This window comes from Pseudomonas sp. efr-133-TYG-5 (genome assembly GCF_030209175.1).
Classification (GTDB): domain Bacteria; phylum Pseudomonadota; class Gammaproteobacteria; order Pseudomonadales; family Pseudomonadaceae; genus Aquipseudomonas.
This window is the reverse complement of the sequence record NZ_JARVSM010000001.1, coordinates 571,916-684,401: the sequence shown is the minus strand read 5'-3', so window position 1 is coordinate 684,401 and position 112,486 is coordinate 571,916. Positions and strand designations below refer to the sequence as shown.

At 61.2% G+C, this 112,486-nt stretch carries 108 protein-coding genes, 3 tRNA genes and 1 pseudogene (2 of these 112 cut by a window edge); 44 read left to right on the top strand and 68 right to left on the bottom strand.

Going from position 1 to position 112,486, the window contains the following annotated elements:
• Window positions 1-584, bottom strand: partial view of a 3-deoxy-7-phosphoheptulonate synthase gene (locus QRN70_RS03060; protein WP_285415741.1) — the 5' portion only. 493 nt of this gene lie to the left of the window's left edge; only the first 584 of its 1,077 coding nucleotides appear in the window; it begins with the start codon at window positions 582-584; the stop codon falls past the left edge of the window.
• Window positions 585-1,257: 673 nt separating this feature from the next.
• On the opposite strand from QRN70_RS03060, the gene QRN70_RS03055 reads away from it, so the two are divergent.
• From QRN70_RS03055 to QRN70_RS03025, 7 genes are all read left to right on the top strand, one after another.
• Window positions 1,258-1,701, top strand: coding sequence for a GNAT family N-acetyltransferase (locus QRN70_RS03055; RefSeq protein ID WP_285415740.1), 444 nt, complete (start codon window positions 1,258-1,260; stop codon window positions 1,699-1,701).
• A 127-nt stretch (window positions 1,702-1,828) separates the two neighbouring features.
• Window positions 1,829-2,470 carry a response regulator transcription factor GacA gene (gacA, locus tag QRN70_RS03050; RefSeq protein WP_032829778.1) on the top strand — a complete coding sequence of 214 codons (642 nt, stop codon included), beginning with the start codon at window positions 1,829-1,831 and terminating at the stop codon, window positions 2,468-2,470.
• A gap of 2 nt (window positions 2,471-2,472) precedes the next feature.
• On the top strand, window positions 2,473-4,296 hold the full coding sequence (gene uvrC / locus QRN70_RS03045) for an excinuclease ABC subunit UvrC (protein WP_285415739.1): 1,824 nt from the start codon (window positions 2,473-2,475) through the stop codon (window positions 4,294-4,296).
• A 32-nt stretch (window positions 4,297-4,328) separates the two neighbouring features.
• Window positions 4,329-4,889: a CDP-diacylglycerol--glycerol-3-phosphate 3-phosphatidyltransferase gene (gene pgsA, locus QRN70_RS03040; protein ID WP_285415738.1), complete on the top strand. Its 561-nt coding sequence runs from the start codon at window positions 4,329-4,331 to the stop codon at window positions 4,887-4,889.
• A 60-nt stretch (window positions 4,890-4,949) separates the two neighbouring features.
• Window positions 4,950-5,025: transfer RNA gene (locus QRN70_RS03035), tRNA-Gly, on the top strand.
• A 45-nt stretch (window positions 5,026-5,070) separates the two neighbouring features.
• A tRNA-Cys gene (locus QRN70_RS03030) sits at window positions 5,071-5,144 on the top strand.
• 193 nt (window positions 5,145-5,337) lie between these two features.
• Window positions 5,338-5,424: transfer RNA gene (locus tag QRN70_RS03025), tRNA-Leu, on the top strand.
• A 227-nt stretch (window positions 5,425-5,651) separates the two neighbouring features.
• On the opposite strand, the gene QRN70_RS03020 is transcribed toward QRN70_RS03025, so the two are convergent.
• Both QRN70_RS03020 and QRN70_RS03015 read right to left on the bottom strand, forming a co-directional pair.
• The gene (locus QRN70_RS03020; RefSeq protein WP_285415737.1) at window positions 5,652-6,341 is read right to left on the bottom strand and encodes a lipopolysaccharide kinase InaA family protein; all 690 of its coding nucleotides are present in this window, start codon (window positions 6,339-6,341) and stop codon (window positions 5,652-5,654) included.
• A gap of 156 nt (window positions 6,342-6,497) precedes the next feature.
• The gene (locus QRN70_RS03015) at window positions 6,498-6,983 is read right to left on the bottom strand and encodes a hypothetical protein (protein WP_285415736.1); all 486 of its coding nucleotides are present in this window, start codon (window positions 6,981-6,983) and stop codon (window positions 6,498-6,500) included.
• A 50-nt stretch (window positions 6,984-7,033) separates the two neighbouring features.
• Here QRN70_RS03015 and QRN70_RS03005 point away from each other — a divergent pair, with 50 nt between their 5' ends.
• Entirely contained in the window at window positions 7,034-7,204 is a 171-nt protein-coding gene (locus tag QRN70_RS03005) for an IclR family transcriptional regulator (protein WP_285418090.1), read from the top strand.
• Window positions 7,205-7,264: 60 nt separating this feature from the next.
• Window positions 7,265-7,501 (top strand): IclR family transcriptional regulator domain-containing protein, encoded by a 237-nt coding sequence (locus QRN70_RS03000; RefSeq protein WP_285415734.1) that lies wholly within the window; start codon window positions 7,265-7,267, stop codon window positions 7,499-7,501.
• A 392-nt stretch (window positions 7,502-7,893) separates the two neighbouring features.
• Here QRN70_RS03000 and QRN70_RS02995 read toward each other — a convergent pair.
• Window positions 7,894-8,235 (bottom strand): annotated as a pseudogene (locus tag QRN70_RS02995) (MFS transporter); the annotation flags it as partial.
• Between the two features lie 191 nt (window positions 8,236-8,426).
• Window positions 8,427-9,521, bottom strand: a complete 1,095-nt coding sequence (locus tag QRN70_RS02990) for an acyltransferase family protein (RefSeq protein WP_285415733.1) — start codon at window positions 9,519-9,521, stop codon at window positions 8,427-8,429.
• A 438-nt stretch (window positions 9,522-9,959) separates the two neighbouring features.
• Between QRN70_RS02990 and QRN70_RS02985 the strand changes: the two genes are divergently transcribed.
• Window positions 9,960-10,199, top strand: coding sequence for a YceK/YidQ family lipoprotein (locus QRN70_RS02985; protein WP_350224494.1), 240 nt, complete (start codon window positions 9,960-9,962; stop codon window positions 10,197-10,199).
• Window positions 10,200-10,240: 41 nt separating this feature from the next.
• On the opposite strand, the gene QRN70_RS02980 is transcribed toward QRN70_RS02985, so the two are convergent.
• Window positions 10,241-10,657 (bottom strand): hypothetical protein, encoded by a 417-nt coding sequence (locus QRN70_RS02980; protein WP_285415731.1) that lies wholly within the window; start codon window positions 10,655-10,657, stop codon window positions 10,241-10,243.
• A gap of 3 nt (window positions 10,658-10,660) precedes the next feature.
• On the opposite strand from QRN70_RS02980, the gene QRN70_RS02975 reads away from it, so the two are divergent.
• Entirely contained in the window at window positions 10,661-10,819 is a 159-nt protein-coding gene (locus QRN70_RS02975; RefSeq protein WP_285415730.1) for a PA2433 domain-containing protein, read from the top strand.
• A 37-nt stretch (window positions 10,820-10,856) separates the two neighbouring features.
• Here QRN70_RS02975 and QRN70_RS02970 read toward each other — a convergent pair whose 3' ends face one another.
• The 10 genes from QRN70_RS02970 to QRN70_RS02925 form a co-directional block, all read right to left on the bottom strand.
• Complete coding sequence (locus tag QRN70_RS02970; protein ID WP_285415729.1) at window positions 10,857-11,141, bottom strand: hypothetical protein; 285 nt, start codon at window positions 11,139-11,141, stop codon at window positions 10,857-10,859.
• A 157-nt stretch (window positions 11,142-11,298) separates the two neighbouring features.
• Window positions 11,299-11,529, bottom strand: a complete 231-nt coding sequence (locus QRN70_RS02965) for a hypothetical protein (protein WP_285415728.1) — start codon at window positions 11,527-11,529, stop codon at window positions 11,299-11,301.
• 119 nt (window positions 11,530-11,648) lie between these two features.
• Window positions 11,649-11,879, bottom strand: coding sequence for a hypothetical protein (locus QRN70_RS02960; protein WP_285415727.1), 231 nt, complete (start codon window positions 11,877-11,879; stop codon window positions 11,649-11,651).
• A 70-nt stretch (window positions 11,880-11,949) separates the two neighbouring features.
• Entirely contained in the window at window positions 11,950-13,587 is a 1,638-nt protein-coding gene (locus QRN70_RS02955; protein ID WP_285415726.1) for an ABC-F family ATP-binding cassette domain-containing protein, read from the bottom strand.
• Between the two features lie 144 nt (window positions 13,588-13,731).
• Window positions 13,732-14,769 carry a DNA topoisomerase IB gene (locus QRN70_RS02950; RefSeq protein WP_285415725.1) on the bottom strand — a complete coding sequence of 346 codons (1,038 nt, stop codon included), beginning with the start codon at window positions 14,767-14,769 and terminating at the stop codon, window positions 13,732-13,734.
• Window positions 14,770-14,842: 73 nt separating this feature from the next.
• A complete protein-coding gene (modC, locus tag QRN70_RS02945; protein WP_285415724.1) occupies window positions 14,843-15,922 on the bottom strand; it encodes a molybdenum ABC transporter ATP-binding protein in 1,080 nt (359 codons plus the stop codon).
• A 3-nt stretch (window positions 15,923-15,925) separates the two neighbouring features.
• A complete protein-coding gene (gene modB, locus QRN70_RS02940; RefSeq protein WP_285415723.1) occupies window positions 15,926-16,606 on the bottom strand; it encodes a molybdate ABC transporter permease subunit in 681 nt (226 codons plus the stop codon).
• Window positions 16,607-17,374 carry a molybdate ABC transporter substrate-binding protein gene (gene modA, locus QRN70_RS02935; RefSeq protein WP_285415722.1) on the bottom strand — a complete coding sequence of 256 codons (768 nt, stop codon included), beginning with the start codon at window positions 17,372-17,374 and terminating at the stop codon, window positions 16,607-16,609.
• Between the two features lie 168 nt (window positions 17,375-17,542).
• Window positions 17,543-18,607: an NAD(P)H-dependent flavin oxidoreductase gene (locus QRN70_RS02930; protein ID WP_285415721.1), complete on the bottom strand. Its 1,065-nt coding sequence runs from the start codon at window positions 18,605-18,607 to the stop codon at window positions 17,543-17,545.
• Window positions 18,608-18,715: 108 nt separating this feature from the next.
• Entirely contained in the window at window positions 18,716-21,160 is a 2,445-nt protein-coding gene (locus tag QRN70_RS02925; RefSeq protein WP_285415720.1) for an autotransporter, read from the bottom strand.
• A gap of 180 nt (window positions 21,161-21,340) precedes the next feature.
• Between QRN70_RS02925 and acuI the strand changes: the two genes are divergently transcribed.
• A complete protein-coding gene (gene acuI, locus QRN70_RS02920) occupies window positions 21,341-22,324 on the top strand; it encodes an acrylyl-CoA reductase (NADPH) (protein WP_285415719.1) in 984 nt (327 codons plus the stop codon).
• A gap of 62 nt (window positions 22,325-22,386) precedes the next feature.
• Window positions 22,387-22,845: a GyrI-like domain-containing protein gene (locus QRN70_RS02915; RefSeq protein ID WP_285415718.1), complete on the top strand. Its 459-nt coding sequence runs from the start codon at window positions 22,387-22,389 to the stop codon at window positions 22,843-22,845.
• Here the strand turns inward: QRN70_RS02915 and ada are convergent.
• From ada to QRN70_RS02890, 5 genes are all read right to left on the bottom strand, one after another.
• Complete coding sequence (gene ada, locus QRN70_RS02910; protein WP_285415717.1) at window positions 22,842-23,909, bottom strand: bifunctional DNA-binding transcriptional regulator/O6-methylguanine-DNA methyltransferase Ada; 1,068 nt, start codon at window positions 23,907-23,909, stop codon at window positions 22,842-22,844. The genes QRN70_RS02915 and ada overlap by 4 nt on opposite strands.
• A gap of 88 nt (window positions 23,910-23,997) precedes the next feature.
• Window positions 23,998-24,660 (bottom strand): DNA oxidative demethylase AlkB, encoded by a 663-nt coding sequence (gene alkB, locus QRN70_RS02905; protein ID WP_285417995.1) that lies wholly within the window; start codon window positions 24,658-24,660, stop codon window positions 23,998-24,000.
• A 5-nt stretch (window positions 24,661-24,665) separates the two neighbouring features.
• Entirely contained in the window at window positions 24,666-25,379 is a 714-nt protein-coding gene (locus QRN70_RS02900) for a 2OG-Fe(II) oxygenase (RefSeq protein WP_285415716.1), read from the bottom strand.
• A gap of 93 nt (window positions 25,380-25,472) precedes the next feature.
• Complete coding sequence (locus QRN70_RS02895) at window positions 25,473-25,649, bottom strand: hypothetical protein (RefSeq protein WP_285415715.1); 177 nt, start codon at window positions 25,647-25,649, stop codon at window positions 25,473-25,475.
• Window positions 25,650-25,678: 29 nt separating this feature from the next.
• Entirely contained in the window at window positions 25,679-25,981 is a 303-nt protein-coding gene (locus QRN70_RS02890; RefSeq protein ID WP_285415714.1) for a DUF1883 domain-containing protein, read from the bottom strand.
• A gap of 211 nt (window positions 25,982-26,192) precedes the next feature.
• Here QRN70_RS02890 and QRN70_RS02885 point away from each other — a divergent pair, with 211 nt between their 5' ends.
• Window positions 26,193-26,549: a hypothetical protein gene (locus QRN70_RS02885; RefSeq protein ID WP_285415713.1), complete on the top strand. Its 357-nt coding sequence runs from the start codon at window positions 26,193-26,195 to the stop codon at window positions 26,547-26,549.
• Window positions 26,550-26,620: 71 nt separating this feature from the next.
• Window positions 26,621-26,851: a hypothetical protein gene (locus QRN70_RS02880; RefSeq protein WP_285415712.1), complete on the top strand. Its 231-nt coding sequence runs from the start codon at window positions 26,621-26,623 to the stop codon at window positions 26,849-26,851.
• A gap of 3 nt (window positions 26,852-26,854) precedes the next feature.
• On the opposite strand, the gene QRN70_RS02875 is transcribed toward QRN70_RS02880, so the two are convergent.
• Both QRN70_RS02875 and QRN70_RS02870 read right to left on the bottom strand, forming a co-directional pair.
• The gene (locus tag QRN70_RS02875; protein WP_285415711.1) at window positions 26,855-27,142 is read right to left on the bottom strand and encodes a hypothetical protein; all 288 of its coding nucleotides are present in this window, start codon (window positions 27,140-27,142) and stop codon (window positions 26,855-26,857) included.
• A gap of 153 nt (window positions 27,143-27,295) precedes the next feature.
• Window positions 27,296-27,481, bottom strand: a complete 186-nt coding sequence (locus QRN70_RS02870; protein WP_007964653.1) for a hypothetical protein — start codon at window positions 27,479-27,481, stop codon at window positions 27,296-27,298.
• Between the two features lie 258 nt (window positions 27,482-27,739).
• Between QRN70_RS02870 and galU the strand changes: the two genes are divergently transcribed.
• Window positions 27,740-28,579, top strand: a complete 840-nt coding sequence (gene galU / locus QRN70_RS02865; RefSeq protein WP_007912230.1) for a UTP--glucose-1-phosphate uridylyltransferase GalU — start codon at window positions 27,740-27,742, stop codon at window positions 28,577-28,579.
• 129 nt (window positions 28,580-28,708) lie between these two features.
• On the top strand, window positions 28,709-30,067 hold the full coding sequence (gorA, locus tag QRN70_RS02860; RefSeq protein ID WP_285415710.1) for a glutathione-disulfide reductase: 1,359 nt from the start codon (window positions 28,709-28,711) through the stop codon (window positions 30,065-30,067).
• Here gorA and QRN70_RS02855 read toward each other — a convergent pair.
• Entirely contained in the window at window positions 30,064-31,080 is a 1,017-nt protein-coding gene (locus tag QRN70_RS02855; protein WP_285415709.1) for a DNA-binding protein, read from the bottom strand. The genes gorA and QRN70_RS02855 overlap by 4 nt on opposite strands.
• Before the next feature lie 177 nt (window positions 31,081-31,257).
• On the opposite strand from QRN70_RS02855, the gene QRN70_RS02850 reads away from it, so the two are divergent.
• The 3 genes from QRN70_RS02850 (at window position 31,258) to ahpF (ending at window position 34,586) form a co-directional block, all read left to right on the top strand.
• Window positions 31,258-32,196, top strand: a complete 939-nt coding sequence (locus QRN70_RS02850) for a site-specific integrase (RefSeq protein WP_285415708.1) — start codon at window positions 31,258-31,260, stop codon at window positions 32,194-32,196.
• A gap of 136 nt (window positions 32,197-32,332) precedes the next feature.
• Window positions 32,333-32,896 (top strand): alkyl hydroperoxide reductase subunit C, encoded by a 564-nt coding sequence (gene ahpC, locus QRN70_RS02845; protein WP_003224621.1) that lies wholly within the window; start codon window positions 32,333-32,335, stop codon window positions 32,894-32,896.
• Between the two features lie 127 nt (window positions 32,897-33,023).
• A complete protein-coding gene (gene ahpF / locus QRN70_RS02840) occupies window positions 33,024-34,586 on the top strand; it encodes an alkyl hydroperoxide reductase subunit F (protein ID WP_285415707.1) in 1,563 nt (520 codons plus the stop codon).
• Window positions 34,587-34,696: 110 nt separating this feature from the next.
• Here the strand turns inward: ahpF and gloA are convergent, their stop codons facing one another.
• Window positions 34,697-35,218, bottom strand: a complete 522-nt coding sequence (gene gloA, locus QRN70_RS02835) for a lactoylglutathione lyase (RefSeq protein ID WP_285415706.1) — start codon at window positions 35,216-35,218, stop codon at window positions 34,697-34,699.
• Window positions 35,219-35,358: 140 nt separating this feature from the next.
• On the opposite strand from gloA, the gene QRN70_RS02830 reads away from it, so the two are divergent.
• Window positions 35,359-35,877, top strand: coding sequence for a DUF4946 domain-containing protein (locus QRN70_RS02830; RefSeq protein WP_285415705.1), 519 nt, complete (start codon window positions 35,359-35,361; stop codon window positions 35,875-35,877).
• A 221-nt stretch (window positions 35,878-36,098) separates the two neighbouring features.
• Here QRN70_RS02830 and QRN70_RS02825 read toward each other — a convergent pair whose 3' ends face one another.
• The 3 genes from QRN70_RS02825 to QRN70_RS02815 all read right to left on the bottom strand — a co-directional run bounded on the left by QRN70_RS02825 (window position 36,099) and on the right by QRN70_RS02815 (window position 39,223).
• Window positions 36,099-36,464: a histone-like nucleoid-structuring protein, MvaT/MvaU family gene (locus QRN70_RS02825; protein WP_285415704.1), complete on the bottom strand. Its 366-nt coding sequence runs from the start codon at window positions 36,462-36,464 to the stop codon at window positions 36,099-36,101.
• A 235-nt stretch (window positions 36,465-36,699) separates the two neighbouring features.
• Window positions 36,700-38,235, bottom strand: a complete 1,536-nt coding sequence (locus QRN70_RS02820) for an EAL domain-containing protein (protein WP_285415703.1) — start codon at window positions 38,233-38,235, stop codon at window positions 36,700-36,702.
• 115 nt (window positions 38,236-38,350) lie between these two features.
• Window positions 38,351-39,223 (bottom strand): LysR family transcriptional regulator, encoded by an 873-nt coding sequence (locus tag QRN70_RS02815; RefSeq protein ID WP_285415702.1) that lies wholly within the window; start codon window positions 39,221-39,223, stop codon window positions 38,351-38,353.
• 89 nt (window positions 39,224-39,312) lie between these two features.
• Between QRN70_RS02815 and QRN70_RS02810 the strand changes: the two genes are divergently transcribed.
• Window positions 39,313-40,248, top strand: coding sequence for a DMT family transporter (locus QRN70_RS02810; protein WP_502941499.1), 936 nt, complete (start codon window positions 39,313-39,315; stop codon window positions 40,246-40,248).
• A gap of 246 nt (window positions 40,249-40,494) precedes the next feature.
• Window positions 40,495-41,571, top strand: coding sequence for a 4-hydroxyphenylpyruvate dioxygenase (gene hppD / locus QRN70_RS02805; RefSeq protein ID WP_285415700.1), 1,077 nt, complete (start codon window positions 40,495-40,497; stop codon window positions 41,569-41,571).
• A gap of 117 nt (window positions 41,572-41,688) precedes the next feature.
• Here the strand turns inward: hppD and rarD are convergent, their stop codons facing one another.
• From rarD to QRN70_RS02790, 3 genes are all read right to left on the bottom strand, one after another.
• A complete protein-coding gene (rarD, locus tag QRN70_RS02800) occupies window positions 41,689-42,570 on the bottom strand; it encodes an EamA family transporter RarD (protein ID WP_285415699.1) in 882 nt (293 codons plus the stop codon).
• 268 nt (window positions 42,571-42,838) lie between these two features.
• A complete protein-coding gene (locus QRN70_RS02795; protein WP_285415698.1) occupies window positions 42,839-43,852 on the bottom strand; it encodes an aldo/keto reductase in 1,014 nt (337 codons plus the stop codon).
• A gap of 68 nt (window positions 43,853-43,920) precedes the next feature.
• Window positions 43,921-44,820, bottom strand: a complete 900-nt coding sequence (locus tag QRN70_RS02790; RefSeq protein WP_285415697.1) for a LysR family transcriptional regulator — start codon at window positions 44,818-44,820, stop codon at window positions 43,921-43,923.
• Between the two features lie 98 nt (window positions 44,821-44,918).
• Between QRN70_RS02790 and QRN70_RS02785 the strand changes: the two genes are divergently transcribed.
• Window positions 44,919-45,275 carry a VOC family protein gene (locus QRN70_RS02785; RefSeq protein WP_285415696.1) on the top strand — a complete coding sequence of 119 codons (357 nt, stop codon included), beginning with the start codon at window positions 44,919-44,921 and terminating at the stop codon, window positions 45,273-45,275.
• Between the two features lie 85 nt (window positions 45,276-45,360).
• On the opposite strand, the gene QRN70_RS02780 is transcribed toward QRN70_RS02785, so the two are convergent.
• On the bottom strand, window positions 45,361-46,671 hold the full coding sequence (locus QRN70_RS02780) for an MFS transporter (RefSeq protein ID WP_285415695.1): 1,311 nt from the start codon (window positions 46,669-46,671) through the stop codon (window positions 45,361-45,363).
• Window positions 46,672-46,842: 171 nt separating this feature from the next.
• On the opposite strand from QRN70_RS02780, the gene QRN70_RS02775 reads away from it, so the two are divergent.
• The 4 genes from QRN70_RS02775 (at window position 46,843) to QRN70_RS02760 (ending at window position 52,373) form a co-directional block, all read left to right on the top strand.
• Complete coding sequence (locus tag QRN70_RS02775; RefSeq protein WP_285415694.1) at window positions 46,843-47,964, top strand: sugar diacid recognition domain-containing protein; 1,122 nt, start codon at window positions 46,843-46,845, stop codon at window positions 47,962-47,964.
• A 192-nt stretch (window positions 47,965-48,156) separates the two neighbouring features.
• Entirely contained in the window at window positions 48,157-49,296 is a 1,140-nt protein-coding gene (locus tag QRN70_RS02770) for a glycerate kinase (RefSeq protein WP_285415693.1), read from the top strand.
• 222 nt (window positions 49,297-49,518) lie between these two features.
• Window positions 49,519-51,144, top strand: coding sequence for a methyl-accepting chemotaxis protein (locus tag QRN70_RS02765; protein WP_285415692.1), 1,626 nt, complete (start codon window positions 49,519-49,521; stop codon window positions 51,142-51,144).
• Between the two features lie 41 nt (window positions 51,145-51,185).
• Complete coding sequence (locus tag QRN70_RS02760; RefSeq protein ID WP_285415691.1) at window positions 51,186-52,373, top strand: pyridoxal phosphate-dependent aminotransferase; 1,188 nt, start codon at window positions 51,186-51,188, stop codon at window positions 52,371-52,373.
• Between the two features lie 612 nt (window positions 52,374-52,985).
• Here QRN70_RS02760 and QRN70_RS02755 read toward each other — a convergent pair.
• The 5 genes from QRN70_RS02755 to QRN70_RS02735 form a co-directional block, all read right to left on the bottom strand.
• Complete coding sequence (locus QRN70_RS02755; protein ID WP_285415690.1) at window positions 52,986-53,963, bottom strand: 2-hydroxyacid dehydrogenase; 978 nt, start codon at window positions 53,961-53,963, stop codon at window positions 52,986-52,988.
• A 21-nt stretch (window positions 53,964-53,984) separates the two neighbouring features.
• On the bottom strand, window positions 53,985-55,283 hold the full coding sequence (locus QRN70_RS02750; RefSeq protein ID WP_285415689.1) for an MFS transporter: 1,299 nt from the start codon (window positions 55,281-55,283) through the stop codon (window positions 53,985-53,987).
• Between the two features lie 58 nt (window positions 55,284-55,341).
• Entirely contained in the window at window positions 55,342-56,385 is a 1,044-nt protein-coding gene (locus QRN70_RS02745; protein WP_285415688.1) for a sugar kinase, read from the bottom strand.
• Entirely contained in the window at window positions 56,378-57,160 is a 783-nt protein-coding gene (locus tag QRN70_RS02740; protein WP_285415687.1) for an IolE/MocC family protein, read from the bottom strand. The genes QRN70_RS02745 and QRN70_RS02740 overlap by 8 nt, the downstream gene beginning before the upstream one ends.
• A gap of 175 nt (window positions 57,161-57,335) precedes the next feature.
• Window positions 57,336-58,364 (bottom strand): LacI family DNA-binding transcriptional regulator, encoded by a 1,029-nt coding sequence (locus tag QRN70_RS02735; protein ID WP_285415686.1) that lies wholly within the window; start codon window positions 58,362-58,364, stop codon window positions 57,336-57,338.
• A gap of 201 nt (window positions 58,365-58,565) precedes the next feature.
• Here QRN70_RS02735 and QRN70_RS02730 point away from each other — a divergent pair, with 201 nt between their 5' ends.
• The 3 genes from QRN70_RS02730 (at window position 58,566) to QRN70_RS02720 (ending at window position 64,129) form a co-directional block, all read left to right on the top strand.
• Window positions 58,566-59,399, top strand: coding sequence for a hypothetical protein (locus tag QRN70_RS02730; RefSeq protein ID WP_285415685.1), 834 nt, complete (start codon window positions 58,566-58,568; stop codon window positions 59,397-59,399).
• A 133-nt stretch (window positions 59,400-59,532) separates the two neighbouring features.
• Window positions 59,533-61,548, top strand: a complete 2,016-nt coding sequence (locus QRN70_RS02725; protein WP_285415684.1) for a hypothetical protein — start codon at window positions 59,533-59,535, stop codon at window positions 61,546-61,548.
• 220 nt (window positions 61,549-61,768) lie between these two features.
• Window positions 61,769-64,129 carry an autotransporter outer membrane beta-barrel domain-containing protein gene (locus QRN70_RS02720; protein ID WP_285415683.1) on the top strand — a complete coding sequence of 787 codons (2,361 nt, stop codon included), beginning with the start codon at window positions 61,769-61,771 and terminating at the stop codon, window positions 64,127-64,129.
• Window positions 64,130-64,185: 56 nt separating this feature from the next.
• Here QRN70_RS02720 and QRN70_RS02715 read toward each other — a convergent pair whose 3' ends face one another.
• From QRN70_RS02715 to QRN70_RS02700, 4 genes are all read right to left on the bottom strand, one after another.
• Complete coding sequence (locus QRN70_RS02715) at window positions 64,186-64,656, bottom strand: hypothetical protein (protein ID WP_285415682.1); 471 nt, start codon at window positions 64,654-64,656, stop codon at window positions 64,186-64,188.
• Between the two features lie 190 nt (window positions 64,657-64,846).
• Entirely contained in the window at window positions 64,847-65,488 is a 642-nt protein-coding gene (locus QRN70_RS02710; RefSeq protein WP_285415681.1) for a DUF1345 domain-containing protein, read from the bottom strand.
• A gap of 113 nt (window positions 65,489-65,601) precedes the next feature.
• Window positions 65,602-68,700 (bottom strand): multidrug efflux RND transporter permease subunit, encoded by a 3,099-nt coding sequence (locus QRN70_RS02705; RefSeq protein WP_285415680.1) that lies wholly within the window; start codon window positions 68,698-68,700, stop codon window positions 65,602-65,604.
• 15 nt (window positions 68,701-68,715) lie between these two features.
• The gene (locus QRN70_RS02700; RefSeq protein ID WP_285415679.1) at window positions 68,716-69,873 is read right to left on the bottom strand and encodes an efflux RND transporter periplasmic adaptor subunit; all 1,158 of its coding nucleotides are present in this window, start codon (window positions 69,871-69,873) and stop codon (window positions 68,716-68,718) included.
• Between the two features lie 204 nt (window positions 69,874-70,077).
• Between QRN70_RS02700 and QRN70_RS02695 the strand changes: the two genes are divergently transcribed.
• Both QRN70_RS02695 and QRN70_RS02690 read left to right on the top strand, forming a co-directional pair.
• Window positions 70,078-70,779: a response regulator gene (locus QRN70_RS02695; protein ID WP_285415678.1), complete on the top strand. Its 702-nt coding sequence runs from the start codon at window positions 70,078-70,080 to the stop codon at window positions 70,777-70,779.
• Between the two features lie 4 nt (window positions 70,780-70,783).
• Window positions 70,784-72,085: an ATP-binding protein gene (locus QRN70_RS02690; RefSeq protein WP_285415677.1), complete on the top strand. Its 1,302-nt coding sequence runs from the start codon at window positions 70,784-70,786 to the stop codon at window positions 72,083-72,085.
• Between the two features lie 54 nt (window positions 72,086-72,139).
• Here QRN70_RS02690 and pncA read toward each other — a convergent pair whose 3' ends face one another.
• The 4 genes from pncA to QRN70_RS02670 are packed head-to-tail and all read right to left on the bottom strand — an operon-like array spanning window position 72,140 to window position 74,648.
• Window positions 72,140-72,766 (bottom strand): bifunctional nicotinamidase/pyrazinamidase, encoded by a 627-nt coding sequence (gene pncA, locus QRN70_RS02685; protein ID WP_285415676.1) that lies wholly within the window; start codon window positions 72,764-72,766, stop codon window positions 72,140-72,142.
• Window positions 72,767-72,808: 42 nt separating this feature from the next.
• Window positions 72,809-73,567, bottom strand: coding sequence for an anti-sigma factor family protein (locus QRN70_RS02680; protein WP_285415675.1), 759 nt, complete (start codon window positions 73,565-73,567; stop codon window positions 72,809-72,811).
• A complete protein-coding gene (locus QRN70_RS02675) occupies window positions 73,564-74,100 on the bottom strand; it encodes an RNA polymerase sigma factor (RefSeq protein WP_350224493.1) in 537 nt (178 codons plus the stop codon). Before QRN70_RS02675 ends, QRN70_RS02680 begins: the two co-directional genes overlap by 4 nt.
• Before the next feature lie 14 nt (window positions 74,101-74,114).
• Entirely contained in the window at window positions 74,115-74,648 is a 534-nt protein-coding gene (locus tag QRN70_RS02670) for a tetratricopeptide repeat protein (protein WP_285415674.1), read from the bottom strand.
• A 144-nt stretch (window positions 74,649-74,792) separates the two neighbouring features.
• Here QRN70_RS02670 and QRN70_RS02665 point away from each other — a divergent pair, with 144 nt between their 5' ends.
• The 3 genes from QRN70_RS02665 (at window position 74,793) to nudC (ending at window position 77,319) form a co-directional block, all read left to right on the top strand.
• A complete protein-coding gene (locus tag QRN70_RS02665; RefSeq protein ID WP_285415673.1) occupies window positions 74,793-75,566 on the top strand; it encodes a class I SAM-dependent methyltransferase in 774 nt (257 codons plus the stop codon).
• 103 nt (window positions 75,567-75,669) lie between these two features.
• Window positions 75,670-76,482: a crotonase/enoyl-CoA hydratase family protein gene (locus QRN70_RS02660; protein WP_285415672.1), complete on the top strand. Its 813-nt coding sequence runs from the start codon at window positions 75,670-75,672 to the stop codon at window positions 76,480-76,482.
• A gap of 6 nt (window positions 76,483-76,488) precedes the next feature.
• Window positions 76,489-77,319 carry an NAD(+) diphosphatase gene (nudC, locus tag QRN70_RS02655; RefSeq protein ID WP_285415671.1) on the top strand — a complete coding sequence of 277 codons (831 nt, stop codon included), beginning with the start codon at window positions 76,489-76,491 and terminating at the stop codon, window positions 77,317-77,319.
• On the opposite strand, the gene QRN70_RS02650 is transcribed toward nudC, so the two are convergent.
• Window positions 77,287-78,066 (bottom strand): TSUP family transporter, encoded by a 780-nt coding sequence (locus tag QRN70_RS02650; protein ID WP_285415670.1) that lies wholly within the window; start codon window positions 78,064-78,066, stop codon window positions 77,287-77,289. The genes nudC and QRN70_RS02650 overlap by 33 nt on opposite strands.
• Window positions 78,067-78,423: 357 nt before the next feature.
• Between QRN70_RS02650 and sfnG the strand changes: the two genes are divergently transcribed.
• The gene (sfnG, locus tag QRN70_RS02645) at window positions 78,424-79,506 is read left to right on the top strand and encodes a dimethylsulfone monooxygenase SfnG (protein ID WP_285415669.1); all 1,083 of its coding nucleotides are present in this window, start codon (window positions 78,424-78,426) and stop codon (window positions 79,504-79,506) included.
• 78 nt (window positions 79,507-79,584) lie between these two features.
• Here sfnG and QRN70_RS02640 read toward each other — a convergent pair whose 3' ends face one another.
• Window positions 79,585-80,064 carry a nuclear transport factor 2 family protein gene (locus tag QRN70_RS02640; RefSeq protein WP_285415668.1) on the bottom strand — a complete coding sequence of 160 codons (480 nt, stop codon included), beginning with the start codon at window positions 80,062-80,064 and terminating at the stop codon, window positions 79,585-79,587.
• A gap of 56 nt (window positions 80,065-80,120) precedes the next feature.
• Window positions 80,121-80,684: a TetR/AcrR family transcriptional regulator gene (locus tag QRN70_RS02635; RefSeq protein WP_285415667.1), complete on the bottom strand. Its 564-nt coding sequence runs from the start codon at window positions 80,682-80,684 to the stop codon at window positions 80,121-80,123.
• A 248-nt stretch (window positions 80,685-80,932) separates the two neighbouring features.
• On the opposite strand from QRN70_RS02635, the gene pssA reads away from it, so the two are divergent.
• Window positions 80,933-82,276 (top strand): CDP-diacylglycerol--serine O-phosphatidyltransferase, encoded by a 1,344-nt coding sequence (pssA, locus tag QRN70_RS02630; RefSeq protein WP_285415666.1) that lies wholly within the window; start codon window positions 80,933-80,935, stop codon window positions 82,274-82,276.
• 276 nt (window positions 82,277-82,552) lie between these two features.
• Here the strand turns inward: pssA and efeO (QRN70_RS02625) are convergent, their stop codons facing one another.
• From efeO (QRN70_RS02625) to efeU, 4 genes are read right to left on the bottom strand one after another with little or no spacing between them, the layout of a single operon-like run.
• Window positions 82,553-83,377 carry an iron uptake system protein EfeO gene (efeO, locus tag QRN70_RS02625; RefSeq protein WP_285415665.1) on the bottom strand — a complete coding sequence of 275 codons (825 nt, stop codon included), beginning with the start codon at window positions 83,375-83,377 and terminating at the stop codon, window positions 82,553-82,555.
• Between the two features lie 34 nt (window positions 83,378-83,411).
• The gene (gene efeB / locus QRN70_RS02620; RefSeq protein ID WP_285415664.1) at window positions 83,412-84,710 is read right to left on the bottom strand and encodes an iron uptake transporter deferrochelatase/peroxidase subunit; all 1,299 of its coding nucleotides are present in this window, start codon (window positions 84,708-84,710) and stop codon (window positions 83,412-83,414) included.
• 17 nt (window positions 84,711-84,727) lie between these two features.
• A complete protein-coding gene (efeO, locus tag QRN70_RS02615; RefSeq protein WP_285415663.1) occupies window positions 84,728-85,927 on the bottom strand; it encodes an iron uptake system protein EfeO in 1,200 nt (399 codons plus the stop codon).
• An 8-nt stretch (window positions 85,928-85,935) separates the two neighbouring features.
• Window positions 85,936-86,781, bottom strand: a complete 846-nt coding sequence (gene efeU, locus QRN70_RS02610) for an iron uptake transporter permease EfeU (protein ID WP_285415662.1) — start codon at window positions 86,779-86,781, stop codon at window positions 85,936-85,938.
• Window positions 86,782-87,082: 301 nt separating this feature from the next.
• On the opposite strand from efeU, the gene QRN70_RS02605 reads away from it, so the two are divergent.
• On the top strand, window positions 87,083-88,138 hold the full coding sequence (locus tag QRN70_RS02605) for an AraC family transcriptional regulator (protein ID WP_285415661.1): 1,056 nt from the start codon (window positions 87,083-87,085) through the stop codon (window positions 88,136-88,138).
• Here the strand turns inward: QRN70_RS02605 and QRN70_RS02600 are convergent, their stop codons facing one another.
• Window positions 88,139-91,201, bottom strand: a complete 3,063-nt coding sequence (locus tag QRN70_RS02600; protein WP_285415660.1) for a dermonecrotic toxin domain-containing protein — start codon at window positions 91,199-91,201, stop codon at window positions 88,139-88,141.
• A 424-nt stretch (window positions 91,202-91,625) separates the two neighbouring features.
• Between QRN70_RS02600 and QRN70_RS02595 the strand changes: the two genes are divergently transcribed.
• The 5 genes from QRN70_RS02595 to QRN70_RS02575 all read left to right on the top strand — a co-directional run bounded on the left by QRN70_RS02595 (window position 91,626) and on the right by QRN70_RS02575 (window position 97,329).
• Entirely contained in the window at window positions 91,626-93,290 is a 1,665-nt protein-coding gene (locus QRN70_RS02595; protein ID WP_285415659.1) for an AMP-binding protein, read from the top strand.
• A 15-nt stretch (window positions 93,291-93,305) separates the two neighbouring features.
• Entirely contained in the window at window positions 93,306-94,067 is a 762-nt protein-coding gene (locus QRN70_RS02590; protein WP_285415658.1) for an SDR family NAD(P)-dependent oxidoreductase, read from the top strand.
• 12 nt (window positions 94,068-94,079) lie between these two features.
• Entirely contained in the window at window positions 94,080-95,273 is a 1,194-nt protein-coding gene (locus QRN70_RS02585; RefSeq protein WP_285415657.1) for an acetyl-CoA C-acyltransferase, read from the top strand.
• Window positions 95,274-95,413: 140 nt separating this feature from the next.
• On the top strand, window positions 95,414-96,541 hold the full coding sequence (locus QRN70_RS02580) for an acyl-CoA dehydrogenase (protein WP_285415656.1): 1,128 nt from the start codon (window positions 95,414-95,416) through the stop codon (window positions 96,539-96,541).
• Between the two features lie 14 nt (window positions 96,542-96,555).
• Window positions 96,556-97,329, top strand: a complete 774-nt coding sequence (locus tag QRN70_RS02575) for an enoyl-CoA hydratase (RefSeq protein WP_285415655.1) — start codon at window positions 96,556-96,558, stop codon at window positions 97,327-97,329.
• A 37-nt stretch (window positions 97,330-97,366) separates the two neighbouring features.
• Here QRN70_RS02575 and QRN70_RS02570 read toward each other — a convergent pair whose 3' ends face one another.
• From QRN70_RS02570 to argH, 15 genes are all read right to left on the bottom strand, one after another.
• Entirely contained in the window at window positions 97,367-98,518 is a 1,152-nt protein-coding gene (locus tag QRN70_RS02570; RefSeq protein WP_285415654.1) for an acyl-CoA dehydrogenase family protein, read from the bottom strand.
• Window positions 98,519-98,521: 3 nt separating this feature from the next.
• Complete coding sequence (locus tag QRN70_RS02565; protein WP_285415653.1) at window positions 98,522-99,628, bottom strand: enoyl-CoA hydratase/isomerase family protein; 1,107 nt, start codon at window positions 99,626-99,628, stop codon at window positions 98,522-98,524.
• A 167-nt stretch (window positions 99,629-99,795) separates the two neighbouring features.
• Complete coding sequence (locus QRN70_RS02560; protein ID WP_285415652.1) at window positions 99,796-100,650, bottom strand: alpha/beta hydrolase; 855 nt, start codon at window positions 100,648-100,650, stop codon at window positions 99,796-99,798.
• Window positions 100,643-101,047, bottom strand: coding sequence for a RidA family protein (locus QRN70_RS02555; RefSeq protein WP_285415651.1), 405 nt, complete (start codon window positions 101,045-101,047; stop codon window positions 100,643-100,645). The genes QRN70_RS02560 and QRN70_RS02555 overlap by 8 nt, the downstream gene beginning before the upstream one ends.
• A gap of 2 nt (window positions 101,048-101,049) precedes the next feature.
• Window positions 101,050-102,276: a cytochrome P450 gene (locus QRN70_RS02550; RefSeq protein ID WP_285415650.1), complete on the bottom strand. Its 1,227-nt coding sequence runs from the start codon at window positions 102,274-102,276 to the stop codon at window positions 101,050-101,052.
• Between the two features lie 2 nt (window positions 102,277-102,278).
• Window positions 102,279-103,892: an acyl-CoA dehydrogenase family protein gene (locus tag QRN70_RS02545; protein ID WP_285415649.1), complete on the bottom strand. Its 1,614-nt coding sequence runs from the start codon at window positions 103,890-103,892 to the stop codon at window positions 102,279-102,281.
• 401 nt (window positions 103,893-104,293) lie between these two features.
• Entirely contained in the window at window positions 104,294-104,980 is a 687-nt protein-coding gene (locus QRN70_RS02540) for an HPP family protein (protein WP_285415648.1), read from the bottom strand.
• A 156-nt stretch (window positions 104,981-105,136) separates the two neighbouring features.
• Complete coding sequence (locus QRN70_RS02535; RefSeq protein ID WP_285417991.1) at window positions 105,137-106,315, bottom strand: MFS transporter; 1,179 nt, start codon at window positions 106,313-106,315, stop codon at window positions 105,137-105,139.
• Window positions 106,316-106,331: 16 nt separating this feature from the next.
• Window positions 106,332-107,684 carry an MmgE/PrpD family protein gene (locus tag QRN70_RS02530; protein ID WP_285415647.1) on the bottom strand — a complete coding sequence of 451 codons (1,353 nt, stop codon included), beginning with the start codon at window positions 107,682-107,684 and terminating at the stop codon, window positions 106,332-106,334.
• Window positions 107,681-108,568, bottom strand: coding sequence for a polysaccharide deacetylase family protein (locus QRN70_RS02525; RefSeq protein WP_285415646.1), 888 nt, complete (start codon window positions 108,566-108,568; stop codon window positions 107,681-107,683). The genes QRN70_RS02530 and QRN70_RS02525 overlap by 4 nt, the downstream gene beginning before the upstream one ends.
• Window positions 108,561-109,409 carry a polysaccharide deacetylase family protein gene (locus QRN70_RS02520; RefSeq protein WP_285415645.1) on the bottom strand — a complete coding sequence of 283 codons (849 nt, stop codon included), beginning with the start codon at window positions 109,407-109,409 and terminating at the stop codon, window positions 108,561-108,563. Before QRN70_RS02520 ends, QRN70_RS02525 begins: the two co-directional genes overlap by 8 nt.
• Window positions 109,410-109,558: 149 nt before the next feature.
• Window positions 109,559-110,383: an ABC transporter substrate-binding protein gene (locus QRN70_RS02515; protein WP_285415644.1), complete on the bottom strand. Its 825-nt coding sequence runs from the start codon at window positions 110,381-110,383 to the stop codon at window positions 109,559-109,561.
• Between the two features lie 39 nt (window positions 110,384-110,422).
• A complete protein-coding gene (locus QRN70_RS02510) occupies window positions 110,423-111,187 on the bottom strand; it encodes an amino acid ABC transporter ATP-binding protein (protein WP_285415643.1) in 765 nt (254 codons plus the stop codon).
• A 10-nt stretch (window positions 111,188-111,197) separates the two neighbouring features.
• Window positions 111,198-112,076 carry an amino acid ABC transporter permease gene (locus tag QRN70_RS02505; protein WP_285415642.1) on the bottom strand — a complete coding sequence of 293 codons (879 nt, stop codon included), beginning with the start codon at window positions 112,074-112,076 and terminating at the stop codon, window positions 111,198-111,200.
• A 178-nt stretch (window positions 112,077-112,254) separates the two neighbouring features.
• Window positions 112,255-112,486, bottom strand: partial view of an argininosuccinate lyase gene (argH, locus tag QRN70_RS02500; RefSeq protein WP_285415641.1) — the 3' end only. Its footprint extends 1,196 nt past the window's final position; only the last 232 of its 1,428 coding nucleotides appear in the window; its start codon lies off the right edge, out of view; its stop codon occupies window positions 112,255-112,257.

Below are 112,486 nucleotides of genomic sequence, written 5' to 3'. Positions count from 1 at the left end.
TTCTTGAAGCCGACCGGCATGCCCAGGCCACTGGCCATTTCACGGTGGATCTGCGACTCGGTGGTACGGGCGCCAATGGCGACCCAACTGAGCAGATCGTCGAAGTAACCGGCGGCCATGGGTTGCAGCAGTTCGGTGGCAACGGGCAGGCCGATGCGGATCATTTCCAGCATCAATTCGCGGGACAGGGTCAGGCCACCGGCCATGTCATCGCTGCCGTCCAGATGCGGGTCGTAGGCGAGGCCTTTCCAGCCGACCGTGGTGCGCGGTTTCTCTACGTAGGCACGCATCACCAGGAGCATTTGATCGCTGACATCAGTGGCCAGGCGGGCAAGCTTGCCGGCGTATTCAAGGGCGGAGTGCGGATCGTGGATCGAGCAAGGGCCGACGATCACCAGCATGCGCTGGTCTTCACCGTTGAGGATCGCACGCACGGCCTGGCGGTGGGCGGCGATTTGCTGGGCCAATGCATTGCTCAGGGGCAATTGCTGTTTGAGTTGCAACGAGCTGGGCAGACGCAAGGTCAGTGCTTCGTTGGCAGGATTGAGGGTGGACAGCGGCAGAGCAGAAACGGACGAATTCATGATTGGGCTTCCTGGGCTGGCGGCGGGTGCTTCCCGCTCGCTCGGCCCTACTGGGGTGTTCGACAGTGGGCCGTATTGGCTACATGGGTGTGTTTGCCACCTTTGGGTGACCGATCGGAGGCGGCAGGCTGTCCCGAGCGGAGGCTGGTAAATCGCCAGGCGCTGAAGCTGTCGTAACGGTAATAAGTGGCGTAGTTCATGTCGTGATTCCTCAAAGTGTCTGGTGTGATGCTGAAAAAGTGTGGCGCTGAAAAAACAAAACCCCCAGTCGGGGAGGCCGACCGGGGGTTGAGAATTCTCTGGTGGGCGACCCGTTTTTCATGGGCGCCGTGTGGGTATCAGGCGCGCCAGTGGCTAAACCAATACCCAAAATAAAAGCTGACCGGAGCGCAGACGTCAGTCGCCCGGGCAGCCGAAACCGAGCGCAGGGCGCTGGCGGTACGAGGCTGTGATAGGGCGTTGAACATGGTCTGTCTCCGATGAGTTGCGCCGAGCTTACTAGAGGCGGCTGCGCGTCAGCAATCAGAAATTGCTATCGAATGCGCAAGACGCGCGCTATCGCTCGAACAGGGCCGAGTTTGTGACACACTCTGCGTTTTACTCCCTTGGCCAAGGATGAACCATGTCGTTAATGACAGGTTCGCGGCCGGTGATGATGAGCGGGGAGACTTGCATGACATTCCAACTGCGCCAGGCGACGTCGGCTGATCTGCCATTCGCCCGCGAACTCGCGTGCCAGAACATGTTGCGCTATTACATCCACTACGATTTGCTCTGGCAGGATGAGGCGTTCGACGTTGCCTGGGCGGGGCGTGACAATTGGCTGATTGTCCGTGATGACCAGTCGGTGGGTTTTTTCAGCCTCAGTCGCGACGCACGAGCGCTGTATATCCGCGAGTTGCAAGTCGCCGAACGTTTCCAGCGCCAGGGGGCAGGGGCGTGGGCGATCGACCAGGTCATGGCCATGGCACGTCAGGAACGCCGACCGGCCTTGCGCCTGACGGTGTTCAAAAACAATCCGGCGCAACAGCTGTATCTGCGAAAGGGATTACAGGTGCAGGGCGAGGATGAGTGTTTCCTGCGCATGCAGCTCGATTTCAGTACAGTTGTGCTCTGAAACCCACGGCCGGCAAGCCCTGGCTGATGAATTGAAACTTTTTATATGCGGCTTGCCGCTAGGTCTGTTCGGCTCTTTTTGCTAAGGTGTCGGGCATCCCAATAAGACCATATCGCGAGGTGTCTGCTTGATTAGGGTGCTAGTGGTCGACGACCATGATCTCGTTCGTACAGGCATTACACGAATGCTGGCCGATATCGATGGCCTGCAAGTGGTCGGGCAGGCCGAGTCCGGGGAAGAGTCCCTGATCAAGGCTCGGGAACTGAAGCCCGACGTAGTGCTGATGGACGTCAAGATGCCTGGCATCGGCGGCCTCGAAGCCACGCGCAAACTGTTGCGCAGCCATCCCGACATCAAGGTTGTTGCAGTAACCGTGTGCGAGGAAGATCCGTTTCCTACACGTTTGTTGCAGGCGGGGGCCGCCGGTTATCTGACCAAGGGCGCCGGGCTGCCGGAAATGGTCCAGGCCATTCGCCTGGTGTTCGCGGGGCAACGCTACATCAGCCCGCAGATCGCCCAGCAACTGGCGATCAAGTCGTTTCAGCCCACCAACGATTCGCCGTTCGATGCCCTGTCCGAGCGCGAGATCCAGATTGCGTTGATGATTGTCGGCTGTCAGAAGGTGCAGATCATTTCCGACAAATTGTGCCTGTCGCCAAAAACCGTCAATACCTACCGTTATCGCATTTTCGAGAAGCTCTCGATCAGCAGCGATGTCGAGTTGACGCTCCTGGCGGTTCGCCACGGCATGGTTGATGCCAGTCTCTGATCATGACTGAACCCTTCGATTCCGGCGCCTTTCTGTCGACCGTCAGTGGGCGCCCCGGCGTTTATCGCATGTTCGACAGCGATGCACGCCTGCTCTACGTCGGCAAGGCCAAGAACCTCAAGAAGCGTCTGGCCAGCTACTTTCGCAAGACCGGTCTGGCGCCGAAAACCGCTGCCCTGGTCGGGCGTATTGCTCAGGTCGAAACGACCATCACCGCCAACGAAACCGAAGCGCTGCTGCTTGAGCAGACGCTGATCAAGGAGTGGCGGCCGCCGTACAACATACTGTTGCGCGACGACAAGTCGTACCCCTACGTGTTTCTGTCTGACGGACAATTCCCGCGCCTGAGCATCCATCGCGGCGCCAAGAAGGCCAAGGGCAAATACTTCGGGCCGTATCCAAGTGCGGGAGCGATCCGCGAAAGCCTCAGCCTGTTGCAGAAGACGTTTTTCGTCCGCCAGTGCGAGGACAGCTATTACAAGAATCGCACCCGCCCGTGCCTGCAATACCAGATCAAACGCTGCAAGGCGCCCTGCGTCGGTCTGGTCGAGCCGCAGGTCTATGCCGAGGACGTACGTCACTCGGTGATGTTCCTCGAAGGGCGCAGCCACGCGTTGACCAACGAGCTGTCCACGGCGATGGAAGAGGCGGCGATCAATCTCGAATTCGAGCGTGCCGCTGAGCTGCGCGACCAGATCGCCTTGCTGCGTCGCGTCCAGGACCAGCAGAGCATGGAAGGCGGGACGGGCGATATCGATGTCATCGCCGCGTTCGTCAACCCGGGCGGCGCCTGCGTCCATCTGATCAGCGTGCGCGGTGGTCGGGTACTGGGCAGCAAGAATTTCTTCCCGCAGGTCGGCATCGAGGAAGATGTCGGCGAGGTCATGGCTGCGTTTCTCGGCCAGTATTTCATCAGCAGCCCCGAGCGCGATTTGCCCAGCGAGCTGATCGTCAATGTGGTCCACGAAGATTTCCCGACGCTGATCGAAGCCATCCAGGAGCTGCGCGGGCGCGAACTGAGCATCAGTCATCGAGTGCGTGGCACTCGCGCCCGCTGGCAGCAGTTGGCGGTGACCAATGCCGAGCAGGCCCTGGGCGCGAGGCTGGCCAACCGACAGCATGTCGCCGCACGTTTCGACGCATTGGCTGAAGTGCTGAACCTGGACGAGCCGCCCCAGCGTCTCGAGTGCTACGACATCAGTCACTCCAGCGGCGAGGCCACGGTGGCTTCCTGCGTGGTGTTCGGTCCCGAAGGGCCGATCAAATCCGATTACCGGCGCTACAACATCGAGGGTGTCACTGCGGGCGATGACTACGCGGCAATGCACCAGGCGTTGACGCGTCGCTTCAGCAAACTGAAGGACGGCGAGGGCAAGTTGCCGGACATTTTGCTGGTGGACGGTGGCAAGGGGCAGCTGTCGATGGCTCGTGACGTTCTCAATGAGCTGGCGGTGCCGGATCTGATCCTGCTCGGTGTCGCCAAAGGGGCGACGCGCAAGGCTGGCTTCGAAACGTTGTATCTGAATGATGCGGCGCACGAGTTCACTTTGCGCGGCGATTCCCCGGCGCTGCACCTGATCCAGCAGATTCGCGACGAGGCGCACCGTTTCGCCATTACCGGGCACCGAGCGCGGCGTGGCAAAACCCGGCGCACCTCGACGCTGGAAGGCGTCGCCGGGGTAGGGCCTACCCGCCGCCGGGACTTGTTGAAACATTTTGGTGGATTGCAGGAGCTGTCTCGTGCAAGCATCGAAGAGATCGCCAAAGCACCGGGGATCAGCAAAAAGCTAGCAGAGTCGATTTATGCAAACCTGCATAGTGAGTAGAATGCCCATTCACCTCGTAGCCAGTTGTGCCGATGAATATCCCTAATCTGATTACCGTTCTCCGCGTCCTGCTCATCCCGATTTTCATATTGCTGTTTTACCTGCCTTACCAATGGAGTTACCTGGCTTCAAGCTCGGTCTTCGCCTTCGCTGCGGCAACCGACTGGCTGGATGGCTATCTGGCGCGCCGTCTGGAGCAAAGTACGCCGTTTGGTGCGTTTCTCGATCCGGTTGCCGACAAATTGATGGTCGCCGTGGCATTGGTCCTGTTGGTACAAGAGCACGGCAACCTGTGGCTGACGCTGCCGGCCGCTGTGATCATCGGGCGCGAGATCGTTGTTTCCGCATTGCGTGAGTGGATGGCAGAGCTGGGTGCGCGTGCCCATGTCGCCGTGTCGAACCTGGGCAAGTGGAAAACTGCCGCGCAGATGCTCGCGCTGGTGATTCTGCTGGGCAATCCCAAAGACTTCACGTTCTGGGTTTTTGTCGGCTATGCGCTGCTGATGGTTTCCGCAGGCCTGACTTTGTGGTCGATGGTCCAGTACCTTCGCGCTGCCTGGCCTCATCTGAAGACCGATGTAGAAAAGAAATAAAACTTTTTTGAATCAAAGGGTTGACGGGGCTTCTGGAATCTATAGAATGCGCCACACCAAGCGGGAATAGCTCAGTTGGTAGAGCACGACCTTGCCAAGGTCGGGGTCGCGAGTTCGAGTCTCGTTTCCCGCTCCAATTTGTACGCGTTTGTTGTTGTGCTACTGACAGCGAATGTTTTGAGGCCGAGTAGCAAAATGGTTATGCAGTGGATTGCAAATCCACCTACGCCGGTTCGATTCCGACCTCGGCCTCCACTATAAACAAGCTCCGTAGATCCATGATTTACGGAGCTTTTTTATTTACAGCACGGCAAAAGATTTAGTCTTGAAAACGCCGTTGCCAACTTGCTTCACCGGGAAGTGATGTATATATTTCCCCCTCTGTCGCTCAAGCGCCAATCCTGTCAGGATCGCGAATGGGCAACAGGTTCAGCAACACCGCGCTACCGCCCGAATGGCGAAACTGGTAGACGCATGGGACTTAAAATCCCCCGCTCGTAAGGGCGTGCCGGTTCGATTCCGGCTTCGGGCACCATCTAAAATCAAGGGTTTGCGGGCGAAAGCCGATGCAAACCCTTGTTTGTTTCCGGTTCGTAATTTTAGCGACGAGCTGCAACTGGCTTTGTTGGCATCACTTTCTTGCCTTTCCGATTCCGAATGTACTGCTTGGTCGTATGCCCAAGTTGATCTTCGGTATGCATGATGTCGCCACTCGATTGCGCCTAATCGCTGATTTGACTCGCGATTAATAGACTTGGACTGTCAAGTGCGCCCCTGCGTGATTATCTGTCGGCCCAGATGCTTTTCATAATGATGAAGAAAATGCTGCCACTCCGGTTCGCTCCAATTGGAATGGCGCCTGAGTTGCAGAATGTCGTGCCGCGCTGCCCGCAATAAGCTTACGCGCCCGTGGGATTTCTCGAGATCGAGCAGCGCAAGATCGAACTCGGGACCGCTCGACGAATGATTAACTTTGATGAAAATGTGTTTGGAGCGCATGCAGCCATGTTGCCAGCGGCCGAGATGCATTCGTGCCATTAACGAAGCAAGTCGTTCAAGTACATTGTCGAGCTGCGTTGGAGTGAAGAGGTTTTTTGCACCTTGGCTGTACCATGATTCCAAATCCTGGAACCCGTTTAGATCCTTGGTGACCAGAATGCCGTGCCAGACCCCTTTGATTTTTTGCGCGCCGTAGAAGACCGGTTGAGGGGCGTTGACGCCAAGCTGGAGTAACTTTGTCAGCGCGCGACCTTCGCGCAAAGTGGTGGGTCGTCCCAGAGGATATCTCAGGCTGCGAAACAAATGCCCCGTCTGGCGCTTAACGTAGACGGTCGCACCGTTATGCATCACCCGCTGCACACCGCTTGTGCCGCTCCTGCGTACATTGGGTTCTTCTACCCACGGCCCCGATGTATTCCACCAGTAGGAAAAAAGTTGGTCAGTCCTGCGCATCGCGCACTCCATTTTTGTGTTGTTATCAGCCTGCGCCCTTGGCTTTTTGTTGACAGGCGTTGCTCCGCAATTCAAACAGACGTTTCAATGCGAGGCTAGTTCCTTTTGCTGATCCTGTATATCCGTTAATGCGCGGCAACTATTGGTCAATAGCAATCAGTCGGCCAGAGGGCAGGTGTTGCGGTGGACGGCGAAGTCGGCATAACTGTGTTTTTGCTTTTGAGGCATGAAGGGCGTGTCGAGTGTGCCCAGCGCAATCGAAACCCGGTCGGCGAATTCGCGTCTCCCGGTATCCGTAGTGCGTTGCGGGGAGTACTGCCAAATGAACCCTTCGTTCTTGTCGATTGCCCGGAGTGCATCGCGGGGTCTGTTCAAGTTGCCTGGAATGAGTTGATCGCCACAACGATGGCGAGGACACCGCCCTTGGCGGATAATCAAATTTCCGGCCTGACAATGATTTGTATAACGGGCCCAACAGATGAGGTCTTTTTCTGATTGCAAATGCGCGGCCGCGTCCAGCGGTAAATGGTGTGGCTTCGGCTGACCGGTCTTGACCGTGCTCACGGCTTTCCAGGTTGGCGATACGGCATTGAGCCTGGTGGAACTGGTTGAGCGTACCGGGCTGATTAAAAGCACGGTCATGCGCTTGGTGGTTTCGCTGGAAAATCATGGGTTGATCAACCGGATGGCCGATGGCCGATGGCCGTTACCAGTTGGCCAGCGAAGTCATGAGGCTTGATGCTGTTTACCAGGAAGCCCTGGATCTTGAGCGTCATGTGATGCCGAGGCTTCAATATCTTTCTGAACAGTCCGGGGAAACTGCATCATTTTACGTTCGCCACGGCGCCTATCGGATGTGCTAATACCGGGTGAGCTCCTCACATCGCCTGCGACTCAACCTGCAACCAGGTGATATGCGTCCGATGGACGAAGCGGCAGGCGCTCAGGCGTTGCGTGCACCGTTCCCGGTAGGCATCGCGCTGGAAAAACCCTACTACTCGCGCGGCGCAACGGATCCCCATGCCGCTTCCATTGCACTGCCAATTCATGGCGCTCAGCAAGAGTTGATGGGCGCGCTGGTCATTTCCGGGCCTGCGAGTCGATTGACGGAAGAGGCCGCCGACAGCATTAAGGACGACCTTTTTCGAGACTGCCCGTGAGCTGATGCGCAGCCTTGGCTTCAAGCCCGCAAACGGGACCCCCGCTGGCAACGAGTTAGAAGCCGTAAAGTGAGACGGGATTGTCGCAGAGCATCAAAGTGCGTTTGCTCTTGCGGTACCCAGGCCGTGAGTAGATCCAGCAGGGCAGCCCCATGTGATCGATCACCGTCCGTGCCATGTCGGTCGAGGGCGTCAGCCTTGCGCCTGAGTCACCTTGGCTGCAGGGCATTTTGGCCATTACCCTCATGGAGGTGAGGGCAGCCAGTTTCCCTCCCGCTTGTAAGAGACCGCGTCGAGACGAACCAGGATGAGTTCTCTTTTTGCTGTGCGAATACAACGATGCCCATGTTCCACCAAGGGGAAATGGGCATCGTCTTCAGGTAAGGCAGCCTCTATTTGACGCTGACTGCCAGTTCACCCTGTTCGCGCTGACGCTTGCGACCGAGCACCAGAACCATGACGCCGGCCAATGTGCAGAGCATTGCCAGCGGCAATAGCGCCAATGCATAGCTGCCGGTTGCATCATGAATCGCACCGTAAGTGTTAACCATCAGTCCGCCACCAATCAGGTTGGCCATGGCGCCAACGGCCGCCAGCCCTGCAGCTGCAGTAGAAGACGACAGCCAGCCAGACACCAGTGCTCAGAACGGCTCCTTCATCGAATAGGCTCCCACCAAAACCATGGTCAGCATGACGATCGTGGCCGTCAAAGATGAAGTGAACAGGGTCATGATGCTTCATCGGGTTTAGTGTTAGCTCGTGGCAGTGATGGACGGTGCATTCTGCGTGCAATCATGTCCTCACTGAGCCGGGTGTAGGCCGGCTCAGTTATCGAAGTTACATGGAGGTGGTGGCCTAATAGCAGGTTTACCAACAATCAAAAACTCGCCTGCGAGTATGACGAATGGCGTGCTCACGTAACGATCTAAGCGTTTTGCAGTACTTTACTCCTGACCCGACTCCGTTTGATCCATATCATAGAGGGCCTCTCAACAAAAGCGTGTATAAGAAGTGCTGCCAGGTAGGCGCAAACTGTTGCTGTCACTATCGAGGAGTATGGTCCGAATCCACAATCCACTAGAACATACATGATGGCGTAGCCAAATAATGCGTGAACTACATAGAGTGGGTAACTGATGTCGGAGAAATGGGAGAGTAATCTGTTTTCTTTGATGCTGTTTCGAAAAATGAAGCAGATATAAAATACTGCCATCGCGAGAATGTAGCCAATGGTCCATTGGTTTATATAGTTTGCTGGCTCTGCTACTCCCAATAGGAGGATCAGGATTAATGCAAATACTGTCATCTGGAGAGTCCAGAATTCGTTTTTAGTTATTTTTTTGTTCAGCAGGGAGAAATAGGCGGTTCCTAACAGGAGCAACAACCCTGCGGCAACCTGGACGCCAACGAGGTAGCCCTGAGTCTTGAGCGTGACGGTTGAGGCGGCGGCAATCGCTAAGGCTGCTACGATGTATTTTTTAATGTCAAAATTTAAAATTGTGGTGCCCAATACGCACATAACTAGATAGAAATAGATCTCTACTTCCAATGTCCAGCTGATTCCGTCTATTCGAGTTACCCCTAGCGGGGCCCGAGTGATTACGCCAAAGTGTGCGAGCATGTCCTTAACTGGAAACAAGAAAGGTCTGTGCACATAAAGTGAGAGAAAGTAAAGTGAAAGCATTACGATGCAGAACCCGGCGATGTAAACGGGGTAGATGCGTATAGCGCGGCGATATAAAAAGCCAAGTTTTGTGTCGCTTCTCAGGGAGAATGGAATTACAAGTCCGCTTACTATAAAGAATACACCTACGCCGAATTGTCCGAAAACTATGCAGTATTCCGATAGTATGGATAGTGGGAATTCTAAACTTGGAAAGTTGGATATGGCCGGTACTTTCATGAGGTCGGAAATGCCTGGATGCATTACCCAAAAAATGCCGATGTAATGGGATACCAGCACGGCTATCGCGCCGACACCTCGAAGGATGTTGGCAAAAACAATTCTTTCGGTCGTCATGTACATTTCCGACAAGGGGGAGGATCGGCGCCAAGATTACCATTTGCTGCTTTCTTGGTCGCGGATTTGGAGAGAGGAAGTGATCGGAGCAGGTAGTCACCCCGTTCCCTCAGCCTTGGATTTGATCGGCAGCTTGTGATTCGCTACCGCCTCTCTCATTTTGAGTTGATCCAATGACAGGCTCTGAGTCGGGCAGGTGTTTTCCCGGGTCTACTGTGGGCGAGCTTCCGCTCCACGACGTCCTCGATTGATTGCCGTGGGAGCCCGGTTGGCTTGAATTCGAAGTTACTCCATGTTCGTAATGGACTCCGGCTATTTTTATATTTATCAAAAGCTTACGAATAAAAAATAATGTAAAGTATTTTCTAATCGGGAAGAATTGCTGCTCCAGTCATCACTATGCGAAGGGCGGGAGAGTAAATTTAATAAGGACATTACTTGTTTCGAAGCGCGATTTTGCTGGCTTTGGTTATCTGTCTGAGTGGCTGCATGGCCACCGCGATGCGGATGGATTACGACAAGCACCGCTGCCCTTACATTGGTGTGCGGTTTGACTGGTGGCTGTTGGGGACTTCGAAAGGCAAGCTGTTGCCTTTTTTACTGATCGATGCGCCGTTTTCCTTGGTGGTCGATACACTGTTTTTTCCCATCGAATACCAGTACAGCTGCAACCTTTAACCTATTGGATTGCCCCGCCGGTGATCGGCAGAGCATGACCGTCAGCCGTACCTGTACAGAGGATCGTCGATCAGCCGAAGCTCCTGTTGGCTGAACTGCACGCTGTTGAGGCATCGAATGGCTTCAAGCACGCCTCTGATCGGGATCTGCCGTGATGGCTGTTCAACGATTTCGAGCAGGCGCTGGTAATCAGGAGCTTTGCCCTCCAGGTATTTTTCGATCAGCGCTTTCAGCGCAAAACGGTCCTGCTGGTCGGTTGGCACGTTGGTTTTTTCCCTGTAACCGGCACCCGGTGATTCCTGACGCGGTTTGATTTCTGCAACTATAGTGAAACTCCCAAGTACACACAGGTGGAGTTTCTCATGAAGCGATTCGTACTGTTTATCGCCGCTTTTGTGGTGGCGGCACCGTTGTTCGCCGCAGACGACTTGTGCACTGTGAACCTGCAGAAACTGCATGACTTGCGCCAGACCCCGGTTTTGGGTCAACCCGCACTGGGTGATATCCAACAAGACCGCAAAGACGCAGAGAAGGCGCAGAAAGACGGTAATAAACAGAAGTGCATCGACCTGACCAACCGGGCGCTGGAGAAAGTGAAGAAACTTCAGGGTAACAACTAAAAAACAATGGGCCGATCAGATCGGCCCATTTTTTTGTCTAGACAAAAGTCTGCCCGGCGAAACCGCGCGGCAAACGTTGCAGACCGGTCATCGCGCTCAGGCGTTCGATCCATTCCGAGCGCCAATCGCCGGCATGAGATGCGCTACCTGGCCGACGGGCTGCCCGGCGGGAGGCATTGCGCTGGTCTTTACGGGCGGTTTTGTAGGCTTCGGTGTTACGGCAGCTGCGGCACTTCACGCGGTTGAGTTCGCTGCTGGAGGAAAGGTTGCTGCCCTTGTGGCCGCAAGCCAGGTGTCCGTCGACTTTGAAATGAATGACCATCAAAGATCTCCTTGGTGACGTGTACAGTTTTGACCCCACACGACCAAGGGGGTTCTGCCTCCGGAGAAAGCACACCCGGCCAACCGGCAGCCGGCGAGCAACTGATGCGTCGTCGCTCAACCGCCAGTTCGGCTTGTAGAACCCGGCTATCGGATCCTCATCTGAACCGTGGCAGTGGCCGCTCGATGGGTTTGAGCGTCGACAAGGTGCTGCGGATCAGCGGAGTGTCTTTTTCGATGTCGTTCAGCCGGTCACGGATACGCAGGGCTGTCGGATGGCCGCCCTGATGATCGACCCAGTCGGCGATCTCTTTGCAGGCCGCCGCGAGGCGCGCCTGCCGTGCATCGAGCAAGGTGAGGAGGGTGGTGATGGACTCTTTTTCGGACATGGGACACCTCCGTTGATGAAACCGCTGCGGGGCAGCAAAAAGCCCGCAAGCGCGAGCTCTCTGCCGTTGGGGCGCTGCTCCTTCAGCTGGTTTCAGTATAGACCCGTAAGTGACAGGTATCAGCCGGACGACTGCGGGGCCGGTGCTCGCGAGCTGACGGCGTTGAGCCGCTGACATTCACGTCGGGCGTCTGCTTCGAGATCGTAGCCGTCGCCGATGAAGCCACCGGTTCGCGTGTCGCAGATGCGGTACCAACCGAGTGCCTCGGCTGGCTCATGCAGGCTTTCTCCGGCGCGACGGCCGTGGATGATGATCTTGTTGCAGCGCTTCACGACGAATATGTCTTCCATGGCGTCACCGCGGCTGATCGTTCCACATCAACTATAGAAGCCCCGGCAAATCGTGCAAAAAATAGACAGGTCAATTCGTCGGTTGCAACTGCCACCCGCTCGGCTGCCAACGCAGGTAATGGCTGGGGTTCAACGCCTGGAGGAACGCCTGGTCGTGGGAAACCGCGACAATCGCCCCTGGAAACGTCTGTAAGGCTTGTTCGAAAGCTTCCACCGATGCCAGGTCCAGATGGTTGGTCGGTTCGTCGAGCAGCAATAACTGCGCTGCGGTTTTTCCCCACAAGGCCAGGGCCAGTGCAGCCTTGAGGCGTTCACCGCCGCTCAGCGCCGCGCAGGGCTGGGTCGCGCGGCGAGCGTCCAGTTGCAGGTGGGCGAGGTGGCTGCGCAAGGTGCCCTCGCTCAGAGCTGAACCTTGCGCCAACAGCTGTTCGATGATCGAGCGCTGATCGTCCAGCAGCGCCAGTTGCTGATAGAGAAAGGCCAGCGGAACGTGCGTCGTGCATTCGCCGGCGGCCGGTGCCAGCGTCTGTGCGAGCAGTTTCAGCAAGGTCGATTTGCCGCACCCGTTGGGGCCGCTGACGGCGATGCGCAGGGGGCCGCACAGGTTGAGGCTGAGCCGGCTCGTCGGCGCGTCGCTCGGCAACCACGGTAAAACCGCCTCCACCAAAGTGCACACCTGCCGCGTCGCCGGCACCGTGCTGCCAGGCAAATTGATCAGCACGCCGGTTTCGGGAACCACCTCGGCATAGGCGTCACGCACCTGTGCGTCCAGCTCGGCTTTGCGCGCCTGATGGCCGTGGCGGACATGCCCCATGATGTCCCTGGCAGCGCTTTTTATGGCCACCCGTTCGAAACTGGCGATGTTGGCGGTGTCGGCGTTGCGCCTGGAAGTCGCGGCATGGCGCTGGATGGTGTCGTGTTCGCGGCACATTCGCTGTCGTTCGCGTTGGCGCTCGCTTCGCGCCTGATCGAGTCGCGCCTGCGCTGCCGCTTGAAGCCGCTGTTGCTGTTGGCGGAACGCCGAATAATTGCCGGTGAAATCGCTTGCGCCGGACGCGCTCAGTTCGATAACGCGCTGCATGCGATCGAGCAATGACCGGTCATGACTGACCACGATCAACCCGCCACGCCATCGCTCCAGCGCGTTCAGCAGCCAGCGGTGGCCGGGCGCATCCAGATGGTTGCTGGGTTCATCGAGAATCAGCACCCGGGCCTGGCTCAGCAATGCGCCAATCAGTGCAACGCGTGCCTGTTGACCGCCACTCAGATGCTCAGTCAGGTCAGTCACCGCGACGCCCGGCAGACCGGCGTCATCCAGCATGCGCCGCAGGCGCTCGGGCAGATCCCACTGATCGTCAATAATGTCGAAATCTTCGACCGACGCGCTGCCGCGATTCACCCGCTCCAATGCATGGAGAACGGCCGCACAGCCGATGGTTTCGGCCACGCTTTCCTCAGGTGCGAGGCTCGGGGATTGCGCCACATAGGCGACGTCCACCGGGCAGTGGATGCGCCCGGATGTCGGGTGCAATTGCCCGGCGATCAGGCGCGCCAGCACGCTCTTGCCGATACCGTTGCGCCCGACGATGGCGGTGGGCGTGTGGTCGAAGGTCAGGTTGAGATCATTGAACAGCGTCTGACCGTTGGCGAACTGAAAACCCAGTTGGTTCAGGGAGACGAGCACAGGCGTACGCGAGACGTGAGTCATCGGCACCTCCAAAAAATGTCGTGAACGGTGACAAGCGCCTTGAAGGCGTGTCGCGATTACGTTTTTTGAAGGCTCAGTTGTTCACTTCTGCGGTCGTCCTGAAGGAAGGAGAGGTCGCTAGCCTAGTCGAGACCGGCGCCGGGTTCAAGGCGCAGCGGCTACCTCGGCCATGCGCTCGAGAAACAGCGCCAGAGCCACTTCTTCCTTGCGCAGGCCTTTGCGCACACGCGGTTTGGGCAGCTCGGCGAGGGCGCCGAGCATGAAATGCTCGACCACGGCCGGATGGATGTAGCACTTGCGACACACCGCCGGGGTGTTGCCCAAGGTCCGGGCAACGCCCTTGACCATCTCCACCACATGCCGCTTGGCTTCGCTTTCCGATTGCCATTGCAGCTCGCGCAGGACTGCCAGGGCCAGGGCGCTGCCGGCCCAGGTCCGGTAGTCCTTGGCGGTGAAGTCGGCGCCGGTGAGGGTCTGTAGATAAGCATTCACGTCGGACGAGCTGACGGTGTGCCGCTCGCCGTTTTCGTCGAGGTACTGGAACAGATTCTGCCCGGGGATTTCCAGGCAGCGCTTGATGATCCGCGCCAGGCGTCGGTCCTTGACGGTGATCTGGTGTTCGACACCACTCTTGCCGCGAAACTGGAACAGAATCGCACTGCCGTTGACCTCGACATGGCGGCTGCGCAGGGTCGTCAAGCCATAGGAGCGATTGTCCCGGGCGTACTGGCTGTTGCCGACGCGGATCAGCGTGGCGTCGAGCAGGGTAATCACCGTGGCCATGACTTTGTCGCGGCTGAAGCCGGGCGCTGCCAACAGGGCTTCCAGCTGTTTGCGCAATTTGGGCAAGGCCATGCCGAATTCGCGCAGGCGTGAGTATTTGTCGGCATCGCGCACTTCGCGCCAGCGCGGGTGATAACGGTATTGCTTGCGGCCGCGGGCGTCGCGCCCGGTCGCCTGCAGGTGGCCGCGCGGGTCGGCGCAGATCCACACGTCGGTGTATGCCGGTGGTACGGCGAGGGCATTGATGCGCTTGATTTCATCGGGATCGGTGACGCGCTGGCCTGCCGCATCGAAGTAGCAGAACTTGCCGCGCAGCTTCTTGCGGGAGAGCCCGGGCTGGGTGTCGTCGACGTAATGCAGGTCCGGAGGCAACACATCGAGCAGCGCGGTATCGGGCATGGCAGTTTTCCTTGGCGGCAAATCAGGCTGTTACAGCGATTGACCGCACGCCATGCCGGTGGTGCCCGCGGATTTACGCCAGCACCGCCACCGCTTTGATCTGCGCCCACAGTTGCTGGCCCGTGTGCACGCCCAACTGGTCTCGCGAGTAGCGAGTGATGCGCGCCAGCAGCGGGGTGCCAGCGGCATCGAGGCGGATCAGCACATGCGCGGCATTGTCGGCTGCCTGCTCGCTGACCACGGTCACCGGCAGGCGGTTGAGAATGCTGCTGGATTCACTGTTGTGCAGGGTCAGGCTGATATCCCGGGCCTGCACTTTGCAGCGCAGTGCCTGGCCCGTGGCCATCGGTTGATGGGTCACGCGGATACTCAGCAGGCTGTCCGGCAGTTGCAGGGTGAGCAACTGATAGTCGGCGTCATAGGCGCTGACGTGGCCTTCAATCACCACGCCGGCATCGTCACCCATGGCCAAGGGCAGGTCGAGACGCGCCAGGGTTTCGCCGATCGGCCCGCTGGCCAGCGCCTTGCCGTCCTCCAGCAGCACCAGATGATCGGCCAGGCGCGCGACTTCATCCTGAGCGTGGCTGACGTACAACAGCGGAATATCGAGCTCGTCGTGCAGACGTTGCAGGTACGGCAGGATTTCGCTTTTGCGCTGGCTGTCGAGGGCGGCCAGCGGTTCGTCCATCAATAACAGTTTCGGGCTCGTCAGCAGTGCGCGGGCGATACCGACACGCTGGCGTTCGCCGCCGGACAGATGCTGCGGGTGACGCTCGAGCAAATGGCCGATGCCCAGCAGTTCCGTGGCTTGTGCCATGTCCACGCGGCGCTGGGTCTTGGTGATGCGCTTGAGGCCGAATTGCAGGTTGGCCAGCACCGAAAGATGCGCAAACAGGCTGGCTTCCTGGAACACATAGCCAAGCGCGCGTTTATGCGGAGCCAGGAAAATGCCATTTTCGCTGTCCTGCCAGACTTCGTCGTTGATGCGGATAAACGCCTGCCCGGCCCGCTCCAGGCCGGCGATGCAGCGCAGGCAGGTGGTTTTGCCCGAGCCGGACTGGCCGAACAGCGCGGTCACGCCACGGCCGGGCAGGTGCAGATCGACGTCGAGGCTGAAGCCCGGGTACGCCAGTTGCAGACGTGCATCAATCATCGATCAGCTCCAGCCTGCGCGGGTCTTGCGGCTGGAATACAGCGCCAGCAACACCAGGAACGAAAACACCAGCATGGCCCCGGCCAGCCAATGGGCCTGGGCGTACTCCATGGCCTCGACGTGGTCGTAGATCTGCACCGAAACGACGCGAGTCTTGTCGGGAATATTGCCGCCGATCATCAGCACCACGCCGAATTCGCCGACGGTATGGGCGAAGCCGAGGATCGCCGCCGTAATGAAACCGGGGCGCGCCAGCGGCAGGATCACGCTGAAAAAAGTGTCCCACGGATTGGCGCGCAGGGTCGCGGCCACTTCCAGTGGGCGTGTGCCGATCGCGGAGAAAGCGTTTTGCAATGGCTGCACCACGAACGGCATGGAATAGAGCACCGAACCGATCACCAGTCCGGTGAAGCTGAACGTCAGGGTGCCGAGCCCCAGCCATTGGGTGAAATGGCCGATAAAGCCGTTCGGACCCAGCGCCAGCAACAGGTAAAACCCGATCACGGTCGGTGGTAGCACCAGGGGCAGGGCGACAATTGCGCCGACGGGGCCGCGCAGCCAGGAGCGGCTACGCGACAACCACAAGGCAATCGGCGTGCCGACGACCAACAGGATCACGGTGGTCAGCGACGCCAGTTTCAGGGTCAGCCAGATCGCCGCGAAATCGGCACTCGTCAGCGCCATTTAGAGCTGGTAACCGTAGGACTTGATGACCGCAGCGGCTTTCGGGCCTTTGAGGTATTCGACCAGTGCCTTGGCGGCGGCGCTGTCCTTGCCTTTGTTGAGGATCACCGCGTCCTGCTTGATCGGGTCGTGCATGCTCGCTGGAACGATCCACGCCGAGCCGCTGCTGACCTTGCCGTCCTTGTAGATTTGCGAGAGGGCGACGAAACCGAGTTCGGCGTTGCCGGTGGAGACAAACTGGTAGGCCTGGGTGATGTTCTGGCCTTCGACGATCTTGGCTTGGGTCGCTTGGGTCAGATTCAGTTTTTCCAGCACCTGGGTGGCGGCCAGGCCATAAGGCGCCGCTTTCGGGTTGGCAATGGACAAGTGCTGGTACTCGTTCTTCTTCAGTACGTCGCCTTTGGCATCGACGTAACCTTCCTTGGCCGACCACAGCGCCAGGGTGCCGATGGCGTAGGTGAAGCGCGAGCCTTTGACGGTGTCGCCTTCCTTCTCGAGTTTTTCCGGTGTGGTGTCGTCGGCCGAAAGGAACACTTCAAACGGTGCACCGTTTTTGATCTGGGTGTAGAACTGCCCGGTGGCGCCGTAGGCGGCGACCAGTTTGTGCCCGGTGTCTTTTTCGAAATCGGCGGCGATGGCCTGGATCGGTGCCGTGAAATTGGCAGCCACCGCGACCTGGACTTCGTCGGCCTGAACCGCGCCGATGGCGAACACCGCCAGCAAGGAAGCCAGGCAGGTAGGGGCAAAACGTGAGGCACGAATGGTCATGTAACAGCTCCGTTGATGGCAAGTGCAGTGGGCAGTTGTTATTGGATTTGACTGCGCCGATGCGAGGGGTGATTCGCTATATATCGGAATATATAGCGAAATGCCGCTAAACGGAATGTGTTGCCGCAGAAGCGTGGCGAGAACCGTGAATTGCCACCACGCCGGCGCTCAGCTGCGAGTCAGTTTCGCCAGGGCACCTTCGGCCAGTTGGCGCGTCAGTTCGGCACTGTCCAACTCTTTGCCGAGCGTGAAGGCCTGGCCCGCCCAGAGGTTGCTGAACTGCGCTTCGTTCTTGGCGCGCAACGGCATCAATGCGCCGCCGGCCAGAGGAAACGCCGGCGCCTTGTCTGACATCGGGCCGATCTCGCGCATCACCCGATTGAGAATTCCGCGCGCCGGACGCCCGGTAAACAGGTTGGTCAGCGCCGTTTCGCTTTCCTTGGCCGTGCGCAGGGCCTTGTGGTGCGAGGCGCTGACCTTGGCCTGCGGGGTAAACAGGTACGCTGTGCCGACCTGCACTGCCGCGGCGCCAAGCATGAACGCCGCCGCGACACCGCGCGCATCGGCAATGGCGCCGGCGGCAATCACCGGCACACTCACGGCATCGACGATTTGCGGCACCAGGGCAAAGGTGCCGACCTGGCTATCAAGGTCGCTACTGAGAAACATCCCGCGGTGGCCGCCCGCTTCGTAGCCCATGGCGATGATCGCGTCGCAGCCGTTCTGCTCCAGCCAGATCGCCTCATCGACCGTGGTTGCCGACGAGAGGATTTTCGCCCCGGTGGCCTTCACTCGATCGAGCAGGGATTTTTCCGGCAGACCAAAATGGAAACTCACCACTTCCGGGCGGAATTCTTCCAGCACTTCACAGGCCGCGGCATCGAACGGCGCGCGGTTCGACACCGGTGTCGGCGCGTCGAAGTCGACACCCAGCTCGCGGTAGTAAGGCTCCAGCAGATTTTTCCACTCACGCGCTCGCGGCTCATCGGCAGCGGGCGGCTGGTGGCAGAAGAAGTTGACGTTGAATGGCCTGGCGGTGCCCTGGCGAATCGTTTGCAGCTCTGCGCGCAGCTGCTCGATGCTGAGCATCGCCGCCGGCATCGATCCCAGGCCGCCAGCGTTGCACACTGCGATCACCATTGACGAATCGGTGGCACCGGCCATCGGGCCCTGGATGATCGGCAATTCGATGCCAAGCAAGTCGAGAATGCGGGTATCTGGCCATTGGCTCATGGAAATGACTCCGAAGGACAAAACGGGGCAGGGGCGCCGGAGGCGGTTTTTTTACCAGCAAAAGTGCCTGCTCGGCCAGCCGTGATTTGTAGCCTGAGCGGTTTCGGCTCAGCGCCGATGCAATCCGCCACCTCCACCGCCGAAAGAGTGGTTCATCAATTGTGACGAGTGATGGAAGTTGTTCAATCGCTGATTGCCGAAGTTGCGTGCGGCAGAATCGCGATTGAGATTTTGCAGTTGCGCATTGTTGTTGACCGGCGTGTGAGTGGCGCCACCTTTGACCATCGACTGCCAGCCAGCGTCGGTCTTTTTGTAGACGTTGCCGTCATGCCCGGCGTACACATTGTCACCGATCCGCGCGGCGCCGCTGTTACGTCCACGGATCCCGCCATATTGGCTGGTGGTGCCGGTGTTGGGGTTATAGACCGCGCCACGATTGGCCGTGACCTGTGTGCCGTTGCGCACATTGCCCGCCGTGACTCGCCCGCCGGCAATCGCGCCACCATTCGGCCCGACCACTTCGCCGCTGCGCCCGGCGGCGTAGTTGCCGGTGTAGACGTTGTGCACCGCGCCACGCTGGCCCGCGGCGGCGACGCCGGTCCGCGAGTTATAGGAGGAACTCACCTGGCCGGCCCAGCGGTTGCCGGTCCAGGCGTTATAGCCTGCGCCATAGCGACTGACGGTCGCGCGATCGCCCCATTGCCGGTAGAGGTTGCCGGTGGTGCCGGCCCAGCCGCCGGGGCCCCACGCCACCGCGCCGCCGCGGTATCCGTAGGCCGCGCCGCCCCAGGCCAGCGGGGCCGGATACAAGTGCGGCCCCCATGCATAACCCCAGCCGTAGTTGCCCCACCAGGGGTAGGCGCCCCATCCCCAGCCCAGGGCGGCGGTGCTGCCGCCCCAGCTCCAGCCGAAACCGAAGCCGAACGTCCAGCCGGTCCATGGGGTGTAGCGAATGGCGACACCAAAACCGTACGTCAGCGGCGGTCCGTACCAGACACTGCCGACCCACGGCGTATACGGGTAACCGGTGCCGTAGACCACCACGCCCGTGGCCGGGTCGAGCGTCGAACCCTGGTAGCCGGGGGTGTAGCCGACCACCACCGTGTCGCCCCTGGTTTCGTAGACTTTGACGTAGGTGAGGTAATGCATCGGTGAGCTTGGCGGAATCGAATAGATCACTGCCGGCACCGCGCCGGCCACCGTCCACGGCCCGGTGACCGCTGTGGCACTGAACCAGATGCCGTTCTCCACCGCATACCAATGGCTGTCATCGACACGAATGATCGGCGTCGAACTGTTGAACACATAGTGCAGCGGTGTGCCGTCAATCGCTTTGAGCTGGGGCTCGCCGTCGAACTGCGGCGCGCTCATCTTCACGGCGCTTTTGTTGATGGCCGACGTCTGCGGGATGGTGGCGGCAATCGCCGCTTCCTTGGCCTGGGGCGTGCCTGCCACCGAGGCTTTGACGTTTTCCTTCGGACTGTCATCGGGGATGTTGGCGAAGTCGGCCGGCAGTTTATCCGCCGGGACAAACGTCCAAGGCCCGTTCATGTCGCTGGCGCGAAACCAGCGCCCCGAGATCAGCACGTAGCTGTACTGATCGCCGATCTGCTTGAACAGGTGCCCGGTGGTGTTGCTGACATACAGCAACTGGGTGTCCTGGATCGGCAGCCATTGCGGCGCCCCGTCGGTGACGATCAGTTCGCTGGGTGTGGTCGCGATGAAAATTTTCGGCTGCGGCGGTTTTGCCAGGTGGGGGATCTTGTCCTGCGGATCGCTTTGCCCGGTGAGCAGATCCACCTGGCGGCCCTGGACTGCCGCCTGCCTGGCTTTCTCCAGGTCGGCGGGCGGCGAGGGCAGGAGCGCATAGGGGCCACCCAACTGATCGGCGACCATCCAGCCATCGAACACATGCAGATAGTGCTTGCCCTGCGCATCCTTGAGCAGCAAGGGCCGGGTATTGATCACCCGTTGCAGCGGGGTGCCGTCGACCGCTCGATAGGCCGCCTCGCCATCGATGTAGACAAGGATGGCTGGAACGTCGCTGCTGATGATCGTCGGCGGGGTGTTCTGCAGTGTCGCGGTCTCGGCTTTCTGTTCGGCCGCCAGAACACCGACGGCGGCCTCGAGCTGATCGAGGGCAATGGTTTTCTTGCGCTTGGCCGCATCCTGGCGCAGCGTGGCCAGCCAGGTATCGGCCTGGCGGGCGTCGGCGGGGAAGTCGGCCTTGATGATCTGATACTGGTCGAGCGCGACCCAGCGCGTCGCCTTGTCGACCAGGGTGTGGGCACTGAACTCGACGATGCCGTAGGTCGCCTTGCCATCTGCCGCCGTCGCCTCCACCGCCGCGCGGCCCAGCAGGGTATAGCCGTCCCAGCTGTCGAGCTGCGGCTGATAGACGGTGAGTTTGGCCTTGCCGCTGCTGATCACTTGCGGCCAGGTCGGCTCATCGGCGCCAGGGCTGGCTGTTTTCGCCGCGGGTGCCGCCAAGGCAACGTTGAAAAGCAAAGCGCCGAGCATCAGCCAGGCAAACACGGTGCGCGTGCGCAACATCGTCAACTCCATCGACAAGGGCCGCTCGGGGGACTTGGGCGGGCCGTCGAAAAAGCATAGACGCCCGCGTTGGATTCACCCGGCGGTTTCGCCGATTGGCGGAAAGTCGAGTGGGGCAAAATGTTGCTTTGTGTTATTTCAATGGCCCGACACGCTGAAATTCATCGCAGAGAGGCAGTCATGTTCAACGGCATTCTGATCGACAAAGACGACAATGGTTACCGCGCCAGCCTGCAGCAGATCAACGACGCGCAGTTGCCCGAGGGCGATGTCACGGTGCGGGTTGCGTATAGCACGCTGAACTTCAAGGATGGCCTGGCCATCACCGGCAGCAGCCCGGTGGTGCGCAAGTTTCCGATGGTGCCGGGGATCGATCTGGCCGGCACCGTCGAAGTCAGCTCGCACCCTGACTACAAGGTCGGCGATCAAGTGTTGCTCAACGGCTGGGGTGTGGGCGAGACGCATTGGGGCGGTCTGGCGCAGAAGGCGCGGCTCAACGGCGACTGGTTGATCCCGCTGCCCGAGGCGTTCACCGCGGCGCAAGCGATGGCCATCGGCACCGCCGGCTACACGGCGATGCTGTGCATCATGGCGTTGGAGCGCAATGGCGTGACACCCGCGCAGGGCGAGGTGCTGGTCACCGGGGCCAATGGCGGCGTCGGCAGTTTCGCCATTGCCTTGTTGAGTCGCCTGGGTTATCGGGTCGTCGCGTCGACCGGCCGGGTATCCGAGCACAACTATCTGCAACAGCTCGGCGCCACTGAAATCATTGATCGCGCGACGCTCTCCGAACCGGGCAAACCGCTGGCCAAGGAACGCTGGGCGGCAGTCATCGATTCGGTGGGCAGCCACACCCTGGCCAATGCCTGTGCCAGCACGCGCGCCGAGGGTACGGTCGCCGCTTGCGGCCTGGCCCAGGGCATGGATTTCCCGGCCTCGGTGGCACCGTTCATTCTGCGCGGCGTGACCCTGGCCGGGATCAACAGCGTGACCCAGCCGAAGGCGCGGCGCATCGAGGCATGGGCGCGTCTGGCCAGCGATCTGGACGTTGCCCTGTTGTCGCTGATCAGCCATGAAATCGGCCTCGGCGAAGCCATCGACGCGGCACCGAAACTGCTCGCCGGCCAGCTGCGCGGGCGGGTTGTAGTGGACGTCAATCGCTGACAAAGTGAGCGCCTCTGCGGCCCCCTCGGGCCGCATCCGGCGCACAGGGAGCGGCGTTTACGATGGAAGTGAAGCACCAGCATGTCGATTCATTCACGGTTGCCGGGTTGCGCGTGCGCACCACCAACGCCACCGAGCACAATGCCGCAACGGCGCAAATCGGCGCGATGTGGGGGCAGTTCTTTGGCAAAGGTCTGGCGCAGGCCATTCCTGGGATGCGCCCCGATTCGCCGGTCTATGGCGTTTATTCGGCGTACGAGTCGGATGCCGCGGGGGCGTTCGATGTAACGGCGGGTGTCGCTGTCGTCGATCCGCCGGCGGATTTTCACACCGTGCGTATCGAGCGCGGTGACTACCTGGTGTTCGAAGCATCGGGGCCGATGCCTGATACGGTGATCGCCAGTTGGGGTTTCATCTGGCATTACTTTCAGCAGAACCCGCAGCTGCAGCGGCGGTTCGCCACCGACTTCGAGGCCTACACCGGCCCCGAATCGGTAGCGATCTACATCGGCATCGGCTAATCGCGGGCTTCGCGCGCCAGCAGTTCACGCTTGCGTTCCACGCCCCAGCGATAGCCTGACAGGTTGCCATCGCTGCGCACCACCCGATGGCAAGGGATGGCAACCGCCAGACTGTTGGCACCGCAGGCCTGGGCCACCGCGCGCACCGCTTTCGGCGAGCCGATGCGCAGGGCGATGTCGGCATAGCTGGCGGTGCTGCCCGGTGGAATTTCCCGCAGTGCCTGCCAGACGCGCTCCTGAAACGCCGTGCCACGTACATCCAGCGGCAGGTCGAGGCCGATGGCCGGCGCTTCGATGAAGCCGACGACGCGGGCGATCAGTTGCTCGAACTCGGCGTCGGCGCCGATCAGGTTGGCCCGGCGAAACTGATCCTGCAGGTCACAGACCAGCTGATGCGGATCATCGCCCAGCAGAATCGCGCAGATCCCGCGCGCACTCTGCGCCACCAGAATCGCCCCCAGCGCACACTGGCCGACGGCAAAGCGGATGTCGTTGTTCTGCCCGGCCGCGCGGAAATCAGCGGGTTTCATTCCCAGCACGTGGTCGGCGGCTTCGTAGAAGCGGCTGTTGGAGTTGAAGCCGGCCTCGTACAGCGCCTCGGTCACCGAACCGCCGTCCGCCAGATGCTGGCGAACCCGCCGCGAGCGATGTGCGGCGGCGTAGCCTTTTGGCGTCAGGCCGGTCGCGGCTTTGAACACACGATGGAAATGGAAAGTGCTCAGGCCCGCGCTTGCCGCGAGCTCGTTGAGTGCCGGCAGGGTATCCGCGGATTCGATCTGCCGGCACGCTGCGGCAACCGTGGCCGCGTGTTGCGCGGCCACCGCGCTCTGGTCCTTGCTGGCGCGTTTGCTGGGACGATAGCCGGCGGCTTCGGCCTGTTGCGCGGTGTCGAAGAACTCGACGTTCTGCGGTTTCGGCAGACGCGCCAGGCTGCTCGGCCGGCAATACACGCCGGTGGTTTTCACCGCATAGACAAACTGTTCGTCCGCCCGCGGATCGCGCGCGACGACAGCAGCCCAGCGTGGATCGTCTTCGATATTGGCCATGGTCGAAAGCGTTTTCATGATGGAGAGTCCATTGAGCTTGAGGACTTCAGGTTAACCAGCGTCACTGGCCGGAACACTCCGACCCTTGCGGTCAAACTCTGCGCGATCATCCGGCGGTGCGAAAGGTCAGGTTCAGGCGCTGTTCGCCCAGGCGCGGATGGCGCCCCGGCTTGATCGGCAGCACGCCATGAAAGCGCAACCGGTCGACCCCGCCCCAGACCACCACATCGCCGTGCAGAAGGGCAATGCGCTGGGTCTTGTCGCTGCGGGCGAAACCGCCGAACAGAAACATCGCCGGCAAGCCCAGTGACAGCGAAACGATCGGCGCGGTGTAGGCGCTTTCGTCTTTGTCCTGGTGCAATGACATCTTGGCGCCGGGGACATAGCGGTTGATCAGGCAGGAATCAGGAGTGAAGCCGATAAATCCGCTCTGGCTGGCAGCGCGCTGCGCCAGTTCACGGAACACCTCGGGCATGTCCGGCCAGGGCTGGCCGCTGAGGGGGTCGACGGGTGAATAGCGATAGCCGCTGCGGTCGGTGATCCAGCCGAGCGCGCCGCAACTGCTGGTGGCCACCGACATGCTGAACCCGCCGGGCGTCATCATGTGGCGCAGCGGCGCCTGGGCGAGAAGCGAATCCAGTGCCGGCAGCAGTGGCTCGAGATCGGGCAGGGCAAAGCCGCGCAGCAGCCACGATTGCTCGCCGATCTGCTCAGCGCGTGCTGGCTGCTCGGGTTCGGTGTCGGCGAACAGGTCGAAAGTGGTGTGCATGGTGGTCATGACGCGTCGTGAAAGATGATGCCCAGAGTATGCCGTTTTCCGCTGTGCAGGCGACTGACGCCGTGACGCATGGTCACTCGATAATCGCCGCGCAAGCCTTTGACCGGTCGCTGATTGACCGCAAACACCAACGCATCGCCTTTTTTCATGTCGATGACTTGCACGCGCGTCTGCATTCGCGGGCGCTGCTCGGTGAGGACGAATTCGCCACCGCTGAAGTCTTCGCCGGGTTCTGACAGAAGAATCGCCACTTGCAACGGAAATACGTGTTCGCCGTACAGATCCTGATGCAGGCAGTTGTAGTCCTGTGGACCGTACTGCAGCAACAGCGGGGTCGGGCGTAACTGACCGGCGGCGTGGCAGCGTTGCACGAACGCGCTGTGCAACGCAGGAAAGCGCGGCGTCAGGTTCATCCGCTCATGCCAGGCGTTTGCCAGCGGAACGAGTTGCGCGTAGAGCTCGCTGCGCAGGCGCTCCACCAAGGACGGCAACGGATAGCGGAAATACTTGTATTCGCCGCGACCGAAACCGTGCCGGGCCATGATGACCTGCGAGCGGAACGGTTCGCTCTGCGCATACAGGGCGCTCATGTGATCGCACGTCTGCGTCTGCAACAGCGAGCGAATGACGGCGCAGCCATCCTGGTCCAGTTGCTGGTGCAGGGTGGTCCAGTCGAGCGCTTCGAGCGGGGAGAGGGGCAACATCGGCATGCTGATTCCTTGGTTCACGTCCAGGCGAATCAGTCTAGGCAGGCCGCGAGGCCGGAACACTCCGGCGCTTGCGGTCAAATCGTCACCCGCGTCTCAGAGGGCTTTGCTGACGCTGATGTCGCTGATCACGTCATCGCTTTGGCCATGCAGGGCGTCGAGCGCGGCCTTGGCTTCTTCTGCCGTGCCGTTTTCCAGCTGGGCGAACTCGAAGCGGCGCTCGCCGTTGAGCTTGTACTTGATGACGTATTTGGTCGTTTGGGCCACGGTCATGCTTACCTGTCTGGTTGAGTGGGGTCGGTTCAGCTGAGCTTGGAGCTGGAACGGCGAATGATCTTGATCGAGTGAGTCAGGGTCGGCTTGCGGGTCACGCTGATGGCGCGGCGGCTGACGGTGTCGATGGTGATGTTCCAGAAACCGGTGCTCGGCGCGGTGATGCGCGCCGGAAACTTGTCGAACGCGCCGCCATGATAGGTGTGGCGGCCGCCATTCTTGAAGCTGCGGAAGTTGGCGTCGTTCATCAAGCGGATGTTGCAGGTTTGCGAGCATTGGATGACGACGATGTCGTCTTCGTTGAGGTGCTCGCGCTGGTGAATGAATTTCATGGGCGCCTCCAGAAGGGCTTTTTCTACAAAATCAAAACGATAGCAGGATCGATTGGCGCAGTTTATCAGCCCGGACGGGTTATTATCTGGCCGTCGGGCGTCGCTTTGACAATTTAAAACGGTTATTCGCGATTCGAAGCGGGTTAAATGCAGTGAGCCTCGGAGAAAAACGGCATTTATGCTGTCGGAGGGTCTTTATTGGAGGATTTGTATGAAATGGGGTGTGGTGTGTCTGCCGTTGGTACTGGCTATGAGTGGTTGCGCGAACGTTGCGGAAATCAACGAAACGCTGCCCACCATGAATGTCATTTCCGGCAAGAAACCCCATGAGTATGCCCAGTGTCTGGCGGAAAAACTCGCCGACAGCCGTGGCGCCCTGCAGGTCGAGCCGCACAAGGATGGCGTTCGGGTGATCGTGCCGGGCAAGTTGTCGTCCGGCCCGGCCGCGGTATTTGACGTCGAAGACCGCTCCGGTGGCAGCAGCATCAAGTTGCATGAGCGCATGTCCAACGTGCCGATCCGTCCCCGGGATGTACGTAATGCCGCCACGGCGTGCATTTCCGGCTGATAAACTGTCGTCACGAGCATGAATGCCGTCCAGGTCAGGCCTGGGCGGCATTGTCATTTCTGGAGAGGCGCATGAAGCGGGAAAACGTTCGGGAGCGGCACGCAGAGGGCCTTATTTCTGCCACGCATGTGATCCAGAACCCGGCGAATCCGGGCGAATGGATCGTGTTCTTCAAGAAAAGCGCCGGGCGCAGCTATTTCCTTGTGGATGACAACGACGAAGTCGAGTCCTTCGGCCGTCTTGACGACCTGATCGAGGTCGTGCGCGGGCTGGGGATCAAGTTCGCTGAAATCCACATGTAGGGCTTACTTGCACACCACCACAACGCTGCGGTTCTTGTAGTTGCCGACATCGACCCCGAGGGTCTTGTCGCTTTCCTTGGCAGCCGGCGTGCCGTCGGTGCCGACGATGCGATAACCGGTGCCGGCGCAGGACGCATCGGCTTTTTCATAGCAGGTGGCCCAGGAGTTGGCTTCGCCGGAGCAATCGATGCTCAGGCCCTGTTCGCCATTGTTCAGGTAGGTCGGTTGAGAAGTGGCGCAGCCGGCAAGGGCCAATACCGCGATCAGCGGCAGCAATCTGTTCATGTTCATAGGTGTGTCGTCTTCAACGAGGGAGTGGGCTAAACGCTCTGACAGCGCCGGCATGAAAAGGTTATAGCGATTGGCCACTTGTTTTCCCGGCGCTTCCCGGCGGCCACAAAAAAGCCCTGCGCAACGGCAGGGCTCGGCGTAGACGGCAACCGATCAGTCCTGATCCTTGCCTCGGCGCTTGGACGACGCAGGGGTGTCAGTGAACACCGACGCTACATCAGTCGCCAACTGCTCGCTGTCGAAAGGCCCGGCAATGTGTTCGCCATTGGTCGTGGTCAGATTCCACTTGCCGTCTTTCTTGTCGATCACATACCCGTTGATGATTTTTACCGCAGCCATCTATCAGTCTCGTTCGCTGGTTCAAAGGCGCCATGATACCGGCAAAAGCGCGCATTGGGGGGCGATGAGCGTATGGTGCACGAGCGCACCCGACAGTTTGAGCTACGCTGATTTCTCTGCTCGAAGACGTCGATGGAACTATCGGCGAGATTATTTCTCTATGTTGACATCGGTTAGCCAGCGCGGGGCATTGTAAGGTGCACGCCGCCTGATTAGACTGCGCCGAAACTCGTACACACAGCCCTTTCAAGGACTTATATGATCAAGAAATGCTTGTTCCCAGCAGCCGGTTACGGTACTCGCTTCCTGCCAGCGACTAAAGCCATGCCCAAGGAAATGCTGCCGGTGGTAAACAAGCCACTGATCCAGTACGGCGTTGAAGAAGCTCTGGACGCCGGTCTGACGGAAATCTCCATCGTTACCGGTCGTGGCAAGCGTGCTCTGGAAGACCACTTCGACATCAGCTACGAGCTGGAAAACCAGATCAAGGGCACCGATAAGGAAAAATACCTGGTCGGCATCCGCAAACTGCTGGATGAGTGCTCGTTCTCCTACACCCGTCAGACCGAAATGAAAGGCCTCGGCCACGCGATTCTGACCGGTCGTCCGCTGATCGGTGACGAGCCGTTCGCCGTGGTGCTGGCGGATGACCTGTGCGTCAACCTCGAAGGTGACGGCGTGCTGACCCAGATGGTCAAGCTGTACAAGCAGTTCCGCTGCTCGATCATCGCTATCCAGGAAGTCGATCCGCAGGAAACCAGCAAGTACGGCGTGATCGCCGGCGAGATGATCCGCGACGACATCTACCGCGTGCACAGCATGGTCGAGAAGCCAAAGCCTGAAGACGCGCCGTCGAACCTGGCGATCATCGGTCGCTACATCCTGACCCCGGACATCTTCGACCTGATCGAACAGACCGAGCCAGGCAAGGGTGGTGAAATTCAGATCACCGATGCCCTGATGAAGCAGGCCCAGAACGGCTGCGTCATGGCGTACAAGTTCAAGGGCAAGCGTTTCGACTGCGGTGGCGCCGAAGGCTACATCGAGGCGACCAACTTCTGCTTCGAAAACTTCTACAAGACTGGCAAGGCTTACTAAGAGCGCCAGTCCTGCGTGTACGAAAAAGCCACCTTCGGGTGGCTTTTTCATTTTCCGCCCCTATATGGATGGCAGAGCTTGCCCAAAGGTTGACTGCGGGTATGCTGATGGCCTGCCGAGGAGATAGAAATGGCCTACGATTTTGACCTTTATGTGATTGGTGCCGGTTCCGGCGGTGTGCGCGCTGCGCGTTTTGCGGCCGGTTTCGGCGCGAAAGTGGCGGTAGCGGAAAGCCGTTATCTGGGCGGGACCTGCGTCAATGTCGGCTGCGTGCCGAAGAAGCTGCTGGTCTACGGTGCACACTTTGCCGAAGACTTCGAGCAGGCGTCCGGGTTCGGCTGGAGTCTGGGTGAGGCCGATTTCGACTGGGCCACGCTGATCGCCAACAAGGATCGCGAGATCAACCGGCTCAACGGGATCTACCGTAATCTGCTGGTCAACAGCGGTGTGACCCTGCATGAGTCTCACGCGAAGATCGTTGGTCCGCATGAGGTCGAGGTCAACGGTGAGCGCTTCACGGCGAAAAACATTCTGATCGCCACTGGCGGCTGGCCGCAGATTCCGCAGATCCCGGGGCACGAGCATGCCATCAGTTCCAATCAGGCGTTCTTCCTCAAAGAGCTGCCCAAGCGTGTGCTGGTGGTTGGTGGCGGTTACATCGCCGTCGAGTTTGCGGGGATCTTCCATGGTCTGGGTGCGAACACCACGCTGCTGTATCGCGGTGATCTGTTCCTGCGGGGCTTCGATGGCTCGGTGCGTAAGCACTTGCAGGAAGAACTGACCAAGCGCGGCATGGATCTGCAATTCAACGCCGACATCGCGCGCATCGACAAACAAGCCGACGGCAGTCTCAAGGCGACCCTCAAGGATGGTCGCGTGCTGGAGGCTGATTGCGTGTTCTACGCCACCGGGCGGCGTCCAATGCTGGATAACCTGGGGCTGGAAAATACCGACGTGCAACTGACTGACAAAGGCTTCATCAAGGTCGATGAGCAGTATCAGACCAGCGAGCCCTCGATTCTCGCCCTTGGGGATGTGATTGGTCGTGTGCAATTGACGCCGGTAGCGCTGGCGGAAGGCATGGCCGTCGCACGGCGCCTGTTCAAGCCTGAGCAGTACCGTCCGGTGGATTACAAGATGATCCCGACCGCGGTGTTCAGCCTGCCGAATATCGGCACGGTCGGCCTTACCGAAGAAGAGGCGCGGGACGCCGGGCACGAGGTGGTGATCTACGAAAGCCGCTTCCGGCCGATGAAGCTGACATTGACCGAATGCCAGGAGCGCACGCTGATGAAGCTGGTGGTCGACGGCAAGACTGACAAGGTGCTCGGCTGCCACATGGTCGGACCGGATGCCGGCGAAATCGTCCAGGGCCTGGCGATCGCCTTGAAGGCTGGCGCCACCAAGCGCGACTTCGACGACACGATCGGGGTGCACCCGACGGCCGCCGAAGAGTTTGTCACTATGCGCACGCCGGTTGGCGCTTAAGCGTCCTTCGACTCAGCCGCGTCCGGTGCTGCTGCAACGGCAGCGTCCGGACGCTGGTGGTCTTTCAGGCTGGCCTGCAAGGTGACCAGTTCTTTCTCCAGTGACTGATTGAGCTGGGTCTGTTCGTCGACGTTCTGCTTGAGCGTCTGGCTTTCCAGCAAGGCGACGCGTAAGCGCTCCTGGAGCAGGGTGCGTTCGCTGTCGACGCGGGCCGCCTGTTCCAGCAGTTGATCCTGGCGCTGATTGCTGTGCTTGAGCTGATCCTGCAGCAGGCTCAGTTCACGCAGGGTACCGCGATTCTCGGTCAGCACGCGTTCGTTGTCGCGGTGCAACTGAGTGATTTCGTCCTGGCGTACCAGCGCGCTCTGCTGGGCCTGGCGCAACTCCATCTGCAATTGCTGCACTTGCCCTTCGTGCCGGCTCTGCTCCTGCTCGCGCTGCTCCTTGATCGCATTGCGATAGTGCTCGAGGGCGTCGCGGGCGTGCAGGTGCTTTTCTTCCAGTGAGCGAATCTGCTCGTCCTTGTCCTGCAGGCGCAGTTCGAAGTCGGCCAGCGCCTGATTCAGGCCCGCGTTGCGGGTTTGCTCGGTTTGCAGCATCGAGCGTGTTTCGCTCAGCGCTTCGGACTCCCTGGCCAGTGCTTCGCCTTGGATTTCATGCTGCTGCTCGAGCTGGGCGTGGGCCTGGCGCAACTGGTGCAATTCGGCTTCCAGGGCCTGGCGCTGTTGCTCGAAGGCTTCGCGGGCCTGGTCGATTGGTTCCTGGGCCTGTTCTTTCAAGCGTTGCGCCAGACGCGTAACCAGCGCCAGCAGCTCGTCATCAATGGGTTCTGCCGCAGGATCGGCCGGCTCGCTGCCGTCGTCCAGCTCCTTCAGATAGCGATGAATCGTGGTTTTCGATCCGGTGTTGCCCAGCTCGATGCGTACTGCATCGATGCTTGGGTGTTCACCGCGGGCGAGAATCGCCGCGCGCGCGATCTGCACCACCGCCTTGTTTACGCCGCCACGGGCCATGACTACTCCTACCATTACGTACTGTGGTACATGCCACTAAAGTACACAGTGTACCACGCTGAAAATAAAGTTAAATGCTTGATATTGAAGAGGCGGGATATACTGGTATTACCCCGTGTGAAGCGCGTTGAATCGCGTTTCCAGCCGCCTATCAGTACAGCAATGAGAAATCCGCCCATGAGCGATCTGGATCGCTACCTGCACGCCGCCACCCGCGACAACACCCGCCGCAGCTATCGTTCGGCGATCGAGCACTTCGAAACGACCTGGGGCGGATTCCTCCCGGCAACGGCGGACAGCGTTGCGCGGTATCTGGCGGCCTACGCCGGTGTGCTGTCGATCAACACGCTGAAATTGCGGCTGTCGGCGCTGGCCCAGTGGCATAACAGCCAGGGTTTTGCCGACCCCACCAAGGCGCCGGTGGTGCGCAAGGTGTTCAAAGGGATTCGCGCCGTGCATCCGGCGCAGGAGAAGCAGGCCGAGCCTTTACAGCTGCAGGATCTCGAGCGCGTGGTCGACTGGCTCGAGCAGGAGGCGCAAACCGCCCGTGCGCAACAGGATCGTCCGGCGCTACTGCGCGCCTACCGTGACCGGGCGCTGATTCTCCTGGGCTTCTGGCGCGGCTTTCGCAGTGATGAGCTGTGTCGGGTGCAGATCGAACATGTGCAGGCGCACGCGGGGAGTGGCATCACCCTGTATCTGCCGCGCAGCAAGGGCGATCGGGAAAACCTCGGGCAGACCTATCAGGCGCCGGCATTGCTGCGCCTGTGCCCGGTGCAGGCGTATATCCAGTGGATCACCGAAGCGGCACTGGTGCGCGGCCCGGTGTTTCGCGGGATCGACCGGTGGGGCAATTTGAGCGAGGAGGGTCTGCACGCCAACAGCGTGATTCCGTTGCTCAGGCAAGCGCTGGAGCGCGCGGGCGTGGCGGCCGACCGTTACACCAGCCACTCGCTGCGACGTGGTTTTGCCACCTGGGCGCATCAAAGTGGCTGGGATCTGAAATCGCTGATGAGTTATGTCGGCTGGAAGGACATGAAATCAGCCATGCGCTATGTTGAGGTCAGCCCATTTCACGGGATGGCTCGGATTACGGATAAGCCGCTGTCGCCGTAGATATCGTTTTCTTCTATTAATACAGTCAGCTAATAGCGAAAACAAATCAGCAGCATCAGGTTTGCCAATGAGCCATCCGTCGAGTGAGTGGGTAGGATTCATCCATCGAATTCACAACCCTGACGGAGAGTCATCAATGCCTATCATCAACAGCCAAGTAAAACCGTTCAAAGCTACCGCGTTCAAAAACGGCGACTTCGTACAAGTCTCGGACGCTGACCTGAAAGGCAAATGGTCCGTAGTGTTCTTCTACCCAGCCGACTTCACCTTCGTGTGCCCAACCGAGCTGGAAGACCTGGCTGACAATTACGCTGCCTTCCAGAAACTGGGCGTCGAGATCTACAGCGTTTCCACCGATACCCACTTTGCCCACGCTGCCTGGCACAACACTTCGCCAGCCATCGGCAAAATCGAATACACCATGATCGGCGACCCGACCCACGTCATCTCCCGCAACTTCGACGTGCTGATCGAAGAAGCCGGTCTGGCTGACCGTGGCACCTTCGTGATCAACCCTGAAGGCCAGATCAAAATCGTTGAACTGAACGATGGCGGCGTTGGCCGTGACGCTTCCGAGCTGCTGCGCAAGATCAAGGCCGCTCAGTACGTCGCTGCTCACCCAGGCGAAGTTTGCCCAGCCAAGTGGAAAGAAGGCGAGGCCACTCTGGCTCCGTCCCTGGACCTGGTCGGCAAGATCTAAGTCTGTGCCACGCAATGCAGGGCGGAACTCCGCACCTACTTAAGTAAGCTGCACCGCCCAATAGAAAAGCCCGGGCGAGATTCGCTCGGGCTTTTTTCGCCTCAAATAAAGTCAGGAGATCGCCCGTATGTTGGACGCCAATCTTAAAGCCCAGTTGAAATCGTACCTGGAACGGGTCACCCAACCGATCGAGATCGTAGCTTCCCTCGACGACGGTGCGAAATCCCGGGAAATGCTTGACCTGCTGAAGGACGTTGCCAGTCTTTCCAGCCAGATTACCTTGATCGACAGCGGCACCGATGCCCGCAAGCCGTCGTTCTCGATCAACCGCCCGGGTGCCGATATCAGCCTGCGATTCGCCGGCATCCCGATGGGCCACGAATTCACTTCGCTGGTGCTGGCCTTGCTGCAAGTCGGCGGCCATCCATCGAAGGCCAGTGTCGAAGTGATCGAACAGATCCGCTCGCTCAAGGGCGAGTTCAACTTCGAGACGTATTTCTCGCTGTCATGCCAGAACTGCCCGGACGTGGTCCAGGCGTTGAACCTGATGGCCGTGCTCAACCCGAATATCCGCCACGTCGCCATCGACGGCGCGCTGTTCCAGGACGAAGTCAACGATCGCAAGATCATGGCCGTGCCGAGCATCTACCTCAACGGTGAGAACTTCGGCCAGGGCCGCATGGGCCTGGAAGAAATCCTCGCCAAACTCGACACCGGCGCCATCGAACGTCAGGCCGAGAAAATCAGCGCCAAGCAGGCTTTCGACGTGCTGGTGGTCGGCGGTGGCCCGGCCGGCGCCTCGGCGGCGATCTACGCTGCGCGCAAAGGCATTCGCACCGGTGTTGCCGCCGAGCGTTTCGGCGGTCAGGTGCTGGACACCATGGCCATCGAAAACTTCATTTCCGTGCAGGAAACCGAAGGCCCGAAACTGGCTGTAGCCCTGGAAGAGCACGTCAAGCAATACGACGTCGACATCATGAACCTGCAACGCGCCGATAAGCTGATCCCTGGCAAGGACGGCGAGTTGCACGAAGTCCACTTCGCCAGCGGCGCGACCCTCAAGGCCAGGAGCGTGATCCTGGCGACCGGCGCGCGCTGGCGTGAAATGAACGTGCCGGGCGAGCAGGAATACCGCAACAAGGGCGTCGCGTACTGCCCGCACTGTGACGGCCCGCTGTTCAAGGGCAAGCGTGTGGCGGTGATCGGCGGCGGTAACTCCGGCGTTGAAGCAGCCATCGATCTCGCGGGTATCGTGGCTCACGTGACCCTGCTCGAGTTCGACGTGCAATTGCGCGCCGACGCCGTGCTGCAACGCAAACTGCACAGCCTGGCGAACGTCACCGTGATCACCAGTGCGCAAACCACCGAAGTCACCGGCGACGGGCAGAAGGTCAACGGCCTGCGCTACAAGGATCGCACCACTGACGAACTGCGCAGTGTCGAGCTGGAGGGGATCTTCGTGCAGATTGGCCTGCTGCCTAACACCGACTGGCTCAAAGGCACCATCGAGCTGTCGCCACGCGGCGAGATCATTGTCGATAACCGTGGCGAGACCTCGATCCCCGGGATCTTCGCGGCCGGCGACGTGACCACCGTGCCGTACAAGCAGATCGTGATTGCGGTGGGCGAGGGCGCCAAGGCTTCTCTCAGCGCGTTCGATCACTTGATCCGCACGTCGGCCCCAGCGTAAATCTCGTTCGCTGAAACGAAAAAACCCATGAGTGATCATGGGTTTTTTTATTGCGCATGAAAGTTGCGCCGTACTCCAGCCCTCAGCCGAGGGCCAGAGGCTTGAGGCTTTTACAGCGGCGCAGGTTGAATGATTTCAACCCAGTAGCCATCCGGGTCCTTGATGAACGCCAGGCTCTTCATGCGGCCATCGTTCAGGCGCTTCTGGAAGTCGCAGCCCAGTTCCTCAAAGCGTGCACAGGCCGCCACGATGTCCGGCACCGAAATGCAGATGTGGCCGAAGCCACGCGGGTCGGTGTTGCCGTTGTGGTAAGCGAAGTCGGCATCGTTTTCGGTGCCGTGGTTGTGAGTCAGCTCGAGAATGCCGGGAATCGACTTCATCCACTCGGTGCGAGCGGCGGCGTCAGCCGGGATCTGCGCCTTGTCGACCAGGGCGAGGAAATACAGGCTGAACTCGGCTTCCGGGAAATCGCGCTTTTCGACCAGGGAGAAGCCCAGGACGCGGGTGTAGAAATCCAGCGACTTGGTGATGTCTTTCACGCGCAGCATGGTGTGGTTGAAGACGAAGTTGCGGGTTGCGCTGTCCGGGGTGGCGGTGACGCCGGGGAAAGTGTTCAGTTCTTGCAGGCTCATGGGCCCTCCGTAACAAATGGGCGAGTGAATGGGCGCAATGATACGCATGCGTACCGGCATCGCCAAACGGAAAGCGCGGGCTTGCCCTGGCTGCGGACGAGGCTCAGACTTTACGGCTCAATTCGCGAGTGTCTCCGGTAATGATCCGACCGTTCAAATCGCTGTTCGTTTTCTTCGGCTTGTCCCTGTGCGCTGCCTCGGTATGGGCCGCGGAGCCGGCTATCACTTGGCCAGCGGGATGGCAGGTGCAAGCGCTGCCTGAAGCCAGCCCCGAAGTATCTCGCCAGCGCGCGGTAAAAAATGACGCTGACGGCAATCAGGTGATGGTGATGGAGTTGACCATGACCCGGGTCGAAAGCGGGCATCAGGTGAACTTGCAGGGCGTGTTGCTGGAAATGCGCAAGTCCGTGCAGAAGGACTTTTTCCAGGGCGGCTATCAAAGCGTTTGCAATAAGGTGCATTCGGCGACGCTGGGTCCGTTGGCGGCGTTGGAAACCACTTGTGTGGTTACCGAAAATGGCCGCCATGTACTGTCGCAAACATTGGTGGCCGCGGTTGAGGCGGACAAGGCCTATGTACTTTCCTATGCCGGTCAGGCGGAAATCTATAAGGCCAGCGAAGGCGAAATAATGGCCGCTAGAAACAGCGTGAAACTTTAATTCGCCTTTTCATGATCAGCGAACGCTTAGATGCGCGAAGGAATTAACCACAAAGTTTAACCGGGGACGGAATCTGCAACATGTCTGCGCATGAAATATGACGTAATAGCGCGGTGCAGATGCACGACAGTGCCAACTTGTTCGGAGCAATTCGTTGCAATTGTTAGATAACGTCGAAAAAAAAGCCCTGCAAGGCAGGGCTGTTTTATGCTGGCGTGAAATCAGCCACGCAGCCAGGAATCAACGGTAGCGGCGCCGTATTGTTCCTTCCAGGCCTTCAGGCCGCGATGGTTGCCGCCCTTGGTCTCGATCAGTTCGCCAGTGTGCGGGTTCTGATAGACCTTGACTACGCGGGCGCGGCGGGTTTTCGGTGCGCTAGCGGCCGGCAGAGCGGATTTTGCCGCGTTCGGATCGAGAATGGCGATGATGTCCTTGAGGCCTTTGCCGTAGGTTTTCATCAGGCCCTGGAGCTTTTCTTCGAATTCGATTTCTTTCTTGAGCCCGGCGTCATTCTTCAGCGATTCCAGCTGCTTGAGCTGCTCCTGAAGGGCCTTTTCAGCTGCACGAAATTCAGCGAGTCTGGACAATATCTTTACTCCAATAGTGTGATTGGCCGATTCCAACCGCAAACAAAGCTATAAGCCAAGAGCCTTGAAGCGACTCGGTGATAAATGGCTCACCTGCCAATCTTGCAACAGGTAGGAAAAATTGTAGTAGTTAACGAGCCAAGAGTAAATCCTGACTTTTTCTTCATGTAACAACAACCCGGTTTTGTATCAATTTGGTGCGCGATCTCGGCCAATAGCGGTTTATTCATCCGGGTTAATGGTGACTTAATGCGTTAATGAAGTCCGCCGCCGGCATCGGTTTGCCAAACAGATAGCCTTGCAGGAAGTTAACGTTATGATCTGTCAGGTAATCACACTGCGCCTGCGTCTCGACACCTTCGGCAACAATCCCCAAGTCGAGTTTGGCCGACAGCTCGATGATGGTGTCGAGAATATGCCGGGAGAGCGCATCGATGCCGATCATGGCAACGAAACTCTGATCGATCTTGAGGAAGTCGACATTGAACTGGCGCAAGTAGCCAAGGCTTGAGTGACCGGTCCCGAAGTCGTCGATGGCAATCTTCACGCCCAGTGCATGCAGGGCATCGAACAGACGATGGGTGATGGCGGTCGGTTCGATCAACTCGCGCTCGGTCAACTCCAGCACCAGGTTGATGCTGCCCGGGACGAACGCATCGAGGAATTCGCGGCAATCGTCGACCAGTTGCAGGTCCTGGCAATGGCTGGCGGTGATGTTGATGCCGATGTGGAACGGCGCGGTAAATGTGGGTGACAACGGCCCTAGCAGCGCGGCCGTCTGCTGCATCAGCGAGCGGGTCATCGGCACGATCAGTCCCGAGTGTTCGGCAAACGGAATGAACAGATCCGGGCGCACCAGACCTTCCTTGGGGTGTTTCCAGCGCATCAGCACTTCGGCGCCCGACCAGTTCTTGCTGTCGCCGTGCACCACCGGCTGAAAGTACGGAATGAACTCGCCAGCCTCCAGCGCGCGCAGCATTTCATGGCTTGGCGAAGTGGAGCGCCGTTGCACGATATGGCCGATTGCGCCGGATATCACGCCGAAAAACATCAGCAGGCTGAACAGCGGCGGGTATTCATCGCTCATGTAGCGCCATGTTTCGCCCTCGGCGAAACCCGCCGACACGGTGAAGGCGTAGCGCGAAGAATTCAGCGTGTTCTGGGCAACCGGCAGCGCGGGCAAGGGGCCGCTGTGCACTTTGCCGTCAGCGGACAGCCAGTTGTTGCCGACCTGCAACAGCAACAGCGTCTGCCGACCAATCAGGCGCAGGATGTTGCTCAAGTGGTAGCCGTCGAGGGTGGTCAGTGCGCCGCCGCGGCCTTCGCTGAGCCGGTACACCAGCAGCGCTGTATTGGGCGTGACCGGGTTGCCGTTCATCAGCCACAACTTGCCCTGGTTGTAGTCGCCCGGGTTGACGGCCTCCTTGAAGCTGCCGAACAACGAACTGCAATACAGATTGTCGTCCCACACCAGGTTGGTCGAACGCACGAACGGGCGGCGGGTGACTTGCTCGCGCAGGGCCAGGGTCACGTCGTTGCAGGGTTGGCCGGCCAGCGGCAGCAGTTCGCGGGCTGCCTGGGCGGTGTTGTCGAGCATCAGTTCGAATTGGCGCACGGCCTCGGTGGCCGTCTCGTGGGCGTGTTGTTGCAGAGCGCGTTCAGCCTGCAGATGCAGAATCAGTACGCCGAGTACCACCGGCAGCAGACCGCAGAGCAGTGTCAGGACATTGCGGGTGCGGCGGGTGCGGCGGTATCTGACGGTCAAAGGCATGGGCGCATCCTGTCGCAATGATTCGGGGCAGTTGAAGGCGCGCAGGCCAAGGGCGTGCCTGGCAACCTGCGTTCGGTCAGAGGCCATGATAGATGGCCGATGCGGCTTGCGCTGCTCAACGGTAGTCCAGCCGTGTTGCCAGGTCGACAAACGCCAGCGTTGCCGGGGAAGCCTGGCGCCGGTCGAGTACCGCCAGGCCAATCTGGCGCACGACCGCCGGGGTCAGCGCCTTCTTGAGGTAGCGCGGGTTCTCCGTGTCCGGCAACGAGCCTTCGGCGACCACGGTGATCGCGTCGCCACGACTGACCGTGTCCAGCGTGCTGAGCAATTGCGAGCAGCGGAAGCGAATGTTCGGTGTCAGGCGTGCGGCATGGAACAGCCGTGTGACCAGTTCCGCAGAGCCGGCCTCGGTCAGCACAAACGGGTCGGCGCACAAATCCTCGAGCGCCAGTTGCGTCCTTGACGCCAACGGGTGAGCCGGCGGGAGCAGGGCGACCAACTGATCCTCAAGCAATGCGTAGGTATCGAAGCGGTCCTCCGGCAGGACGACGAATCCGACGTCGATCCGCCGCTCCTGCAGCCATTGCAGTACCTGGCGATCCGGCCCCTCGTCGACGTGTACCTCGATGCCCGGGTGGGCCTGACGGTACTGCTCGAGGATTTTCGGCAGCAGGCGGATCGACGCCGTCGGGCCGAACGAACCGATACGCAGCGTGCCGCGCTTCATGCCGCGAGCGTCCGCCGCTTCCTGGCGCAGCGTGTTGGCCAGCCCGAGCATGGCCCGGGCACGCAACAGCAATCGCTCGCCGATGTCACTGAGTTCGACATGCGCCTGATGCCGGCGCAAGAGTTCGACGCCCAGTTCCTGCTCCAGTGACTTGAGGGTGTGCGACACCGCTGACTGGGAAATCCCCAGGCGATGGGCGGCGAGGGTGAAGCCGCGCAATTCCGCCACCAGGGAAAAGATTTCGAGTTGCGTCAGGGTCATGAGTATTTACTCATTTTACGATGATGTGGAATCAGGCAAATGATACGCCATCCGTCCCTTCAGGCGTTTGCAGTGTTATGAGCAGAAATGTGCAAGAGCGATCCGCTACCTCGGATCTGCCGGTCTACGTGACCCTGTGTGCGGTCAGCATGGTCTGGGGCGGGACGTTTGTCGCCGGGCGCTTGCTGGCCGACAGCCTGAGCCCGATCTTCGCCGCGAGCCTGCGTTTTCTGCTGGCCAGCGTGGCGTTGCTGGGCATGTTGTGGCTGGCCCGGGTTCCCCTCGCGCGGCCGACCTGCCGGCAGTGGCTGCAACTGGCGCTGCTGGGTTTCTGCGGGATCTTTGTCTATAACCTGTGCTTTTTTTACGGGCTGCGTTACATCAATGCGTCGCGCGCTTCGTTGATCGTGGCGCTCAATCCGGCCGTGATTGCCCTGGCCTCATGGCTGGTGTTCAAGGAGCGGCTGGGCAGGGCGAAGATCATTGGCATCGTGACCTGCATCGTCGGCGCGGGCACGGTGATCGTCAGTCGCAATCCGCAGTTGCTCGCGGCGACCACGCAGGCGTGGATCGGCGATCTGCTGATCTTCGGATGCGTGCTCGGCTGGGGCATGTACTCGCTGTGTTCCCGCGGCCTCAACCAGAGCCTCGGCCCGGTGCAGACCGTGACCTGGTCGATTCTGCTCGGCACCGTGATGTTGTGGCTGCTGGCGGCGTGGCGGGGCGAATTGAGCTGGGTCGCGTTGCGCGAACTCGGTACGCCGCAGTGGTTGAGCCTGCTCTACCTCGGCGTGCTCGGCTCGGCGCTGGCCTACATCGGCTATTACGATGGCCTGCGTAAAATCGGCGCGACGCGCTCCGGCGTGTTCATCGCGCTCAATCCGCTGACCGCGGTGATCCTCGCAGCGCTGCTGCTTGGTGAGCGGCTGACACTGGCCATGTGCCTGGGCGGCGTGCTGATCCTGACGGGCATTTACCTGTGCAACAAACCCTTTGCACCGGTCGCGAAAAAGCGGATTTTATAGAGAGGGCAGACAACCCCTATTACGCTGTGTAGAATCGGTTTACGCATACAATAATAATCGTCTTCTGGCAGCAGAAGCCTCGCCCGCAAGAGCCTTGGGTCGACAATGAAGATATTCGGGTTTCAATTGATCTACGGTGACTTCCTCGCCCGCAGTGTGCGTGGCATCTCCTGTGCGCCGCCCACCGGTCTCAGCATTACTGACAAATAACTCTGGTTAATTGATAAGAATGATGAGGCGCCAACCATGGCAGATTTATACGAAAACCCAATGGGCCTGATGGGCTTCGAGTTCATCGAGTTCGCATCGCCGACCCCTGGCACCCTGGAACCGATCTTCGAGATCATGGGCTTCACCAAGGTCGCGACCCACCGCTCGAAGAACGTGCACCTGTATCGTCAGGGCGCGATCAACCTGATCCTCAACAACGAACCAAACAGCGTCGCCTCGTACTTCGCCGCCGAGCATGGCCCGTCGGTGTGCGGCATGGCGTTTCGCGTCAAGGATTCGCAGAAGGCGTACAACCGTGCCCTGGAACTCGGCGCCCAGCCGATCCACATCGAAACCGGCCCGATGGAGCTGAACCTGCCGGCGATCAAAGGCATTGGCGGCGCGCCGCTGTACCTGATCGACCGTTTCGGTGAAGGCAGCTCGATCTATGACATCGACTTCGTGTTCCTCGAAGGTGTCGACCGCAATCCGGTTGGGGCCGGCCTGAAGATCATCGACCACCTGACCCACAACGTGTACCGCGGACGCATGGCCTACTGGGCCAACTTCTACGAGAAGCTGTTCAATTTCCGCGAGATCCGTTACTTCGACATCAAGGGCGAATACACCGGCCTGACCTCCAAGGCGATGACCGCTCCGGACGGCATGATCCGCATTCCGCTCAACGAAGAGTCGTCGAAGGGCGCCGGGCAGATCGAAGAGTTCCTGATGCAGTTCAACGGCGAGGGCATCCAGCACGTGGCGTTCCTCACCGACGACCTGGTCAAGACCTGGGATCAGTTGAAGAAGATCGGCATGCGCTTCATGACCGCACCGCCGGACACCTACTACGAAATGCTCGAAGGCCGTCTGCCGAACCACGGCGAGCCGGTCGATCAGCTGCAATCGCGCGGCATCCTGCTCGATGGCGCCTCGGAGCAGGGCGACAAGCGCCTGCTGCTGCAGATCTTCTCGGAAACCCTGATGGGCCCGGTGTTCTTCGAATTCATCCAGCGTAAAGGCGACGATGGCTTCGGCGAGGGCAACTTCAAGGCGCTGTTCGAGTCGATCGAGCGCGATCAGGTGCGTCGTGGTGTGCTGACCACCGAGTAATTTTCGTCCCGGCTACACCCTGTGGGAGCGAGCCTGCTCGCGAATGCGGTCCTTCATTCAACATCAGAGTTGACTGAATTGACGCTTTCGCGAGCAGGCTCGCTCCCACGGTTGTTTTTAAGATCTGCGCTGCCGCATCAAATGCTTGAAGCCCTCAAACACCAGTACTACCACTGCCAGCCAGATCGGGATGTACGTCAGCCATTCACCGGCCTTGATGCTTTCACCCAGCAACAGCGCGACACCGAGCAGCAACACCGGCTCGACATAGCTGAGCAGGCCGAACAGGCTGAACGGCAACAAGCGGCTGGCAATGATGTAGACCACCAGCGCGGAGGCACTGATCAGGCCAAGCAGCGGAATCAGCCACATCAGCCCCGGGTACTGATCGAACACGGCAAAGCCTTGCTCGCCACCGCGCACGAACCAGTACGCGACGGGCAGCATCAAGGTCATGTCGACCCACAAGCCGCCGAGATGGTCGGTCTTCAGGCGTTTGCGCAGCACGAAATACAGCGGGTAACCGACCACGACCACCAGGGTCGCCCAGGAAAAACCGCCGACCTGATACAGCTCGTTCGCCACACCCAGCGTGGCAAAGAACACGGCGATTTTCTGCAGGTACGACAGGCTGTCGCCGTATACGATGCGCCCGGTCAGGACCATCGCCAGCGGCAGGAGGAAATAGCCGAGCGACACGTCGAGGCTGTAGCCGTTGAGCGGCGCCCACATGAACAGCCACAGCTGCACGCCGAGCAACGCCGCCGAAACGACCAGGCCGCCAATCAGTTTGGGCTGTTGCGCCACCCGGCGCAGCAGTTCGAGCACCCGCCGCCATTCGCCGGAAACCAGCATGAACACGGTCATGCACGGCACGGTCAGCAGCATCCGCCAACCAAAGATTTCCACGCCGCTCAGCGGGGTGAGCAACGACGTGTAGTAATACATGACGGCAAACAGCACCGAGGCTGACACCGATAGAGCGATACCTTTAGACAAACTGTCCTCGCGGGTTGAAGGTCAAACGGGGCGCGCAGGATACGTGGTTTTTGTGCTGAATATTGGCCGAGTGATCAATATTTCCAACAATCGACAGCTCCTCACCCCAGCCCTCTCCCAAAGGGAGGGAGCCGATCGGGGTGTCTCTGGTAATCCGTCGACCTGATAGGGCCTGTCGATTACGGGTTCAACACAACACGCTCAGAGAAAAGCATAGTCTGAACATCCCGCAATCGGACCCTTCGCCCTCCGGGAGAGGGCGGGGATCTCAAGCCGAACGCGGTCTACGACCCGACACAAAATGGCTCACGTCATTGAACCCTGGTGTCGACGCGTGCCCCGGCGTCACCAGCGAATCGATGAACGCCTCATCCTCCGCCGTGATCTGCACGGCCTGCGCCTTGGTGTACGCGTCCCACTGTTGTTCGGTGCGCGGTCCGACGATGGCCGAGGTCACCGCGCTGTTGTTCAGCACCCAGGCAATCGCGAACTCGACGATGCCCACCCCACGGCCCTGGGTGTATTGCTGGATCTGCTGGGCAATGCGCAGTGATTCCACGCGCCATTCGGTTTCGAGGATGCGCTTGTCCTGACGCCCGGCGCGGCTGTTGGCGTCCGGCGTGACATCCGGCGCGTATTTGCCGCTGAGCACGCCACGGGCCAGCGGGCTGTACGGCACCACGCCGAGGCCGTAGGTCTGCGCGGCGGTGATCTGTTCGGTTTCGGCCTGGCGGTTGACGATGTTGTACAGCGGCTGGCTGATCACCGGGCGATCGACGCCGAGTTGGTCGGCAATGCGAATCACCTCGGCGATGCGCCAGCCCCGGTAGTTGGACAGGCCCCAGTAGCGGATCTTGCCCTGGCGGATCAGGTCGCCAATCGCCGAAACGGTCACTTCCAGCGGCGTGTTGTGGTCTTCGCGGTGCAGGTAATAGATGTCGAGGTAGTCGGTGCCAAGGCGCGTCAGGCTGGCCTCCAGACCATTGAAGATGTGCTTGCGGCTCAGACCGCTGCGGTTCGGCACGCCATCCACCGGGCCGAAGCCGACCTTGGTCGCCAGTACCCATTCGTGGCGGTGACGCGCGATGGCTTCGCCGACGATCTCCTCGGAGCGACCGTTGGTGTAGACGTCGGCGGTGTCGATGAAATTGATGCCCTGGTCCCAGGCCTTGTCAATGATACGCAGCGAGTCCTCGGCGCTGGTCTGTTCGCCAAACATCATTGTGCCGAGGGTCAGGGTGGATACCTGCAACCCCGAGTGCCCCAGTGTGCGATAGCTCATGCCGAAATCCTTTTGTCGGTGGGAAAACTCCAATCAAATACCAGAAGCATCCGATGCGGCAAAGTGAATTATCGGCCGAGTGACGCACAACGCGCCTGCAAAAACGCCTGCAACACCCGCACCCGCTCGGACACCTGCAGCCGGTGCGGGCAAAGCAAGTTGAACGGCACGCTCTCGCCGTGCCAGTCATCGAACAGCGGCAGCAGACGCCCGGCACGCACGTCTGCGGCGACGTCCAGCCACGCCTTGTAGGCGATGCCATGCCCGGCCAGCGCCCAGCGGCGGGCGACTTCGCCGTCGTCGCTGAGGTAGTCGCCGCGCACTTCGACTTCCAGCGTTTCGTCGCCACGGCTGAAGCGCCAGGTGTTGTAAGGCCGGCCATTGCGCAGGTAGAGCAGGGCGCTGTGCTCGCTCAACTCGGCGGGCTGTCGGGGCGTGCCGTGACGCTCGAGGTAGTCGGGGCTGGCACAGGCGACGCGGCGATGCGTCGGCAGAATTGGCAGCGCCACCAGCGTCGAATCGCTGGGCACGCCGAAGCGCAGGGCGACGTCGACGGTTTCGCGAAACAGGTCGGCGTGACGATCATTGAGCAGCAATTGCAACTGGATGTTCGGATGCTCGCGCTTGAAATCGTCCAGCCACGGCAACAGCACATTGCGCCCGAAATCCGACGGCGCGGCGAGTTGCAGCACACCGCTGAGGCCCTCGCCGTGGTGCTTGAGCGCCTGTTCGCCTTCGGCCAGTGCACCGAGGGCGATACGCACGCTGTCGAGATAACGCCGACCCTCTTCGGTCAGGCGCATGCTGCGGGTGGAGCGGGCGAGCAGGCGGATGCCGAGGCGGGTTTCCAGGCGCTTGAGGGCGATGCTGCATGCTGCTGGCGTCAGTTCCAGGGCGCGGGCGGCGGCGGAAATGCTCCCGGAGTCGGCGGTGCGCACGAAGATCTCCAGATCGAGAATCGAGCTCATTGCTAAAAGTCCTTTAAAGATCTTTGCCTATTTGCGGGATTTTTCCGTGATTGGCAAGCGCGGATACTGTAATCAACCAATAACCGCGGGAGACGTTCATGAGCTGGACATTCGACCACCTGGCCTTCAACACGGCTGACGGGCAAAGCGTGCAGGACAATTTTGCCGCGTTGCTCGGACTCACACCGGGGCGGCGGCCACCGTTTCCGTTCCCGGGCCGCTGGCTGTATCAGGATGAGCAGGCGCTGGTGCACGTGATCGAGCAGCCGACGTCCACCGACACTGCGCTGAGCCACATTGCCTTTCGCAGCGACGAGCCGGCGCACAGCGTGCTGCAGCGAGTGCGCGAGAGTGGATTGCCGTATCAATTGGCACAGGTGCCGGAGGAGGGGATCTGGCAGATCTTTGTACAGATGCCGGGTGGACTGGTGATCGAGCTGGATGCGTTGGCCTGACAGCACAACGATTGCAGCCGGCGCCAGCTTCTACAGGGATTTCCTTGCAGAAGCTGGCGCCGGCCGCGGTCTTCTTGAAGCGTGATTACGCGCGCAACGTCCGCGTCATGCGCAGCGCCAGCAGGCTGCCGCCAACGATCACTGCCGCCAGCAGGTACAACGCGGCATCGGTCGAACCGGTGCTGTCCTTGACCCAACCCACCAGGTAAGGGCTGAGGAACCCGGCCATCTGCCCCATCGAGTTGATCAGGGCCAGACCGCCAGCGGCCGCGCCGGCGCTGAGCATCGCGGTCGGCACCGGCCAGAACATCGGCAGGCCGGTGAGGGCGCCCATGGTGGCGATGGTCAGGCCGAGGATGGCAATGGCCGGATTGGCGGCAAAGTTCACCGCGATCAGCAGGCCGATGGCGCCCATCAGCATCGGCACCACCAGGTGCCAGCGGCGCTCCTTGCGCATGTCCGCCGAACGCCCGACCAGCAGCATGAACACCGCCGCCAGCAGGTACGGGATCGCACTCAACCAGCCGATCACCAGGTTGTCGCTGAAGCCGAGGTTCTTGATGATCGACGGCAGCCAGAAGTTGATGGCGTACACGCCGCTCTGGATGCAGAAGTAGATCAGGCCGAACGCCCAGATCGCCGGGTTCTTGAACACCGCGCTCAATGCGTCGGAGGTGGTTTTCGGCTTGTTCGCCAGGTCTTCGGCCTGATCGGCTTCGAGCACCGCGCGCTCATGGGCGCTCAGCCATTTGGCGTTGGCGAAACTGTCACTGAGCAGGAAGTAGGCGAGGGCGCCGAGAATCACCGTCGGAATACCCTGCAGCAGGAACATCCACTGCCACCCGGCGAGGCCACCCTGGCCGGCGGCGAAGTGGTTGAGGATCCAGCCGGAGAACGGACTGCCGAGCAGCCCGGACACCGGGATCGCCGACATGAACAGGGCCATGATCCGCCCGCGGCGAAACGTCGGGAACCACTGCGACAGGTACAGCACCACGCCCGGGAAGAACCCGGCTTCGGCCGCACCGGTGAACAGGCGCAGGGTGTAGAACTGGGTCGGGGTAGTGACGAACAGCAGGCAGGTCGACAGCGTGCCCCAGGTGATCATCATCAGCGCGATCCAGCGCCGTGGACCGAACCGAGTCAGTGCCAGGTTGCTCGGTACGCCGCACAGCACGTAGCCGATGAAGAAGATCCCGGCACCGAGGCCGTACACGGTTTCGCTGAACTTCAGTGCGTCGAGCATCTGCAGTTTGGCAAATCCAACGTTGACCCGGTCGAGGTAGTTGAACAGGTAGCAGATGAAAATGAAGGGGATCAAACGCAGGGTGATGCGTTTGTAGACGGCGTTTTTACCGTCATCGATGGTCTGGGTGGCTGCGGCGCTCTGCGACATAGCGGCTCTCTCTTTATTATGATTTTTTGCGATGCAAAGGGTAACGTTGATCGCCCTGAGAGTCTCGGCCACCTTTGGCCGGATTGTCTTTGTGCCTGAGCACAGGGTTTGCCGCCAGACCCTGTGCGGCTGAACAACCGTCCGCGCCTGTTTTCAAGGATTCTGCCGCTTATGTTCGAACTCGATCACGACCTCGCTCAGGACATCGTCGACCGGGCCATGGCCATTTTGCCGTACAACGTCAATGTCATGGACAGCCAGGGGCTGATTCTCGGCAGTGGCGAACCGGAGCGCATCAATACCCGCCACGAAGGCGCGCAACTGGTGCTCGCCAACGGCCGAGTGGTGGAGATCGACGCCCAGACCGCCATGCATCTGAAAGGCGTCCAGCCGGGGATCAACCTGCCGCTGTTGCTCGACCAACGGCTGATCGGCGTGCTCGGCATCACCGGCGAGCCCGAGCAACTGCGCACCTACGCCGAACTGGTGCGCATGACCGCCGAAATGCTCGTCGCTCAGCGTAACCAGCAGGCCGAGCAGCAATGGCGGCGCCAGCGCTGCGAAGACTTGCTGGCGCTGCTGCTGAGCGAGGCCGGTGATTCGCCGCGCCTGGTCGATGAAGCCCGGCAATTGGGGCTCAAGCCACAGCTGACACGGGTGCCGTACCTGTTCGAACTGGGCTTGGAGCACGCTCCGGGGCAAACTGTCGAAAGCCTCGGTGCCTGGCTGATCTCGCGTTACCCGGACAGCTGGTGCGTGAGTTCGGCGCAGACCTCGTTGCTCTGGTGCCGGCCGGCCAGTCACAACGTCGAGCCTGATCGCCTGCTGGAAAAACTCGACGGCCTTGGCTGGAACATTCTGCGCATCGCAGTCGGCGGCCAGGCCGATGGCTTGCTCGGCTTGCGCCGTTGCTACCGGCGGGTCGGCGATCTGCTCGCCTATGGCCGTGAGGTGTTGCCGCAGTCGCGGCTGCTGACACTCAATCGCTATCGCCTGCCGGTGATGCTCTGGCGCCACCGCAACGACGACGCCCTCGACGAACTGCTCAAGCCGCTGCGCAAGGTCATCGCCAAGGACAGCAACGGCCAGTTGCTCGCGACGTTGCGCAGTTGGTGTGACCACGACGGGCAAAGCCAGGCCTGCGCCGATGCGCTGGGCATCCACCGCAACAGCCTGCGCTACCGCATGGAACGCATCGCCGAGATCAGCGGCGTCGACCCGCTGCGCCTGGACGGGATGCTGGCGTTGTACCTGGGCGTGCAACTGCTGCCGCAAACCGACCCGACGGCTTGAGCCGCATTGGCCGCCATGGCGTCCAAGCCTGCGCCGACAGGCGTCGCCAGCCGGCAATCCCCAGGAGCAGCCAGGCTGCAATACCGGCCTTTGTCGAAATGAACAATAAACGCCGACGCCACTTGTGCAGCGGACCGGCGTCAACGGCCATGGCGACTGGCAGCATGAGGGCATTGGAACTGGAGAATTCGCATGAAAATCGTCATCGCCCCCGATTCGTTCAAGGATAGTCTGAGTGCTCAAGGCGTGGCCGAAGCCATTGCCCTGGGGCTGGCGCAGGTATGGCCGCAGGCGACGCTCGTCAAATGCCCGATGGCCGACGGTGGCGAAGGCACGGTGGAATCGATTCTTGCCGCCTGCGCAGGCCAATTGCGCCGCACTCGCGTGCGCGGCCCGTTGGGGGCAGCGGTCGATGCGGCGTGGGGCTGGTTGCCGCACAGCCACACCGCGATCATTGAAATGGCCGAAGCCAGCGGCCTGCAGCTGGTGCCGCCGGGGCAGCGCGACGCGTGCATCAGCAGCACCTTCGGCACGGGCGAACTGATCCGCGCGGCGCTCGAGGCCGGTGCCCAGCGGGTGATCCTGGCTATCGGCGGCAGCGCCACCAATGACGGCGGCGCCGGCGCCATGCAGGCGCTGGGGCTGAAACTGCTCGATGCCCAGGGGCAGGCCCTGGTGCCGGGCGGCCTGGCGCTGGCGCAACTGGCGCGGCTGGACCTGAGCGACCTCGACCCGCGTCTGGCCCGGGTACGTTTCGACATTGCTGCCGACGTCAACAATCCGCTGTGCGGCCCGCACGGCGCCTCGGCGATTTTCGGTCCGCAGAAAGGCGCCTCGCCGGCGCAGGTGCAGCAACTCGACCAGGCCTTGGGATATTTCGCCGAACTCTGCGCACAGGCCTTGCGCAAGGACGTGCGCGATGAGCCCGGCAGCGGTGCGGCGGGCGGTCTGGGGTTTGCCGCTAAGGCGTTTCTGGGGGCGCAGTTCCAGGCCGGGGTGGAAGTGGTGGCGGAGCTGGTCGGCCTTGCCGAAGCCGTCAAAGGCGCGGACCTGGTGATTACCGGCGAAGGCCGCTTCGATGCGCAGACCCTGCGCGGCAAGACCCCGTTCGGCGTGGCGCGCATCGCCCGGGAACATGGCGTGCCGGTCATCGTCATTGCCGGCACGCTGGGCGATGGTTACCAGGCGCTGTACGACCACGGCATCGATGCCGCATTCGCCGTGACCAGCGGGCCGATGACGCTCGAACAGGCGTGTGCCGAGGCGCCGCGTCTGCTGCGGGAGCGGGCGAGCGATATCGCCCGGGTGTGGCGAATCGCGACCCGGGCCTGAGCCCTCGATCATCCTATTCAGCGGCAGGTGTTTCAGCGGTGAAACACCTGTAACGTCTTGAAAAATATTTCCTCTTTACGCGCAAATTTCCTCAAGCCTGGCCGATACAGCCAATAGGCGCACAAGACTTCCGATAACCGTGACGCCGGACTGCAACCCGCCCCCCACGGGCCAGTGATCACGCAAGGACGCTCGTTGCTATCTCATCCGAGAGTTCTTCCTATGTCCTTGCGTAATCTGAATATCGCGCCGCGTGCCTTCCTCGGTTTTGCCTTTATTGCCCTGCTGGTGATCGTCCTCGGCGTGTTCGCCGTCAATCGCATGTCGATCATTCGCCAGGCATCGATCGACATGGATTCGACGCAACTGCCCAGCGTGACCCAGCTCGGTGTGGTCACGGAAAACGTCCTGCGCCTGCGCATCCTTTCCTTCCGCATTCTGGTCAACCGCGACCCGGCCGGCCTGCAGGAAGCCCAGGCCCGGATCGGCGTGCTGGTGGACAAGGTGCGCACCGCCCAGGCGGCTTACGCGGCGTTGCCCGCCGGCAGCGAAGAGCGCGCGTTGTACCAGACATTCGCCACGACGCTGGACAACTACCTGCAGGCGCAGAACCAGATGATGGAGTTGTCGCGCCAGGACAAGGTCGACGAGATGCGCACCCTGATCAACACGCGGATCAAGGACGGCACTGACCAGATGGGCGAGCAGTTGAACAAGCTCATCGCGATCAACGCCGCCGATGCGAAGACTGCCTCGACGCAGGCCGGCGAGCATTACGACAGCGCCATTACCGGCATCGTCATCGTCGCGATCATTGCGGCGCTGGCCACCGTGCTGCTGGCGTTGTTGCTCACCCGCAGCATCGTCAACCCGCTCAACCGTGCGGTTGCCGCGGCGCAGACCATCGCTGGCGGCAACCTGAGCAAAGTCATCGAAGTCGACGGCAAGGACGAACCGGCGCGCCTGCTCGAAGCCTTGGCGGCGATGCAACTCAACCTGCGCAGGACCATCGAGCAGATTGCCGGTTCCGCCACTCAATTGGGCGCGGCGGCCGAAGAGCTCAGCGCGGTCACCGAAGAAGCCTCCCGCGGCCTGCAACAACAGAACGACGAAATCGAACAGGCGGCCACCGCGGTCAACGAAATGACCGCCGCGGTGGAAGAGGTGGCGCGCAACGCGGTGTCGACTTCCGAAGCCTCGAACCAGTCGACCCAGGCCGCGCGCGAAGGCCGCGACCAGGTGGTGAAAACCGTCGACGCGATCCAGACCATGACCCACGACGTGCAGAACACCGCGCAAATGATCGAAGGGCTGGCCGCGCAGGGCCGTGATATCGGCAAGGTGCTGGACGTGATCCGCGCCATCGCCGAACAGACCAACCTGCTGGCGCTCAACGCCGCGATTGAAGCGGCCCGCGCCGGTGAGGCCGGACGCGGCTTCGCGGTGGTGGCCGACGAAGTCCGCGCCCTGGCCCATCGCACTGCGCAGTCGACCCAGGAAATCGAAAAAATGGTCGCCGGCATCCAGAACGGCACCGGCGAAGCGGTGGATTCGATGCAGCAGAGCAACCAGCGCACCCAGACCACCCTGGAAATGGCCCGCGCCGCCGGCGTTGCGCTGGAGCAGATCACCCAATCGATTCAGCAGATCAACGAGCGCAACCTGGTGATCGCCAGCGCCTCCGAGGAGCAGGCGCAAGTGTCGCGCGAGGTCGATCGCAACCTGGTCAATATCCGCGACCTGGCCACGCAGTCGGCGGCCGGCGCCAACCAGACCAGCGCCGCGACCCACGAATTGTCGCGCCTGGCGGTGGATTTGAACGCCATGGTGGCGCGTTTCGTGATTTGAGATAGGGTGAAGGCTGGAGACCGCGCAAACAGGAGATTTACATGCGCTATTCAGCCTTGACCCAACGAATCGCCGGGGAAGGAGCAGCGGCCTGGCGGATTCATGACCGAGCGCTGGAGTTGCGCGCCCAGGGCGTCGATGTGTTGCTGTTGTCGGTGGGCGATCCGGATTTCGATACGCCGCTGCCGATCATCCACGGCGCTATCGACAGCCTGTTGGCCGGCGATACCCATTATTCCGAAGTGCGCGGGATCAAGGCCCTGCGCACGCTGATCGCCGAGCGTCATCGGCAGCGCAGCGGGCAAGCGGTGGATGCCGACCATGTGATTGTGCTGCCGGGCGCGCAATGCGCGGTGTATTCGGTCGCGCAATGCCTGCTCGATCCGGGTGACGAAGTGATTGTCGCCGAACCGATGTATGTCACCTACGAAGGCGTGTTCGGGGCTTGCGGCGCCACCGTGGTGCCGGTGCCGGTCCGCCCGGAAAACGGCTTTCGCGTCGACCCGGCGGATGTCGCCGCGCGCATCACGCCGCAGACCCGGGCGCTGCTGCTGAACAGTCCGAACAATCCCTCCGGCGCCAGTCTGTCGCTGCTGATCTGGCAAGAACTGGCCGCGCTGTGCATTCGCCATGACTTGTGGCTGATCAGCGACGAGGTCTACAGCGACCTGTTGTACGAGGGCGAGCATGTCAGTCCGGCCAGTCTGCCGGGCATGGCCGAACGCACCGCCACCATCAACAGCCTGTCGAAATCCCATGCCATGACCGGTTGGCGCATCGGCTGGATGATCGGCCCGAAGCCGCTGGCCGAGCACCTGGTCAACCTGTCGCTGAGCATGCTCTTCGGCTTGCCGGACTTCGTCCAGAAAGCCGCGCAAGTGGCGCTGGAAAGAGACCTGCCGGAAGTCGCACAGATGCGCGAGGAGTATCGCCTGCGCCGCGATCTGGTCTGCGAGCGCTTGCGCGGGTGCCCCGGGTTGTACCCGATTCGCCCGGACGGCGGCATGTTCGTGATGATCGATGTGCGCCAGACCGGGCTCGCGGCGCAGGATTTTGCCGAGCGCCTGCTCGAGGGTTACGGGGTTTCGGTGCTTGCCGGTGAGGCGTTCGGGCCGAGCGCAGCGGGGCATATTCGCCTCGGGCTGGTGGTGGATCGGGTGAAACTGGCCGATGCCTGCTCACGAATTGCCCTGTGTGCGGCGCAGCTTCTCCAGGCGCGCAGTGCCTGAATTTTTTGCACCGACAGTACCGGCCTCTTCGCGAGCAGGCTCGCTCCCACAAGTCTCGTGTGCAGCGTAGAACACCGTGGGAGCGGGCTTGCCCGCGAATTCTGCAAGCGCGCAGTGCCTGAATTTTTTGCACCGATCGTACCGGCCCTTTCGCGAGCAAGCTCGCTCCCACAGATCTCATGTACAGCGCAGAACAACGTGGGAGCGGGCTTGCCCGCGAATTCTGCAAGCGCGCAGTGCCTGAGTTTCTTGCACCGACAGTAGCGGCCCCTTCGCGAGCAAGCTCGCTCCCACAGGTCTCGTGTACAGCCCAGAACACCGTGGGAGCGGGCTTGCCCGCGAATTCTGCAAGCGCGCAGTGCCTGAATTTTTTGCACCGACAGTAGCGGCTCCTTCGCGAGCAAGCTCGCTCCCACAGGTCTCGTGTACAGCGCAGAACACCGTGGGAGCGGGCTTGCCCGCGAATTCTGCAAGCGCGCAGTGCCTGAGTTTCTAGCACCGACAGTAGCGGCCCCTTCGCGAGCAAGCTCGCTCCCACAGGTCTCATGTACAGCGCAGAACACCGTGGGAGCGGGCTTGCCCGCGAAGAGGGCCTGACAGGCACTGCAGAGTTCAGCCCTGCCAAGCCGCCGGATTCACCAGATTCGCCGGCTTCTCCCCACGCAAAGCCGCCAGCAGATTGTCCACCGCGCAGCGTGCCATTGCCTCGCGCGTCTCGTGGGTCGCCGAGCCCATGTGCGGCGTCGCCACCACGTTGTTCAACTGCAACAGCGGCGAATCAGGGTTCAACGGTTCCCGCTCGAACACATCCAGCCCGGCGCCGCGAATGCGCTGCTGACGCAAGGCGTCGATCAGCGCCGCTTCATCGACGACTTTGCCTCGCGAGATATTGATAAAGATGCTCTCGCGGCGCATCAAGGCGAACTGCTCGGCGCCGATCAAGCCTTCGGTCTGGGCGGTCAGCGGCAAGGTCAGGCAGACGAAATCCGCCTGGCGCAACAAGTCTTCAAGGCTGCGGTATTGCGCCGCGAAACGCTGTTCGACCGCCGGTTTGCGCGACTGGCTGTGATAGATCACCGGCATGCCGAAACCGAAATGCCCGCGCTGGGCCAGCGCCTCGCCGATGCGGCCCATGCCGATGATGCCGAGGGTCTTGCCGTGCACGTCCGTGCCGAAATGCGCCGGGCCGATGCTGCGCTGCCACTGGCCGTCGCGCACCAGGTTCGCCAACTCCACCACGCGCCGGGCACTGGCCAGAATCAGCGCGAAACCAGTGTCGGCGGTGGTTTCGGTGAGCACGTCCGGGGTGTTGGTCAGCAAAATCTGCCGACGCGTCAGGTAATCGATGTCGTAATTGTCGACGCCCACCGAAACGCTGGACACCGCTTGCAGTTGCGGCGCGAGGTCGAGCAACGCCGCATCGAGTTTCAGGCTGGCGCCGAGCAACCCGTGGGCAGCGGGGAGGGCGTCGCGCAGTTGCATCAGGCCATGGGCGTCGAGGCTGTCGATCAGCGTCACATCCACGTGGGCCTGCAGGCGCGCCATCAGTTCGGGCGAAAGTTTCTTGTACAACACAACCTGCTTGTTCATTGCCGTTACCTTTTCGAGTCTTCAGGGATGAGCCGCCAGCGGCCGCGGGGCGGCAGGCTTGGCGATGACCCGGTCGCTGGCGCCGGGCTTGAGGAAAATCGTCAGCACCACCGACAGCAGCAACGCGCCGCTCATCAGCAGGTAGGAAGCACCGGGCGAACCGGTGGAGCTGTTCAGGTAGCCGACCAGATAGGAGCCGCCGAACGAACCGAGCGCGCCCATGCTGTTGATCAGCGCCATGGCGCCGCCGGCAACGTTGGCCGGAAGGATTTCCGGGACGATGGCAAAAAACGGCCCGTACGGCGCGTACATGCAGGCGCCGGCGATCACCAGCAGCGTGTACGACCACCAGAAATGCTCGGCGCCGAGAGCGTAGGAGCCATAGAAGGCAATGGACGCGATCAGCAGCGGCGGCCAGACGAAACGTTTGCGCTTCTGCAGTTTGTCCGAGCCCCACGACACCGCGAGCATGCCGATCACCGCCGCCAGATAGGGCAGCGCCGACAGCCAGCCGGCCTCGATCATGTCCATTTGCGCGCCGGCCTTGAGGATTGACGGCAGCCACAGCACAAAGCCGTAGACGCCGATGCTCCAGCAGAAAAACTGCAGCGCCAGAATGATCACTTTCGGCGAACGGAAAGCCTCGGCGTAGTTTTTCACGGCTTTGATGCCGACCTGTTCGGCGGCAAGCGCGCTCTCCAGATCGTGTTTTTCCTGCTCGCTCAGCCACTTGGCCTGAGCCGGACGATCATCGGCCAGTTTCCACCAGATAAACGCCCAGAGCACCGCCGGCAGCCCCTCGATGATGAACATCCAGCGCCAGCTGAAGTGCTGCACCAGATAGCCCGAAACCACCGACATCCACAGCATGGTCACCGGGTTGCCGAGGATCAGGAAAGTGTTGGCGCGCGAGCGCTCGGCACGGGTGAACCAGTGGCACAGGTAGACCAGCATCGCCGGCATCACCGCCGCTTCGACCACGCCGAGCATGAAGCGGATGACGATCAACCAGTAGGCGTTGGACACCACCCCGGTCAGGGTGGCGAGCCCGCCCCAGAAAATCAGACTGAAGAAGATCAGCTTCTTCACGCTGTGTTTCTGCGCGTAGATCGCCCCCGGTACCTGGAAGAAAAAATAGCCGAGGAAGAACAGCGCGCCGAGCAATGAAGACAGGCCTGGGGTGATCATCAGGTCGGCGGCCATGCCCGACGCGGCGGCGAAGCCGTAGTTGGCACGATCCAGATACGCCAGGCTGTAGGTGATGAACACGATGGGCATGATGTACCACCAGCGGCGGGCGGCGAGGGTTACGGTTTTCATGGTGTTGCTCCTGAGCTTGTTGTTTTTGTCGCAGCAGGTTCAATGAATCGGTTGTCTGTCAGGGCCTCATCGCGGGCAAGGCAGCTCCCACCGGTATTTCGGTTGTTTCAAAGATTGACGCAGCACCTGCGAACCCTGCGGGAGCTGGCTTGCCAGCGATGGCGGACTGGAATTCAGCGCAGAGCTCGGACCGGGTCGGCAAACCCTCCATGTCCCCACGACTCTGCACCGCGCGACTGCCAATCCAGTTGGCGCGTTGCACCGCCTCGGCAAAACTCTGATGCTCGAGCAGGGCGCTGATCATGCCGACGGCAAACCCGTCGCCCGCACCCACGGTGTCGACCACGTGGGCCACCGGCACTCCGGCGACAAACCCCTGATCCAGTTGCGTGCGGTAATAGGCACCTTGCGGCCCGAGCTTGATCGCTACGGCTTCGGCACCCAGATCGAGATAAAACGCCGCGATGTCCGCCGGATCTTCGAACCCGGTCAGCAGCCGACCTTCGCTCAAACCCGGCAGTACCCAATGGGCGAGGGCGGCGAGGCGGTTGATCTCGCGGATCATCTCTTGCTCGCTGGCCCACAGGCTCGGGCGCAGATTGGGGTCGAACGACACGCTGCGCCCGGCATGGCGCATGCGCGTCATCAGCTGCAACGACATTTCCCGGGCGGACGCCGACAGCGCAGGCGGAATCCCGGTGGCGTGCAGATGACGGGCATTCAGCAGGCTGGCACTGATCGACTGTGGTGACAGATGACTGGCCGCCGAACCACGGCGGAAATACTCGACCTGCGGATCGCTGCCATCGTCGTTGCGCGACTTGAACTGGAAACCGGTCGGGTGCTGTGCATCGACATCGACGTGGCTGCAGTCCAGACCTTCCTTGATCAGCGTCTGGACCACAAAACGACCGAGGCTATCGTTGCCGACCCGGCTCAACCAGGCGACGTTGAAGCCCAGCCGCGACAGGCCGATGGCCACGTTGCTGTCCGCGCCGGCGATGCGCTTGTGAAAGTGCTCGACGCTGGCCAGGTCACCGGTCTGCTCGGCGACCAGCATCGCCATGGTTTCGCCGAACGAAAGAATATCGATGTCAGACATGGGCAGGCTCCAGGCGCGATTGGCCAAGGTGGGCGAGGGCGGCGACATGCTCGGTGGTCAGTGCGATCAAGTCATCGCCCTGCAACGGGTACTCGGCGGCGCGCATAACGCCTTGGGCCATATGCCGCAGCAGTTGTTCCCACACATGCAGGTCGCTGATCGCGGGTGGCACGGCGACCAGTTTGCCGTCGGCACGGCGGGCTACCGCTTTGCAGTGCACGTAGCCGACATGCCGTCCGAGCAGGCGTGCGGCGTTGCTGGCGGACTGGTCTTGCCACTGCCAGTTGCCGATGTCGAAGGTCATCTTGACCGGCAGGTGGTGCTGCTCGACGGCGGCGAAAAAGCGCTGGAACGGCTCGATGCGGCCGCCATGCAAGGTCTGGTCGTTTTCCACCAGCAGCTGCACGGGGCTGTTGCCCAGCAGCTGTTTGAGCACCTGCAGATCACAGTTGTCGGTGAAATAACCGAGCGAGACCTTCAGCCACTTCGAGCCAAACGCCTGTGCCTGTTGCAGCGCGCTGATCAGCTCGGGATTGGGCCGGGCCTGCCCGGCGAGCCACAGTTCACTCGGCGACGAATAGATGCTTTGCAGGCCCTGCGCCTGGGCGGCGGCGCTCAGTTGCGCCGGCACTTCGCGGGTCAGCAGCTCTTCGCGCCACTCGATGCGATCGGCGCCGGCGGCGGCCAGTACATTGATGAAGAAGTCCTGGCCGCGTTGGCGCACAAGCTCGGCGCCGTAGCTGGACAGGCTGATGGAAACGGCAGGTTTATTCATTATTATCTACCTCTGAAACCGGTTTCATTTTTGTGCAAAAAAAAATCAGGTGGTGCTGTGATGGCCTCTCGGGCCTCTTCGCTGGCAAGCCTGCTCCCACAGGTTCGACGGTGTACATGAATTGCCTAAACGCCTCGGACCTTGTGGGAGCTGGCTTGCCAGCGAAGACGTCAGCTCAAACACCACCCATCCCTCGGGTAGAACCCCGCTCAATCAGCACCGGGGCAAAATCCACTCTGCGCGCTACCTCGACATCTCCCCGCAAGCGCTTGAGCAAACACTCGAACGCCCGCGCGCCAATCTCGGCCGTCGGCTGAGCGAGGGCGGTCATTCCGCTGCCCACCAACGGGTACCAATCCAGATCGTCCAGGGCAATCAGCCCGATGTCCTCGAATAACCCGCAGCCGATTTCGCGCAAGGCGAGGGTGCAGGCCAGCGCGGCGACGCCGTTGGCGCAGAACAGTGCTTTAGGCCCGGTAGCCGGTTTGTTTAAAAAGGTTTGAAGATGAGCGGCGAGTGAATCGCCGGTTTCCAGCAAGGCCCCGGTCATCCCGGGGCGTCGGGCAATCTGCGTCTGAAAACTGCTGACTCGCTCGATACGCGAACTGGTGCCGTCGTAGGGCTCAGTCACCAGCAATACATCGCGATAGCCACGCTGCTCGAGGTGCGTCAGCGCCATCTCGACAGCCTGCGGGTTGTTCAGGCCGACCATGTCGCTGTCAAGGCCATCGACCTTGCGGTCCACCAGCACCAGCGGCATTTCCCGGTGCAGTTCGTGGAGCTCGTCACGGTGATGGCCGAGGGTGTTCACGATCAGCCCTTCGATGTTGTAGGAGCGCAACAGCGCCAGGTGCTGGCGTTCCTGCTCGTCGTCACGGTCGGTGTTGCACACCACCAGGCTGTAGCCATGCGCACGGCAGGCGGTTTCCACCCCGTGCATCACGGCAATCGAATAAGGGTTGCGGATATCGGCCACCAGCATGCCGATCAGACGCGTACGCCCGCGTTTCAAGCCACGGGCCATCTGGTTCGGGCGGTAACCCAGTTCGGCAATGGCCTGTTCGATGCGCAAGGCGATGGCATCGGAAAGCAGGGCACGGTCATCGCCGATAAAACGCGAGACGCTGGCCTTGGAAACGCCGGCGCGTTCGGCGACATCGAGCATGGTTACGCGGCTGCGCTGGGCGGCGGAAAAGTCGTTCACGCTGAAACCTTTATTTTTATGTAGGTATGAAACCGGTTTCAGTGGACCTCAACCTTGGAAAATCGTCAAGTGGATAACCCCGTTGGATGACGGTCGTAGCCGACGAGTGGTATCGCTACCTGTCAGATCTGACAGTAGGCAAAACCCCGGTATGAGCTTCTAATTTCCTTAATCGCAGATTCGGATCCACAGGATTTAGCCATGTCGATCAGTGAAGGAAATTCATCGAGTCCGCTGCTCGCCGACCCACCCAAGGTGGACGATGTACTCGATAGCGATCCAGACGGCAACGTGCCCGCCAAGGTCCTGCTCAACGGCGGCATTGCAAGAGTTCCCCGTTGGCCCAACTACGCTGATCAGCCCGGAAGAGCGGATGAGCTCACGGTCTACTGGGTTCGGGGCGGAGTAACTGACACGATCTACAAGCAGGTCAAAGACGGGCCTATTACCGAGGTCGAGTTTGCGATACCGCTGGATGTCAGTCTCTTCGCCAATGACGGCATCGCCCATATTTATTACTCCGTCAGAGCCGTCAGACCTTTTCCGGGTAACAGGCTTGATTCCGCTGAAAAGAAACTGACGATCGATCGCAGCGTAATTCCTTTGCCGATTTTGTTGGAGCCGGAATTTCCGGATGCCACGTATTCGGGTTATTTGAATTGTGATACCCAGCGGCCCATCTGGGATGGGATATTTGTTTTGATACCTTTCCAGGGATTCAAGAAAGGTGATATTTGCGAAAGTGTCTGGAGGGGCTTTTCAGTACTCAATGGCGCGGAACAGTTTTATGTTCCAGGCACTCGTGGCGAGTTCAGTTATACCTTGAGCGAAGATGACGAAAAAAATCTCGACGGTTTTGAATTACCGCCGATACCGTTTGTTCCATATTCAGAGCCTCTGGTAAATCGCTGCTCCGGGACGCTGGTTTATAAAATAAAAAGAGCGGGTGTGTACATAGGTCAGTCTGAGGTCGGGTTGGTCAAGATTGATCGCATTATTGTTGGTTCTGGCGGCAAGTCCTGTGGGCCGCCATAAACAGCCTATCTTTCGTATTAATGTTGCTGCTGTTGATGGCGGTGATTGTTCTTGGTTAATAAGTGTTGTGGTACTGATGTTTGGCAGTACTGTGATCTCGTGCGTGATACGAAAATAACTTGGAGGTCGGCAAATGAACGCGAAACAAAAACTTGGTGAAGTTGATCGGTTAGCCCTTCAAACCCGATCAGTCGGACCTTTGGCCGGTTTGCCACCGACCGTGATGGATAAGGTGAGTGATACCGATAACCGAATAATTGCAGCAAAGTTAGTGCCTGGCGGAATGATTCAAGTGGAGTTGAAACTATGGGAAATCCAGGTAGACAATGACTACGTGGAGGTCAGCACGACTCGCGCCGGTACCAATAACTGGGTGGAACAACATGGCTTTCCTGCCGGGACTGTCGCAGGGCGGCCACCTACCTATTTGATAGAAATTCCAGCCGATGCGCATGTCGAGGACAATCCGCCTGCTACCCCCACCGAATGGCAGGTCCGCTATCGCGTGCGACCTCCTTTTGGCAACCTGTGGTCGTCGGACCCAACGCCGTTCATCATTGACCGTCGAGCCCCTTACCAAGCTGTGCCGGGCGGTCCGAAATCGCGTCCACCGGTGCCTGTACTGCCCACATTGTCTACCAATGACGTTATCGATGATGATTTTATCGAGCGCAATAAAACCGGCATGGTGGTTACGTTTACAATCAACTATCAAAACAGGATGGCGTCTGACAAGATTTTGTTTTACATCAGCGAAACCTATTCGCTTGTAAACCCCGATCCGCCGCTTTACGAGGGGACTTTCACCGATACGGCAGGTATCGGGACAATTACCGTCGATATTGAAAAGGTAAAACAACTGGGCCCAAGAGCAATCTATGGGTACTATATTTTTGACGATGGTGCAGGCGATCCGGGTAATCGTAGTGCATTGTCCTCTGCCGTCGGCTTGAAAGTGCAATTCAAGCCAAAACCGGTTATCGATAAGCCGATTGTGCCACTGGCAACAACGGATAAGTTGATTGATCTGAAGGATTGTGGGGTAGGCGTCAAGATCGAGCTGAGAAGAGTTACGAATGTGCTGGATAATGATGAGGTAAAACTTACCTGGAATAACCAGGATTTAGGCACGGAAGAATTTGGCACGGGCACTTCACATATACGGGATGTTCCCTACGCCGATATCGAGGCTTCCTATTATGAAGGTGGAGCTGACACCGAGACGGATGTTCCCGTCAGGGTGGAAGCCACGTTGTTGCGCGGCCCGACAACAGTGAGCAGTTCATTTCTTGATGATTTTGCTGAGAATGTCTATTACCCAGGTCCGCTCAACCCGGTAGACCCACCTGCGCCCAATGACGAACTGCCTAAACCGCACATTACCAGCACCGCGGTACCTGATGTGCTTGAACCTGAGGATTACAATAAACCTCAGACAGTGACCGTCACCTTCCCGAATGATCCGAATAAACCGGTTAAAACCGGCCAGCAAGTTTTCGGTGAATACGCCGGTGTACGCTTTGGTCCGGAGTTTCCGAAGACTGGAGACACCTCCATCCCACTGACTTTGCTTTGGAAAACGATTGAAGACGGCGGCCTCGGTCAGGATAAACCGCTTCAGTGGTTCTGGTCTGATATTGGTGGTCTTAACGAAAATAAATCCCCCATCACATATGTCACCAATAACGCCATCGTTGTCGATTTGGATGAGCCGCAGGTCGAGAGAGAGTTCGAGGATGAAAACATCATTCTTTGCGATGATCTCAAGGAGCCGAATTTTGGCTTGAAAGTTCACATTCCCGGTAATCCGACTCATCTGAAGGCGGGCAGGAATGTCTTTCTGCATGCCCAGGGTTACCGGGATGAGGCGATGACACAGCCGTCGCCGCAAACCACTTTCAAATCGGCAGCGCATCCCATTATCGATCCAGAGGGGACTACCGGCATCGATATGGTCATTGCGCCCTATGACCCCACGATCAGAAATATTCCGGTACCACCCCCAATACCTGTTACGCCGGGCGATTACGAAGGCTGGTGGAAAATCTGGTACACGGTTGAGATCAACGCCACTGAATATCCTTCGGCCGAGTTTCATTCCGTGATCAGTCTGGTCAATCCGCGCGGGGAATACTGCGAGGATGCCTGAACCTGCGCCTGCAGACGCCCGTCACAGCAGCGCGACATGCGTTGGTGTGACGGGCGCCGCACAGGCGAGCTCACTCGCACTTAAAGGAAACATCCGACTTATTGGCAGACTTTTCCTACATCGAGCTTCCCTGAGGATCAGTAACCTTGCCGGCCTTTGGTAAGGCGTATCCGATGTAGGCCGCCGAACCTTCCTTTTGAAGTTGATAGTGGTGGTTCTCATGTGCTCGAAAGACAATCTCGTTGTACAGCGTCATCTCCTTCGTGGATTTCCGTATCTGGCCCTGCTCCTGTTGTCCGCGCCTCATGCACAGGCTCGCGCATTGAATCCCGGAGAGCTGGAAACGATCTCGCCTGGGTCGGCAGTGGAAAGCTGGCAACTGGCGAACGGATCGATCCTGACCAGCAACGGTGCCAGCACACTGGACATCACGGTGCAGGGCGGGACGCTGAATGCCAACGGTGGCCAGACCCAGCGCATCGACGCCGTCGGTGGATCGGTCAACCTCGATAACGTCACGGTGACCGGTGTCGGCGGCTTCGTTGCTTTGTCGCTGGAGAACAGCGCTGCGGTCATTTCGGGCTCGACCATTTCCGGTCTGCCGATCGGCTTGCAAGCCGTGCGGGATGTCGATACCCAGACCGGCTCACGAGTCGATATGTTCGACAGCACCGTTCGCGGCACCACCGGTGGGGCTTTTGCCACGGCCTACAGTGTGCTGAACCTGGCGAACAGTACGCTGGAAGGTACTGGTGCAACGAGTTTTGGTCTCACGCTGGCCGGCGGCTCGGCGAATCTGAGCGCTGGCTCAAAAATCATCGGTGGTCTCAATGGCGTTGTTTATCAACAAGATGGCACTGATGAACAGCTGAGCACGCTGGTTCTCGACAACTCCAGTGTCGAGGGGAAAACCGGCGCGGCGATCCGCGCAGATATCGCCAGCAATCCGCTGGGGCCTCTCGCAATCAACGTTTTGAATGGTTCCACGCTGATTGGCGGCAACGGCTCGATACTGGAAGTGGCAGGTGGGGCGTCCGTCGATTTCAATGTGGTCAACAGTAACCTCAACGGCGATATTGTGGTGGAGTCTGGCAGCACAGCAGCGGTCAGTCTCGACGGCAACGCTTCGTTGAACGGTAATCTGCAAAATGTGTCCAGCCTGAGTCTGAACAATCAAAGTAGTTTCACCGGTCATTTTCAAGGCGATGCCAGCAAGGGCTCCAATGTCACGCTTGCCAATGGCTCGACATTCACCGGCGGCGTGGAAAATGTATCGAGCTTCGCGCTGAATGACTCGACCTGGGTCCTGACCGGCAATAACCAGGTGGGTCAGTTGGCCATGAGCAACGGCACACTCGATTTTGCTCAGGGTGCGGGGTTCTACCAACTGGATGTTGCCAGCTTGTCCGGTAATGGCACCCTGCAGATGGCCACGGACTTCGGCGGTCGGCAGACCGACTTTCTGAATGTCACGGGTAACGCTACCGGCGACTATCGAATCAACGTGACTGCGACCGGCAGCAAGCCGTTGACCGCCGAGCCTATCCAATTGGTCAGCGTAGGCGGCGGTGATGCGACGTTTGCTCTGGTCACCGGTGCCGTGGATGCCGGTGCGTTCACTTACAAGTTGTTTGATGAAGGCAACGGCTGGTTCCTGCGACCAGACACTCAGGTCAGTACCAGCACCCGATCCGTACTGGCAATCGCCAACACGGCCCCGACAATCATTGACGCCGAACGCACGTTGCTTAACACCCGAATGGGCGACAGGCGTCTGAACTCAGGGAATGGCGGCGTATGGACGCGTACCTACGGCAATCGCTACAGCGTCCAGGACAGCTATGGTGATGGTTACAGTCAGACTCAGCAGGGCGTTGTATTCGGGGCCGATACGAAGCTGGCGGACACCGACTGGCTGGTCGGCGCGATGGTTGGCTACAGCCAGAGCAACCTGGACCTGAAATACGGCAGCTCCGGTACTGTCGACAGTTACTCGGTGGGCGCTTATGCAACGAAGTTCGACTCGCAAACCGGCTTCTACATTGATGCGGTCACCAAGATAAACCGCTTTGACAATCACCTGAAAGTCACCATGAGTGATGGTGTTCGCACCAAAGGCGACTATCACAGCTATGGTCTGAGTGGTTCGCTTGAAGTGGGTAAACAGTATGCGCTGAACGATCGCTGGTTCCTGGCGCCCTTTGCTCAACTCAACGCGGCAGTGGTCTCGGGTAAACATTATTCCCTGGACAATGGTCTTGAGGTCGATAGCCAGTTGACTCGATCACTTGTGGCCAAGGGCGGCCTCTATGTAGGCAGCGAAATGGATCTGGGCAACGGCCAGAAACTGCAACCGCGAGTCCGGGTCGCGATGGGGCATGAGTTCATCAAGGCCAATGAAGTCGGGGTCAACGAAAGCCGTTTCAACAACGATACTTCTGCGACCAGCGTTGAACTGGCCGGTGGGGTCAACTGGGCGCTGCCAAACGGTGTGCAGTTGTTTGCCGAGGCGGGTTCAAGCCAAAGCAAGACCGTCAAGCAGGATTACAACGTGAGTGCCGGTATCAGCGTGGCATTCTGATCAGGCTTTGAACTAAAAAAGGAGGCAGTCGCCTCCTTTTTGTTTTTGCGCAGTTGTTATCGGCGTTGCGACCATTGTGCTGCCTGTAGATCAAACTCGAGATCGAGTGCGTGAGTCTTGACCGGATCAAGACCATCCGAAACCGTTGCGCTGATGCTGCCGCTGATAGACGAAGTTTCCGCGTCGAATGTGAATGCCGTGGTGGGGGCCGTCGTGCAGTATTCGGAGGGTGGATCTTCAGCCGAGTCGCTGTAGGTAACCATCACATCGGCATTGGCTAATTGAGGTTTGGAGTCGGTGGGGTCTTTGAAAAGTATGACCCGGATGGTTTTAATCTGATTATCCGTCGAATCACGATAGTCAGCCTTGATGGTCCAGCGAGGCGGCTCCCCCTCTTGTGGATAATAGACCTGACTAAAGGTCGCCCTGAAATTCAACGGTTCACCTTTGTCGATAGACGCATTGAACTCTGCGGCACGGGTGGACCTGCCTTTTTGAAACGTAGCGAGTTTCTGTGCAGCGGTCATGAGCAGAATCTCCATCATTTATGGGGCGAGAGTCAGCCGCGGTTGGATATCAATCCAGCCACGGAAGTTACATCTGATCGCAAGCCCACCCGCCTGTAAACTGTCATACCTGTCAGTTTACATTCGAGTACTTTTATGATTTTTCTGCCGCAGTTAGTTGCGTAATTTCAAATGCGCGCGGATTGGATTATCAGCCAAACAACCCGGCCGCAATATTGATTGAAAACCCCAGAATCGCCGTGTTGAACACAAACCCGATCAACGACTGCGCCAGGACGATCTTGCGTATCTCTCGCGTGGCCACACCGACATCTGCGGTCTGCACCGCCACGCCGATGGTGAACGAGAAGTACAGGAAGTCCCAGTAGTTGGGCGTGGTCAGGCCTTCGGCAAAGCGCAGAGCCGGCTCCTTGCCGTCCCAGGTGTAGAACAGCCGGGCGTAGTGCACACAGAAAATCACCCCGATCAGCAGCCATGACCCCACCACCGTCAGGGCGGTGAAACCGTAGTGCAGAAGCTTGCGCTGGGTCTCGAGATCCTTGGTGCCCGCCAGTTCCAGGGTGATGGCGGCGAGACTCGCCAGTGCGGCGATGCACACCACGAACAGCACCAGCCCGGCATTCTCATCCTCGACGACGGCGATGCGTTTGACGTCCGGCGCCTTGGCGCGGACGGTCAGCCAGAACATAAGGATCAGGTAGGTCCAGACGCCGGCATTCCAGCCGATGAGGATTTTGCTGACGATGGTGTCGGCGGGGACCAACAGGCCGGTGGCCAGGCCGACCAGAGCGGCGGCGGAAAGGCGAGGGTGGGTGCGGGCGAGAAAGCGCATGGGGACTCGAAGGCCGGGATGATTCCGACACCTTAGCCCAGTGCCGGCAGCTAGACCACTGTGCAGGCGATTGGCCGCGATGGGAGCGAGCGAGCCCGCTCCCGGAAAGGTCGTCAGGCGTGTTTGGTCAATCGTTGCACGAGCTTCATGACCACGACGAAGAACACCGGAACGAAGACCACCGCCAGGGTGGCAGTAATCATCCCGCCGATGACCCCGGTGCCGATCGCCTGCTGGCTTGCCGAACTGGCGCCGGTGGCGATGGCCAGCGGCACCACACCAAGGATGAACGCCAGCGAAGTCATGACGATCGGCCGCAGACGCAGGCGCGCTGCCTGCAACGTGGCATCGATCAGGTCGTGGCCTTCCTCATACAGGCTCTTGGCGAACTCGATGATCAGGATCGCGTTCTTCGCCGACAGGCCGATCATGGTAATCAGCCCGACTTTGAAGAACACATCGTTGGGCATGCCGCGCAACGTCACGGCCAGCACTGCACCCAGCACGCCCAGCGGCACCACCAGCAGCACCGAAGTCGGAATCGACCAGCTCTCGTACAGCGCCGCCAGGCACAGGAACACGATCAGCAGCGACAGCCCCAGCAGAATGGGCGCCTGGCTGCCGGACAAACGTTCCTGCAGCGACAATCCGGTCCATTCCTGGCCGAGGCCTCTCGGCCCCTGCGCCACCAGCCGTTCGATTTCCGCCATGGCCTCGCCGGTGCTGTGCCCGGGAGCAGGCTCACCGGAAATCGCAATCGCTGGGTAGCCGTTGTAGCGGGTCAATTGCGCCGGGCCCTGGGTCCAGCGGGCGGCGACGAACGCCGACAGCGGGACCATTTTCCCTTCGCTGTTGCGCACGTGCATTTTCAGCAGATCGTCGACCTGGCTGCGGCGGTCACCCTCGGCCTGCACCACGACCCGTTGCATGCGCCCCTGGTTGGGGAAGTCGTTGACGTACGTCGAGCCGACCGCCGTGGCCAGCACGTTGGCGATGTCGGCGAACGACACCCCCAGGGCGTTGGCCTGCTTGCGATCCACTTCGAGCTGCACCTGCGGTGCCTCGGCCAATGCGCTTTCGCGCACGTTCATCAGTACCGGGCTTTTCTCCGCGGCGGCGAGCAGTTCGCTGCGCGCCTGCATCAATGTCGCGTGACCGAGACCGCCGCGATCCTGCAGACGGAATTCGAAACCGCTCGACGTACCGAGTCCATCCACCGGCGGCGGCAACACGGCAAACGCCATGGCGTCCTTGATCTGGCTCAGGGCAATGTTGGCGCGGTCGGCAATCGAGCTGGCCGCATCATCGCCGCCGCGCTGCGACCAGTCCTTCAACGTGGAAAAGGCCAGCGCCGCGTTCTGCCCGCTACCGGAGAAACTGAAGCCGAGAATCACCACACTGTCACTGATGCCGGGCTCTCCCGCGTTGTGCGCTTCGAGTTGCTCGGCGACCTGCACCGTACGGTTCTTGGTGGCCCCAGGTGGCAGTTGAATGTCGGTAATGGTGTAGCCCTGATCCTCAACCGGCAGGAACGAGGAGGGCAGACGCGCGAAGCACACGCCCATGCCGATCAACAGCACGCCGTAGATCAGCAGATAGCGCCCACTGCGCTGCAACGCGTAGCCGACCCAGCCTTGGTAGCGATCAGTCAGTTGCTCGAAGCGGCGGTTGAACCAGCCGAAGAAGCCGCTCTTCTCATGCTGCTCGCCCTTGGCAATCGGCTTGAGCAGCGTTGCGCACAGCGCTGGCGTCAGGGTCAAGGCAAGGAACGCCGAGAACAGGATCGAAGTCGCCATCGACAGCGAGAACTGCCGGTAAATCACACCGACCGAACCCTGCATGAACGCCATCGGAATGAACACCGCCACCAGCACCAGAGTGATGCCGATGATTGCCCCGGTGATCTGTTGCATGGCTTTGCGCGTCGCTTCTTTTGGCGACAGGCCCTCCGTGGCCATGATCCGCTCGACGTTCTCCACCACGACGATGGCGTCGTCCACCAGGATGCCGATGGCCAGCACCATGCCGAACATGGTCAGTACGTTGATCGAGAAACCCAGCGCCAGCATGGTGGCGAAGGTGCCCATCAGGGCCACCGGCACCACCAGCGTCGGGATCAGCGTGTAGCGGATGTTCTGCAGAAACAGAAACATCACCGCGAACACCAGCAGCATCGCTTCGCCAAGGGTGTAGACGACCTTGGTGATCGAGACTTTGACGAACGGCGAGGTGTCGTAGGGAATCTTGTATTCGACGCCGGCCGGGAAGTAGCGCGACAGCTCGTCCATCTTCGCCCGGATCAAGGTGGCGGTCGCCAGGGCATTGGCCCCCGGCGCCAACTGCACGCCGACGGCGGTGGACGGCTTGCCGTTCAGGCGCGTGCCGAACTGGTATTCCTGACTGCCGACCTCGACCCTGGCCACGTCCTTGATGCGCACGCTGGAACCGTCCGGACTGGCCTTGAGCACGATGTCGGCGAATTCTTCCGGCGTCGACAACTGCCCCTTGACCAGAATGGTCGCGGTGATTTCCTGCGAGGACGGATTGGGCAAGTCGCCAATGCTGCCCGCCGACACCTGCGCGTTCTGCGCGACGATGGCGGCGTTGACGTCAGCCGGGGTCAGGTTGAAACCGATCAGCTTCTGCGGATCGATCCAGATGCGCATCGCGCGTTCGGCGCCATACAACTGCGCTTTGCCGACGCCGTCGATGCGTTTGATCTCGTTCATCACGTTGCGCGCCAGATAATCACTGAGCGCGACGTCGTCGAGCTTGCCGTCACTGGAGGTGAGGGTGATCAGCAACAGAAAGCCGGAGGACACTTTCTCCACCTGCAGGCCTTGCTGGTTCACCGCTTGCGGCAGGCGCGACTCGACCACTTTGAGGCGGTTCTGCACGTCGACCTGGGCCAGTTCCGGGTTGGTCCCCGGCTGGAAGGTGGCCTTGATGGTGGCGCTGCCGAGGCTGCTCTGCGATTCGAAATACAGCAGGTGATCGGCGCCGTTGAGTTCTTCCTCGATCAGGCTGACCACGCTTTCATCGACGGTTTGTGCCGAGGCACCGGGGTAAACGGCGTAGATTTCGATCTGTGGCGGCGCGACGTCGGGGTACTGCGCAACCGGCAGTTGCGGGATGGCCAGCGCACCGGCCAACAGGATGAACAGGGCGACGACCCAGGCGAACACCGGGCGATCGATAAAGAACTGCGGCATAGAAAAGCGTCCTGCTTACTGACCAGAGGTCTGGGCAAGTGGAAGAGGGGTGTCGTCGATCTGCACTTTTTCGCCGGGACGGGCGTGTTGCAGACCTTCAATGACAATGCGGTCGCCGGGCTTGAGGCCGCCGGTGACAATCCAGCGGTCGTTCTGCACCGCGCCCAGTTGCACCGGCTGCTGGGCCACGCGCATCTGCTCGTCGACGGTCAGCACCTGAGCGATACCCGCGCTGTCACGCTGCACCGCACGTTGCGGGACGGTGATGCCGTTCTGCACGGTGGCTTGCTGCAGACGCACGCGGATGAAGCTGCCCGGCAGCAGGTCGAGATCGGGATTGGGAAACTCGCTGCGCAGGATGATCTGGCCGGTGCCCGGATCGACGCTGATGTCGCTGAACAGCAACTTGCCCGGTAACGGATAGAGGCTGCCATCATCCTGAAGCAGCGTGACCTTGACCTGATCCTGACCGACTTCCTGCAACTGCCCGGAACGGAACGCGCGACGCAGTTCGTTGAGCTCGCGGGTCGACTGGGTCAGGTCGGCGTAGATCGGGTTGAGTTGCTGAATCAGCGCCAGCGGCGTGGTTTCGTTCTGCCCGACCAGCGCCCCTTCGGTGACCAGCGCACGGCCAATGCGCCCGGAAATCGGCGCGGTGACGGTGGCATAGCCGAGATTGAGCTGGGCGCGCTCGACGGCAGCCTTGTTGGCGGCGACGTCGGCGGCCGTCTGCCGCGCATTGGCCCGGGCATTGTCGTAATCCTGACCGCTGATGGCCTGGTCGCCGATCAATTGCGCGTAGCGTTGCTCCTGCAGCTTCGCCTGGAAGGCATTGGCCTCGGCCTTGCGCAGCGCGGCTTCGGCGCTGTCCAGGTCAGCCTTGAACGGTGCCGGGTCGATGCGAAACAGCACGTCGCCCTTTTTCACGTCGCTGCCTTCACGAAAGGTGCGTTGCAGCACCACGCCGGCCACCCGGGCGCGCACTTCGGCGATCCGTGGCGCGGCGATACGCCCGCTCAGTTCGCTGCTGATCGCCAGGGGGCGGGCCTCGATGGTCTCGATGCGCACGGTGGCCGGCGGCGCTTGCTCTTCAGCTTCAGAGGACGAATCACAGGCGCTCAGCAACAACGCAGCAGCGATCAGACCGAGCCCGGCCAGCAGATTCTTCGACATGTACAACCCCCAATATTGATGTGCGCATCCTACGGGCAGACGCCGAGGTTAGCGGTGAAGCTTTGTAGGCGCTGTGTGAAATTGTGTAAGGGTTTTGCTCATGAACGAGTGAGGCCGTATATCCTTCAGGTCTTGAAATTTATTGCGACAGATTGACCGTTTCAGGCCTTACCCGTCGCCACAGCACTTTCTGGAACACCCCCAATGCCCAACATTCTTCTGGTCGAAGACGACACCGCGCTGGCCGAACTGATTTCCAGCTATCTGGAGCGCAACGGCTACTCCGTCAGCGTGATCGGCCGTGGCGACCACGTGCGCGAGCGGGCGCGGCTCAATCCACCGGACCTGGTGATTCTCGACCTGATGCTGCCCGGCCTCGACGGCCTGCAGGTCTGCCGCCTGCTGCGCGCCGATTCGGCGACGCTGCCGATCCTCATGCTGACCGCCCGCGATGACAGCCACGACCAGGTGCTGGGCTTGGAGATGGGCGCCGACGATTACGTCACCAAGCCCTGCGAGCCGCGCGTGCTGCTGGCTCGGGTACGGACCTTGCTGCGCCGCAGCAGCCTCGGCGAGCCACTGACCGCCAATGACCAGATCCTCATGGGCAACCTGTGCATCGACCTTTCCGAGCGCACCGTCACCTGGCGCGGGCAACCGGTGGAGCTGTCCAGTGGCGAATACAATCTGCTGGTGGTGCTGGCGCGGCATGCCGGCGAGGTACTGAGCCGCGACCAGATCCTGCAACGCCTGCGTGGCATCGAGTTCAACGGCACCGATCGCTCGGTCGACGTGGCGATTTCCAAGCTGCGGCGCAAGTTCGACGACCACGCGGGCGAGGCGCGCAAGATCAAGACGGTGTGGGGCAAGGGCTATCTGTTCAGCCGTTCCGAGTGGGAATGCTGAGCGGATGTTCAGAATCCTGTTTCGCCTGTATCTGGTGACGATCGTCTCCTACAGTGCGGCGATCTATCTGGTCCCGGATCTGGTGGTCATGGCCTTCCGCGAGCGTTTTGTCACCTACAACCTGGATTATTCCCGCGGCCTGCAATCGCTGATCACCAAGCAGTTTCGCGCGGTGCCGCCCGAGCAGTGGCCGGCGCTGGCGGCGTCGATGGACAAGGATTTCCAGCCGCTGCACATCGTCCTGGCGCGGATCGATGATGTCGATTTCACCGAGCCGGAGCGCGAACGTCTGCGTCATGGTGAAAACGTCGTACGCATCGGCGATTGGGGCTGGCGCACCCTGGCGGTGACACCGCTGAACGACGAAACCGTGGTGCAGATGGTCGTGCCACCGGACCCGATGGACGTCAACCTGCTGTACTGGAGCATCAACGTGCTGATCGGCGCGACGCTGCTGGCCTGCCTGTTGCTCTGGTTGCGCCCGCACTGGCGCGATCTGGAGCGCCTCAAGGGCACCGCCGAGCGTTTCGGCAAAGGGCATCTGAGCGAGCGCACGCAGATTGCACCGAGTTCGAACATCGGCAGCCTGGCCAATGTGTTCGACACCATGGCCGGCGATATCGAAAACCTGCTCAACCAGCAGCGCGATCTGCTCAACGCGGTGTCCCACGAATTGCGCACGCCGTTGACCCGTCTGGATTTCGGCCTGGCCCTGGCGCTGTCCGACGATCTGCCCGCCGCCAGCCGCGAGCGCCTGCAAGGGCTGGTGGCGCACATTCGCGAGCTCGACGAACTGGTGCTGGAACTGCTGTCCTACAGCCGTCTGCAGAATCCGGCGCAGTTGCCGGAACAGGTCGAGGTGTCGCTGGACGAGTTCATCGACAGCATTCTCGGCAGCGTCGATGACGAGCAGGAGTCCCCGGAAGTGGTCATCGACGTGCTGCTGCACGGGCAGCTCGAACGCTTCGCCCTTGACCCGCGCCTGACTGCGCGGGCCTTGCAGAACCTGTTGCGCAATGCCATGCGCTACTGCGAAAAGCGCATCCAGGTTGGGGTGCAGGTGTGCCCCAAGGGTTGTGAAATCTGGGTCGACGACGATGGCATCGGGATTCCCGAGGACGAGCGCGAGCGGATTTTCGAGCCGTTCTACCGTCTCGATCGCAGCCGTGACCGGGCCACCGGCGGCTTCGGCCTGGGCCTGGCGATCAGCCGGCGGGCACTGGAAGCACAGGGTGGCACGCTGACCGTGGAGGCATCGCCGCTGGGCGGCGCGCGGTTCCGCCTGTGGCTGCCGACGCCAAGCTGAGCCCGGACCGTGACGAGGGCGCAAGCGCTCGCCACAAGGCCCGCAGGGGTGGGATCAGATCAGTTCGCTCGACGGGATCAACTGCACCCCAGCGACCTGCATCCGCTCGATCGCCGCCGCCAGCGAGCCGTTCAGGTCGATTGCGCGGCAGGCATCGGTGACCACGATGGCGTTGAAGCCTGCCGCCCGCGCATCCAGCGCGGAAAACATCACGCAGAAATCCAGGGCCAGGCCGACCATGTACACCGTGTCGATGCCGCGCTCCTTGAGGTAGCCGGCCAGCCCCGTCGTGGTGGCACGGTCGGCTTCGAGAAACGCCGAATAACTGTCGATGTCCGGGTTGCAGCCCTTGCGGATAATCAACTGCGCGTGGGGCAGGTCCAACCCCGCATGAAACTCGGCGCCGGGTGTGGCCTGCACGCAGTGATCCGGCCACAGGGTCTGCTCGCCGTACGGCAACTGGATCACGTCATAGGGCTTGCGCCCAGGGTGGCTGGACGCGAACGAGGCATGTCCGGCCGGGTGCCAGTCCTGGGCGACGATGACTTGCTTGAACAGGCTGCTCAGGCGATTGATCAACGGCACGATCAGGTCGCCCTCGGGCACGGCCAACTGGCCGCCGGGGGTGAAGTCGTTCTGCACGTCGATGACCAGCAGGGCTGCGTGGGGTGCAATCTGCATCAGGTTTTCCTCCTTGGATAATCACTCGCCAAGCATAGTGGCTTACGCGCTCAGACGCTCTCGCAGGCGCTGCGCCAGTTCTTCCAGCGCTGCCGGCGGGTTGTGGCCGATCAGCATCCAGGCGTGTTCGCGCTCGGTCCAGTAGACCACGTTCAGCGCGTGGCGCCGCTCGTGGGCCAGCGCCAGGCTGCCGCTGTTGGAGCGCGTGACGCACAGTGCCAGCGGGCCGTGCTGCGAATCGAGAAAGGTCATCTGGGCAATCGGCACGCCATCGTATTCGAGCATCTGCGCGCGCTTGAGCTCGGCACCGGGCAGTTTCAGCATCGCGGTGGAGAGGTTGAGCCCCAGTCGCGCGTCAATCGTGCGCAACTGCGCCCGGTGCGAGGCTTCGTCGGTCGGCAGGTGATCGAGGGTCTGCGGCACGTAGAGCGCCATGTAATCGCCGACCCGTGCCCGCCAGTTGTGCGCTTGCCGCAGCTGCCAGCCGAGAAACACTCGGTCGGCCGCTACGCCGCTCACCACCAGGGCAGCGGCGCCGGCGGCGATGAACCCGCGGCGACTCAACCCCGGACGCACCGGCGACGGTGCCGTATCGAGGCGCGCCTGCAGGCGATCGAGCGGCGCCTGCAGTGCCAGTTCATCGTAGGCTGCCGGAAACGGCAGGCTGCTGCGCCGCAGCCACTGCACGCGCAGACTGAGCAGCGGATCCTCGGCGATGGCGCTTTCGAGCTGGCTGCGTTGTTCGCCATCCAGTTCATTGTCCAGGTACGCCACCAGTTGCTCGTCCGAAGGCGCGTTCATTGCGGATCTCCTGCGGTGGGTTTCGGCACCGCTTGCAGGGGCGGGTACTCGGCCAGTTTCAGGCGGGCGGTGGCCAGGCGGCTCATGACGGTGCCGATCGGCACTTGCAGGATATCCGCCACTTCGCGATAGGACAGCCCTTCGACATAGGCCAGGTACACGGTTTCACGCTGGGCTTGCGGCAGCGCGTCCACGCGGCGGATCACCTGCGCGGCCATGACGTGGGTCTGCGCGGCGTATTCGCCATCGAACGCCAATTGACCGTCGGCATCGACCACGCCCTGGCCCTGACGCACCTGGCGGGCGCGCACTTCATTGAGCCAGATCGAATGCAGAATGCTCAGCAGCCAGCGATCCATGCGGGTGCCGGCCACGTACTGGCTGGCGCGCTCCAGTGCGCGCACGCAGGTGGCCTGCACCAGATCCTCGGCGACATGGCGGTTGCGCGACAGCAGCAGGCCGTAGCGCCACAGGCTCGCAAGGTGTTGGCTGAGCTCGGCCCGGAAGGCCTGTTCGCTGAAAATGATGGTCACCGCTGTTGTCAGTGTCAGGTTTTCGCTGAATCGTTGATTGCTTGCGCCAGGTCCCGGTATTCCTCGCAGGATGTACCGCAGATCGACTTGATGTGTTGCAACTGTTCCTGCGCCAGATCGACGCGGCCCTTGATCACATAGGCTTCGCCCAGGTATTCACGGACTTGCGCGTACTGCGGATCGAGCTTGACCGATTGCAGGTAGTAGCCGATGCCCTCGTCGGTGCGGCCGAGCTTGCGCGTGGCGTAGCCGCGATAGTTCAGGGCCTTGGCGGTATTCGGTTGTTGCAGCGTGTCGAGCAGGGCCAGGGCTTCTTCGTAACGGCCGGCCTTCGCCAGGCGATAGGCGTAATCGGTACGATCGGCATCCGGCACCAGGCGACTGGTCTGCAGCACGCACTTCTGCGTCTTGCTATCGAACACCTGGCCTTTGGGGCAGTTCGGCTTCTGGACGGGCTCGTCTTCATCGCCATGGCCCAGGGCCAGGGGACTGGACAGAACCGCGGCCAGCAGCAACGGGGCGGCGAACATAACGGAACGGATAGTCATGGGCAAGGCTCCACAGTGGGTTGCGTATTGTTTTGAACACCTGAGGGTGAACATTTATTCATTGCTTTGTCAGGCACCATTCAAGGAAAGCTCAATTTTGCCGGCTATGCTCGTTGGCGCCCGTCGTCGCTCTGGAGTTCTGCCATGAAAGACTCGCTTCATCACTCGGCTGCCGCCGGCTACAGAACCGCCGCCGACACCTACGTCAAAGGCCGGCCGGACTACCCGCCGCCAGTCAGCGAATGGCTGGCCACGACGCTCGGTCTGGACCACCACAAGACCGTGATCGACCTCGGCGCCGGCACTGGCAAGTTCACCGCTCGGCTCGTGGCGACCGGGGCCCAGGTGATTGCCGTGGAACCGGTGCCGCAGATGCTCGCCAGGCTCGCGGAACAGTGGCCCGCGGTCCTGGCCGTCAGCGGCACCGCCAGCGATCTGCCGCTGCCGGATGCTTCGGTGGATGCGGTGGTCTGCGCCCAGGCGTTTCACTGGTTTGCCACGCGCGAGTCGCTCGACGAGATCGCCCGGGTGCTCAAGCCTGGCGGCAAGCTCGGGCTGATCTGGAACCTGCGCGACACGACGGTGAGCTGGGTGCCGAAACTCGACGCCATCGTCAATGCGCTGCAAGGCGACACCCCGCGCTACTACACCGGGGCGTGGCGCCAGGCGTTTCCGCATCCGGCGTTCGGTCCTCTGCAGGCGCAGCACTTCCACCACGGTCACAGCGGGTCAGCGGAAGACGTGATTTTCAACCGGGTGCGCTCCACCAGTTTTATCGCCGCGTTGCCGGATGCGCAGCGGGCGCTGGTCGATGAGCAGATTCGGCAGTTGATTGCCAGCGAGCCTGATCTGCGCGACCGGGACGTGGTGACGGTGCCCTATGAGACAGCAGCGTTTGTCGCGGTGAAGAACAGTTGAGGCTGCGCGGGGCTCCTGACAGTCCCGCATTTGGCCGAACCATCGCCCCGGGGCCTTGTTATAGTTCAGGCCTCATTTTCTGCCCCGGTAAAGGATCTGCGCCATGACTCAATACACCGCCTTCAGCGTCGAACTGGCTGACAACATCGCCCATGTGCAGATCAATCGCCCGGAAAAGATCAACTCGATGAACGCTGCATTCTGGAGCGAGATCGTCGAGGTATTCCAGTGGATCGACGATACCGATGAAGTGCGCGTGGTGGTGCTCAGCGGAGCCGGCAAACATTTTTCCTCCGGTATCGACCTGATGATGCTCGCCGGCGTGGCCAACGAACTGGGCAAGGACGTCGGCCGCAATGCGCGCCTGCTGCGGCGCAAGATCCTCACCCTGCAAGCCTCGTTCAATGCCGTCGACAACTGCCGCAAACCGGTGCTGGCGGCGATCCAGGGCTATTGCCTGGGGGGTGCGATCGACCTGATTGCCGCCTGCGACATGCGCTACGCCGCCGAAGACGCGCAATTCTCGATCAAGGAAATCGATATCGGCATGGCCGCCGACGTCGGCACCCTGCAACGGTTGCCACGGATCATCGGTGACGGCATGCTGCGGGAGCTGGCTTACACCGGGCGCACCTTCGGCGCCGAAGAAGCGCGCAGCATCGGCCTGGTCAATCGGGTCTACAGCGACAAGGACAGCCTGCTCGAAGGCGTGCTGGAGATTGCCCGGGAAATCGCCGGCAAGTCGCCGATCGCGGTGACCGGCACCAAGGAAATGATCAGCTACATGCGTGACCATCGCATCGACGACGGTCTGGAGTACGTTGCCACCTGGAACGCCGCCATGTTGCAATCCACCGACTTGCGCGTGGCCATGGCCGCCCATATGAGCAAACAGAAACCCGAATTTGTGGATTGAGAAACCATGACAGCTCGCTGGACCACTGCAGTACTGGACACCGATCAACCCGGCGGCTGGGCCGTGGCGCGCAGCCCCGAAGGCTTTCTGTTCGATGACAACGGCGCGCTGTTCCCGCGTGAATGGCTCAAGCGCCAGGACTTGTCGATCCTCGCCGAGCACGGCATCGGCCATCTCGATGGCGAGCCGGTGTATCTGCTGGAATTGCACAGCTCCAGCGACGTGCCGGGTTGCAACTGGAAAGGCCTGCGGGCGTTCATGCTGGAGGGCGATCACACGCTCTACAAGGTGCTGGGCTATGCCGCACAGATCGGCACCTGGGCCCGCGAGCATCGTTACTGCGGCAATTGCGGCCAGGCCATGCGCCAGGTGCCGCGCGAGCGGGCGATGTATTGCCAGCCGTGCGACCTGCGCAGCTATCCGCGCATTTCGCCGAGCATGATCGTGCTGGTCACCCGTGGCGACGAGGTGCTTCTGGCGCGCTCACCGCGTTTCGTCAGCGGTGTCTACAGCACGCTGGCCGGGTTCGCCGAGCCGGGCGAATCGGCGGAGGATTGCCTGATTCGCGAAGTGCGCGAGGAGGTCAGTATCGAGGTGAAGAACATCCAGTACATGGGCAGCCAGTGCTGGCCGTTCCCGCATTCGATGATGCTGGGTTTCCACGCCGAGTACGCGGGCGGCGAGATCATCTGTCAGGAAGACGAGATCGAGGACGCCCAGTGGTTCAACGTGCACGCGCTGCCGCCGTTGCCGGCGTCGCGCTCGATTGCCCGTTACCTGATCGATGTCTACGTGGCGCGGCGCTTAGGCCACGCTGAACCAGTGCTGCCAGGCTAGGCGCACGGTCAATCCCAGGACCACGGTGATGAACACCGGACGAATGAACTTGGCGCCGCCGCTGATCGCGGTGCGCGCGCCAAAGAAGGCGCCGACCATCACCGACAGGCCCATGCTCAGGCCGATGATCCAGTCCACCTGACCGGAAAACACGAACACCGACAGCGCCGCAATGTTGCTGACGAAGTTCATGCTGCGCGCCACGCCGCTGGCCTTGACCAGGTCGATCGGGTAGAGCAGCAGGCTGCTGACCGTCCAGAACGCGCCCGTGCCGGGGCCCGCCACGCCGTCGTAGAAACCGAGGCTGAAGCCCTGGGTCGATTGCCATTTCTTCTTGATCGGCGCGTCGCTGTCCAGCGGCGCTTTTGGCGTGCCGCCGAACAACAGGTACAAGCCACAGGCAAACACGATCACCGGGAGCATCTTGTTCAGCCATTCGGCTGGCAGGTAATGGGCGACGATGGCACCGCTCAGGGCACCGACCAGCGTGCCGACAATCGCGTGCACCCACTGCCTCGGATGAAACAGCTTGCGCCGGTAGAAGGTAAAACTGGCGGTGGCCGAACCGAAGGTCGAACTGAGTTTGTTGGTGCCCAGCACCAGGTGCGGTGGCAGGCCGGCGGTGAGCAACGCCGGCGTGGTCAGCAGACCGCCACCGCCGGCGATGGCGTCGATGAATCCGGCAATGAAAGCGACGAGGGCCAGGATGGCCAGGGTGGTGAGGTCAACGCTGAGTTCGAAAGGCATGGAATCGGCTTATTTCGGCAGGGCGCAGAAGGGCTGCGGGGAAGGGCTGACATGTTACGCATTTCCAGATGTTGCGGCGACCCGTAAAGCCTCATCGCTGGCAAGCCAGCTGCCACTGGTTTTCGGTGCGTTCGCAAAATTTGTGTTCACTGGAGATCTCTGCAGGCGCTGCTTGCCAGCGTTGAGGCCAGCCCAGGCACCGCTTATTCAACTGTTGCCCACCCAACACCTCGACAACAAATCACCCTCCAGCAAGGCAGCAGCATCAGCCTTGAGCCCAATCAAACCGGGCCTTTGGGCGCTGGCACGCTTGCTGCTCTGAGCCATTGACCTTCCCAATGTCCCGAGGACACGCCAATGAGTCAGCAAGCCGTGAAATTCGCCTACTGGGTGCCGAACGTCAGTGGCGGCCTGGTGGTCAGCAAGATCGAACAGCGCACCGACTGGGGCATCGACTACAACCGCAGACTGGCGCAGCTCGCCGAGGACGCGGGGTTCGAATATGCCCTGACCCAGATCCGCTTCACCGCCGGTTATGGCGCCGAGTTCCAGCATGAATCGGTCGCGTTCAGTCACGCCCTGCTGGCCGCCACCCGCAAACTCAAGGTGATCGCGGCGATCCTGCCCGGCCCCTGGCAACCCGCGCTGGCGGCCAAACAATTGGCGACCATCGATCAACTCACCAACGGCCGGATCGCAGTAAACATCGTCAGCGGCTGGTTCAAGGGCGAGTTCCAGGCCATTGGCGAGCACTGGCTGGAACACGACGAGCGTTATCGCCGTTCCGAGGAATTCATTCGTTCGCTTCGCGGCATCTGGAGCCAGGACAACTTCACCTTTCGCGGCGACTTCTACCGTTTCGACAATTACACCCTCAAGCCGAAACCGCTGGGCCGGCCGGAAATCTTCCAGGGCGGCAGCTCACGCGCGGCACGGGACATGGCGGCGCGGGTATCGGACTGGTATTTCACCAACGGCAACAGCGTCGAAGGGATCAAGGCGCAGGTCGACGATATCCGCAGCAAGGCGGCGGCCAACCGGCACACGGTGAAAATCGGCGTCAACGCTTTTGTCATCGCCCGGGACACCGAGGAAGAGGCGCGGGCCGTGCTGGCGCAGATCATCGAGCAGGCCGATCCGCAAGCGGTGAATGCCTTCGGCGATGCCGCGAAACAGGCCGGCAAGGCGTCGCCGGAGGGTGAGGGCAACTGGGCGAAATCGACGTTCGAGGATCTGGTGCAGTACAACGACGGCTTCAAGACCAACCTGATCGGTACGCCGCAGCAGATTGCCGAACGCATCGTCGCGTTGAAAGCGGTGGGCGTGGATCTGGTGCTGGCGGGGTTCCTGCATTTCCAGGAAGAGGTGGAGTACTTCGGCAAGCGCGTGCTGCCGTTGGTGCGCGAGCTGGAGGCCGAAAAGACGGCCGCCGTCGCTTGACCACCACTAAACCCCGTAGGCGCTGCCGAGGCGGCTCCTACAGGGTCATGTGGATCACAAATCCCACGGATTCTGCATTTACAGACCGAGTTCGGACAGCCCCGGGTGATCATCCGGGCGCCGGCCCAGTGGCCAGTGGAATTTGCGTTCGCTTTCCTGGATCGGCATGTCGTTGATGCAGGCGTAGCGCTGGAACATCAGGCCGTTTTCATCGAACTCCCAGTTTTCGTTGCCGTAGGAGCGGAACCAGTTTCCCGAATCGTCGTGCCATTCGTAGGCGTAGCGCACGGCGATGCGGGTGTCGGAATAGGCCCAGAGTTCTTTGATCAGACGGTAATCCAGTTCCTTGGCCCATTTGCGGGTCAGGAAGGCCTTGGCTTCCTCGCGGTTGTTGGCGAATTCGGCGCGGTTGCGCCATTTGGTGTCGAGGGTGTAGGCCAACGACACGCGCTGCGGGTCGCGGGAATTCCAGCCGTCTTCGGCCAGACGGACTTTTTCAATGGCCGATTCACGGTTGAAGGGTGGCAATGGCGGACGAACTTCGGCGGCAACAGACATGTTTTGTCTCCCGGTCAAGTTAACGATTGAACAACGAGTCAGGCTTATTGAGGCGTTTACAGGTCCAATAACTTTCGCGCCATGCATTGCGCATTATCGGCGGCACTGTGATCACCCATCACAAGCGCTACGGTAATGGCACCATCGATCAGGATCAGCAGTTGCCTGGCGAGCAATTGCGGATCCTCGGCGCCATGTTCGGTACACAGCTCGCACACGTAGTCGAGCAGCTTCTGTTTGTGGTCTTTGGCGACCTGGCGTACCGGATCTTCCGGGTCGCCGGTTTCGCCGCTGGTATTGATGAAGGCACAGCCGCGGAAACCTTCCGAGGCGAACCACTCCTTGAGCACGGTAAACAGGTTCAGCAGACGTTCGGCCGGTGTTTCGGCCTGGTCTACCGCACTGCGATACCAGTTCATCCAGCGCACGTCGCGGCGCTGCAGGGCGGCGACTGTCAGCTCCTCCTTGCTGGCGAAGTAGCGGTAAATGCTTTTTCTGGAAACGCCGGCGGTTTTCACCAGAAGATCCATGCCGGTGGCGGCGATGCCACTTTTGTAGATCAACTTTTCGGTGACATCCAGAATGATGTCGCGGGTCGAGGTGTCAGTGATTTCGTTCATGTGGCGAACAGTAGAACGATCGTTCTCCTTGGTCAAGCAATTATTTTCTGAGTGTTCCCGCTTTCTGTGTGGGAACACAGCCGGGGACGCTCCGCGTCCGTTCCAGAGTTGGAATGCAGGGCGCCCCTGAGGCGTGCCCACGCAGAGCGTGGGCACGATCAGGCAAGTGATTACGGACACTCACAAGACCCGAACGAGTTGATGGTGTAAGCTCTCGGGTTCTTCGGATTCGACCCATTGCGAGCCCTATGCCGTTGCTTTTCAAACGCTCTCTGCTGCCCAAGCTGCGCAGCTTTCCGCTGACCGCCGAAGCCGTGACCATTCTGTCCGGCGCCGCCGAGTTCCGTCGTTGCCTGCTGGAAAAAATCGCCAGTGCGACCCAGCGCATCTACATCGTTGCGCTGTATTTGCAGCATGACGAGGCCGGTCAGGAAATCCTCGATGCCTTGCACGCCGCCAAACTCAAGCGCCCCGAGCTCGAGATTGCGGTGGTGGTCGACTGGCTGCGCGCGCAGCGCGGACTGATCGGTGCCGGCAAGCAGCCGGGCAACTCGGCGTGGTATCAGGAGATGACCCGCACGCACCAGAGCGAAGTGCCGATCTATGGCGTGCCGGTGCAGACTCGCGAGCTGTTCGGCGTGCTGCACTTGAAAGGCTTCGTCATCGACGATTGCGTGGTCTACAGCGGCGCCAGCCTGAACAACGTCTACCTGCACAAGTTCGACAAGTACCGCTTCGACCGCTATCACCTGCTCAACAGCCGGGAACTGGCAGACTCGATGCATCACCTGGTCAAGCACGGGCTGATCGAGTCCAAGGCCGTGCATCGTCTCGATTTGCCTAACCTGCCGACCACCCGCAGCCTGCGCAACGACATCGGCGACCTGCGCAGTCGGCTCAAATACGCGGCGTACGACACCAGTGCCGGCAGCATCGCGCACACGGGCCTGTCGGTCAGCCCGTTGCTGGGCGTGGGCAAGAACAACCCGTTGAACCGGGTGATTCTCGAGCTGATCGCCAGCGCCCAGAAGCAGCTGACCATCTGCACGCCGTACTTCAACCTACCGCTGGGCGTGATCCGCGAGATCAATCGGGCGCTGGCCCGTGGGGTGAAAATCGACATCGTGGTCGGCGACAAGACCGCCAACGATTTCTACATTCCGCCGAGCGAGCCGTTCAAGGTGATCGCGGCGCTGCCGTATCTGTATGAGATCAGCCTGCGCCGTTTCGCCAAGCGTCATCAGCGCAACATCGACAGCGGCCAGTTGAACCTGCACCTGTGGCGCGAGGGCGACAACAGCTACCACCTCAAGGGTATGTGGATCGATCAGCGCTACACCTTGCTGACCGGCAACAACCTCAATCCGCGTGCATTCCGCCTCGACCTGGAAAACGCGCTGCTGATCGATGATCCGCAAGGCGAGTGGCTGCAACCGCGGCAGCAGGAGTTGCAGAATATTTTTGCGCACACCACGCGGATCGCGCATTTCCAGGACCTGGAAACCTTGCCGAACTACCCGGCAGGAGTGGCCAAGTTCCTCAAGCGCGTCAGTCGGGTGCGGATCGAGCGCTTGCTCTACCGGATTCTCTAGCGCCGCTGAAAATGCCTTCGCTGGCAAGCCAGCTCCCACAATGTTCTCGGTCATTCACAAATAGTGTGTACACCAATAAACATTGTGGGAGCTGGCAAACCGGCTGCCACCCGTGTTCTCGATCATTCACAAATAGTGTGTACGCCAAAAAACAAGGTGGGAGCTGGCAAGCCAGCTCCCACCGCGTTCTCGATCATTCACGAATAGTGTGTACGCCAAAAAACACTGTGGGAGCTGGCTTGCCAGCGATGGGGTCTGCTCAGACGCTGAAAAAACTCAATTCAGCCCGAGCTTGCCCCGCAACGTGGACAGGTCTTCCGCCAGCGTATTGACCGGGCCGACCAGCGCCTTGCGGTCGTTATCCTTCACCTTGTCGTAGGTTTCGAAACCACCGTCCTTGGTCTTGTACTTGGCGAGGATCTTGTCGACGGTGGCGAAGTTCTTGTCGACTTTGGCAACGAACGCCTGGTCCTGCTTCTCGATCTGCGGACGGAACAGGTCGACGATTTTCTTCGCCCCGTCGATGTTGCCCTGGAAGTCGTAGAGGTCGGTGTGGCTGTAGCGGTCTTCCTCACCGGAAATCTTGGTGGCGGCGACTTCTTCCAGCAGCGCGGCGGCGCCGCCGACGACTTTCTCCGGCGGGAAGGTCAGGCCGGCCACGCGGGTCTGCAAGTCCTTGACGTCCTTGTTCAGACCGTCGGCCAAGGCGTCGAGGCCTTGCGTGCTTTTTTCCGAAAACAGCGAATATTCGATGCGGTGGAAACCGGTGAAGTCTTCAGCTTTGACGCCTTTTTCGTGGTCGTCGACGCGGGAGTCGATCGACGCATCGAGATCACTGAACAGCTCGGCAATCGGCTCGATCGACTCGTAGTACACGCGAGTCGGCGCGTAGAGCTTCTGCGCGGTGGCCAGGTCGCCTTTCTTCACCGCGTCGGTGAACTGCTGGGTGTGGCTGGCCAGTTGGTCCAGTTGCTCGGTGACGTAAATCTTGTAGTCCGACACCGGCCCCACCAGATCCAGCGGCGCGGTCGCGGCAAACGCGGCCAGCGGGGTGTTGAGCAAACCAAGGGTCAGCAATAACGCGAGTGGCGTCTTTTTCATGTGGGGCGGCTCCTGTTGCGATTTTTATGGTGGGTTATGCGCTGGTTTTCGCTTGTGTGGCCGCGAGCAGCGAGCGACCGATAAAATCCTGGTCGTCGGTGACCCCCGGCAGGGTGAAGAAGTACCCGCCGCCGACCGGCTTGAGGTATTCCTCCAGCGGCTCGCCGTTGAGGCGGGTCTGTACGGTGATGAAGCCTTTTTCCAGGTCGGCCTGGTAGCAGATGAACAGCAGGCCCATGTCGAGCTGGCCGTTCTTGTTGACGCCGTTGGAGTAGTTGAACGGCCGGCGCAGGATCAGGTTGGCCTGGCTGGCAGCGGTGCGCGGGTTGGCCAGGCGAATGTGCGCATCCAGCTTGGTCAGCTTGCCGTGCGGATCCTTGGCGTAATCCGGCACTTCGCTTTCATGGCTGGCGCCCATCGGCGCACCGGTGGTTTTCACCCGGCCGATGATGCTTTCCTGTTCCTGCAAGGGTGTACGGTCCCAGCGTTCGACGAAGTTGCGGATGATCCGTACCGCCTGATAACTGCCGTGCGCGGCCCACGCGGGTTCGTCGCTGCCCGGTTGTACCCAGACGATCTTGTCCATCACCTTGGCGTCGTTGGAGTCCGGGTTGGCCGAGCCATCGCGAAAGCCCAGGAAGTTACGCGCCGATTGGGCCGGCACGCCCGGTTTGGCCGGTGCCTGCGGCGGTACGCTGCCTTCCTGCTTCCAACGCACCAGCAGCAGGTCGGGCAGGTTTTTGACGATGTCGCGCAGGGCATGGATGTTGGTGTCGGCGGTGTTCGAGCAGAACTGCAGGCTCAGGTCGCCGTGGCAGCAATCGGCTTCCAGCGCATCGTTGGGAAAGCCGACCATGCGCACCAGACGCTTGGGTTTGGCGGCGGTCAGGCCAAAACGTTCGTCGAACAGCGACTCACCCACCGAGACGGTGATGGTCAGGTTGTCGGGTGTCACCACCGGGCCGAGGATGCCCGAGTCCGGCGGCGGCAGCTTGGGATCGATCTGCGCCACCGGGCCGCCCTGCATGAGGAAGGCGATGCGCTGGTTGAGGGTGCGGAACAGCCGTTCGAGGTCTTCGCGGTCGCTGGCCAGCACATCGAACGAAACCAGCATGCCCGCTGCCGGGCGCGGGGTGACGATGCCGGTCTGGTGCACGCCATGGAAGTCGTGGCGGTCTTCGGTCTTGTCGCTGCTCGGCGCTTCGGTGACTTGTGCGGCGGCGGCGGCCATCGCCGGGCAGCTCAGGGCCGAGCCGGCCAGCGCCACGCCGGCGGCGCCCATACCCAGCAAGACGCGGCGGCGTTGCAGGTTGAAGTGTTCGGAATCGTTCATCGCTATTCGTCTTCTGCTTACAGGCCGGAGAGGCCGAGGGCGGGATCAATGGCATCGAGGGCGTCGGCCAGGGCCTGGGCCTTGTCAGCGAGTTGCTGGCGTTGCGCGGCACTGACGCTGTCGTAGCTGGCGTAGCCGTCCTTGACCTTGAAGCTGTCCAGCGTGGTGTCGAAATCGGCCAGGGCGCTGTCGATTTTCGGCAGCAGGTCGGCAGCGGATTTGCTCAGCAGCGGACGCAGCAGCTCGACCACTTTGTGCGCGGTCTGCTGATTGGCGGCGAAACCGTTGAGGTCGCTGTGGCTGTAGCGTTCTTCTTCGCCGTTGACGGCGCGCACGTCGGCCAGGGTGTTGAGGTTGCGCACGACGATGCTCACCAGTTGCTCCGGCGGCAGCGACTGGGCCAGCAACTGCTGCTTGAGGCGGGTGGCATCGGCCAGCAGGCGTTCGGCGACCGGCGCCAGGCCATCGAGATTGCGTTGCTGGAACAGCGCGTATTCGACGCGGTGGAACCCGACAAAGCCCGGATCCTGTTCGCGTTTTTCGAAGTAGTCGGCGCGGGCATTGAGCGCGTTGTCCAGTTCGCCCAGGCGTTGCGCTGCCGGAGCCAGACGTTGATAGGCGGCGCGCGCCGGCAGATACAGCGCCTGGGCCTGAGCCAGGTCACCGCTGGCAATCGCCTGATTCAGCGCGGTGACGGCATTGATCAATGCGCTGCCCTGGCTGGCCAGATACACGCGAAACTCCGACAGCGGCCCGACGAACGCCACCATCGACGGCTTGGCCTTGGCGGCGGCTTCGGACGCGGCGGTTGGTGTCACGTGCAGGGTGCCGCGCGGGTTGCTCAGCAGGCCGCAGGTGATTGCGTAGTCACCCGGCTGCAGGTTGGCATTGATCACCTGGCTCAAGCCGGGGGCGATATTCTCGCGCTCTTCGACCACCAGCACGCCATCGAGAATTTCCCATTCCACCGCCCGCTCGGAGCGGTTGACGATACGGAAACTGGCGCGGCCGGCCGGGACAGTCAGCTCATTCGGCTCGCAGCTGTGCGGGTGGATGTTGACCACCACTTCGTCACGGTTGTGCTGGCGTTTGGCGGCTGCCAGTTGCGACGCGTAATAGAACAGGCCACCGGCGGCGATCATCACGACCACCGAACCGGCCACCGCCCAGCGCAAGGCGCGGGGAGGGGAGGCCTGAGGGGAATTAGGCTTTGACATGGATGCCCTTATTGGCTGGAAACGGAATTCGTTTGCGCGGCGGGTTTGGCGGCTGGGGCCGGGAGGAAAAACATCACCAGCGCCACCACCAGATAGATCAGATAGGCGCCGAGGGTGCTCACGGTCGGCGCGTCCTGGTAGCCGAACATGCCGGCCAGTACCGAGCCCAGCGGGCCGTCCATCGGCAGCGTTGCACTGAAATCGAACAGCACGCCTTGCAGGTGATTCCACACCCCGGCTTCATGCAGCGCCTGTACCGAGTTGGCAAGAATCCCGGCGGCCACGACGAGGATGAACAGACCGGTCCAGCGGAAGAACGCCGACAGGTTCAGGCGCATGCTGCCGCTGTAGATCAGGAAGCCGACGACGATCGCCAGGATCAGGCCGAGCAGCGCCCCGAGGGGGGCCGCCGGGCCTTCGCTCTGCTGGAACACCGCGAGCAGGAAGAACACCGTTTCCAGGCCTTCACGGGCGACGGCGAAAAACACCATGGCGATCAGGGCGATGACCTGGTGCCTGGAAGCAGTCAGCGCCTGATCGAGGGAGGCTTGCAGCGAGTGCTTGATCGACCGCGCGACCTTGCGCATCCAGAACACCATCGAGCTGAGGATGCCCACGGCCACCAGGCCGACCACGCCCTCGAACAGTTCCTGCTGCTTCTGCGGGAACTCGGCGCTGACCAGCTCCAGGCCGCCGCCCACCAGCAGGGCCAGCGCCGCGGCGAGGAATACGCCGATCCACACCGCCGGCATCCACTGGCCGCGTCCGGTCTGTTGCAGGTAGCTGGCGATGATGCCAACGATCAGCGCGGCTTCAATGCCTTCGCGCAGCATGATCAGGAAGGGAACGAGCATTGGCTAACCACGAGTCAATTAGATAGGTGGCTAAGTTGTAACATAATGACACTCATTCTCACATGACATTCATTGACAAAAACCTGAACGCCAGCTGAACAGTCGCCAATTCAATCCTTCACACGTATGTCTTGGCACCCTTGCAGGCGCTGCCGAGTGCAACGAAGCTGCAATCTCTTACGCCGGTGAAACCATCCTCAAACGGCAGGCAACAGCCGACATCGACCCGGCCCTGTGGTGAATCCAGACAGCTGCGTTAAGATGCTCGCCACTCGAACTCGCACAGGATCTGCCGCGCTCCATGTCGGAAAAAGACACCATCGCCATTCAACTGGTGCGTGAGGCGCTGCTGCAGAGTTGTGCCAGCGGCGCGGCCACCGCAGAGGTCTTGAGCAAGGTCGGGATTGATCCGGCGTTGCTCGACAGCGACGATGCGCGCGTCCCGGCCAGCCAGTACGCGCGGTTGTGGCGCCTGCTGGCGCGGCGCGGCGATGACGAGTTCTTTGGCATGGACCCGCGCAAGCTGAAATCCGGCAGCCTGGAATTTCTCTGCCGCAGCGCCATGGCCCAGCCGACGCTCGCCGCCGGCCTGAGCACGGGCCTGGACTTCCTGTCGCTGATGCTCGAGCGGATGCCGGCGCAACTGCTGCACCAGCAGAGCCTGGCGGAAATCGTCCTGCGCGAGGACGATCCCGAGCCACGCCGCGCCTTCACCTACTTCACTTACTGGATGATCGTCCACGGCGTGGCCTGTTGGCTGGCCGGGCGGCGGATTCCGATCCTGGCCATCGAACTGCGCTGCCCGGAGCCGGCATTCTGCGACGATTACCGCGTGATGTTTTCAGAGAACCTGCGCTTTGGGCGCCCGCGCACGCGAATGATCTTCGCCGCCGAGGTGCTGGACCTGCCGATCAAGCGCAGTGCCGAAGAACTGCGGCGCTTTCTGGCCCAGGCGCCGGCCAATATTCTGGTGAAGTACCGCGACCCGGAAAGCCTTGCCAGCCGCATCAAGCAGGACCTGCGCCAGTTGCCCGCCGAGCAGTGGCCGGAAACCGAGGCCCAGGCGCAGCAGCTGTGCATGTCGGCCTCGACCCTGCGCCGCCGCCTGGCGGAAGAAGGGCAGACGTATCAGGGCCTCAAGGACAGCGTGCGCAAGGAACTGGCGATCACCTGGCTGGCCGAGCCCGCCATCAGTTTCAGCGAGATCGCCACGCGCCTGGGGTTTGCCGATGCCAGTTCGTTCTACAAGGCCTTTCGCAAGTGGTCGGGCTCCAACCCGGGGCATTACCGCAGCCTGATCCTCAGCCATTACGCCAATGACACGGCGGCCGGTCGCGCCCGCGGCATTCGCCCCTGATCAGAGCACGGTGACCCTGGTCAGCGCGGTGGTGCCGGTGCCGAACTTCGACGCCTTGACCCGCAGTTGCAACTGCTGCATATCGCCGCGCAGTACGTAGATGTGCTCTGAAAGCTTGGGACTGCGCAGTCTGTAAAGCTTCACCGTGCCTGGCGGGTACTGCGTCGGGTCGAGTTCCAGCACCGCGTGAATCTTGTTCGCCCGTGAGGCGGCGTTGTAGCGGTTCTTGCCGAACAGCGTCTCGGACAGCTTCTGCAGCGGCATCGAATCCGGCGCCAGGTCGGTGACATACAGGCCGACATTCCTGCGTTGTGGCCTGCCGTAGGCATCGTTGGGCGAGTAATCGATGAAGGCGCCGCCCTGAGCATAGAACGTGCCCAGTTTGTCGCGGTTCACGTAATGAAACAGGCGCGTGGGCAAGGTGGTGACTTCCTCTTCCACCACGCTCGGAAACCCGTTGGCATCGGCCACTGCGCGACGTGCCGGGGCTGGCGCCTCGGCTTCGTCAGGCGCGTGCTTTCTTTTGCCGCCGCCTCTGAGGCGCAAGCGGGTATCGATCGCCCAGCGTCCCTGCTCATCTGCCAGCAGGAAGGGGCCGGGGCGGGTGATGTCATGGGGGTCAATGATCAGCACCTGACCTTCCTCGACGGACACCCGGAAAAACTGCTCGCCGACGCGCGCATGCCATTTGTCCTGATACCGGTACAGGCCCTTGTGCCGGCCTTGCGCAACGGGTTCGCCGGGATGCGCCGGCATCTGCACGGCGAACCCGTCCAGCACGGCCTGCTGGCCCGGGTTCAAGCGCTGCCGAGGCGTTGCCCAGGCATTATCGGTGGCGGCGAGATCGACCTGCGGGTGCAGCGCGACCGTCTGCCGCCGGCCCTCGATCAGGCGCACGGGCAGAGGGGCGGGCGGCGCATCATGCGCAATGGGTTTGAAGGCCTCGGGCTCAACGCCGAGTGGGGCGCGTGGAGCGCCAGGCGCAGACTCCGGCGACAGCCGGCCGGCATGCATGAGCACTGCGACCAGATTGAGCAGCAGGTCGGCGACGGCAAAGGATTTGTCGCTGCCGTCGCTGGCGCCAAGCGCTTCAAGGTCGCTTTTCAGGCTGGCCGCCAATATCACCAGCCAGCCGGCCATGGCTGCCGGCCCGGTCACCAGCGGCAACGCGGCTTCGAAGATCAGCCAGCCGAGTGTCTGGAAATTGGCCCAGCGATTTTCCGCATCGGACACCGATTGATGATCTGCCAGTTCAATCAGTGCCTGAGTGTTGGCCTCGAACAGGTGCTGAAAAACATCGTCTTGCAGGGGGGGCGCAAGGTGCATCTCCCAGCGGTGCACGATTTCGTTGGCCCCGAGCAGGCCGGTGCCCTTGACCACGGCGTGGTACCAGGGCGTCACACTGTGTTGAAGCGATTCGTCGGTTGCCAGGGCGTGTTGCAGATGGGCCCGCGACGCGTATTGCTGCAATGACGGCGTGTAGAACGGCCGGTACAGGACGACCGGTGCGTCAGGCTGGCCCAGCGCCTCGATGACAAACATGTTCAGCACCGGCCCCAGCCGCAGGTGCAGCGGTCGGATAGCCACCTGACGGTCGGCGAAAATGCTGGAGGCGTCCGTCAGCGCGACGATTGTCTGGTAACCGCTGTGATCGAAGCCGTGGCTGCCTTTCAATGCGCTCTCGAGTGCCTGCAGCGGCAACTGATTGCGCAGATGCAGGGCGAACAGCTTCTGGCGGCTGCGGGCCTCAGCACGGTTATCGCGTAGATGTTGTTGCAGGTACGCCGGATAGACGCGGCCGATATCCACTGCCTGGATCAACGCCTTGACGTTGTCCGCGGTCATCCATGCGGGCAAGTCCTGTTGATCGCGGCGGGCCACCTGCATATCGCCCCACGGCAGACCGGCAAGGTTTTCCAGGGCCGCATCGATCAGGCTGACGCGTTTTGTCTCGACATAACCGGAGCCGAAAATCACCCCGTGCGCAACCTTGATGTGCAGCTCGACCTGATCCGGATCGACCGGCTCCTGTTGCGCCTTGTCCATTTGCGTGACGAGCGCCTGATAGGTGAAGTCGCGAATCGATTGCAGATCACTGAAGTAGGTCGCGCCATCCCATTCGAAGTACGCCGCGGCCATGGCCGACAGGAAGTGCCGATAGGCACGCCGGTCGGTTGCGCTGGCCTGCTTCAACCATTGCGGCAGGTGCTGGTCGATACGTGCCGGCAAGGACGCTTGCGGCGCCTTGCCCGCGACTGATCGCAGCGGGTCGGTGAGCTGCTCGATCTGCTGCGCGGCGCTGTCGAACATCTCATCGATCGGGATCCACAGGTTTTCCAGATCGAGCATTTGCTGATCGATCAGCACCCGCGCCAGTTCATCGAAGACGTCCGCGTCCGGCTCGAAGCGCTCGCAGGCCAGGGCATCGATTTCCCAGCGACCTTGCAACTCTTCGGCAACCTTGTCGAAACATTCTGCCACTGTGGCGAACACCGTCAGCGCGCCGGACGGCTGACAGCAGACAATGGCTGCTGCTCGATTAAAGAACACCGCCGGATAAATAAGTGAAGTATCGCCGCTGTCGTTGTTTATTGTGACTTTCAATAACCAGGCGCGGCTGCGCAGTGGTTGGTTGATCTGTTCGTGGTTGGTTATTCCGGCTCGATTGACCACTTGTACCAATGAAACATACAGCTCGGGATCTGACTGATATAAGTCCTCATTGATATTGGTGGCGCAGGCATCTTTGAGTGTTTCGGCAAACCATTGCCAGCGACTCATGCCGTTATCGGCGTCCTCTTGCCAATATTCCAGCAATGCCGTTTGCAATGCCTGCACCAGGGTCTGGGCGAGGGCGTCGAGTGTCTGCTCGACTCTCGCTGTTTCAAGCTGCAATGATTGCGCGGCCTGGCCCGGGCGCAGCACGCTAAGGCCAAGGCCGGCGGGCGTCAACGCGAGATTGCGGCCTTGGCTGAATGCCGATAGAAACTCATCCAGCAACGGGCTCTGCTGTGGTGCCGAATCGGCCAGTGGATGAGTGATAACGATTTGTTCTACCGGCACTGATTGATCAGTCAGCCCATTGTCCAGCGCGTGTTGAAGTTGTGTTCTGGCAACGCTGCGCAGTGTCGGGCGATCAGCAAACTGTTTGCTGATCGATTGTTGGAAGATGAACGCTTGGGTGTCGAACTTGTTTGTATTGGGCAACATGCTGCCTCCCTGGCAGGATCGGTTTTAAAGTGCTGAACATTGGAGTTGATTAATGCTGCGGCAAACTAACAAGGCAAGTTCTTATTGGCTACATTGGTTAATTATCAAGATGTGATTCGCAGATGGCTTTGATGCAACCGCAGTCCGCTTGTTCTTGGCCAAACCAGTCATCCACATTGAAAGCTTTGACCATTGCCGCAGCCCCCGTGCGGAGCGAGTATCCCTGTGTTGTTTACGGTTCCCCCAACCTAATAAGAAACACAGAGGGATTCTGGCAATGCGCGATTACTTGTCTGCTACCACCCAGTTCAACTATCAGCACACCGTGGACGCCGCACTCAGCGGCTCACTGGAGGCGCTGAACGCCTGCGTCGAATGTTGTGACCGCCATGCCTTGCCCGGGCGCATCGCGCTGTTCTGGGAAGGTCGCGACGGCAGCAGTGCGACGTACACCTTCAGCGACCTGCAGGACAAGGCCGCGCGCTTCGCCAATTTCCTGCTCGCCCAGGGCGTGCAGAAGGGTGACCGGGTTGCCGGCCTGCTGCCGCGCAATATCGAATTGCTGATCACGGTGTTCGCCACCTGGCGCATCGGCGCGGTGTATCAACCGCTGTTCACCGCGTTCGGGCCCAAGGCTCTTGAGCATCGACTGCACAGTTCCGGCGCCAAAGTGGTGGTGACCGACGCGGTCAACCGGGCGAAACTCAGCGAAGTCGCCGACTGCCCGACCGTGGTCACCGTCGGCGGCGCCAAGGGCCAGGGCATCGTTCGCGGCGATTTCAGTTTCTGGGCCGAAGTGCCCAACCAGGCCAATGTCTGCGAACCGGTCATGCTCACCGGCGAAGACCCGTTCCTGCTGATGTTCACCTCGGGCACCACCGGGCCGTCGAAAGCGCTGGCGGTGCCGCTCAAGGCCATTGTCGCGTTCCAGAGCTACACCCGCGATGCCGTGGACCTGCGCCCGGAAGATGCGTTCTGGAACGTCGCCGATCCGGGCTGGGCCTACGGCATTTATTTCGGCGTCACCGGGCCGCTGGCGCTGGGGCATCCGATCACCTTCTACGATGGCCCGTTCACCCTCGAAAGCACTTGCCGCGTGATCAATAAATACGGCATCACAAATCTCACCGGCTCGCCGACGGCGTACCGCTTGCTGATTGCCGGCGGTGACGAATTCGCCAGATCGATCAAGGGCAAGCTGCGCATTGTCAGCAGCGCCGGCGAGCCGTTGAACCCGGAAGTGATCCGCTGGTTCGCCGATAACCTCGGCGTGGTCATTCACGACCATTACGGCCAGACCGAACTGGGCATGATCCTGTGCAACCACCACGGCCTCGACCACCCGATCCACCTCGGCGCCGCCGGTTTCGCCTCGCCGGGGCATCGCATCGTGGTGCTCGACGAACAGCACAATGAACTCGGCGTCGGCCAGCCCGGCATCCTCGCCATCGACCGTACGCAGTCGCCCATGTGCTGGTTCGCCGGTTATGCCGGGGCGCCGACCAAAGCCTTCGTCGGTGACTATTACCTGAGTGGCGACACCGTGGAGTGGAACCCGGACGGCAGCATCAGTTTCGTCGGCCGCAGCGATGACGTGATCACCACGTCCGGTTATCGGGTCGGCCCGTTCGACGTGGAAAGCGCCCTGATCGAACACCCGGCGGTCGTCGAGGCCGCGGTGGTCGGCAAACCCGATCCGGAGCGCACCGAACTGGTCAAGGCATTCGTCGTGCTCAACCCGCAATACCGCGCCGAACCCGCGCTGGCCGAGGAGCTGCGCCAGCACGTGCGCAAGCGTCTGGCCGCGCATTCGTATCCGCGGGAAATCGAATTTGTCAGCGAATTGCCCAAGACCCCAAGTGGCAAATTGCAGCGCTTTATCTTGCGCAACCAGGAAATCGCCAAGGCTCAAGAGGCCGCGGCGCACAACGTTTCAGCTTGAATCAGGAAGTCAGTCATGCAGATCGAGAACAAGGTTTTTATCGTCACCGGCGGCGCCTCCGGCCTCGGTGCAGCCACCGCTGAGGTGCTGGTTGAGGCCGGCGCCAAAGTGATGCTGGTGGACATGAATGCCGAAGCGGTCGCCGCCCAGGCCCAGCGCCTCGGTGCGCAGAGCGTGGTCGCCGACATCAGCAACGAAGCCGCCGCCGAAGCCGCCGTACAGGCGACCGTGGCAGCCTTTGGCAGCCTCAATGGCCTGGTCAATTGCGCGGGTATCGTCCGGGGCGAGAAGATCCTCGGCAAGAACGGTCCGCACGCCCTGGCCAGTTTCAGCCAGGTGATCAACGTCAACCTGATCGGCAGTTTCAACATGCTGCGCCTGGCGGCGGCAGCGATGGCCGAAGGCGAAGCCAACGCCGACGGCGAGCGCGGCGTGATCATCAACACCGCCTCGGTGGCGGCGTTCGACGGGCAGATCGGCCAGGCCGCGTATTCCGCGTCAAAAGGCGCAATTGCCAGCCTGACCCTGCCTGCCGCCCGTGAACTGGCGCGCTTCGGCATCCGTGTGATGACCATCGCCCCGGGTATCTTCGAAACGCCGATGATGGCCGGCATGACCGCCGAAGTGCGCGACTCCCTGGCCGCCGGCGTGCCATTCCCGCCGCGCCTGGGCAAACCGGCCGAATACGCCGCGCTGGTGCGGCATATCATTGAAAACAGCATGCTCAACGGCGAGGTAATCCGTCTCGACGGTGCCTTGCGCATGGCCGCCAAGTAAGGAGGATTTCCCATGACCATTGCCAACGATCCGATTGTCATCGTCAGCGCTGTCCGCACCCCGATGGGGGGCTTCCAGGGCGAGCTGAAAAGCCTCACCGCGCCGCAACTCGGCGCCGCTGCGATCAAGGCGGCGGTGGAACGGGCCGGTGTCGCCGCCGATGCCGTCGACGAAGTGCTGTTCGGTTGCGTACTGCCCGCCGGCCTCGGCCAGGCACCGGCACGCCAGGCGGCCCTGGGCGCCGGGCTGGACAAGTCGACCCGCTGCACCACCGTCAACAAGATGTGCGGTTCCGGCATGGAAACCACCATCCTCGCCCACGACATGCTACTGGCCGGCAGCGCCGACGTGGTGATCGCCGGTGGCATGGAAAGCATGTCCAACGCGCCATACCTGCTTGATCGCGCCCGCAGCGGCTACCGCATGGGCCATGGCCGGGTGCTCGATTCGATGTTCCTCGACGGCCTCGAAGACGCCTACGACAAGGGTCGCCTGATGGGCACCTTCGCCGAAGACTGCGCCGAAACCAACGGTTTCAGCCGCGAGGCGCAGGACGCCTTCGCCATCGCCTCGACCACCCGCGCCCAGCAGGCGATCAAGGACGGCAGTTTCAAGGCCGAGATCGTTCCGCTGACCGTGACCGTCGGCAAGGAACAAGTGCTGATCAGCAATGACGAGCAACCACCGAAAGCCAAGCTGGACAAGGTTGCCTCGTTGAAACCGGCCTTCCGCGAAGGCGGCAGCGTGACTGCGGCGAACTCCAGTTCGATCTCCGACGGCGCTGCCGCCCTGGTGCTGATGCGCCAGTCGCAAGCGCAGAAACAGGGGCTCAAACCACTGGCGGTGATTCACGGCCACGCAGCCTTCGCTGACACCCCGGGGCTGTTCCCGGTGGCGCCGATTGGCGCGATCAAGAAGCTGCTGAAGAAAACCGGCTGGGCGCTGAACGAGGTCGACCTGTTCGAGATCAACGAAGCGTTCGCCGTGGTGGCGATGGCGGCGATGACTCACCTGGAAATTCCCCACGACAAGCTCAACGTGCACGGCGGCGCCTGCGCGCTGGGCCATCCGATCGGCGCCTCGGGTGCGCGGATTCTGGTGACCTTGCTCTCGGCCCTGCGCCAGAAAAACCTGAAGCGTGGGATTGCGGCGATCTGTATCGGCGGCGGTGAAGCCACGGCGATGGCCGTGGAATGCGTCTATTGAAGCAAACGCCAATTCTAGTGGGCGCGAGCTTGCTCGCGAAGGCGTCGTGTCAGCCAGCATTCGAGTTGAATGACGCACCGCATTGGCGAGCAAGCTCGCTCCCACGGGATGTGTGAATGAACCTGAAGTAAGGACTCACCATGATTGCCAACGAAGACCAAACCCAGATCCGCGACATGGCCCGGCAGTTTGCCGAGGAACGGCTGAAACCGTTCGCCGCCGAGTGGGATCGCGAACACCGCTTTCCCAAGGAAGCCATCGGCGAAATGGCCGAGCTGGGCTTCTTCGGCATGCTGGTGCCGGAGCAGTGGGGCGGTTGTGACACCGGCTACCTGGCCTATGCCATGGCCCTGGAAGAAATCGCCGCCGGCGACGGTGCCTGCTCGACGATCATGAGCGTGCACAACTCGGTCGGTTGCGTGCCGATCCTCAAGTTCGGCAACGACGACCAGCGCGAACGCTTCCTCAAGCCGCTGGCCAGTGGGGCGATGCTTGGTGCGTTCGCCCTCACCGAACCGCAGGCCGGCTCCGACGCCAGCAGCCTGAAGACCCGCGCCCGGCTGGAGGGCGATCACTACGTGCTCAACGGCTGCAAGCAGTTCATCACCTCCGGGCAGAACGCCGGGATTGTGATCGTGTTTGCGGTAACCGATCCGAGTGCCGGCAAACGTGGGATCAGCGCGTTCATCGTGCCGACCGATTCACCGGGTTACACCGTCGCCCGGGTCGAAGACAAGCTCGGCCAGCACGCCTCGGACACCTGCCAGATCCTCTTCGAAGACGTCAAAGTGCCGGTGGCCAACCGCTTGGGCGAGGAGGGCGAGGGCTACAGGATCGCCCTGGCCAACCTCGAGGGCGGCCGCGTCGGCATCGCTTCGCAAGCAGTGGGCATGGCCCGTGCCGCGTTCGAAGCGGCGCGCGATTACGCCCGCGAACGTGACACGTTCGGCAAGCCGATCATCGAACATCAGGCCGTGGCATTCCGTTTGGCCGACATGGCGACGCAAATCGCCGTGGCCCGGCAAATGGTGCATTACGCCGCCGCACTGCGTGACAGCGGTCAGCCGGCCCTGGTCGAGGCGTCGATGGCCAAGCTGTTCGCCTCGGAAATGGCCGAGAAAGTCTGCTCGATGGCGTTGCAAACCCTCGGCGGATACGGTTACCTCAACGACTTCCCGCTGGAGCGGATCTACCGCGACGTGCGGGTCTGCCAGATCTACGAAGGCACCAGCGATATTCAGCGCATGGTCATTTCGCGCAATCTTTGAGAAGGAATCTGCACATGAGTTACGAAACGATTTTGCTAGAAAACCACGGCCGCGTCGGCTTGATCACCCTCAATCGCCCGCAGGCGCTGAATGCCCTCAACGCGCAACTGGTCAGCGAAGTGAACCACGCCCTCGATGGCCTGGAAGCCGATGCCAATATCGGTTGCATCGTCATCACCGGCTCGAAAAAAGCCTTCGCCGCCGGTGCCGACATCAAGGAAATGGCCGAGCTGACCTATCCGCAGATTTACCTGGACGACCTGTTCAGCGACAGCGACCGTGTGGCCAACCGGCGCAAGCCGATCATCGCAGCGGTCAACGGCTTCGCCCTGGGCGGTGGCTGCGAGCTGGCACTGATGTGCGACTTCATCCTGGCTGGCGACAACGCCAAATTCGGCCAGCCGGAAATCAACCTCGGCGTGCTCCCGGGCATGGGCGGCACCCAGCGCCTGACCCGTGCCGTGGGTAAGGCCAAGGCCATGGAAATGTGCCTGAGCGGGCGCTTGATCGATGCGGTGGAAGCCGAGCGCTGTGGCATCGTTGCGCGGATCGTGCCGAGCGATGAACTGCTCGATGAAGCGCTGAAGGTCGCCGCGCTGATTGCCAGCAAGTCGTTGCCGATTGCGATGATGGTCAAGGAGAGCGTCAACCGTGCGTTCGAAGTCAACCTGACTGAAGGCGTGCGCTTCGAACGTCGTGTATTCCATGCGGCGTTTGCGACGCAGGATCAGAAGGAAGGGATGGCGGCATTCATTGCCAAGCGGCCCGCCGAGTTCCAAGGCAAGTAACAGCGTTCGCCCCCACGCATGGCGTGGGGGCGATCAGTCAGAGTGGGTAGTTCTTCAACTCCCGCGCAATCACCATGCGCTGAATCTCGCTCGACCCCTCATAAATCTGGGTAATCCGCGCATCCCGGTAATACTTCTCCACCGGGTAATCCTCCAGATAGCCATACCCGCCATGAATCTGAATCGCTGACGAGCACACCTTCTCAGCCATTTCCGAAGCGAACAGCTTGGCCTGCGACGCCTCCGACAGACACGGTTTGCCTGCCGTGCGCAACCGCGCCGCGTGCAGGATCATCAAACGCGCCGCGTTGATCTGCATCTGCATGTCGGCCAGCAGGTTGGCAATGCTCTGGTGCTCGACAATCGCTTTGCCGAACTGCACCCGATCACGGGCGTAACCCAGCGCCGCTTCGAACGCCGCACGGGCGATGCCCAGCGCCTGGGCGGCGATGCCGATGCGGCCGCCTTCGAGGTTGGAGAGGGCAATCGCCAAGCCTTTACCACGCTCACCGAGCAGATTGGCTTCGGGAATGCTGCAGTCGTTCAGCGTCACCGCGCAGGTGTCGGACGCGCGGATGCCCATCTTGTGTTCGGTGCGATCGACGATGAAACCCGGTGTATCAGTCGGCACCAGAAACGCCGAGATCCCACGCTTGCCCAGATCAGGATCGGTGACGGCAAACACGATCGCCAGCTTCGCCCGCTTGCCGTTGCTGACGAATTGCTTGGCGCCATTGATCACCCACTGGCCGTCGCGCAGTTCGGCGCGGGTGCGCAGGTTGTGCGCCTCGGAGCCGGCCTGGGGCTCGGTCAGGCAGAAGCAGCCGATCACCGCGCCGCTGGCCAGATCCGCCAGCCAGGTCTGCTTCTGTGCTTCGCTGCCGTAATTGAGCACCGGCCCGCAGCCAACCGAGTTGTGGATGCTCATGAACGCACCGGTGGCGCCGTCACCGGCGGAAATCTCTTCCACCGCCAGCGCATAGGCCACGTAGTCGACGTAAGTGCCGCCCCATTCTTCCGGCACCACCATGCCGAGCAGGCCGAGTTCGCCCATCTTCGCCACCAGCGCATCGTCGATCCAGCCCGCCTTTTCCCAGGCCTGCGCGTGGGGGGCGATTTCGCCACGGGCGAAATCCCGGGCCATGTCGCGGATCATTACCTGGTCTTCAGTCAATTCGAGATCGTGCATGGCTCAGCTCCCGCTCTCAGCGAAACCGTGAAAGAAACTCGCCACCTGCTCGGGGTGCAGCGCGGCGAGCGTCGGCGGGTTCCAGCGTGGTGATTTGTCTTTGTCGATCAGCAGGGCGCGCACGCCTTCGATCAGGTCGCCGCGCTCGAACCACTGGCGATCCAGGTGCAGTTCGAGGGCGAAGCACTGTTCCAGGCTCAACTGGCGACCGCGACGGAGCATTTCCAGGGTCACGCCCATCGCCAGCGGCGAGCGGGTTTCCAGCAGGTCGGCGGTGGTGGTGGCCCAGGCATGGCTGTCGGCGACGGTCACGGCGCGCAGTTGCTCGACGATGCTCGGCACGTCAGGTAAGGCGAAGAAATGGTCGATAGCAGGACGCAAGGCTTCAAGCGGCGCATCCGGCAGAGTTTGCACGGCGTGGCGGGCCAGCAGGTTTTGCAGATCCTTGAGCGGCGTGTCGTGCCATTGCAGCTGATCGAGTTGCTCGTCGAGGGTGCCGAGTTTGCTGCTGTCCAGATACCAGTCGGCCAGGCCGCAATACAGCGCATCGGCTGCACGGATCTGCACGCCGCTGACACCCAGGTAAATCCCCAGTTCGCCGGGAATCCGCGAGAGGAAATAACTGCCGCCGACATCCGGGAAATAACCTATCGCCACTTCCGGCATCGCCAGACGGCTGTTCTCGGTAACCACGCGCAGATCGGCGCCTTGCACCAGGCCCATGCCACCGCCGAGAACGAATCCGTCCATCAGCGCCAGCACCGGTTTGCGGTAGTGGTGGAGAGTCAGGTCAAGGGCGTATTCCTCGACGAAGAAGTCTTCGTGCAGGGTGTCGCCACTCTTGAAACTGTCGTACAGGGAACGAATGTCGCCGCCGGCACAGAAGGCCTTTTCGCCAGCCCCACGCAGAACCACGGCATGCACGGCGGCATCGCCGGCCCAGGCGTCCAGGTGCCGTTGCAGCTGGCGGACCATGTCGAGCGTGATGGCGTTGAGGCCGGCGGGGCGGTTGAGGGTCAGGTGCCCGATGTGATTGCGGACCTCGGCCAGCACGGTGTCTTGCGTAGCATCCATGGACGAAGTCCGTGGCGATGAAGCCTGAGCAGTCATCTCTAACTCCCTGCTTTTATTGTCTTTATTCGAGAAGCTCGCGCGCGAGCGTTGGTCGATCGTAACAGTGCAAATTTGCCATGTACAACCGGGATATGTGCAGGGGCTGTCTGCATTTTTGCCTGATCTTGAGCGGGGGGAGCTCCCGCTCAGCGCAGCACCGGCTGTCACTCCCTGCGAAACTGCGCCTGCAGCGAGCGGACGCATGACAGCAGTGCCTGCCTGGCCTCATCATGCGCCGCAGGATGGTTCATGAAACCATGGCGCATGCCTTGAAATTCCAGGTGTTCGACGGTCACACCGGCTGCACGCAATCTCGCTGCATAGGCACGGCCTTCATCGCGCAGAATGTCGAGTTCGCTGGTGACGATCAGCGTCCGGGGCAGCCCGTGCAACGCGTCGTAAAGCAGGGGGGATAACTGCGGATCGGCGCGCGATGTGCCGGGCGGCAGATAGTGGCCGAGATACCATTCGAGCATCTCTGTGGTCAGGCCATGGCCCTGCGCGAATTGCTCGCGGGAGGGGTATTCGGTGTGGCAATCGAGCAAGGGGTAAAGCAGCAGCTGAAAGCCGAGACACGGTCTTTCCTGCATCGAGTCGCGCTGACTGATGACCGCGGCCATGGTCCCGCCGGAGCCACCGCCGGCGACCGCGATGCTCGAAGGATCAAGGTCATGCTCGCGACCCTGCCGTGCGACCCATTGCAAGGCTGTCCAGCAATCATCCAGGGCTGCCGGAAACAGGTGTTCCGGAGGGCGGGCGTAATCAACGGCGACTACCGCACAGCCAGCCCAGTCACACATCAGTCGACAGAAACCATCATGGGTATCCAGGTCGCCCGTGACCCAGCCACCACCATGGAAGAACACCAGGACGGCAAAAGGCCCCTTGCCCGCAGGCCGGTAAAGGCGCAGCGGCAATCGGCGAGCTTGACTTTCGATCGCCATGTCGTGTACGCGGGTCACTTGTGCCTGGCGTAACGCTGCTCTGGCGCCCTCTACAGTCAAAGAGGCCTCATTCATGACTGCGATCCTCGGTCGAGCGGGCCTCTGCCTCAATCTCGATGACGAATTCAGGGCCGATCAATCGGGCGACTTCCAGCAGCATGGTGGTGGGTGGATGTTGGTCAAAGAACTCCTTGTGGGCCTGGGCGATTTGCGGCCAGAGATCCATATTGCTGGTGTACATGCGGGTTGCAATGATGCGCGTGCGATCCTCGCCCAGTTCTTTGAGCGCCTGTTCGATGATCTCCAGGCAGCGCCGCGTCTGGGCATAGGCGTCGCCCGGCTTGAAGGGCCTGCCGTCAGCATCGAATGCCACCGTGCCGCCCACCAGCAAGGTATTGCCAGCCTTCAAGGCTCTGCAGTAGCCGGCGATGGATTCCCAGGGGGCGGCAGAAAACACACGTCGAAATTCCATGCTCAGACTCCTTTCCCAAGATTGATCGGAAGTGCCTTCAAACCCCGGAATTGAAGGTTGCTGTTGCGCCAGGTCGCAGGGTTGTCCGCGACAAGAGCCAAATCGGGAAAGCGCTTGAGCAGGGACGTAAATACGATCTCCGCTTCCAGTCGGAACAGCGCCGTGCCCATGCAGAAGTGCTGACCACGGCCGAATGCCAGATGGTCATGGTCGGTTCGACGGATATCGAAGGTGTCAGGGTCCGTGAATTTCGCCGGATCGCGGTTGGCCGAAGCACGTATCAGGTAGACCAGGTCTCCCGCCCTCATCGTGACGCCTGCGATCGTGACGTCTTGCGTCAGCACTCGATGGCTCAATGAACCGGCGGCATCGAAGCGCAGCATTTCCTCCACGGCCAGGTTCACCAGGGCCGGATCGTCTTTGAGGGCCGCATGCTGCGCCGGGTGTTCGAGCAAGTGCAGCAGGCCGATACAGAGTTGGTCAGCGCTGGTGGTGTAACCGGCAACCAGAATGAAGACGATCTGCGCCAGTACCTCGTCATCGCTCGCCGCACTTTCCAGACTCGACTCAAGCACCCGACTGACCAGGTCGTCCCGGGGTTCGCGGCGGCGCTTTTCAACGAGGTCGGCAAAGTAGGCGTACATCTCTTCAATCCCTGCTAGTGCCTGTTCGGGGCCATAGTCGGGATCGTGGCTGCCGCCGAGAAACATCACGATGTCCCGCGTCCAGCGCCGCAGTTTCAGGGCATCTTCGCGATCGATGCCGTAGAGCTGGGCCAGGATCAGCGCGGGAATCCGGTCGAAAAGACTGGCCTTGAGGTCGACCTGGCCGTGCAGGCCGGCCAGCTCTCGATCGGTGATGGCCTGAATGATCTGGCGCAACGACTCAATGGCGCGAGGTGTGAATGCCTTGCCCAGCAACTGACGACTGGCCTTGTGAGCGTCTCCATCCTGGGAATACATCCATTGCGAGGCCAGGCGGACGAAGACGTTGAGTTGCTCGCGTTGTTCTTTCGATACGCGGGTGTCGACCAGTTGCCGCATACGGTTTGAAGAGTAGCGTCGGGTATCGGCCTGGGCGGCGTGGACATCGGCATAGCGGGTCAGAAACCAGGCATGCAAGGGGTCGCACCAATAGACCGGTTGATGCGTTCGCAGGTACGCGTAGGCCCGATAGGGGTTCTGGATGGTGTCGCGGTCGGAGAAGTCCGGAAAAGAATGGATGGCCATGCTCACGCCTCCTCGTAGAGTGCAGCCGTGAAACGCTCGACGTAATTGGCTTGGTCGAGGGTGGCAGTGACCAGCTCCGGCGGTGGCTTGAGCAGCTCGTGGATCTCGCCGAGCCGGGCTTCTGTAGCGTGCAGTTCCAGTTCGTCGCCAGCGACCGCCAGGCCCCAAGGGTGCAAAACCGGGGAAAAGACATGGACGATGTCCTGCAGCGTTGCGGGCGAAACGAGCCGGTTGCGTTCGCCTTCGACGAGTATCAGGTCCAGCGCCCGGGCGTAGGTGAGTGCCACGGCCTGGCGGTGGGAAAAGTCAGCACGATCGCGGCATTGATCAACGATGCGCGACTCGATGCGCTGGGCGATGTTGCGGGAGGCAAGCCGTGGTCGGGTGATGGCGTCCCTGGCGACCTGAGCGCACAGGATGCTGTTGTCACCGGCGAACGTGGTGCTGATCTCGTGATCCATGCACAAGGTGACGATCTGGTTGTCATGGTGAAACCCCTGGGATCCACAGAGCTGGCGGATTGCCCGGATGACGTCCAGCCCCAGCCAGGTGCCGACGCTTTTGGCGATGGCGGCGAGAATATGCAACTCGGTGCGCTTCTGCGGCTGACTCCACATTTCCTCGAACCGGGACAGGACCGCCTGTTCAAGCAGCTTCAGCGCCAGGACCTTGAGTTGCTCGACATACAACCGTTGTCGAAACAGGGCCCGGGTCAGCAGTGGCTGGTGGTTTTCGGCATTCTTGACCTGTCGATGGCAAGCGAAACGATACCCCAGGTGGACGCACAGGCTGGCCGCTCCGCAAGCGGCAGCAATGAGGAACAGGCGTTCCTGAATGAATGTCTGCATCGCGGACGTCAGGCGCTCCTTGCGCATGATGTCGCTGCTGAAGACGCCGTCCGGCGAGAATCGGGCATAGCGTTGCATCATCGCGTCCAGCGGCAGTTTCATTGCACAGAAGCGGATGCCGGCAACCTGATTGGCATGAATGCCGCCCTTCGGATCGCAGGTGGTCATGCGCACGCCCGGCAGCAACGGGCCGTTCTCGTTCTCGCGAATGCGCACTCGGAACCAGTGCAGCCCCTCATCCACGCCATTGACGATCAGCCGTCCCAGGACCATGACCACCTGGGCTGCGTGCAGGGCGTTGCCGATCCAGAACTTGCAGGCTTGCGCAGACGGCGAGTCAAGGATCAGGCAACGGTTTTGCGCGTCATGGCTGACCGTGGTCTGCAGGTTGCCCACTTCCGAACCCCTGGCGATTTCCGTGCAACCGAATGCATAGACAGCACCGAGTCGGTTGATTTCTTCACGGTAGTCACGCACCTGGCGATCATCGCCATGAGCAAGCAAGGCGTCGCCGGCAATCATGTGATCGACGATGCTGGCAATCAGGGAATAGTCATAAGCGCCCAGGTAACCGGCACGTTGCAGCAACAGGCGGAAATCGGACTGACAGGGTTGGCCCAGCCACATGGCGTTGTCCATGTGGCCACCGCTTAAAATGGCGCGCATGCGATCGATGTTCAGATCCATGTATTCGCGTAGGGAAAGACGATGGCGCTTGCCGGGTTCGAACAAGGGCGTGCGCAGCAATTGCAGCAGTGGGTCGCTCATGAAACGTTCCTCTCGCAGATCTCGAAATCAGAGATTCGAAAACCACCAGATTTTCTGGAGCTGGCGAGGAACACACGTACCTGCGTGCAACAGGCAGGGCATTGAGCGGACAACAGGTTACGCGGGCAATGCGGTGTTTCCTGAAGGGAACGGTTCAATCAAAGCGCAAAGCCAGCTCGCTTCTCAACGACGTTGAGCGTTTCTTCATAGCCAGACTTCCAATGTCATCGCTACTGGGCGTTACAGCGAGCCAGACTTCTTAGTGAAAGGCAGACAACTCTGTGCGGTACAGAAATTAAATCTAGTTACTCCAGATGATTTGGCAAGGTTGGCCAACGGCCTTTTGTCGGAAGCATGCGCGAGCACAGCCTCTTCAATTGCCGAGGCAGGAAACGATTCGGTCAGCGGAACACCTGGCCAATACTGCGCCGCTTGGCGTGCAGTTCGCTGGCATGGATCAACTGCTCCAGATCTTCCGGCGTGACATCAATGAATGCCTCCATGTCCGCCAGCGCCCGTTTCAGATCCTCGGCCGTGATCGCCTGAATATCGACGGGGGCCACGGCGGGCGCGGGTTCGGCGGGGCGTTTCGGGTAGCGGATGCGGGTCAGGTTGTTGTACGCCAGTGCGGCCAGCAGCAGACAGGCGGCGCTGAGCATCACCGGTTCCAGAGCTTTCCAGTCCATGGCGATGGTCATCGGATCGGCCAGCACCAGGGTCAATGCGACGGCGCCGGCCGGCGGGTGCAGGCAGCGCAGCCAGCACATCAGGATCAGCGCAATCCCCGCCGCGAGGCAGGCGCTGCCCAGGGTGCGGCCGAGCACATGGGCCACCAGCAACGCGACGACACCCGCACACAGGTAGCCGCCGATGATCGACCACGGCTGGGCGAGGGCGCCGGAGGATACCGCGAACAGCAGCACCGCCGAGGCACCCAGCGGGCCGATCAGGTGGTAGGCCACCTCGATGCCGAACACCTGACTGCACGCCCACACGCTGAACAACGTGCCCAGCGCCATGCCGATGGCGGCGCGGCTCCATTCGGTGGGGCGGGTGTTGATGGCGGCGGGCAACCAGCGGGCGAGCATGCAGAGCGTTCCTCTTGAACAAATCCGGGGCAAAAAAAAGGACTTGTCCGTAACGCGGAAAGTCCTTCGAAGGTTCCAACTATTGGGGGAGGAACGCGCACAGTGTGCCAAGCAATCACGATGCTGACAAATTCATATAAATGCAGTTTCAATGCATTATTTGTGAAGTAAGGCCACGCGTCGCCCGCTCATGAAGCACAGCGATCCGCCCATCGCAGTCAGTGCGCTGAGGGCGTAGAACATGGTCGGTGCCGGCGTGTGCATCAGCAGGAAGCCGCAGATCACCGGGCTCAGCGCGCCGCCCAGCGCGGCCAGATTCTGCGCGCCGTAATAGCTGCCGCGCAGTTCTTCCGGGGCCAGGGTGTCGACGAAGAGGAATTCCGACGGGTAAATGATCATCTCGCCGAGGGTGAAGATGAACATCGCGATGCACCACGTCACCAGGCTGTCGGCCAGGCTGAAGCCGATCAGGCCGAGGATGAACAGGCTGGTGCCGGCGGCGATCCAGTAGCGCAGTTTTTCCCGATTGAGGAAGCGGCCGATCTGGTATTGCAGCAGGATCACCGCGATGGCATTGCAGGCGAGCAGGGCGGCCATGGTCTGCAATGCGCGTTGTGAATCCTCGACCACCAGCAGGTACTGCGACAGGTACAGGGTGAAGCGCCCGTGGACCACGGTGCTGAGCAGGCAACCGCAGGTGAACATGATCAGCGTGCGGTCATTTTTCAGGGTGACCAGCGTTTTCAGGAAGCTTTGTGGCTGGCCGATGGCGGCGACCGGGCTGGCGTCCCGGGGGATGCCGATCATCAGGAAGATGCTGCCGAACGCGATGGCAGCGGCAATCAGGAACGGCGCAATCGGATACACCCCGGCGATCACCACACCGAGCATCGGACCGGTGGCGTAACCGATATTGGTCAAGGTGTAGCGCAGGGAAAACGCCTTGGCCCGTTGGCCCATGGGCAGGTTTTCGCTGAGGATCGCCTTGGAGCCGATCAGGAACAGCGCCGACGCGGTTTCGGTGATGACCAGGGTTACGGTGGTCAGGTACAGGTCTTTGGCGAAGGTCAGCAAGACGAAACCGATGGCGCTGGAGAGCATCGCGAGGATCAGCAACCGACGCTTTTCCAGGCGGTCGATGATGTAACCACCGTAGAGGGCGAGCAGGGTGGCGATGAACACCGCGATGCCCAGCAACAACCCGACGTCCTGTTGGTTGAGGCCGAGCTTGTTGCTCAGGAACAGCGTCAGCAGCGGGCTGGTGATCGCCCGGCTGACCACGATGGTTAGCGAGACGATCATCAGGCGGCGGATAACGAGCGAGTAGGTGGCCACGGTCAATCAAATGTCCTTATTCGGTTAACAGGTGCTCAAGGTCGCGCACGCAAGCCAGCGTTTGCAGTTGCCGCAACTGCGCCAGTAACGGCTCGGCCTTGAGCGGTGAAATGACCCGCAACGCCAGACTGAAAAACTTCTCCTCCAGCGCCGCCTCGCTCAACGGATTGCCCGGCGCCCCCAGCGGCACCTCGACACACAGGCTCACCTGACGCCCGTCGCGGGTGCGAACAACGACCACCGGCTCGCCATCCTCCGACAGTCGCTCATCCACTTCAAGGCGAATGCGCGTCAACCAGTGAGCCATGCGCGGATCGTTGCGCGGTTCTTCTTCGTAAGCCTCGAGCCGGCAATGGCCGAGCACCAGCCGTGCGGCGAGGGCGTAGGGCAGGCTCATCTGCGCGGCGGCCAGACTGTGGATGTCGCGACCGCCGCACATGTCGAGCAGAAAACCGCACAGGTTCACCTGGACGTCTTCCACCTGATCCGCGCCGACCTGCAATTGCTCCAGCAACAACCCCAGTGCATCGATCGCCGAATGAGTGCCACGACACGCGGCGTATGGCTTGAGCGAACAGCGCGCGAGTTTCCACACGCCGCCCAATTCGGCATCCAGCGCATCCGGCTGCGCACTGCCCGGTGCCAGGGTCTTGAGAAAGCCACCCCAGACATCATCGAACAGCACCGACGGCCCGCTGACGCCTTCGCGAGCAAAACGCGCCGCGAGCAGACCACCCTCGGCCGCCCGCCCGCTGTGCAGTTTTTTGCTCTGCGAGCCGTCATGGATGAACGCCCATAAGCCACCGCTGAAACTGCCGGCGATGCCCAGCGCCGACACGGTTTGCCCGACATCCAGGGCCAGGATCCGCGCACAGGCTGCTGCCGCGCCGAACACGCCGCAGGTGGCGGTGGAGTGCCAGCCGGCGCCGTTGTGGGCCGAATAACTGCCGCAAGCCTCCAGCACTCGTCGGCCGATTTCGTAACCGATCACCACGGCGGTGATGAATTCGCGACCGTCCACCGGGCGATCCACCAGCGACAGCGCCGCCATCACCGCCGGCAACACGACCGCGCCGGAGTGATCGCAACCGCCGGTGTCGTCCAGCTCCAGCGCATGCGCGGCGATGCCGTTGAGCAACGCCGCATGCCCCGCGCCGACGCGCAGTGACGAACCCCAGACCAGTGCGGTGCCCGGCTCGGCGCCGAACACCTGCCGCGCCTGCAGCGCCACCGCACTGTCGGCCCCGGCCAGCGCCGCGCCGAAGGTGTCGAGAATGTGTCGCTTGGCCTGTTCCACCAACGCCGGCGGCAGGTCTTCAAAGCGGGTCCCGACGCAGAACTGCGCCAGCCGCTGCATGCGTTCCGTCATACGAGGTTGTCCCGATAATGGCGCTCATACACCGATGCCGGATGATCCTGCGCGACCGGCGCCGCTGTCTGCGTCCACCATTGCGCGACTTCGGCGCCGGTGGCGATCCACACGTCGTCATGCTGCACAATGCCTTGCAGCAACTCGCGCAATACACCGATGCGCCCCGGCGTGGCGATGATTTCCGGGTGCAGGCGCAGCACGTAGCACAGGCCGAAGCGGTGGAATCCGGCGAAGTCCATTTGCAGGTTGCCCAGGGTGTGGCTGTAGGAGGCGATCCGCGATTGCGCCGGCGGCACGGCCGGGCTCAGGTTGAAGGCGAAATAAGGTTCGTCTTCCAGTTCGTAATGCAGCGGCAACTCGACCACTTCGGGTGCGGTCGGGTGCAAGAACGGCAGATCATCGCCGCGCCATGATGACGACCAGCGAATGCCGTGATCTTTCAAGGCGTGGATGAAGCCCGGAGCACCGTTGCCGGCAGGTAGGCGAAAACCTGTCGGACGCACGCCGGTCAATGCGTGCAACGCAGTACACCCCTTGGCGACGTCCGCGCTTTGTGCGGTCAGATCCAGCGTGTCGTAGTCCTGATGACGGTAGCCGGCGCTGGCGATTTCATGGCCGTCAGCCAGAATCGCGGCGAGGTGCTGCGGATTTTCCTCGGCAACGATGCCGGGCACGAACCAGCTGCTGCGCACCCCGAGTTCCCTGAACAGACCGAGCAAACGCTCGACGCCGCGCTGGGTGCCGTAGCGCCACACCGACAGGGTCTTGTCGCGGCCGGCGACTTCCGGGGCCTGGGTGAGAATGCCGTGGATGTCGTTGTAGTCGACGGTGAGCACCACTGCGCAGCGCTTGCCGTGTGGCCAGACGTGGGAATCAGCCATGGTGATGCTCCTTGAGCCACCAGCGGGCGACGTCACGGCAGGTGGCGAACCACACGTCATCGCGCTGGCGCATGTGTGCGAAGAGTTGCTCCAGCAACAGGATGCGCCCCGGTTTGCCGGTGATTTTCGGGTGGAACAGGGTGGTCAGGCACAGGCCTTCGTCCATCGCGCCGTCGTACTCGCGCTGCCAGTTGTCGAGGGTCAGTTGGTAACTGGCGGTGCGATCCAGCCCGGACGGAAAATTCGGCGCGCGGGTGTAGGCCAGGGAGGCGTAATCGTCCATTTCCCAACGCCCGGGGATCTCCACCAGCGGCGTGTCGCGGCCGGGGACGTTGACCAGATACGGACGGTCGTCGCCGCGCATGCTGCTGGAATAGACGACGCCGTTGTCGGCGAGCATCGCTGGCGTCTCGGCGCGCCAGTCACCGGACGGGGTGCGAAAACCCTCGGCACGGATGTGCAGGTACTGCCAGAAGACGTCGCGGGATTTGTTCATCACGGCCTGCTGCTGGTCCAGCGTCAGGGCGTAGAAAGACTCGTGCCGGTAGCCGTGGTAAGCGACTTCATGACCGCGTTCGACGATGGCCTGACATTGTTTCGGCCAGTTCTCCACGACCCATGCGGGGACGAAGAAGGTGGTCGGGATGTTGAAGGCGTCGAGCAGATCCAACAGGCGCGGCAGGGCGCGATACGGGCCGTAGCCGCCGAAGCCGAAATACTCGGGTTTGCGCCAGATCGAGCCATTGAGCATGGCATCGCCGGTCGGGCCGTCGAGGTCGAAGGCCAGCGCGAGGCAGGCTTTGTGCTGGTCGGGCCAGGTGGGTTGGGGGGAACTGAGCATTGGGCGCTCCACACATGTAGGGACGTACGCTGTACCTGTGGCAGCGAGCTTGCTCGCGATGAGGCCATGTCAGTCGACATCACTGGTGAATGACACACTGACTTCGCGGGCAGGCTCGCTCCCACAATGGAAAGGTGGCGCTGACCGGATTACTTGCCCGCGTTGATGGTCACTTCCTTGATAGCACCCAGCTCCAGATCCCACTTCTTCAGGATCGCGTTATAACTGCCGTCATCGACCATGCTTTGCAACGCGACTTTCACCGCCTCGCTCAGCTCAGGTTTCTTCTTGCTCACACCCAACCCGGTGAACTGCACGGAGATCGGCTGGCCGACAGTCTTGTACATGTCCTTTTCCTGGGTCTTGAGGTACGACAGCGTCTCGCTGCCCTGCATGGCCGCGTCGATCCGGCTCTGCCGCAGTTGCGCGCGGGCGTCGGCCGAGCCTTCGGTGCCGATCACGTTGATCGCCGGTTTGCCTGCCGCTTCACAGTTTTCCTTGCTCCACGCGGCGATTTCCGCCGGGAACGTGGTGCGCCGGCTGGTGCCGACTTTCTTGCCGCACAGGTCGATGATTTCGTTGGTCGCGGCGTTCTTCTGCAAGGTGTAGAACTGCGGACCGCTGGTGAAGTAGTCGACGAAGGTCACGCTGGCCTGGCGCTCGGCGGTGTCGGTCATGCCCGACAGCACCAGGTCGACGCGGTCGGTGGTCAGCGCATTGATCATTTGCTCGAAGCCGGTTTCCTGCCATTTGATCTTCACGCCCAGGCGCTCGGCCAGCGCGTTGCCCAGGTCATAATCGAGACCGGTGAGGGTATTGGTGGCCGGGTCCTTGAAATCCATCGGCGGGTAATTGGGCATGATCGCGACAACAATCTCGCCTTTTTCCTTGATGCTGGCCGGCAACTCGGCGGCCACGGCGAAACCGCAGGACATGAGGGCGGTGAGTACTGCTGGAATGACGAAGTTCTTCATGGACGTTCTCTTATGAGTGTTGTGAAGGCCAAAGGGGCCTCAGGTTCGAACGGCAGAAATGAAGCTTTGGGTGCGCGGGTTTTGCGGACTTATTAGTATTTCTTCGGGGCTTCCAGCCTCCACGATCTGCCCGCCGTCCATGAACACCATGCGGTTGGAAACCTCCCGGGCGAAGCCCAGTTCATGGGTGACGACGATCATGGTCATGCCGGTCTGCGCCAGGTCGCGCATCACCGACAGCACCTCACCGACCAGTTCCGGGTCGAGTGCCGAAGTAGGTTCATCGAACAGCATCAGCTTCGGTCGCATGGCCAGCGCGCGGGCGATGGCCACCCGTTGCTGCTGACCGCCGGAGAGTTCGATGGGGTAGCTGTTGCACTTGTCGGCGAGACCGACCCGGGCCAGCAGTTCCAGGGCTTCTTCGTGCGCCTCCTTGGGCGAGCGCTTGAGCACCTGGCACGGGCCTTCAATGATGTTTTGCAGCACGGTCATATGCGGGAACAGATTGAAGCGCTGGAACACCATGCCGGTGGCCAAGCGCTGGCGGGCAATCTGCGATTCGTTGAGTTCGTGCAGTTTGTTGCCGACCACGCGGTAACCGACGAGCTCGCCGTCGACCCACAGGCCACCCTTGTCGATCTTCTCCAACTGGTTCACGCAGCGCAGCAGGGTGCTCTTGCCCGAGCCGGACGGGCCGATGATGCACAGCACTTCGCCTTGCTCGACTTCGATGTTGATGTCCCTGAGCGCGTGGTACTGGTCGTAATACTTGTTCAGGCTGACGGCCTTGACGATGCTTCTCATGTTCGACTCCTCAAGAACGCTTGCCGGCGCCGCGAGCGAAACGACGCTCCAGGCGGCTCTGACCGAAGGACAGCACGGTGACGGTGGCCAGGTACCAGATGCCAGCGACGATCAGCAATTCCATGACCCGGGCGTTGGCGTAGTAGATGTTCTGCGCGTTGTAGAGCAGTTCCGAGTACTGGATCACGCTCGCCAGGGAGGTCATCTTGACCATGCCGATGAATTCGTTGCCGACCGGCGGAATGATGATGCGCATGGCCTGCGGCAGGATGATCCGCCGCAATGCTTGCAGGCGCGGCATGCCGATCGACTTGGCGGCTTCATACTGGCCGGTGTCCACCGAGAGCAGGCCGGCGCGCACCACTTCGGCGGTATAGGCGCCCTGGTTGATGCTCAGCCCCAGCAACGCAGCCACGAACGGTGTCATCAGGCTGACGGTGTCGAGTTCGAACAGCCCGGGAATACCGATGGTGGGGAAGATCAGCGCCAGGTTGAACCACAGCAGCAATTGCAGGATCAGCGGCGTACCGCGGAACAGCCAGGTGTAGGTCACGGCCACGTAGCGCAGGATCGGGTTGGCCGACATGCGCATGATCGCGGTGATCACCCCGAAGACAATGCCCAGCGCCATCGCCAGCACGGCCATGACGATGGTGTTGAACAGGCCCCACATGATCGCCTGGGAGGTGAGGAACTGGCCGATGTACGACCATTCGATCTTGCCTTCGGCGAAAGCGCGCACCAGGCCGAGGATGGCGATGACGATCAGCGTGGCGAAGAAAATCCGCCCGTAATAGCGCCGTGGCACATGCTGGTACTGGGTGATGTCGAACTGGTTTTCCGCCAGTTTGCGCTCCGCCTGGAGACGTTCTGCCTGGGTCTGGCTCATGGTGTTTCTCCGAACTGTACTTTCAAATCCAACACGATCACTGTGGGAGCGAGCCTGCTCCGGGCGGCGTTCCGACGAATAGGCCGTGTCAGGCGACATCGAGGTTGAATGACACACCGCATTCGTCGGAACGCCCCCCGGAGCTAGCTCGCTGCCACAACGTTATGTGCCATGGCCGTTAGAGGCGGAAGCCCTGGTAGTTTTCGGTCCACTGTTGCTGCGCGGCGAGGGCGGTTTTCAGGCGGCCGATCTGCTCGCGCACTTGTTGCGGCGCGGTGCCGCCCCAACCGCTGCGGGCAGCGATGGCGGCTTCCAGGGTGAGGCTGTCGCGCACATCTGCGGTCAGGCGTGCATCGATCTCGGCCAGCAGCGCCGGCGAGGCTTGCCATAATTCGATGCCATGCCTTTCA

What these genes read in the sequence shown, in the direction of transcription:
- QRN70_RS02550 (WP_285415650.1), bottom strand. Translation starts at nt 102,276, where the DNA reads ATGGCCATCCATTCTTTTCCGGACTTCTCCGACCGCGACACCATCCAG.
- QRN70_RS02815 (WP_285415702.1), bottom strand. Translation starts at nt 39,223, where the DNA reads ATGACCCTGACGCAACTCGAAATCTTTTCCCTGGTGGCGGAATTGCGC.
- QRN70_RS02780 (WP_285415695.1), bottom strand. Translation starts at nt 46,671, where the DNA reads ATGTCGCAGAGCGCCGCAGCCACCCAGACCATCGATGACGGTAAAAAC.
- QRN70_RS02715 (WP_285415682.1), bottom strand. Translation starts at nt 64,656, where the DNA reads ATGACCGCTGCACAGAAACTCGCTACGTTTCAAAAAGGCAGGTCCACC.
- QRN70_RS02720 (WP_285415683.1), top strand. Translation starts at nt 61,769, where the DNA reads ATGTGCTCGAAAGACAATCTCGTTGTACAGCGTCATCTCCTTCGTGGA.
- QRN70_RS02980 (WP_285415731.1), bottom strand. Translation starts at nt 10,657, where the DNA reads ATGCAGTTTCTGCAGGTTCACAGTGCACAAGTCGTCTGCGGCGAACAA.
- QRN70_RS02665 (WP_285415673.1), top strand. Translation starts at nt 74,793, where the DNA reads ATGAAAGACTCGCTTCATCACTCGGCTGCCGCCGGCTACAGAACCGCC.
- modC (WP_285415724.1), bottom strand. Translation starts at nt 15,922, where the DNA reads ATGATTGATGCACGTCTGCAACTGGCGTACCCGGGCTTCAGCCTCGAC.
- efeO (WP_285415663.1), bottom strand. Translation starts at nt 85,927, where the DNA reads ATGTCAAAGCCTAATTCCCCTCAGGCCTCCCCTCCCCGCGCCTTGCGC.
- QRN70_RS02990 (WP_285415733.1), bottom strand. Translation starts at nt 9,521, where the DNA reads ATGACGACCGAAAGAATTGTTTTTGCCAACATCCTTCGAGGTGTCGGC.
- QRN70_RS02885 (WP_285415713.1), top strand. Translation starts at nt 26,193, where the DNA reads ATGAAATGGGGTGTGGTGTGTCTGCCGTTGGTACTGGCTATGAGTGGT.
- QRN70_RS02510 (WP_285415643.1), bottom strand. Translation starts at nt 111,187, where the DNA reads ATGAGAAGCATCGTCAAGGCCGTCAGCCTGAACAAGTATTACGACCAG.
- QRN70_RS02890 (WP_285415714.1), bottom strand. Translation starts at nt 25,981, where the DNA reads ATGAAATTCATTCACCAGCGCGAGCACCTCAACGAAGACGACATCGTC.
- alkB (WP_285417995.1), bottom strand. Translation starts at nt 24,660, where the DNA reads ATGCACACCACTTTCGACCTGTTCGCCGACACCGAACCCGAGCAGCCA.
- QRN70_RS02705 (WP_285415680.1), bottom strand. Translation starts at nt 68,700, where the DNA reads ATGCCGCAGTTCTTTATCGATCGCCCGGTGTTCGCCTGGGTCGTCGCC.
- acuI (WP_285415719.1), top strand. Translation starts at nt 21,341, where the DNA reads ATGTTCAACGGCATTCTGATCGACAAAGACGACAATGGTTACCGCGCC.
- QRN70_RS02790 (WP_285415697.1), bottom strand. Translation starts at nt 44,820, where the DNA reads ATGAGCTCGATTCTCGATCTGGAGATCTTCGTGCGCACCGCCGACTCC.
- QRN70_RS02570 (WP_285415654.1), bottom strand. Translation starts at nt 98,518, where the DNA reads ATGCACGATCTCGAATTGACTGAAGACCAGGTAATGATCCGCGACATG.
- QRN70_RS02595 (WP_285415659.1), top strand. Translation starts at nt 91,626, where the DNA reads ATGCGCGATTACTTGTCTGCTACCACCCAGTTCAACTATCAGCACACC.
- QRN70_RS02880 (WP_285415712.1), top strand. Translation starts at nt 26,621, where the DNA reads ATGAAGCGGGAAAACGTTCGGGAGCGGCACGCAGAGGGCCTTATTTCT.
- QRN70_RS02650 (WP_285415670.1), bottom strand. Translation starts at nt 78,066, where the DNA reads ATGCCTTTCGAACTCAGCGTTGACCTCACCACCCTGGCCATCCTGGCC.
- QRN70_RS02895 (WP_285415715.1), bottom strand. Translation starts at nt 25,649, where the DNA reads ATGACCGTGGCCCAAACGACCAAATACGTCATCAAGTACAAGCTCAAC.
- QRN70_RS02660 (WP_285415672.1), top strand. Translation starts at nt 75,670, where the DNA reads ATGACTCAATACACCGCCTTCAGCGTCGAACTGGCTGACAACATCGCC.
- QRN70_RS02760 (WP_285415691.1), top strand. Translation starts at nt 51,186, where the DNA reads ATGCGCTATTCAGCCTTGACCCAACGAATCGCCGGGGAAGGAGCAGCG.
- pncA (WP_285415676.1), bottom strand. Translation starts at nt 72,766, where the DNA reads ATGCAGATTGCACCCCACGCAGCCCTGCTGGTCATCGACGTGCAGAAC.
- nudC (WP_285415671.1), top strand. Translation starts at nt 76,489, where the DNA reads ATGACAGCTCGCTGGACCACTGCAGTACTGGACACCGATCAACCCGGC.
- QRN70_RS02870 (WP_007964653.1), bottom strand. Translation starts at nt 27,481, where the DNA reads ATGGCTGCGGTAAAAATCATCAACGGGTATGTGATCGACAAGAAAGAC.
- pgsA (WP_285415738.1), top strand. Translation starts at nt 4,329, where the DNA reads ATGAATATCCCTAATCTGATTACCGTTCTCCGCGTCCTGCTCATCCCG.
- QRN70_RS02505 (WP_285415642.1), bottom strand. Translation starts at nt 112,076, where the DNA reads ATGAGCCAGACCCAGGCAGAACGTCTCCAGGCGGAGCGCAAACTGGCG.
- QRN70_RS02970 (WP_285415729.1), bottom strand. Translation starts at nt 11,141, where the DNA reads ATGGTCATTCATTTCAAAGTCGACGGACACCTGGCTTGCGGCCACAAG.
- QRN70_RS02580 (WP_285415656.1), top strand. Translation starts at nt 95,414, where the DNA reads ATGATTGCCAACGAAGACCAAACCCAGATCCGCGACATGGCCCGGCAG.
- QRN70_RS02730 (WP_285415685.1), top strand. Translation starts at nt 58,566, where the DNA reads ATGTCGATCAGTGAAGGAAATTCATCGAGTCCGCTGCTCGCCGACCCA.
- QRN70_RS02555 (WP_285415651.1), bottom strand. Translation starts at nt 101,047, where the DNA reads ATGGAATTTCGACGTGTGTTTTCTGCCGCCCCCTGGGAATCCATCGCC.
- QRN70_RS02740 (WP_285415687.1), bottom strand. Translation starts at nt 57,160, where the DNA reads ATGAATAAACCTGCCGTTTCCATCAGCCTGTCCAGCTACGGCGCCGAG.
- QRN70_RS02545 (WP_285415649.1), bottom strand. Translation starts at nt 103,892, where the DNA reads ATGAGCGACCCACTGCTGCAATTGCTGCGCACGCCCTTGTTCGAACCC.
- QRN70_RS02925 (WP_285415720.1), bottom strand. Translation starts at nt 21,160, where the DNA reads ATGTTGCGCACGCGCACCGTGTTTGCCTGGCTGATGCTCGGCGCTTTG.
- galU (WP_007912230.1), top strand. Translation starts at nt 27,740, where the DNA reads ATGATCAAGAAATGCTTGTTCCCAGCAGCCGGTTACGGTACTCGCTTC.
- modB (WP_285415723.1), bottom strand. Translation starts at nt 16,606, where the DNA reads ATGGCGCTGACGAGTGCCGATTTCGCGGCGATCTGGCTGACCCTGAAA.
- QRN70_RS02900 (WP_285415716.1), bottom strand. Translation starts at nt 25,379, where the DNA reads ATGCCGATGTTGCCCCTCTCCCCGCTCGAAGCGCTCGACTGGACCACC.
- sfnG (WP_285415669.1), top strand. Translation starts at nt 78,424, where the DNA reads ATGAGTCAGCAAGCCGTGAAATTCGCCTACTGGGTGCCGAACGTCAGT.
- QRN70_RS02855 (WP_285415709.1), bottom strand. Translation starts at nt 31,080, where the DNA reads ATGGCCCGTGGCGGCGTAAACAAGGCGGTGGTGCAGATCGCGCGCGCG.
- QRN70_RS02635 (WP_285415667.1), bottom strand. Translation starts at nt 80,684, where the DNA reads ATGAACGAAATCACTGACACCTCGACCCGCGACATCATTCTGGATGTC.
- QRN70_RS02785 (WP_285415696.1), top strand. Translation starts at nt 44,919, where the DNA reads ATGAGCTGGACATTCGACCACCTGGCCTTCAACACGGCTGACGGGCAA.
- QRN70_RS02520 (WP_285415645.1), bottom strand. Translation starts at nt 109,409, where the DNA reads ATGCTCAGTTCCCCCCAACCCACCTGGCCCGACCAGCACAAAGCCTGC.
- QRN70_RS03055 (WP_285415740.1), top strand. Translation starts at nt 1,258, where the DNA reads ATGACATTCCAACTGCGCCAGGCGACGTCGGCTGATCTGCCATTCGCC.
- QRN70_RS02795 (WP_285415698.1), bottom strand. Translation starts at nt 43,852, where the DNA reads ATGAGCTATCGCACACTGGGGCACTCGGGGTTGCAGGTATCCACCCTG.
- QRN70_RS02875 (WP_285415711.1), bottom strand. Translation starts at nt 27,142, where the DNA reads ATGAACATGAACAGATTGCTGCCGCTGATCGCGGTATTGGCCCTTGCC.
- ahpC (WP_003224621.1), top strand. Translation starts at nt 32,333, where the DNA reads ATGCCTATCATCAACAGCCAAGTAAAACCGTTCAAAGCTACCGCGTTC.
- QRN70_RS02530 (WP_285415647.1), bottom strand. Translation starts at nt 107,684, where the DNA reads ATGACGGAACGCATGCAGCGGCTGGCGCAGTTCTGCGTCGGGACCCGC.
- modA (WP_285415722.1), bottom strand. Translation starts at nt 17,374, where the DNA reads ATGACCATTCGTGCCTCACGTTTTGCCCCTACCTGCCTGGCTTCCTTG.
- QRN70_RS02560 (WP_285415652.1), bottom strand. Translation starts at nt 100,650, where the DNA reads ATGAATGAGGCCTCTTTGACTGTAGAGGGCGCCAGAGCAGCGTTACGC.
- QRN70_RS02745 (WP_285415688.1), bottom strand. Translation starts at nt 56,385, where the DNA reads ATGTCTGACATCGATATTCTTTCGTTCGGCGAAACCATGGCGATGCTG.
- QRN70_RS02710 (WP_285415681.1), bottom strand. Translation starts at nt 65,488, where the DNA reads ATGCGCTTTCTCGCCCGCACCCACCCTCGCCTTTCCGCCGCCGCTCTG.
- uvrC (WP_285415739.1), top strand. Translation starts at nt 2,473, where the DNA reads ATGACTGAACCCTTCGATTCCGGCGCCTTTCTGTCGACCGTCAGTGGG.
- QRN70_RS02830 (WP_285415705.1), top strand. Translation starts at nt 35,359, where the DNA reads ATGATCCGACCGTTCAAATCGCTGTTCGTTTTCTTCGGCTTGTCCCTG.
- QRN70_RS02540 (WP_285415648.1), bottom strand. Translation starts at nt 104,980, where the DNA reads ATGCTCGCCCGCTGGTTGCCCGCCGCCATCAACACCCGCCCCACCGAA.
- QRN70_RS02775 (WP_285415694.1), top strand. Translation starts at nt 46,843, where the DNA reads ATGTTCGAACTCGATCACGACCTCGCTCAGGACATCGTCGACCGGGCC.
- QRN70_RS02770 (WP_285415693.1), top strand. Translation starts at nt 48,157, where the DNA reads ATGAAAATCGTCATCGCCCCCGATTCGTTCAAGGATAGTCTGAGTGCT.
- QRN70_RS02695 (WP_285415678.1), top strand. Translation starts at nt 70,078, where the DNA reads ATGCCCAACATTCTTCTGGTCGAAGACGACACCGCGCTGGCCGAACTG.
- pssA (WP_285415666.1), top strand. Translation starts at nt 80,933, where the DNA reads ATGCCGTTGCTTTTCAAACGCTCTCTGCTGCCCAAGCTGCGCAGCTTT.
- efeB (WP_285415664.1), bottom strand. Translation starts at nt 84,710, where the DNA reads ATGAACGATTCCGAACACTTCAACCTGCAACGCCGCCGCGTCTTGCTG.
- gorA (WP_285415710.1), top strand. Translation starts at nt 28,709, where the DNA reads ATGGCCTACGATTTTGACCTTTATGTGATTGGTGCCGGTTCCGGCGGT.
- QRN70_RS02680 (WP_285415675.1), bottom strand. Translation starts at nt 73,567, where the DNA reads ATGAACGCGCCTTCGGACGAGCAACTGGTGGCGTACCTGGACAATGAA.
- ahpF (WP_285415707.1), top strand. Translation starts at nt 33,024, where the DNA reads ATGTTGGACGCCAATCTTAAAGCCCAGTTGAAATCGTACCTGGAACGG.
- QRN70_RS02950 (WP_285415725.1), bottom strand. Translation starts at nt 14,769, where the DNA reads ATGCCCGATACCGCGCTGCTCGATGTGTTGCCTCCGGACCTGCATTAC.
- QRN70_RS02725 (WP_285415684.1), top strand. Translation starts at nt 59,533, where the DNA reads ATGAACGCGAAACAAAAACTTGGTGAAGTTGATCGGTTAGCCCTTCAA.
- QRN70_RS03005 (WP_285418090.1), top strand. Translation starts at nt 7,034, where the DNA reads ATGGCCGATGGCCGTTACCAGTTGGCCAGCGAAGTCATGAGGCTTGAT.
- QRN70_RS02515 (WP_285415644.1), bottom strand. Translation starts at nt 110,383, where the DNA reads ATGAAGAACTTCGTCATTCCAGCAGTACTCACCGCCCTCATGTCCTGC.
- QRN70_RS02590 (WP_285415658.1), top strand. Translation starts at nt 93,306, where the DNA reads ATGCAGATCGAGAACAAGGTTTTTATCGTCACCGGCGGCGCCTCCGGC.
- QRN70_RS03000 (WP_285415734.1), top strand. Translation starts at nt 7,265, where the DNA reads ATGGACGAAGCGGCAGGCGCTCAGGCGTTGCGTGCACCGTTCCCGGTA.
- QRN70_RS02565 (WP_285415653.1), bottom strand. Translation starts at nt 99,628, where the DNA reads ATGACTGCTCAGGCTTCATCGCCACGGACTTCGTCCATGGATGCTACG.
- QRN70_RS02930 (WP_285415721.1), bottom strand. Translation starts at nt 18,607, where the DNA reads ATGAGCCAATGGCCAGATACCCGCATTCTCGACTTGCTTGGCATCGAA.
- QRN70_RS02915 (WP_285415718.1), top strand. Translation starts at nt 22,387, where the DNA reads ATGGAAGTGAAGCACCAGCATGTCGATTCATTCACGGTTGCCGGGTTG.
- efeU (WP_285415662.1), bottom strand. Translation starts at nt 86,781, where the DNA reads ATGCTCGTTCCCTTCCTGATCATGCTGCGCGAAGGCATTGAAGCCGCG.
- QRN70_RS03015 (WP_285415736.1), bottom strand. Translation starts at nt 6,983, where the DNA reads ATGACCGTGCTTTTAATCAGCCCGGTACGCTCAACCAGTTCCACCAGG.
- QRN70_RS02765 (WP_285415692.1), top strand. Translation starts at nt 49,519, where the DNA reads ATGTCCTTGCGTAATCTGAATATCGCGCCGCGTGCCTTCCTCGGTTTT.
- QRN70_RS02585 (WP_285415657.1), top strand. Translation starts at nt 94,080, where the DNA reads ATGACCATTGCCAACGATCCGATTGTCATCGTCAGCGCTGTCCGCACC.
- QRN70_RS02750 (WP_285415689.1), bottom strand. Translation starts at nt 55,283, where the DNA reads ATGAAAACCGTAACCCTCGCCGCCCGCCGCTGGTGGTACATCATGCCC.
- ada (WP_285415717.1), bottom strand. Translation starts at nt 23,909, where the DNA reads ATGAAAACGCTTTCGACCATGGCCAATATCGAAGACGATCCACGCTGG.
- QRN70_RS02640 (WP_285415668.1), bottom strand. Translation starts at nt 80,064, where the DNA reads ATGTCTGTTGCCGCCGAAGTTCGTCCGCCATTGCCACCCTTCAACCGT.
- gloA (WP_285415706.1), bottom strand. Translation starts at nt 35,218, where the DNA reads ATGAGCCTGCAAGAACTGAACACTTTCCCCGGCGTCACCGCCACCCCG.
- QRN70_RS02755 (WP_285415690.1), bottom strand. Translation starts at nt 53,963, where the DNA reads ATGAACAAGCAGGTTGTGTTGTACAAGAAACTTTCGCCCGAACTGATG.
- QRN70_RS02960 (WP_285415727.1), bottom strand. Translation starts at nt 11,879, where the DNA reads ATGGAAGACATATTCGTCGTGAAGCGCTGCAACAAGATCATCATCCAC.
- QRN70_RS03020 (WP_285415737.1), bottom strand. Translation starts at nt 6,341, where the DNA reads ATGCGCAGGACTGACCAACTTTTTTCCTACTGGTGGAATACATCGGGG.
- QRN70_RS02700 (WP_285415679.1), bottom strand. Translation starts at nt 69,873, where the DNA reads ATGTCGAAGAATCTGCTGGCCGGGCTCGGTCTGATCGCTGCTGCGTTG.
- hppD (WP_285415700.1), top strand. Translation starts at nt 40,495, where the DNA reads ATGGCAGATTTATACGAAAACCCAATGGGCCTGATGGGCTTCGAGTTC.
- QRN70_RS02965 (WP_285415728.1), bottom strand. Translation starts at nt 11,529, where the DNA reads ATGTCCGAAAAAGAGTCCATCACCACCCTCCTCACCTTGCTCGATGCA.
- QRN70_RS02690 (WP_285415677.1), top strand. Translation starts at nt 70,784, where the DNA reads ATGTTCAGAATCCTGTTTCGCCTGTATCTGGTGACGATCGTCTCCTAC.
- QRN70_RS02955 (WP_285415726.1), bottom strand. Translation starts at nt 13,587, where the DNA reads ATGACTCACGTCTCGCGTACGCCTGTGCTCGTCTCCCTGAACCAACTG.
- efeO (WP_285415665.1), bottom strand. Translation starts at nt 83,377, where the DNA reads ATGAAAAAGACGCCACTCGCGTTATTGCTGACCCTTGGTTTGCTCAAC.
- QRN70_RS02850 (WP_285415708.1), top strand. Translation starts at nt 31,258, where the DNA reads ATGAGCGATCTGGATCGCTACCTGCACGCCGCCACCCGCGACAACACC.
- QRN70_RS02605 (WP_285415661.1), top strand. Translation starts at nt 87,083, where the DNA reads ATGTCGGAAAAAGACACCATCGCCATTCAACTGGTGCGTGAGGCGCTG.
- QRN70_RS02820 (WP_285415703.1), bottom strand. Translation starts at nt 38,235, where the DNA reads ATGCCTTTGACCGTCAGATACCGCCGCACCCGCCGCACCCGCAATGTC.
- QRN70_RS02525 (WP_285415646.1), bottom strand. Translation starts at nt 108,568, where the DNA reads ATGGCTGATTCCCACGTCTGGCCACACGGCAAGCGCTGCGCAGTGGTG.
- QRN70_RS02575 (WP_285415655.1), top strand. Translation starts at nt 96,556, where the DNA reads ATGAGTTACGAAACGATTTTGCTAGAAAACCACGGCCGCGTCGGCTTG.
- QRN70_RS02670 (WP_285415674.1), bottom strand. Translation starts at nt 74,648, where the DNA reads ATGACTATCCGTTCCGTTATGTTCGCCGCCCCGTTGCTGCTGGCCGCG.